Origin of the sequence: Kordia jejudonensis (genome assembly GCF_001005315.1) — a bacterium.
In the GTDB taxonomy this organism is placed as follows: Bacteria; Bacteroidota; Bacteroidia; order Flavobacteriales; family Flavobacteriaceae; genus Kordia; species Kordia jejudonensis.
In genome coordinates, this window is the sequence record NZ_LBMG01000021.1 from 1 (window position 1) to 113,751 (window position 113,751).

Annotated in this window: 100 protein-coding genes and 1 tRNA gene; 52 read left to right on the forward strand and 49 right to left on the reverse strand. The window is 34.4% G+C overall.

Annotation, left to right across the window (positions count from 1 at the left end; translation table 11 throughout):
• Positions 1-244: 244 nt before the first annotated feature.
• Positions 245-622 carry a hypothetical protein gene (locus tag AA089_RS11285; RefSeq protein WP_046757059.1) on the forward strand — a complete coding sequence of 126 codons (378 nt, stop codon included), beginning with the start codon at positions 245-247 and terminating at the stop codon, positions 620-622.
• Here the strand turns inward: AA089_RS11285 and yihA are convergent.
• On the reverse strand, positions 597-1,205 hold the full coding sequence (yihA, locus tag AA089_RS11290) for a ribosome biogenesis GTP-binding protein YihA/YsxC (RefSeq protein ID WP_046757060.1): 609 nt from the start codon (positions 1,203-1,205) through the stop codon (positions 597-599). The two genes, AA089_RS11285 and yihA, sit on opposite strands and share 26 nt — an antisense overlap.
• Before the next feature lie 5 nt (positions 1,206-1,210).
• Entirely contained in the window at positions 1,211-1,975 is a 765-nt protein-coding gene (locus AA089_RS11295; RefSeq protein WP_046757061.1) for an alpha/beta fold hydrolase, read from the reverse strand.
• 273 nt (positions 1,976-2,248) lie between these two features.
• On the opposite strand from AA089_RS11295, the gene mraZ reads away from it, so the two are divergent.
• From mraZ to AA089_RS11370, 15 genes are all read left to right on the forward strand, one after another.
• Positions 2,249-2,716 (forward strand): division/cell wall cluster transcriptional repressor MraZ, encoded by a 468-nt coding sequence (gene mraZ / locus AA089_RS11300; RefSeq protein ID WP_046757146.1) that lies wholly within the window; start codon positions 2,249-2,251, stop codon positions 2,714-2,716.
• Complete coding sequence (gene rsmH, locus AA089_RS11305) at positions 2,703-3,599, forward strand: 16S rRNA (cytosine(1402)-N(4))-methyltransferase RsmH (protein ID WP_046757062.1); 897 nt, start codon at positions 2,703-2,705, stop codon at positions 3,597-3,599. Before mraZ ends, rsmH begins: the two co-directional genes overlap by 14 nt.
• A gap of 2 nt (positions 3,600-3,601) precedes the next feature.
• Complete coding sequence (locus AA089_RS11310) at positions 3,602-3,919, forward strand: FtsL-like putative cell division protein (RefSeq protein ID WP_046757063.1); 318 nt, start codon at positions 3,602-3,604, stop codon at positions 3,917-3,919.
• A gap of 5 nt (positions 3,920-3,924) precedes the next feature.
• Positions 3,925-5,928 (forward strand): penicillin-binding protein, encoded by a 2,004-nt coding sequence (locus tag AA089_RS11315; protein WP_046757064.1) that lies wholly within the window; start codon positions 3,925-3,927, stop codon positions 5,926-5,928.
• Positions 5,925-7,388, forward strand: coding sequence for a UDP-N-acetylmuramoyl-L-alanyl-D-glutamate--2,6-diaminopimelate ligase (locus AA089_RS11320; RefSeq protein WP_046757065.1), 1,464 nt, complete (start codon positions 5,925-5,927; stop codon positions 7,386-7,388). The genes AA089_RS11315 and AA089_RS11320 overlap by 4 nt, the downstream gene beginning before the upstream one ends.
• 19 nt (positions 7,389-7,407) lie before the next feature.
• Positions 7,408-8,643 carry a phospho-N-acetylmuramoyl-pentapeptide-transferase gene (mraY, locus tag AA089_RS11325; protein ID WP_046757066.1) on the forward strand — a complete coding sequence of 412 codons (1,236 nt, stop codon included), beginning with the start codon at positions 7,408-7,410 and terminating at the stop codon, positions 8,641-8,643.
• Between the two features lie 139 nt (positions 8,644-8,782).
• On the forward strand, positions 8,783-10,123 hold the full coding sequence (gene murD / locus AA089_RS11330; protein WP_046757067.1) for a UDP-N-acetylmuramoyl-L-alanine--D-glutamate ligase: 1,341 nt from the start codon (positions 8,783-8,785) through the stop codon (positions 10,121-10,123).
• A 406-nt stretch (positions 10,124-10,529) separates the two neighbouring features.
• Positions 10,530-11,723: an FtsW/RodA/SpoVE family cell cycle protein gene (locus AA089_RS11335; RefSeq protein WP_046757068.1), complete on the forward strand. Its 1,194-nt coding sequence runs from the start codon at positions 10,530-10,532 to the stop codon at positions 11,721-11,723.
• A 96-nt stretch (positions 11,724-11,819) separates the two neighbouring features.
• The gene (murG, locus tag AA089_RS11340; protein WP_046757069.1) at positions 11,820-12,926 is read left to right on the forward strand and encodes an undecaprenyldiphospho-muramoylpentapeptide beta-N-acetylglucosaminyltransferase; all 1,107 of its coding nucleotides are present in this window, start codon (positions 11,820-11,822) and stop codon (positions 12,924-12,926) included.
• A 6-nt stretch (positions 12,927-12,932) separates the two neighbouring features.
• On the forward strand, positions 12,933-14,285 hold the full coding sequence (gene murC, locus AA089_RS11345) for a UDP-N-acetylmuramate--L-alanine ligase (RefSeq protein ID WP_046757070.1): 1,353 nt from the start codon (positions 12,933-12,935) through the stop codon (positions 14,283-14,285).
• A complete protein-coding gene (locus tag AA089_RS11350) occupies positions 14,275-14,994 on the forward strand; it encodes a cell division protein FtsQ/DivIB (RefSeq protein WP_046757071.1) in 720 nt (239 codons plus the stop codon). Before murC ends, AA089_RS11350 begins: the two co-directional genes overlap by 11 nt.
• A 3-nt stretch (positions 14,995-14,997) precedes the next feature.
• Entirely contained in the window at positions 14,998-16,353 is a 1,356-nt protein-coding gene (gene ftsA, locus AA089_RS11355; protein WP_046757072.1) for a cell division protein FtsA, read from the forward strand.
• Between the two features lie 21 nt (positions 16,354-16,374).
• Positions 16,375-18,312 carry a cell division protein FtsZ gene (gene ftsZ / locus AA089_RS11360; RefSeq protein WP_046757073.1) on the forward strand — a complete coding sequence of 646 codons (1,938 nt, stop codon included), beginning with the start codon at positions 16,375-16,377 and terminating at the stop codon, positions 18,310-18,312.
• Between the two features lie 101 nt (positions 18,313-18,413).
• The gene (locus AA089_RS11365; RefSeq protein ID WP_046757074.1) at positions 18,414-18,863 is read left to right on the forward strand and encodes a GatB/YqeY domain-containing protein; all 450 of its coding nucleotides are present in this window, start codon (positions 18,414-18,416) and stop codon (positions 18,861-18,863) included.
• A gap of 294 nt (positions 18,864-19,157) precedes the next feature.
• Positions 19,158-19,231: transfer RNA gene (locus AA089_RS11370), tRNA-Arg, on the forward strand.
• A gap of 785 nt (positions 19,232-20,016) precedes the next feature.
• Here the strand turns inward: AA089_RS11370 and AA089_RS11375 are convergent.
• From AA089_RS11375 to AA089_RS11390, 4 genes are all read right to left on the reverse strand, one after another.
• Complete coding sequence (locus AA089_RS11375; RefSeq protein ID WP_156168978.1) at positions 20,017-21,825, reverse strand: hypothetical protein; 1,809 nt, start codon at positions 21,823-21,825, stop codon at positions 20,017-20,019.
• Complete coding sequence (locus AA089_RS11380; protein WP_046757076.1) at positions 21,822-22,676, reverse strand: NADH-quinone oxidoreductase subunit J; 855 nt, start codon at positions 22,674-22,676, stop codon at positions 21,822-21,824. Before AA089_RS11380 ends, AA089_RS11375 begins: the two co-directional genes overlap by 4 nt.
• A 406-nt stretch (positions 22,677-23,082) precedes the next feature.
• On the reverse strand, positions 23,083-23,850 hold the full coding sequence (locus tag AA089_RS11385; protein WP_046757077.1) for a carbonic anhydrase family protein: 768 nt from the start codon (positions 23,848-23,850) through the stop codon (positions 23,083-23,085).
• 28 nt (positions 23,851-23,878) lie between these two features.
• The gene (locus tag AA089_RS11390) at positions 23,879-24,577 is read right to left on the reverse strand and encodes a DUF2490 domain-containing protein (RefSeq protein WP_046757078.1); all 699 of its coding nucleotides are present in this window, start codon (positions 24,575-24,577) and stop codon (positions 23,879-23,881) included.
• 435 nt (positions 24,578-25,012) lie between these two features.
• Between AA089_RS11390 and AA089_RS11395 the strand changes: the two genes are divergently transcribed.
• Entirely contained in the window at positions 25,013-25,462 is a 450-nt protein-coding gene (locus tag AA089_RS11395; protein WP_046757079.1) for a hypothetical protein, read from the forward strand.
• Between the two features lie 46 nt (positions 25,463-25,508).
• Here the strand turns inward: AA089_RS11395 and AA089_RS11400 are convergent, their stop codons facing one another.
• From AA089_RS11400 to AA089_RS11430, 6 genes are all read right to left on the reverse strand, one after another.
• Positions 25,509-26,252, reverse strand: a complete 744-nt coding sequence (locus AA089_RS11400; RefSeq protein WP_046757080.1) for a LytR/AlgR family response regulator transcription factor — start codon at positions 26,250-26,252, stop codon at positions 25,509-25,511.
• A 6-nt stretch (positions 26,253-26,258) separates the two neighbouring features.
• On the reverse strand, positions 26,259-27,899 hold the full coding sequence (locus tag AA089_RS11405) for a tetratricopeptide repeat-containing sensor histidine kinase (protein WP_162200436.1): 1,641 nt from the start codon (positions 27,897-27,899) through the stop codon (positions 26,259-26,261).
• A gap of 126 nt (positions 27,900-28,025) precedes the next feature.
• Positions 28,026-28,547 (reverse strand): hypothetical protein, encoded by a 522-nt coding sequence (locus tag AA089_RS11410; RefSeq protein ID WP_046757082.1) that lies wholly within the window; start codon positions 28,545-28,547, stop codon positions 28,026-28,028.
• A 244-nt stretch (positions 28,548-28,791) separates the two neighbouring features.
• Positions 28,792-33,501: a BspA family leucine-rich repeat surface protein gene (locus AA089_RS23655; RefSeq protein WP_053002335.1), complete on the reverse strand. Its 4,710-nt coding sequence runs from the start codon at positions 33,499-33,501 to the stop codon at positions 28,792-28,794.
• Between the two features lie 581 nt (positions 33,502-34,082).
• Positions 34,083-34,721, reverse strand: a complete 639-nt coding sequence (locus AA089_RS11425; protein WP_046757083.1) for a response regulator — start codon at positions 34,719-34,721, stop codon at positions 34,083-34,085.
• Positions 34,711-37,695 carry a sensor histidine kinase gene (locus AA089_RS11430; protein ID WP_162200437.1) on the reverse strand — a complete coding sequence of 995 codons (2,985 nt, stop codon included), beginning with the start codon at positions 37,693-37,695 and terminating at the stop codon, positions 34,711-34,713. Before AA089_RS11430 ends, AA089_RS11425 begins: the two co-directional genes overlap by 11 nt.
• A gap of 223 nt (positions 37,696-37,918) precedes the next feature.
• Here AA089_RS11430 and AA089_RS11435 point away from each other — a divergent pair, with 223 nt between their 5' ends.
• From AA089_RS11435 to acs, 8 genes are all read left to right on the forward strand, one after another.
• Positions 37,919-38,725: a DNA alkylation repair protein gene (locus tag AA089_RS11435; protein ID WP_046757085.1), complete on the forward strand. Its 807-nt coding sequence runs from the start codon at positions 37,919-37,921 to the stop codon at positions 38,723-38,725.
• A 201-nt stretch (positions 38,726-38,926) separates the two neighbouring features.
• Positions 38,927-39,187 (forward strand): DUF4212 domain-containing protein, encoded by a 261-nt coding sequence (locus AA089_RS11440; RefSeq protein ID WP_046757086.1) that lies wholly within the window; start codon positions 38,927-38,929, stop codon positions 39,185-39,187.
• Positions 39,188-39,219: 32 nt separating this feature from the next.
• Positions 39,220-40,995, forward strand: coding sequence for a sodium:solute symporter family protein (locus AA089_RS11445; protein ID WP_046757087.1), 1,776 nt, complete (start codon positions 39,220-39,222; stop codon positions 40,993-40,995).
• A gap of 47 nt (positions 40,996-41,042) precedes the next feature.
• Positions 41,043-42,662, forward strand: coding sequence for a tetratricopeptide repeat protein (locus AA089_RS11450; protein ID WP_046757088.1), 1,620 nt, complete (start codon positions 41,043-41,045; stop codon positions 42,660-42,662).
• Between the two features lie 124 nt (positions 42,663-42,786).
• Positions 42,787-43,338: a porin family protein gene (locus AA089_RS11455; protein ID WP_046757089.1), complete on the forward strand. Its 552-nt coding sequence runs from the start codon at positions 42,787-42,789 to the stop codon at positions 43,336-43,338.
• A gap of 110 nt (positions 43,339-43,448) precedes the next feature.
• Positions 43,449-44,060, forward strand: a complete 612-nt coding sequence (locus tag AA089_RS11460; RefSeq protein WP_046757090.1) for a hypothetical protein — start codon at positions 43,449-43,451, stop codon at positions 44,058-44,060.
• Between the two features lie 51 nt (positions 44,061-44,111).
• Positions 44,112-44,852, forward strand: a complete 741-nt coding sequence (locus AA089_RS23660; RefSeq protein ID WP_162200438.1) for a fibrobacter succinogenes major paralogous domain-containing protein — start codon at positions 44,112-44,114, stop codon at positions 44,850-44,852.
• Between the two features lie 379 nt (positions 44,853-45,231).
• A complete protein-coding gene (gene acs / locus AA089_RS11470; RefSeq protein WP_046757091.1) occupies positions 45,232-47,139 on the forward strand; it encodes an acetate--CoA ligase in 1,908 nt (635 codons plus the stop codon).
• 137 nt (positions 47,140-47,276) lie between these two features.
• Here acs and AA089_RS11475 read toward each other — a convergent pair whose 3' ends face one another.
• Genes AA089_RS11475 through AA089_RS11485 form a run of 3 tightly spaced genes read right to left on the reverse strand, consistent with a single transcriptional unit; the run spans position 47,277 to position 49,745 of the window.
• Entirely contained in the window at positions 47,277-47,687 is a 411-nt protein-coding gene (locus AA089_RS11475; protein ID WP_046757092.1) for a hypothetical protein, read from the reverse strand.
• A gap of 47 nt (positions 47,688-47,734) precedes the next feature.
• Positions 47,735-48,403 (reverse strand): hypothetical protein, encoded by a 669-nt coding sequence (locus AA089_RS11480; RefSeq protein ID WP_046757093.1) that lies wholly within the window; start codon positions 48,401-48,403, stop codon positions 47,735-47,737.
• Positions 48,390-49,745: a B12-binding domain-containing radical SAM protein gene (locus tag AA089_RS11485; protein ID WP_046757094.1), complete on the reverse strand. Its 1,356-nt coding sequence runs from the start codon at positions 49,743-49,745 to the stop codon at positions 48,390-48,392. The genes AA089_RS11480 and AA089_RS11485 overlap by 14 nt, the downstream gene beginning before the upstream one ends.
• A gap of 236 nt (positions 49,746-49,981) precedes the next feature.
• Between AA089_RS11485 and AA089_RS24730 the strand changes: the two genes are divergently transcribed.
• Positions 49,982-50,137, forward strand: a complete 156-nt coding sequence (locus tag AA089_RS24730; protein ID WP_156168979.1) for a hypothetical protein — start codon at positions 49,982-49,984, stop codon at positions 50,135-50,137.
• Positions 50,138-50,172: 35 nt separating this feature from the next.
• On the opposite strand, the gene AA089_RS11490 is transcribed toward AA089_RS24730, so the two are convergent.
• From AA089_RS11490 to AA089_RS11510, 5 genes are all read right to left on the reverse strand, one after another.
• Entirely contained in the window at positions 50,173-51,519 is a 1,347-nt protein-coding gene (locus tag AA089_RS11490) for a DEAD/DEAH box helicase (RefSeq protein WP_046757095.1), read from the reverse strand.
• 170 nt (positions 51,520-51,689) lie between these two features.
• On the reverse strand, positions 51,690-52,988 hold the full coding sequence (locus AA089_RS11495; RefSeq protein ID WP_046757096.1) for a T9SS type A sorting domain-containing protein: 1,299 nt from the start codon (positions 52,986-52,988) through the stop codon (positions 51,690-51,692).
• Between the two features lie 177 nt (positions 52,989-53,165).
• Entirely contained in the window at positions 53,166-54,077 is a 912-nt protein-coding gene (locus AA089_RS11500; protein ID WP_046757097.1) for a YitT family protein, read from the reverse strand.
• A gap of 163 nt (positions 54,078-54,240) precedes the next feature.
• On the reverse strand, positions 54,241-54,456 hold the full coding sequence (locus AA089_RS11505) for a hypothetical protein (RefSeq protein WP_046757098.1): 216 nt from the start codon (positions 54,454-54,456) through the stop codon (positions 54,241-54,243).
• 249 nt (positions 54,457-54,705) lie between these two features.
• Positions 54,706-56,241 carry a sulfatase-like hydrolase/transferase gene (locus tag AA089_RS11510; protein ID WP_046757099.1) on the reverse strand — a complete coding sequence of 512 codons (1,536 nt, stop codon included), beginning with the start codon at positions 56,239-56,241 and terminating at the stop codon, positions 54,706-54,708.
• A gap of 226 nt (positions 56,242-56,467) precedes the next feature.
• Between AA089_RS11510 and AA089_RS11515 the strand changes: the two genes are divergently transcribed.
• Both AA089_RS11515 and AA089_RS11520 read left to right on the forward strand, forming a co-directional pair.
• Positions 56,468-56,833, forward strand: coding sequence for a hypothetical protein (locus tag AA089_RS11515; protein WP_046757150.1), 366 nt, complete (start codon positions 56,468-56,470; stop codon positions 56,831-56,833).
• 8 nt (positions 56,834-56,841) lie between these two features.
• On the forward strand, positions 56,842-58,365 hold the full coding sequence (locus tag AA089_RS11520; RefSeq protein ID WP_046757100.1) for a peptidoglycan-binding domain-containing protein: 1,524 nt from the start codon (positions 56,842-56,844) through the stop codon (positions 58,363-58,365).
• Here AA089_RS11520 and AA089_RS11525 read toward each other — a convergent pair.
• From AA089_RS11525 to AA089_RS11545, 5 genes are all read right to left on the reverse strand, one after another.
• A complete protein-coding gene (locus tag AA089_RS11525; protein WP_156168980.1) occupies positions 58,362-58,793 on the reverse strand; it encodes a hypothetical protein in 432 nt (143 codons plus the stop codon). The genes AA089_RS11520 and AA089_RS11525 overlap by 4 nt on opposite strands.
• Before the next feature lie 14 nt (positions 58,794-58,807).
• Positions 58,808-59,467, reverse strand: a complete 660-nt coding sequence (locus AA089_RS11530; protein ID WP_064972221.1) for a hypothetical protein — start codon at positions 59,465-59,467, stop codon at positions 58,808-58,810.
• 9 nt (positions 59,468-59,476) lie between these two features.
• Positions 59,477-59,854 (reverse strand): hypothetical protein, encoded by a 378-nt coding sequence (locus AA089_RS11535; protein ID WP_046757102.1) that lies wholly within the window; start codon positions 59,852-59,854, stop codon positions 59,477-59,479.
• A 19-nt stretch (positions 59,855-59,873) separates the two neighbouring features.
• Positions 59,874-61,112, reverse strand: a complete 1,239-nt coding sequence (locus AA089_RS11540) for an SH3 domain-containing protein (protein ID WP_046757103.1) — start codon at positions 61,110-61,112, stop codon at positions 59,874-59,876.
• A gap of 268 nt (positions 61,113-61,380) precedes the next feature.
• Positions 61,381-62,097, reverse strand: a complete 717-nt coding sequence (locus AA089_RS11545) for a hypothetical protein (protein WP_046757104.1) — start codon at positions 62,095-62,097, stop codon at positions 61,381-61,383.
• A gap of 221 nt (positions 62,098-62,318) precedes the next feature.
• Between AA089_RS11545 and AA089_RS11550 the strand changes: the two genes are divergently transcribed.
• Positions 62,319-63,053 (forward strand): hypothetical protein, encoded by a 735-nt coding sequence (locus AA089_RS11550; protein WP_046757105.1) that lies wholly within the window; start codon positions 62,319-62,321, stop codon positions 63,051-63,053.
• 10 nt (positions 63,054-63,063) lie between these two features.
• Here the strand turns inward: AA089_RS11550 and AA089_RS11555 are convergent, their stop codons facing one another.
• Entirely contained in the window at positions 63,064-63,657 is a 594-nt protein-coding gene (locus AA089_RS11555) for a hypothetical protein (RefSeq protein WP_046757106.1), read from the reverse strand.
• Positions 63,658-63,666: 9 nt separating this feature from the next.
• Positions 63,667-64,434 carry an SGNH/GDSL hydrolase family protein gene (locus AA089_RS11560; protein ID WP_156168981.1) on the reverse strand — a complete coding sequence of 256 codons (768 nt, stop codon included), beginning with the start codon at positions 64,432-64,434 and terminating at the stop codon, positions 63,667-63,669.
• Between the two features lie 93 nt (positions 64,435-64,527).
• Between AA089_RS11560 and AA089_RS24245 the strand changes: the two genes are divergently transcribed.
• From AA089_RS24245 to AA089_RS11575, 4 genes are read left to right on the forward strand one after another with little or no spacing between them, the layout of a single operon-like run.
• Positions 64,528-64,671, forward strand: a complete 144-nt coding sequence (locus AA089_RS24245; RefSeq protein ID WP_007096840.1) for a DUF2256 domain-containing protein — start codon at positions 64,528-64,530, stop codon at positions 64,669-64,671.
• Positions 64,664-65,962, forward strand: a complete 1,299-nt coding sequence (locus AA089_RS11565; protein WP_046757108.1) for a DASH family cryptochrome — start codon at positions 64,664-64,666, stop codon at positions 65,960-65,962. The genes AA089_RS24245 and AA089_RS11565 overlap by 8 nt, the downstream gene beginning before the upstream one ends.
• Before the next feature lie 8 nt (positions 65,963-65,970).
• Positions 65,971-67,506: a cryptochrome/photolyase family protein gene (locus AA089_RS11570; RefSeq protein WP_046757152.1), complete on the forward strand. Its 1,536-nt coding sequence runs from the start codon at positions 65,971-65,973 to the stop codon at positions 67,504-67,506.
• A 17-nt stretch (positions 67,507-67,523) separates the two neighbouring features.
• Positions 67,524-67,937, forward strand: a complete 414-nt coding sequence (locus AA089_RS11575; protein WP_046757109.1) for a DUF2452 domain-containing protein — start codon at positions 67,524-67,526, stop codon at positions 67,935-67,937.
• Between the two features lie 194 nt (positions 67,938-68,131).
• On the opposite strand, the gene AA089_RS11580 is transcribed toward AA089_RS11575, so the two are convergent.
• Positions 68,132-69,154 carry a hypothetical protein gene (locus AA089_RS11580; RefSeq protein WP_046757110.1) on the reverse strand — a complete coding sequence of 341 codons (1,023 nt, stop codon included), beginning with the start codon at positions 69,152-69,154 and terminating at the stop codon, positions 68,132-68,134.
• 163 nt (positions 69,155-69,317) lie between these two features.
• On the reverse strand, positions 69,318-70,628 hold the full coding sequence (locus AA089_RS11585; RefSeq protein ID WP_046757153.1) for an aryl-sulfate sulfotransferase: 1,311 nt from the start codon (positions 70,626-70,628) through the stop codon (positions 69,318-69,320).
• A gap of 239 nt (positions 70,629-70,867) precedes the next feature.
• Between AA089_RS11585 and AA089_RS11590 the strand changes: the two genes are divergently transcribed.
• Positions 70,868-71,614, forward strand: coding sequence for a zinc-dependent peptidase (locus AA089_RS11590; RefSeq protein ID WP_053002340.1), 747 nt, complete (start codon positions 70,868-70,870; stop codon positions 71,612-71,614).
• Here the strand turns inward: AA089_RS11590 and AA089_RS11595 are convergent.
• The 4 genes from AA089_RS11595 to AA089_RS11610 all read right to left on the reverse strand — a co-directional run bounded on the left by AA089_RS11595 (position 71,611) and on the right by AA089_RS11610 (position 75,247).
• Positions 71,611-72,267 (reverse strand): sensor histidine kinase, encoded by a 657-nt coding sequence (locus AA089_RS11595; RefSeq protein ID WP_046757112.1) that lies wholly within the window; start codon positions 72,265-72,267, stop codon positions 71,611-71,613. The two genes, AA089_RS11590 and AA089_RS11595, sit on opposite strands and share 4 nt — an antisense overlap.
• A gap of 424 nt (positions 72,268-72,691) precedes the next feature.
• Positions 72,692-73,351 carry a ribulose-phosphate 3-epimerase gene (rpe, locus tag AA089_RS11600; protein ID WP_046757113.1) on the reverse strand — a complete coding sequence of 220 codons (660 nt, stop codon included), beginning with the start codon at positions 73,349-73,351 and terminating at the stop codon, positions 72,692-72,694.
• A 135-nt stretch (positions 73,352-73,486) separates the two neighbouring features.
• On the reverse strand, positions 73,487-74,350 hold the full coding sequence (locus AA089_RS11605) for a sigma-70 family RNA polymerase sigma factor (protein WP_007096854.1): 864 nt from the start codon (positions 74,348-74,350) through the stop codon (positions 73,487-73,489).
• A 135-nt stretch (positions 74,351-74,485) separates the two neighbouring features.
• On the reverse strand, positions 74,486-75,247 hold the full coding sequence (locus tag AA089_RS11610; RefSeq protein WP_046757114.1) for a 7-carboxy-7-deazaguanine synthase QueE: 762 nt from the start codon (positions 75,245-75,247) through the stop codon (positions 74,486-74,488).
• A 188-nt stretch (positions 75,248-75,435) separates the two neighbouring features.
• Between AA089_RS11610 and AA089_RS23665 the strand changes: the two genes are divergently transcribed.
• From AA089_RS23665 to AA089_RS11640, 6 genes are all read left to right on the forward strand, one after another.
• Positions 75,436-77,745, forward strand: coding sequence for a phosphotransferase (locus AA089_RS23665; protein WP_053002342.1), 2,310 nt, complete (start codon positions 75,436-75,438; stop codon positions 77,743-77,745).
• Positions 77,735-78,253, forward strand: coding sequence for a CDP-archaeol synthase (locus AA089_RS23670; protein ID WP_053002344.1), 519 nt, complete (start codon positions 77,735-77,737; stop codon positions 78,251-78,253). Before AA089_RS23665 ends, AA089_RS23670 begins: the two co-directional genes overlap by 11 nt.
• 11 nt (positions 78,254-78,264) lie before the next feature.
• Positions 78,265-78,858: a CDP-alcohol phosphatidyltransferase family protein gene (locus AA089_RS11625; RefSeq protein ID WP_046757115.1), complete on the forward strand. Its 594-nt coding sequence runs from the start codon at positions 78,265-78,267 to the stop codon at positions 78,856-78,858.
• A gap of 5 nt (positions 78,859-78,863) precedes the next feature.
• On the forward strand, positions 78,864-79,274 hold the full coding sequence (locus tag AA089_RS11630; RefSeq protein WP_156168982.1) for a GtrA family protein: 411 nt from the start codon (positions 78,864-78,866) through the stop codon (positions 79,272-79,274).
• 202 nt (positions 79,275-79,476) lie between these two features.
• Entirely contained in the window at positions 79,477-80,592 is a 1,116-nt protein-coding gene (locus tag AA089_RS11635) for a helix-turn-helix domain-containing protein (RefSeq protein WP_046757117.1), read from the forward strand.
• Positions 80,593-80,886: 294 nt separating this feature from the next.
• Positions 80,887-81,675, forward strand: a complete 789-nt coding sequence (locus AA089_RS11640; protein ID WP_046757118.1) for an SDR family NAD(P)-dependent oxidoreductase — start codon at positions 80,887-80,889, stop codon at positions 81,673-81,675.
• A gap of 62 nt (positions 81,676-81,737) precedes the next feature.
• Here the strand turns inward: AA089_RS11640 and AA089_RS11645 are convergent, their stop codons facing one another.
• Together AA089_RS11645 and rpsO are read right to left on the reverse strand one after the other, a co-directional pair.
• On the reverse strand, positions 81,738-83,972 hold the full coding sequence (locus AA089_RS11645) for a polyribonucleotide nucleotidyltransferase (protein ID WP_046757119.1): 2,235 nt from the start codon (positions 83,970-83,972) through the stop codon (positions 81,738-81,740).
• A 164-nt stretch (positions 83,973-84,136) separates the two neighbouring features.
• On the reverse strand, positions 84,137-84,406 hold the full coding sequence (gene rpsO / locus AA089_RS11650; protein ID WP_046757120.1) for a 30S ribosomal protein S15: 270 nt from the start codon (positions 84,404-84,406) through the stop codon (positions 84,137-84,139).
• A gap of 238 nt (positions 84,407-84,644) precedes the next feature.
• Here rpsO and AA089_RS11655 point away from each other — a divergent pair, with 238 nt between their 5' ends.
• On the forward strand, positions 84,645-85,472 hold the full coding sequence (locus AA089_RS11655; protein ID WP_046757121.1) for a hypothetical protein: 828 nt from the start codon (positions 84,645-84,647) through the stop codon (positions 85,470-85,472).
• Between the two features lie 84 nt (positions 85,473-85,556).
• Here AA089_RS11655 and accD read toward each other — a convergent pair whose 3' ends face one another.
• From accD to tamL, 4 genes are all read right to left on the reverse strand, one after another.
• Positions 85,557-86,414 carry an acetyl-CoA carboxylase, carboxyltransferase subunit beta gene (gene accD, locus AA089_RS11660; RefSeq protein WP_046757122.1) on the reverse strand — a complete coding sequence of 286 codons (858 nt, stop codon included), beginning with the start codon at positions 86,412-86,414 and terminating at the stop codon, positions 85,557-85,559.
• Between the two features lie 348 nt (positions 86,415-86,762).
• Positions 86,763-87,830: a class II fructose-bisphosphate aldolase gene (gene fbaA / locus AA089_RS11665; protein WP_046757123.1), complete on the reverse strand. Its 1,068-nt coding sequence runs from the start codon at positions 87,828-87,830 to the stop codon at positions 86,763-86,765.
• 320 nt (positions 87,831-88,150) lie between these two features.
• Positions 88,151-89,245, reverse strand: a complete 1,095-nt coding sequence (locus AA089_RS11670; RefSeq protein WP_046757124.1) for a DUF695 domain-containing protein — start codon at positions 89,243-89,245, stop codon at positions 88,151-88,153.
• Between the two features lie 228 nt (positions 89,246-89,473).
• Positions 89,474-92,014: a translocation and assembly module lipoprotein TamL gene (gene tamL / locus AA089_RS11675; RefSeq protein ID WP_046757125.1), complete on the reverse strand. Its 2,541-nt coding sequence runs from the start codon at positions 92,012-92,014 to the stop codon at positions 89,474-89,476.
• Between the two features lie 38 nt (positions 92,015-92,052).
• Between tamL and AA089_RS11680 the strand changes: the two genes are divergently transcribed.
• Complete coding sequence (locus tag AA089_RS11680) at positions 92,053-92,778, forward strand: TrmH family RNA methyltransferase (RefSeq protein ID WP_046757126.1); 726 nt, start codon at positions 92,053-92,055, stop codon at positions 92,776-92,778.
• Positions 92,779-92,993: 215 nt separating this feature from the next.
• Here the strand turns inward: AA089_RS11680 and AA089_RS11685 are convergent, their stop codons facing one another.
• From AA089_RS11685 to ubiE, 3 genes are all read right to left on the reverse strand, one after another.
• Positions 92,994-93,542, reverse strand: a complete 549-nt coding sequence (locus AA089_RS11685; RefSeq protein ID WP_046757156.1) for an NADAR family protein — start codon at positions 93,540-93,542, stop codon at positions 92,994-92,996.
• A 116-nt stretch (positions 93,543-93,658) separates the two neighbouring features.
• A complete protein-coding gene (gene porT, locus AA089_RS11690) occupies positions 93,659-94,378 on the reverse strand; it encodes a type IX secretion/gliding motility protein PorT/SprT (protein ID WP_046757127.1) in 720 nt (239 codons plus the stop codon).
• Between the two features lie 5 nt (positions 94,379-94,383).
• The gene (ubiE, locus tag AA089_RS11695) at positions 94,384-95,112 is read right to left on the reverse strand and encodes a bifunctional demethylmenaquinone methyltransferase/2-methoxy-6-polyprenyl-1,4-benzoquinol methylase UbiE (RefSeq protein ID WP_046757128.1); all 729 of its coding nucleotides are present in this window, start codon (positions 95,110-95,112) and stop codon (positions 94,384-94,386) included.
• 161 nt (positions 95,113-95,273) lie between these two features.
• Between ubiE and trkA the strand changes: the two genes are divergently transcribed.
• From trkA to AA089_RS11710, 3 genes are all read left to right on the forward strand, one after another.
• On the forward strand, positions 95,274-96,623 hold the full coding sequence (gene trkA, locus AA089_RS11700; protein WP_046757129.1) for a Trk system potassium transporter TrkA: 1,350 nt from the start codon (positions 95,274-95,276) through the stop codon (positions 96,621-96,623).
• Positions 96,624-96,632: 9 nt separating this feature from the next.
• Positions 96,633-98,123 (forward strand): TrkH family potassium uptake protein, encoded by a 1,491-nt coding sequence (locus AA089_RS11705; RefSeq protein WP_046757130.1) that lies wholly within the window; start codon positions 96,633-96,635, stop codon positions 98,121-98,123.
• Positions 98,124-98,227: 104 nt separating this feature from the next.
• Positions 98,228-98,461, forward strand: a complete 234-nt coding sequence (locus AA089_RS11710; protein ID WP_156168983.1) for a hypothetical protein — start codon at positions 98,228-98,230, stop codon at positions 98,459-98,461.
• A gap of 574 nt (positions 98,462-99,035) precedes the next feature.
• On the opposite strand, the gene AA089_RS11720 is transcribed toward AA089_RS11710, so the two are convergent.
• Positions 99,036-100,217: a pyridoxal phosphate-dependent aminotransferase gene (locus AA089_RS11720; protein WP_046757133.1), complete on the reverse strand. Its 1,182-nt coding sequence runs from the start codon at positions 100,215-100,217 to the stop codon at positions 99,036-99,038.
• 100 nt (positions 100,218-100,317) lie between these two features.
• On the opposite strand from AA089_RS11720, the gene AA089_RS11725 reads away from it, so the two are divergent.
• Complete coding sequence (locus tag AA089_RS11725) at positions 100,318-101,043, forward strand: hypothetical protein (RefSeq protein ID WP_046757134.1); 726 nt, start codon at positions 100,318-100,320, stop codon at positions 101,041-101,043.
• Positions 101,044-101,098: 55 nt separating this feature from the next.
• Here the strand turns inward: AA089_RS11725 and AA089_RS11730 are convergent, their stop codons facing one another.
• A complete protein-coding gene (locus AA089_RS11730; RefSeq protein WP_046757135.1) occupies positions 101,099-102,145 on the reverse strand; it encodes a fatty acid desaturase in 1,047 nt (348 codons plus the stop codon).
• 118 nt (positions 102,146-102,263) lie between these two features.
• Between AA089_RS11730 and rsmG the strand changes: the two genes are divergently transcribed.
• On the forward strand, positions 102,264-102,893 hold the full coding sequence (gene rsmG / locus AA089_RS11735; RefSeq protein WP_046757136.1) for a 16S rRNA (guanine(527)-N(7))-methyltransferase RsmG: 630 nt from the start codon (positions 102,264-102,266) through the stop codon (positions 102,891-102,893).
• An 80-nt stretch (positions 102,894-102,973) separates the two neighbouring features.
• On the opposite strand, the gene AA089_RS11740 is transcribed toward rsmG, so the two are convergent.
• Positions 102,974-104,650 carry a DUF6029 family protein gene (locus tag AA089_RS11740; protein WP_046757137.1) on the reverse strand — a complete coding sequence of 559 codons (1,677 nt, stop codon included), beginning with the start codon at positions 104,648-104,650 and terminating at the stop codon, positions 102,974-102,976.
• 62 nt (positions 104,651-104,712) lie between these two features.
• On the reverse strand, positions 104,713-105,201 hold the full coding sequence (locus tag AA089_RS11745) for a TlpA family protein disulfide reductase (RefSeq protein ID WP_046757138.1): 489 nt from the start codon (positions 105,199-105,201) through the stop codon (positions 104,713-104,715).
• Positions 105,202-105,431: 230 nt separating this feature from the next.
• Here AA089_RS11745 and AA089_RS11750 point away from each other — a divergent pair, with 230 nt between their 5' ends.
• On the forward strand, positions 105,432-106,733 hold the full coding sequence (locus AA089_RS11750) for an Omp28-related outer membrane protein (RefSeq protein WP_046757139.1): 1,302 nt from the start codon (positions 105,432-105,434) through the stop codon (positions 106,731-106,733).
• A 174-nt stretch (positions 106,734-106,907) separates the two neighbouring features.
• The gene (locus AA089_RS24735) at positions 106,908-107,060 is read left to right on the forward strand and encodes a hypothetical protein (protein WP_156168984.1); all 153 of its coding nucleotides are present in this window, start codon (positions 106,908-106,910) and stop codon (positions 107,058-107,060) included.
• A gap of 207 nt (positions 107,061-107,267) precedes the next feature.
• Here AA089_RS24735 and pruA read toward each other — a convergent pair whose 3' ends face one another.
• Positions 107,268-108,893, reverse strand: a complete 1,626-nt coding sequence (gene pruA, locus AA089_RS11755) for an L-glutamate gamma-semialdehyde dehydrogenase (RefSeq protein WP_046757140.1) — start codon at positions 108,891-108,893, stop codon at positions 107,268-107,270.
• 201 nt (positions 108,894-109,094) lie between these two features.
• On the opposite strand from pruA, the gene AA089_RS11760 reads away from it, so the two are divergent.
• Together AA089_RS11760 and AA089_RS11765 are read left to right on the forward strand one after the other, a co-directional pair.
• A complete protein-coding gene (locus AA089_RS11760) occupies positions 109,095-109,823 on the forward strand; it encodes an NRDE family protein (RefSeq protein WP_046757141.1) in 729 nt (242 codons plus the stop codon).
• Positions 109,816-110,829 (forward strand): DUF6695 family protein, encoded by a 1,014-nt coding sequence (locus tag AA089_RS11765; protein WP_046757142.1) that lies wholly within the window; start codon positions 109,816-109,818, stop codon positions 110,827-110,829. The genes AA089_RS11760 and AA089_RS11765 overlap by 8 nt, the downstream gene beginning before the upstream one ends.
• A 4-nt stretch (positions 110,830-110,833) precedes the next feature.
• Here AA089_RS11765 and AA089_RS11770 read toward each other — a convergent pair whose 3' ends face one another.
• Together AA089_RS11770 and AA089_RS11775 are read right to left on the reverse strand one after the other, a co-directional pair.
• A complete protein-coding gene (locus tag AA089_RS11770; protein WP_046757143.1) occupies positions 110,834-111,724 on the reverse strand; it encodes a hypothetical protein in 891 nt (296 codons plus the stop codon).
• Between the two features lie 10 nt (positions 111,725-111,734).
• Positions 111,735-112,331 carry a hypothetical protein gene (locus AA089_RS11775; protein WP_046757144.1) on the reverse strand — a complete coding sequence of 199 codons (597 nt, stop codon included), beginning with the start codon at positions 112,329-112,331 and terminating at the stop codon, positions 111,735-111,737.
• A 107-nt stretch (positions 112,332-112,438) separates the two neighbouring features.
• Here AA089_RS11775 and AA089_RS11780 point away from each other — a divergent pair, with 107 nt between their 5' ends.
• Positions 112,439-113,401: a hypothetical protein gene (locus AA089_RS11780; protein WP_046757145.1), complete on the forward strand. Its 963-nt coding sequence runs from the start codon at positions 112,439-112,441 to the stop codon at positions 113,399-113,401.
• Positions 113,402-113,751 lie beyond the last annotated feature (350 nt).

Below are 113,751 nucleotides of genomic sequence, written 5' to 3' on the forward strand. Positions count from 1 at the left end.
CCTTTACAACATCGAGCGCAGTCGAGATGCAAGTAACTTAATTATGAATTTTGAAATTATAAATGTTAAATGAAGATCAATTTCAACTGAACAAAGAACAAATAACTAATAACGAACAACTAACAACGAACAACGAACAACTAATTTTGAAATTATAAATGTTAAATGAAGATCAATTTCAACTGAACAAAGAACAAAAAACAAAGAATTTAGAACTATCAATTAACCCAAAACCTAAAACCCAATGCCCAAAATACTATTCATATACAACGCGAAATCAGGAACGCTCAACAGTTTACTCGATGTAGCGCACAAATTAATCAGTCCAAAAACATATCAATGTAAATTGTGCTCCATTACGCACGATACATTTTCAGAAAATGAACAATGGAAACGCTTTCGCGAAACAACAAAGCTTCCGTTAGAATTTTTACACACTGATGAATTTGAAGCTTCATATAAGGCAATTGAAACAAAATATCCTGTAATTCTAATTCAAGAAAACGAGAAGTTACGAGAATGGATTCCAAAAAGTGAAATAGAAAAAATAGAAACTACAGAAGAATTAATTCGTTTGATAGAAACGAAAACGAAATCTATGAATTTTTCAAATCCTGATTAATTTGACTGATATAGTCTAACACATCATCACGCCCAATAGCTTTTGATGCAGAAGTAATAAAATATTGAGGCATTTCTTCCCAAACATCTTCCAATAACTTTTCACGATACGAATTCACGTGTTTATCAATTTGTGAAGGACGCAACTTGTCTACTTTTGTGAAAATAATACAAAATGGAATCTGATTTTCACCCAACCATTGCATAAATTCCAAATCGACTTTTTGCGGATCATGACGAATATCAACCAACACAAAGGCACAAACTAATTGCCTTCTTTTATTAAAATATTCGGTAATAAATTTTTGAAAAACACGCTTTGTGCTTTTAGAAACCCGCGCATATCCATAACCTGGTAAATCGACCAAAAACCACTCGTCATTTATCTTAAAATGATTAATTAACTGTGTTTTTCCAGGTCTTCCAGAAGTTTTTGCTAAACTTTTACGCTGTGTGAGCATGTTGATCAACGAAGACTTTCCAACATTCGAACGCCCAATAAAAGCGTATTCGGGAATCGGATTTTTGGGACATTTTGCAACATCCGAATTACTCATGACAAACTCAGCTGACTTTATTTTCATAACGATTAAAAGTTGCGTTTTGAGAGCCAATCTTGCAAATGCTCGTTAAATTCTTTTGGATGTTCCATCATAGGAGCGTGCCCACATTTATCAATCCAATACAAATCTGAATCAGGTAACAATTCATGAAATTCTTCCGCAACATTTGGTGGCGTAACAGTGTCATTTTTTCCCCAAATAATTCCTGTAGGAATGTTCATTTTTGGTAAATCTTTCCCCATATTATGGCGAATGGCGCTCTTAGCAATTGCCAATGTTTTTACCAACTTACTTCGGTCGTTTACGGTTGCAAAAACTTCATCAACAATCTCTTTAGTGGCTACTTCAGGATCGTAAAAAACATCTTCACTTTTCTTCTTAATAAACTCGTAATCGCCACGTTTAGGATATCCGTCGCCCATGGCACTTTCGTACAATCCAGAACTTCCAGTAATAACTAAACCTTTGACCAATTCAGGGTACAATTTTGTAGTAAGCAACCCAATGTGACCGCCAAGCGAATTTCCAAGTAAAATAACTTTGTCGAGTTGTTTGTGTAGCACGAATTCTTTGACATATTTTGCGAAATTCTTCACATTTGTCTTCAAAAGAGGCATCGTGTAAATAGGCAATTCGGGAATTAAGATCTTGTATCCTTTTGCTGAAAAACTATCAGTTACAGCTTCAAAATTGCTCAATCCGCCCATTAAGCCATGTAAAATAACGATAGGTGTTCCTTCTCCTACTTCGAGATAATTGAATTTACCTTCCTTTTTAAAGCTTTCTTTCATTAACGGCTATCAGTTTTTAACAAGAGACAAATATAGGCATTTCGTAATTATTAGCGGGCTTTTTTTTAAATGTATCAAAACACAAAAAAAATAACACAAATAAACGGTCGTTTTAACGCTTTTTACCACGAATCAAAAAGTTGATTTTCAGTTTAGTTATCCCTTTTTTAAGCCCAAAAATGAAAAATTTATTAACAATGTGGTAAAAAGTGGTAAAATGTGGTAAAATTTTCAATATATTTGAATCTTAAAGTGTATAAACCACATTCAGAAGTGATAAATCTAATCGGAACATACGAATGCAAAGTTGACGCCAAAGGGCGAATGCTTGTGCCAGCTGCCATAAAAAAGCAGTTGTCTCCTGTGTTGCAGGAAGGTTTTGTGGTAAAACGAAGCTTGTTTGAAGCCTGTTTAGAATTGTATCCGATGGCGGAATGGCACGAAGCGATGAAAGAAGTAAATGGCTTGAATCGTTTTCGAAAAAAGAACAATGATTTCATTAGAAAATTTACAGCAGGTGTCAAAATCATTGAAATTGATGCAGCTGGACGTTTGCTAATTCCGAAGGATTTAATAGGAATTGCAGGCATCAAAAAAGAAATAGTACTGTCGTCAGCAATCAATATTATCGAAATCTGGGACAAGGAAAAATATGAAGAGGTAATAAATGATTCGCCAGAAAATATAGCAGATTTAGCAGAAGAAGTAATGGGAAATGACGATGCAGATGGAATATCATAATCCAGTTTTACTGAAAGAAACGGTTGATGGACTCAACATCAAAGAAGATGGAGTGTATGTTGATGTGACTTTTGGTGGCGGCGGACATTCAAAAGAAATTTTGAGCCGATTAGGAGAAAAAGGAAAATTATTCGCCTTTGATCAAGATCAAGATGCCTTAGAAAATGCAATTGATGATCCAAGATTTACGCTCATCAATCAAAACTTTAAACACTTAAAAAAGTTTTTACGCTTTTACGGTGTAAAAAAGGTAGATGGAATTTTAGGCGATTTCGGTGTTTCATCACATCAATTTGATGTTGCCGAACGCGGATTTTCATTGCGATTTGAAGCTGATTTAGACATGCGAATGAATCAAGAAGATGAAATTTCTGCATTTCACGTGGTCAATGAATATGAAGAAAATGAGTTGCGATCAATACTATCATTATATGGAGAAGTGCGAAATGCCAAAGCAATTGCAGCTCGCATCGTAGAAGTAAGAACAGAAACGCCCATTAAAACAACAGAAGAATTACGTGTAGCGTTAAGTAAATTTTTGCCAAAACATAGAGAACATAAAGTATTGGCGCAAATCTATCAGGCAATTCGGATAGAAGTGAATCAAGAAATAGAAGTGTTAAAAGAATTTCTATTACAAACGCAAGACATATTATATAAAGGAGGAAGAATTAGCTTGATCAGTTATCACTCTTTAGAAGATCGCTTGGTAAAACGATTCATACGAAACGGATTATTTGAAGGCGAACCTGAAAAAGATTTTTACGGAAGAGTAGAAGTGCCATTCAAAAAAGTTGGAAAACTCATCATTCCGTCAAATGAAGAAATAAAAACAAACAACAGAGCGCGTAGCGCAAAACTAAGAATAGCAGAACGTCTATAGTGATGAAAAAAAACATCTATGACATACTAAAAGGTAGATTCCTTATTAATGATGATGCCATCAAAAATTGGCGGTTCATTGTATTTGCTTCCTTCTTAGCATTAATCATGATTGCAAGTTCGCATTGGGCAGACAAAAAAGTGCATCAAATCGCGAAACTCAATGATGAAGTAAAAGAACTGAAAAGTGAATTTGTAGATGCGCGGACCACATTGCAACAACTAAAACTTGAATCGTACATCACAGAAAAAGTAGCCGTAAAAGGATTGGCGCCTTCTGAAAATCCGCCAAAAAAAATTAGAGTAAAGTCACAACAATAAAATAAATGCCAGTAACCGACAAAAACATATTAAATCGTTTATATTTTATCGCAGGAGGTATGTTTCTCTTCGCGATAGCGGTTGTAGTGCAACTAGTCAACATTCAATTTGTAGATGGCGATAAGTACAAGGAAATGGCGCAAGACCAAACCTTCCGTAATGCTACTATTGCGCCAAGTCGCGGAAATGTATATGCCGATGACGGAAGCTTATTGGCAACATCAGTTCCAAAATATGACATCTTCTTTGATGCGGTTACGGTAAAAGAAAAAGTATTTGTAGAAAATGTAAAACCATTAGCAGATTCGTTGGCGAAAATGTTCAATAAATCGTCTTCTCATTACGAAAAGATTCTGCGTAAAGCGCGAAAAGACAAAAGCAGATACTTCCGAATTGCACGAAAATTAAGCTACTCAGAATACATTCGCATCAAGCAATTTCCAATCTTCAAACGTGGTGCCTATAAAGGTGGGTTTATCGACAAAGTAAAAACGGTTCGTGAACATCCAATTGGAAGAATCGCAGAACGCACGGTAGGTTACGAACGCAAAGACGATGAAGGACATTATACCAGAATTGGAATTGAAGGAGCTTTTGGAGAATACTTGCGTGGAAAAGAAGGAAGACGTCTGGAACAAAAAATTGCCAAAGGACAATGGAAACCAGTTTCAGGAGATAACGAGTTGGAACCAAAAGATGGTTTTGATATCATTTCTACGATCAATGTAAACATCCAAGACATTGCGCATCATGCTTTATTAGAACAGCTAGAAAAATACAAAGCAGATCATGGATGTGTTGTTGTGATGGAAGTAGCTACGGGAGAAATCAAAGCCATTTCAAACTTAGGAAGAAGTCCAGAAGGGAAATATTACGAACGTAGAAACTATGCTGTATGGGAATCACATGAACCAGGTTCTACATTCAAACTTATGGCAATGGTTGCTGCGCTGGAAGACAGAGTGATTGATAGCAATTATGTAGTGGATACTGGAAACGGAAGACTGAAATTTTATAATGACATAGTAGAAGATTCAAACAAAAGAGGATATGGTAAAATCTCCGCTTCGGAAGCTTTCGAATTGTCTTCAAATACAGGAATTGTAAAAATCATTACAGATTTCTATGGTAAAAACCCTGAAAAATTTGTGGATCGCTTATACAATATGGGTTTAAATGATCAACTTGATTTACCAATATCAGGAGAAGGAATGCCGAAAATTCCACATCCAAATGATAAAGGTTGGAATGGACTTTCACTTCCGTGGATGGCTTTCGGATACGGAGTTTCTTTGACGCCACTACAAACACTTACGTTTTACAATGCCATTGCAAATGACGGCGAAATGGTACGTCCACGATTTGTAAAAGCAGTTCGTGAAAACTGGTATGCGAGTGAAAAAGTATTTGATAAAGAAGTCATCAATCCTTCCATTTGTTCCAAGGAAACTGTGGCGAAGGTTACAAAAATGATGCAAAATGTAGTGGAGAAAAAACACGGAACAGGAAACGGACTCTATTCTCCCGATTTCTCGATGGCTGGAAAAACGGGAACCTGTCAAAAAAATTACATCATCAAAGACAACAAAGAATACATTTCAACTTTCTCAGGATTCTTTCCTGTTGAAAACCCAAAATACTCATGTATTGTAGTCATTCATGAACCAGATAGAAGTATTGGGTATTACGGAGCAGACGTTTCAGGACCTGTATTCAAGAAAATTGCACACAAAATCTATACGGATACGCCCATATTTGATCAAGTAGAAAAAATTGATCAAGTCGATAAAGTTGTAGAAAAAAGCTTTGAAGACTATTTAGAAAAATCAAGAAAATACGAAACCATCATTCCTAATGTTGTCGGAATGCCTGCAATGGATGCCATTCCACTATTAGAAAACTTAGGATTGCGTGTAGAAATAAAAGGAAACGGAACAGTAACCAAACAATCTTTGGAAGCGGGTAAAAAAATAGGAGCACAAAAACGAATTGTACTAGAATTATCGTGAAAACACTAAAAGACATATTATACAAAGTGCAAATCGAAGCCGTAACAGGCGATACGACTATTGCGATACGCGAACTCGTTTTTGATTCTCGTCAAGTGCAACTAAATGATGTATTTGTAGCAATCAGAGGGTATGAAGTTGACGGGCACAGTTACATTGATGCGGCTATAAAATTAGGTGCCATTGCTGTTGTGTGTGAAGAAATTCCTGAAAATATCGTAAACGGAATTACCTATGTACAAGTTGATAATGGAAGTAGTGCGCTGGCAATAATGGCTTCAAACTATTACGATAATCCTTCGGAAAATCTAAAGCTAATTGGTGTTACAGGTACAAACGGAAAAACCACAATTGCTACCTTATTATATCAACTATTCAAAAAAGCAGGTTACAAAGTTGGACTATTATCTACGGTAAAAATTTTGGTGGATGATACGGAATACAAAGCGACTCACACAACGCCTGATTCATTAACAATCAATAGGTATTTACAAATGATGAATCATGAAGGTGTAGAATACTGCTTCATGGAAGTTTCATCGCACGGAATTCATCAAAAAAGAACTGCTGGGCTCACGTTTCAAGGTGGCATATTTACAAACTTATCACACGATCATTTAGACTATCATGATACGTTTGCGGAATACAGAGATGTCAAAAAGAAATTCTTTGACGAATTGCCAAAAGAAGCATTTTGTTTGGTAAACATCGACGATAAAAATGGTTTGGTAATGATGCAAAATACCAAAGCCAAAAAATATACATACGCGTTAAAAACCTATGCGGACTATCGTGCACAAATCTTAGAAAACAGATTGGCAGGATTGCTTTTAAAAATAAATGACAACGAAGTTTGGGCAAAACTCATTGGAAGTTTCAACGCGTACAATCTGTTGTCTATTTACGCTACAGCAGAATTATTAGGACTGGAAGAAATCGAAATCTTACGATTGATTAGTGAACTTGAAAGTGTAAGCGGTCGGTTTGAATATTTCATCACAAAAAATAAAATCACAGCAATTGTTGATTATGCACATACGCCAGATGCTTTGAAAAATGTACTGGAAACCATCAATAACATTCGTACAGGAAACGAGCAACTTATCACTGTTGTTGGTTGTGGTGGCGATCGCGATGTGACAAAACGTCCAAAAATGGGCAACATTGCATCAACGCTAAGTACAAAAGCAATCTTTACGTCAGACAATCCACGAAGTGAAGATCCAATGGCAATCATTGATGCGATTGAAAAAGGTGTAGAACCGCAGAATTACAAAAAAACACTTTCGATTACAGATCGTAAGCAAGCGATAAAAACGGCGTGTCAAATGGCAAACGAAAATGACATCATTCTCATTGCTGGAAAAGGACATGAAACCTATCAAGAAGTAAACGGAAAACGAACTGATTTTGATGATTACAAAATCGCGAAAGAAATCTTAGACAACCTAAACGAATAACGAGCAACAACAAAAGAATATGTTATACTACTTATTTGAATATCTCGAAAAACAATACCAGTTTCCAGGAGCTTCCTTATTTGGTTACCTGAGTTTCAGGGCAGCAATGGCTGTCATTCTTTCGTTGTTGATTTCTACCATTTATGGAAAAAGAATCATCGCATATTTACGCACCAAACAAATTGGAGAAACAGTTCGTGACTTAGGATTGGCAGGACAAAAAGAAAAAGCAGGAACGCCAACAATGGGTGGACTTATCATCATTTTGGCAACACTAATTCCTGTATTGCTATTCGCAAAGCTTGAAAATATATACATCATTTTGCTCATCGTCACAACAATTTGGATGGGAATTATCGGGTTCATAGATGATTATATCAAAAAGTTTAAAAACGACAAAGATGGACTCAAAGGAAAATTCAAAGTTTTAGGGCAAGTCGGATTGGGAATTATAGTCGGAACTACGTTATTTTTTCATAATGATGTTACGATTAGAGAAGAATTGCCTGTAAGTCAACAGCAGGAAGTTGTAGCAAGTGATAACACGCCAATAAAGAAATTTAGCGAAGAAAAACGTTCGATGAAAACGACAATTCCATTCGTAAAAGACAACGAAATTGACTATGCAAAACTCATTACTTGGATCAATCCAGACTATGCAAAATATGCGTGGTTGATATTCATCCCAATTGTCATAATTATCATTACAGGAGTTTCCAATGGTGCAAACCTTACCGACGGAATTGACGGACTCGCCGCAGGTACGTCCGCCATTATTGTACTTACATTAGGAATATTTGCGTGGATTTCAGGAAACGTGATTTTCTCCGAATATCTCAATGTGATGTACATTCCAAGAGCAGGAGAAATTACCATATACATTGCTGCATTTGTTGGAGCGTTGATCGGATTTTTATGGTACAATACGTATCCAGCACAAGTATTTATGGGTGATACGGGAAGTTTAACCATTGGAGGAATCATTGCAGTAATTGCCATTGCCATTCGTAAAGAATGGTTAATTCCAATCCTTTGTGGAATTTTCGTAGCAGAAAACCTATCGGTGATTTTGCAAGTAGGTTACTTCAAATACACACGGAAGAAATTTGGAGAAGGAAAAAGAATATTTCTCATGTCGCCATTACATCATCACTATCAAAAACTAGGATATCACGAAAGTAAAATTGTAACCCGATTCTGGATTGTTGGAATCTTATTAGCAATTCTAACGATTGTAACATTGAAGCTTAGGTAGATTCTAGTGCTGAGAATTGAGTAGTGAGAAAATAGAAAAATAGAGAATAGAGAATAGAAAATAGAGAAGAGAGCGTTGCAAATTAATGAGGATGTAATCTTTGAATTTTGAATTCTTGAATCTTTGAATAACAAACGTAGTGCAAAAACAACGATTAGTCATATTAGGAGGCGGAGAAAGCGGTGTAGGAACTGCAATCTTAGGAAAGCAAAAAGGCTATGAAGTTTTTGTTTCGGATAAAGGAACAATCAAAACGCATTACAAAAACGTTCTGAATCAGTTTGAAATTGAATGGGAAGAGCAACAGCATACAGAAGCTAAGATTCTCAATGCAAATGTGGTCATGAAAAGTCCAGGAATTCCAGATACGGTTCCATTAGTAAAACAATTAGTCGCTAACGGAATTCCAGTAATCTCAGAAATAGAATTTGCTGCCAACTATACGGAAGCAACTATAGTTGGAATTACAGGAAGTAATGGGAAAACTACCACAACAATGTTAACGAATCATGTGTTACAACAAGCTGGACTCAATGTAGGAATGGCTGGAAACATTGGCGATAGTTTTGCAAAACAAGTGGCAGAAGAAAATTACACTTCCTATGTGTTGGAAATAAGCAGTTTTCAATTAGATGGAATCGTAGATTTCAAACCACACATTGCTGTAATAACCAACATTACACCAGATCATTTAGATCGATATGAATACAAATTTGAAAACTATATCGCGTCTAAATTCAGAATTGCCATGAATCAAACATCGGATGATTATCTAATATATGATGCAGACGATGAGGTAATAGTAAACTGGCTGGAAAAACATCCTGTACAATCAACATTAATACCATTTTCATTACAAAAAAAACTTGAAAATGGCGCATACATACAAGACAAAAACATAATACTAACAATACAAAATAAGACAATAACTATGCCGACGGACTCGCTAGCACTAGAAGGTAAACACAACACAAAAAACGCAATGGCAGCATCAGCCGTAGCACAACTTTTAAACATCAGAAAACAAACCATACGTGAAAGTATGTCAGGATTTCAAGGTGTAGAACATCGTTTGGAGAAAGTGCTAAAAATCCAAAACGTACAATACATCAATGATTCCAAAGCAACCAACATTAACGCTACATATTATGCATTAGAAAGCATGACTACGCAAACGGTTTGGATTGTTGGAGGTGTTGACAAAGGAAACGATTACTCAGATTTATTGCCATTAGTACACGAAAAAGTAAAAGCAATCATCTGTTTAGGAGTTGACAATTCAAAAATTATTGAATCTTTCGGAAGAGTAACCGATTTAATGGTTGAAACAACTTCCATGAGTGAAGCGGTAAAAATTGCACACAAAATAGCTGAAAAAGGAGAAAATGTATTGTTGTCACCAGCTTGTGCAAGTTTCGATTTATTCGAAAACTATGAAGACAGAGGGACACAATTTAAAAATGCAGTGCGAAGCTTGTAATAGTAAATTTTAAATGCTGAATGTTAAATGTTAAAGTGCTTTTTCAAATAACGAATAACAAATAGTGAAGTGCAAATGCTAGTAGTAATCATAGCGAAATTGACTATGTAAAACGTCACTTCGAGTGAAATTTTGAAAAAATTTAGTATCGAGAAGCATTTGAAACCAAACGGATAAAGTATTTTCAAATAACGAATAACGAATAACGAATAACGAATAACGAATAACGAACACCGAACACCGAACACCGAAATTAAAACTATAAAACGTAAACGTCACTTCGAGTGAAATTTTGAAAAAATTTAGTATCGAGAAGTATTCAAAATGAACTAATAAAGTATTTTCAAACAACAAACAACAAACAACAAACAACAAACAACAAACAACAAACAACGAAAAACAAAACATGAACGCCATCTTTAAAAACATAAAAGGAGACAAAGCACTTTGGGCAGTAGTTGCCTTATTGGCGTTATTCTCGTTTTTACCTGTATACAGCGCAAGTAGCAACTTGGCGTACTTATACGGAGATGGAAACACGTTAAAATTTCTCATCAAGCATGCGTCGCATCTATTCTTAGGATTTGCCATCATTTATGGAGTACACAGAATGCCGTATCACTATTTCAAAGGTTTATCGATCATCATGATTCCGATAGTGTTGGTGTTCTTGGCATATACGCTAGCACAAGGAAACACCATAGGTGGTGCCAATGCAAGTCGTTGGATGCGGATTCCGTTTGTTGGTATCAGATTTCAAACATCAACTTTAGCGAGTGTAGTATTATTGATGTATGTAGCCAGATATCTGTCGCGAGTCAAAGACAAAGTTGTCAATTTTAAAGAGACAATTGTGCCGTTGTGGATTCCTGTTTTCTTAGTAGTTGGACTCATATTGCCAGCAAACTTTTCAACAGCAGCAATCATCTTTTCAATGGTGTTGATGTTGTGTTTCTTAGGAGGTTATCCTTGGAAATATTTGTTAGGAATTATTGGAGTTGGTTTGTTGAGTTTGACGATGTTTATTCTAGCGGCAAAAGCATTTCCAAGTGCATTCCCAAATCGTGTTGATACATGGGTAAAACGAATTGAAAATTTTTCTAGTAATGAAAAATCGGAAGCAAACTATCAAATAGAACGGGCAAAAATTGCCATTGCAAGCGGTGGATTAGTCGGAGTGGGTTCAGGAAAAAGTGTCATGAAAAACTTATTGCCACAAAGTTCATCAGATTTTATCTATGCAATTATTGTGGAAGAATATGGCTTAATCGGAGCATTATCACTGCTCTTTTTATACCTCTTATTGCTATTTCGAATTGTGATTGTAGCGCACAAGGCAGATACCATATTTGGAAAATTGCTAGCCATTGGTGTCGGTTTGCCAATCGTATTTCAGGCATTGATAAATATGGCGGTTGCGGTAGAATTATTTCCAGTTACAGGACAAACCTTGCCATTAATTAGTAGTGGAGGAACGTCCATTTGGATGACTTGTTTGGCAATCGGAATTGTATTAAGTGTTAGTAAAAAACGTGAAGAACTCTTGGAGCAAAAAGAAAAAGAAGAAAACCCGTTGGCAGTTTTGAGTGAAGCATTATAAAAAGAAAGTATTGAGTAATGAGATAGGAGTATTGAGAAGTTTTAGATCAAATTGATGAATAAACAAATTAACAAAAAGACAAAGAACAAAAAATAAATGAGTAACAAAGCGCAATCATACAAAATCATACTCTCAGGAGGTGGCACAGGAGGACATATCTATCCTGCGATTGCGATTGCGAACGAACTAAAAAGACGATATCCCGAATCAGAATTTCTATTTGTGGGCGCACAAGACCGAATGGAAATGGAGAAAGTGCCAAAAGCAGGTTTCAACATAGAAGGTTTGTGGATTTCAGGATTGCAACGAAAACTAACATTAAAAAACTTACTCTTTCCAGTAAAATTGATGAGTAGTCTGATGAAGTCACGCAAAATCATACGAAAGTTTCAGCCAGATGTCGTTATCGGAACTGGCGGATTTGCAAGTGGTCCATTACTAAAAGTTGCTTCAAATAGAAAAATACCAGCGTTGATTCAAGAGCAAAATTCGTACGCAGGAATTACAAATAAATTACTGGCAAAGCAAGTGCAAAAAATATGTGTTGCCTATGACAACATGGAGCGTTTCTTTCCGAAAGAGAAAATCATCAAAACAGGCAATCCTGTACGACAAGATTTATTAGAAATAAAAGGAAAAAGGGCAGAAGCACAAACTTTTTTTCAATTACAAGAAAATGTAAAAACAATCTTAATCATTGGCGGAAGTTTAGGTGCTAGACGCATCAATCAATTAATAGAAAAAGAACTCAATTTCTTTGCAGCACAAAACGTACAACTGATTTGGCAATGCGGGAAATTCTATTACGGACAATACAACAAGCACAATAAATCGGACAATGTACAAGTGCATCAATTCATTAACAAAATGGACTTGGCATATGCTGCGGCAGATATTATCATTTCACGTGCAGGCGCGAGTTCAGTTTCAGAATTGTGCATTGTTGGGAAACCTGTTCTATTCATTCCATCGCCAAATGTAGCAGAAGATCATCAAACCAAAAATGCATTAGCAATTACGGAAAAAGGTGGCGGAATATTAATCAAAGAAAAAGAGCTAGATGCACAATTTGAAGTGTGTATAGAAGAACTCTTAAAGTCGGAAAAAATGCAAGCAGATTTTGGCAGAGAAATCAAAAAATTAGCCTTGCCAAACGCAACGGCAACCATTGTTGACGAAGTAGAAAAATTATTAAACAAGTAAGAAAGGTTGAATTTGAAAAACATACATAACGTTTATTTTGTAGGCATTGGCGGTATCGGCATGTCTGCGTTGGCGCGCTATTTCAAATTTAACAACAAAAATGTAGCGGGTTATGACAAAACGAAAACTGAAATTACCAAGGCACTCGAAGCTTTGGGAATTCAGGTTTCAACAGATGATAATGTAAACAAAATTCCTGCTGAATATCTAAATAAAGAAAACACGATCATTGTGTATACGCCAGCAATTCCGAGTACACATTCGGAGCTGACGTATTTCAGGCAACATGATTTTAACATATACAAAAGAGCTGAAATTTTAGGACACATCACAAAAGACACCTATTGTTTGGGAGTTGCTGGAACACATGGAAAAACGACCACTTCAAGCATATTAGGGCATTTATTAGCGGAATCGGGAACGGATGTGACTGCTTTTTTAGGTGGAATTGCTGAAAATTACAATTCGAACCTCATTCTAAAAGGAAACGAAATAACAGTCGTGGAAGCGGATGAGTTCGATCGTTCGTTTTTACAGCTTTCGCCAGATATTGCTTGCATCACATCAACTGATGCTGATCATTTGGATATCTATGGCGAAAAAGAAGCATTGCTCGATTCGTTTATAGCATTCACAAAATGCATCAAGCCAAATGGAAAGTTATTTGTACATGAAGATATTCAGTTAGATGGAATCACCTACGGATTCAAAGAAACATCTAATTATCATATAAAAAACATAAGCATTCGAGATGGTGCTTATGTGTTTGACATTGTAACACCTTCTGAAATCATTGAAGATGTGCAATTTCATTTGCCCGGACGACACAACTTGTTAAACGGTCTAGTAGCTTTTGCGATGGCGGAAAAAATAGGAACCCCAACCGACCGCCTCGCCAAAGCCCTAAAAAGTTTTAAAGGTGTGCAACGTAGATTTTCCTATCAAATAAAAACGGATGATTTTGTATTTATTGACGATTATGCACATCATCCAACGGAAATAAACGCACTGCATCAAGCGGTTCGAGAAATGTATCCAGCTAAAAAAATAACGGCCATATTTCAGCCACATCTATTTAGCAGAACAAAAGATTTTGCAGACGAATTTGCAGAAAGTTTAGCACAATTTGATGAAATCATTCTCTTAGAGATCTATCCCGCAAGGGAAAAACCAATAGAAGGAATTACCTCAAGTTGGTTATTAAGCAAAATAAAAAACGATCAAAAACAATTGGTCACTAAAGAAAATTTAATCGATCATATAAAAAATATTAAAACGGATGTATTACTCACAGTTGGCGCTGGCGATATAGGAGCAGAAGTTGAAAAAATAAAAAACAAACTAACAATTGAAAATTAATTGGAATCTCATAAAAGGAATCACTGTAGCTGCAGTTTTGATATTTCTATATGCCTTTTCGGCGAATAGAAATGCAGCGCGTGTTGTTGGAAATCCAGACATAAAATACCTTGATGGAGAGCAATATTTCATCACAAGATCGATGGTTAATAAATTGTTAATACAAAATAACGATAGTGTTACGAACATACGAAAAGATCAGTTAGATTTGGATGTTCTAGAGGAACGTTTACGTGCGAACGAAATGATTCAAGATGCAGAAGTGTATCTATCTGTAAATGGGACTCTTGGTGCAAAAATAAAACAGCGAACACCAATTGCACGTATCGCAGCTAATGACTCTTTTTATATTGATTCAGAAGGGAAACTGATGCCGTTGTCCAAAGTTTCGGCAGCGCATGTTCCTTTTGTGGAAGGAAAAATTGATAAAAAGAAGTTGAATGACGTATATACGTTAGCAAAATTTATCGCTGAAGATGATTTTCTAAAAAAGAATATTATCGCCATTGTACAAAACGAAAATTATACATTCAATCTAAAATTAAGAGCGAATGATTTCGTTGTGTTATTTGGTAAAGTTGAACACATAGAAAAGAAGGTGAATAACCTGAAAGCGTTTTACAAAAAAGCTGTAAAAGATAAAACGCTCGATAGTTATGCGAAAGTTGATTTAAAATTTACCAATCAAGTAGTATGCACCAAAAAATAAGTCATGGAAAACAATAACATCGCAGTAGGATTAGACATAGGAACCACAAAAATTGTGGCAATGATTGGGCGAAAAAATGAATACGGTAAGCTCGAAATTCTTGGAGTAGGAAAATCCAAGAGTTTGGGTGTGCATCGTGGTGTCGTAAACAATATTACACAAACCATACAATCCATACAGCAAGCCGTTCAAGAAGCTGAAAGTGTTTCCGATTTGAAAATAACAGAAGTTGTAGTTGGAATTGCAGGACAGCATATTCGTAGTCTACAACACAGCGATTACATTACGCGTACCAACGCAGACGAAGTTATAGATGAAGAAGATATTGATTTGCTAATCAATCAAGTATACAAACTTGTCATGCTTCCTGGTGAAGAAATAATTCATGTGCTTCCGCAAGAATACAAAGTTGACGGTCAAGCCGAAATAAAAGAACCGATAGGAATGTATGGTGGACGATTAGAAGCCAATTTCCACGTGGTTGTTGGGCAAGTATCATCCATCAGAAACATTGGAAGATGTGTAAAAAGTTCAGGCTTAGGTTTAGCTGGAATTACACTAGAACCGTTAGCATCTGCAAATGCAGTACTAAGTCAGGAAGAAAAAGAAGCAGGAGTTGCATTAATTGATATTGGAGGTGGAACCACAGATTTGGCCATTTTTAAAGATGGAATCATTCGTCATACAGCGGTAATTCCATTTGGTGGAAACGTCATCACGGAAGATATCAAAGAAGGTTGTTCCATCATAGAAAAACAAGCAGAATTGCTCAAAATAAAATTTGGATCTGCTTGGCCAGGAGAAAACAAAGACAATGAAATCGTGTCAATTCCTGGATTACGAGGAAGAGAACCCAAAGAGATTACCTTAAAAAATCTCTCAAAAATAATTCATGCTCGTGTAGTTGAAATCATAGAACAAGCATTCTTAGAAATCAAAAACTACGGACATGAAGAACAAAAGAAAAAACTAATTGCAGGAATAGTGCTTACAGGTGGCGGAAGTCAACTAAATCACTTAAAACAATTAGTAGAATACATTACAGGAATGGATACCAGAATTGGCTATCCAAACGAACATTTGGCAGGAGATTCTGATGCAGAAATGGCAAGTCCATTATATGCAACAGCTGTCGGATTAGTAATGAATGCAGTAGAAAACCAATCAAAAGTCGTTGTTGAAGAAGAAGTTGTGGAATCACCTACAGAAACAGTTTCAGAAGCAGAATATGCTAGCGAAGACAACGCAGAACATACCAATACCAGTGCTCCAATACAATCGGAACCCAAAAAAGAACGAAAGTCGATCTTTGAAAAATGGGCCGATAAGTTGAAAGATTTTTTAGATAACGCAGAATAATAAAAAACCAGTTAAAGAATTATGAGTAGCAACACAGAATTCGGAAACATTTCATTTGATTTGCCAAAAAACCAATCAAATGTAATAAAAGTGATCGGTGTAGGCGGTGGCGGAAGTAATGCCATCAACCACATGTTCCAACAAGGAATAAAGGGAGTAGATTTTGTCATCTGTAATACAGATTCGCAAGCGCTACAAAACAGTCCAGTTCCCAACAAAATACAACTCGGAGTTTCGCTTACGGAAGGACTTGGCGCAGGTGCCAATCCTGAAGTTGGAGAAAAAGCCGCTTTGGAAAGTATTGAAGATATTGGTGTCATGCTCGATACCAATACAAAAATGGTGTTCATCACTGCCGGAATGGGCGGTGGAACAGGAACAGGAGCTGCACCAGTCATCGCAAAACTTGCCAAAGATAAAGACATACTAACGGTTGGTATTGTCACGATTCCTTTTAAGTTTGAAGGAAAAATGCGAAATGCACAAGCACGTATCGGAGTTGAAAAACTACGTTCGCATGTCGATTCGCTCATTGTGATCAATAACGACAAACTAAGAGAAGTATACGGAAACTTAGGTTTCAAAGCAGGATTCTCTAAAGCGGATGAAGTACTTTCTACAGCTTCCAGAGGAATTGCAGAAGTAATAACGCATCACTACACGCAAAATATTGACTTGCGTGATGCAAAGACAGTATTATCAAATAGTGGAACAGCCATCATGGGATCTGCAAATGCATCTGGTGCAAACCGAGCAAATGAAGCCATCATGAAAGCGCTTGATTCTCCATTACTAAATGATAATAAAATTGATGGAGCTAAAAACGTACTGTTGCTTATCGTTTCTGGTTCAGAAGAAATTACAATTGACGAAATCGGAGAAATCAACGATCACATTCAAAATGAAGCTGGTGGAGTAGCAAACATCATCATGGGAGTTGGAGAAGATGAAACGTTGGAAGATGCTATTTCGGTAACGATCATTGCTACTGGTTTTGATGTAGATCAACAAGATGAAATCGTAAATACGGAATCAAAAAAGATCATTCATACCTTAGAAGATGAACAACGTGCAGTACAAAATCTAACAACGAAGCCAACGGCTGTAGTAACGCCAAGCATTCCTGTGCAAACACCTACGGAAGCAGTTCCGCCAAAGAAAACAGAAGTAGTTCGTCATACATTAATAGATGATACTGCAACACTGAATTTGATTCCTACATCGGAAATTATCAAAAATATCAATGTTGTATATGAAGAAGTAAAAGCTCCAAAAGCGCAGGTTGAAGAAGAATTTATCATTACTTCTATGACGGATGAAGTTCGTAACATGCACGTAAATGAGCCTGAATTCGTAGTTGCTGAAACAAAAGAAGAAGAAAATCAGATTGCTTTTACATTTGATATGCCTTTAGCAAATTCTGTAGAAGAAACGCCTGAAAAAGAAGAAAATATTATTAAATTTGAACTCACTTCTGAAGAGGTAAAATCTATAGAAGTAAACGATCATGTGGAAGTAATTCCTGTGACAGAAGTTCATGACAAAGGTGTTACGCGTTACAGTTTAGATGACTATATGGAGGAAGAAGCTTCGGCTGAAAAAAATATTCCTCAAGCTGCTGAAGATGGCATTGTTTTTGAGAAAAAGATTGTGGCAGAATCCGTTGAAGAAGTTGCAAATGAAGCAGAAGCTGATCCGTTTAACGCGACGATTGAAGAAAGCTTAAAAAACAGAGCTGACGAACGTAGAAAAAAGCTAAAAGAATTCAATTATAAATTCAACAATAGTGTTTCTCGTATTGAAGAAATTGAGAAGCAACCAGCTTATAAAAGAGCAGGAATTGAATTAAATGAAAATACATCATCAGACACAGCTTCCCGCACCAGTTTAGGTACGGATAGTAATGATGATATGCAATTAAGAAACAACAATTCTTTCTTGCACGACAATGTTGACTAATTAGATTTAGTACTATTATATATGTTTTTTAGACCCGGGAGTTGCTGTTCTATTTCCGGGTTTAATTTTTTTACCTTCACAGCAATAAAATAAAAAATATCATGGGATTACAACAAGATATAATGACGGCGATGAAAACGGCGATGAAAGCTAAAGATCAAACCGCTTTAGCAGCATTACGCGCTGTAAAATCAGAACTATTACTAGCAAAAACAAGTGGTTCAGGAGAAGAATTATCAGAAGCTGACGAAATTAAAATATTACAAAAACTAGTAAAGCAACGCAAAGATAGCGCGGCAATATATTTGGAGCAGGATAGAAAAGATTTAGCTCTTCCTGAAATCGATCAAGCGGAAGTAATTAGTCAATTTTTACCAGAAGCTTTGAGCGAAGAAGAAATTGAAAAAGTAGTGGTCATGACGATCGACGATATCGGCGCATCAGGAATGAAAGACATGGGAAAAGTCATGGGCATCGTTTCTAAAGAATTGGCTGGACAAGCAGATGGAAAAACAATTTCTTCCATTGTAAAAGCAAAATTGTCTAGTTAATGTGAATTTCAATACAAAAGATCAGTTTGAAACTCTTCTTTTTCGCAGTATAGCAGGAATTTTTCGTCAAGAATTTTTGAAGCCTTGGAGAAAATTTAGAAAAATTCATGCGGTTTTAGTTTTTCCTTCAAAGAAAAACTAAAAATACCTCTGGAAAAGTTCCCTTTCTTTTGTTTCTTTTCTTTGGGAAAGCAAAGAAAATGAAAATGAAAAGCAAAAAATATGATTTATAACATAAAGCTTTAAACTTAAATTATATTAGTTAGATTACACTAGAGTTAATTAACATATCTTGGCTACGTAGCTCAGCTGAATAGAGCACTGGATTTCGGCTCCAGCGGTCGTAGGTTTGAATCCTACCGTAGTCACATCAAGCAAGAAACCACGTCAATTTGACGTGGTTCTTTGTTTTTGGAACAAATCCAAACGACAGTTTGAGATTTGGGCTAAAAATAAAGAACGAGAGCGGTAGCTCGTGGTTTCTTATTTGCAGTATTGAATTTAGTTAGGATCATGGCAATAATCCTGTTGAAGTTATTTTCAAAAAACTTGAAGCCACGCTTCAAAAGTTTGAAGAAAACAAAAAAATATACTGCGTTAGCAGTGAGATTTTGTATTTGCAGTAGTTAATTTAGTTAGGATCATGGTAATAATCCTGTTGATTGTTATTTTCAAAAAACTTGAAGCCACGCTTCAAAAGTTTGAAGAAAACAAAAAAATATACTGTTTTAGCAGTGAGATTTTGTATTTGCAGTGGTGATTTTAGTTAGGATCATGGCAATAATCCTGTTGAAGTTATTTTCGAAAAACTTGAAGCCACGCTTCAAAAGTTTGGAGAAAACAAAAAAAGATACTGCACTAGCAGTACGATTTAGTATTTGCAGTAGTGATTTTAGTTAGGATCACGAAGTAATACTTCCTAAGGTCACTAAAATTATAAAAACCTGTAATTTGAAAGATTACAGGTTTTTTGTTTTATACCCAAGTGTACAAAACCTATAGATGATTGATTTTTGATATTTGAAAGTTAGAACGATAGTTAATTTTGAATCAAATGAAAATGATAGTTGACAAACTAATTTCCCTCAACCTCAATTAAAAAAAACTAACTTTTAGGGTATGGAATATAGGAATATACGAGTCATTTTTTAAATCATGTTTTATTTGGGTTAAACGAATCTAATGCTAGTTTAAACACAAGTCCAATTTGTATTTGGCGTGTAAACGGTAATGCTGTATTTCGGTTTACATTAAATACATCATCCGCTTGTGCAAACACACCACCTGAAATAGTATTTTCCTTTATGTTAAATGCATAAAGTCCTAGTCCAAAGGAAGTATTAGGTTTCAGTGTTTCTGAATTTGCATAAAAATTATGTCTTAAATATGGGTTGATCAGTAAATATAAATCAGCTGGTTTTTTTTGGTCATCCAAATTGTTAATCTCTTTTAGTGGTACATATCTCACATAGTCAGCTGCTATTTGATATTTATCGAATCGATCATACGGTCCTGATAAAGCTTCTATTTCTGTAGAAGATTCTAAATTTGGAGAAACCGTATCATCAATCACTTTGAATGTGTATTCAGTGGATGTTAACCTACTTGAATTGTCTGTGTGACTTCTAGATACATTAACTCCCATTACATTATTTGTTAAAAAATGATGTGTCCATCCAATTTCAAGTCTTGTACCTTGAAAATTTCGTTTTACGATTCTTTCATCCACAAGATTTGATCCATTATCCAAATCATACATAAAAGAGTTTCCTATGAATCCAGCTTTAAAATACCATATGCGTTTTTTGAAACTCACATTATTTTTGAAAATTTCTTTTATAATATCGTCTACATCCTTAAGTTTTTTAAGATTTTCAATATAGTCACCATATTTAGTTTTTAAACTATCAAAAATGATATCTATACTGTTAGAGATTTTTTCAATTCTATTCTTTTTTGTTGCAATTTCAATTCTTTTCTTATGTAAGCTTTCATGAGCATTTTTCCAAGTATCTTTATCAAACAAGTTTTCAAGATTTACTTGTATCGTTATCTGCTCAAATTCACTATTGTTTGATAATTGTTTGATTTCATCAACAATAAAGTTTATTCTACTTCTACATTTATAGGCAATTTCCCAATCATCTTTATCACCTTTTTCATCAAGTGGAAATGTGTTATCTAGAACTCTTAGTGTATTTTTTAATTCAAATAAAATATCGTCAATTTTCTCAATGTATGATATAAGTTCTGATACTCGTTCCTCTTTATTATACAGTTGATTTGGAGCATTAAATTTCTCTAATTGAATTTTTACATAATCTATTACGTCTTTGGCAGGTCTATTAATGTGTGAAATATTTAATAATCCAGCTATTTCTTCTGTAATTGCTTCTGCTGATAAAAGCAGTTGTACATCCTCATTAATTTCAGCTTCATTGTCATATAAGTTATTTTTTATTTCTGACTTTTCAAGTAATGAGTTGGTGTAAGCATTCAAGTCATTACGATCATACCTAGCTGTTCTTGTTTGCCACCCAATCACAAAATTAGCATTTGCTTGATTTGCTAATACACCTTCACCAAATATAAGAGCTAATCCATTTTTTGATGCACCCGTAAGTTCTGCGCCTAATAATAAATTAGATTTTTTATAATTAGTTTCAGCTTTTGACCAGACTTTCTTTACACATTCAGATATGTTTTTAGAAGTAAATGCCCCATTTGAATATAAATCAGGATCAAAACAATCTCCTTCGCTATTGTTTTTTAGGGGTTTAAATTTGGATGTATTGATCAACTTATAAAATGCGATGTTGACTACATTATTTTTTCCATCTATATTAATAGTGGTAGAAGGCAATAAAATAGAACTAAAACCTTCACTATCTTGTCCCAAAGATTGACCAAAGGAATACAAAGTACTGGTCAATACTACGATTGTTATATATAATTTTTTCATGAATAGATCAGATTAAATGAAGAAGTTCTACCATTACTTTTTAGAGGATTGGGAGACATTTTCATTTTTCTTCCATTGTCTAAATTGTTTATTTCACTCGCTACAAATTCCCATTCTCCACTACCATCCCAATCTACAGTTACTTTAATGCCATTGCTAGTGGTGGTTGCCTTTAAGAGATAACCTTCGGCAGAACGCTGTGGTTGTCCATCAATAATAACTCCTTTAAATCCACTGGCTTTTACTTTATATTTCATTTTCACACGAACAGTAGAATTTTTCCTATTTGTCATTTCATTCACAAGCTCAAGTGCACGTCCTTTTGACACATTTGCCATCAGTAGTGAAGGTTCTAATCCAGTATCTTTTGTAATGTCAAAGGCTTCATAATTACTCGTAGCCTTATGGTCATTCATTTCAACTTGGTAAGCATCACTTATAACGGCTTCTTGTAGTCTGATAAGATTCTCCTTAGCTATTTCTGTTTCTTTCTTTGCTTTTTCAGTTTCCTTTTGAGCGTTTGCTTTTTCATTCTTTTCATTTTCAACTCTTTGATCAGCACTTTGTTCAACTTTTCGACTTACTTCTTGACCAAATATATAGCCGACAGCGGTAAAAACGATGGCTTCGATTCCTGTAAAAAGAAATAGATATCTTGCCCATTCCAGTGGCTTCTCTTCCCCCAGTATTTCTGCTCTTTTCATGAGGTAAATAATGAATATAATGTACACTAATATAAGTGACAGTGCTAACCAAAATTTTGCAGATTTTAAAAGAGAATCTAATGTTGTTGGTTTTTTACTCTTCGTAAATTCATCTTCTTTTGGTGGTTGTGGCGTTTCATTTTCCATGTGTATAGTTTTTATAATTAGACTTATTTTGAATACGATTGATAATATTTTTTCACATGTCTAAATGTATCTATGAAAAAAACTAAATTCAATCCCCATTAATAAGTATTTACATATACAACATGTCTTAAAATGATATTATCATGGAAGTAATAATCTATAGTCAATTCTTAATTGCTACAAATGGTTTAATAACTTATTCGTTTTAATTATATATTTAATATACAACAAAGCTTTACGGAAAATCGTAAACAAACAACTAGCGAAGAAGCTTACGCTTTGTCGTTTATGTGTAGTTTTTGGTAGAATTATGAAACTTATCTTTACCTCACATAAATTTCATCCATAAAAAAATCCTTACGAGTCTAAACTCATAAGGATTTGTAATTATACTATACATGTAAAATTAGTCTTTATTAAATGTTACTTTTCCGCTTTCCATATCATATACGGCAGATACAATCATAATTTTACCTTCGTCTTCCATTTTTGCCATCGTAGGCGAAACTTCGCGAATATTTTTCACAGTACGTTTTGCATTGTTTGTAATTACAGTATTTGTAAACGCATCGTTCTTTGAAGTTCTATCGCCTTCACTTTCAGTTTCTTCAACTGCTGGTTTAATTTCGTTGATTAAATCTGCTAAAGAGTTCATTCCAAGTGCTTTTGCATCTACATTATCAATGGTCGATTTTACGGCACCACAAGCAGTATGTCCCATTACAATCACTACTTTACTTCCTGCGACAGCGGTTGCAAATTCCATAGATCCTACAATGTCTGCATTTTCAATATTTCCAGCAACACGCGCTACAAAAATATCTCCAATTCCTAAGTCAAATACATCTTCTACAGGAACACGACTGTCTACACAAGAAAGTACAATTGCTTTTGGAAACTGTCCGATCATCGCTTTTCTACGTTGTGCAGAATGATCACGTTGTGTAAGATTGTTGTTGACAAAGTTTTCATTTCCTTTTTTCAAACGACCAATGATTTCTGCAGGCGTCATGTCGGCTTGTTCTTCTGCTGTAAGAATACTTTTTACAACCTTTTCTTCAACAAGCTCTTGTTGCGTTTCTTGCTTGGCAGTTTCAGTCTTTTTTGCTTCCTGACAAGAAATTAAACATAATACAGATACTACTGTGAGTAATTTAAAAGTGTAGTTTTTCATTTGCTTTTTTTTATTAGTTATTAAAAAATTATAACGTGTGGTGCAAACTAAATTGCAACTGACCTTTTTGCCAGTTTACGGTAGTTTGCTCCATCCAGCCGAGCTGAACTCTCAGTTTTTTACTAATAGCATACCCAAGGCCTAAATAGGTTCTATTACGGTCAAAAAACTGTACACTGCGTCCATCCCCAATATCACGTTGTCCATTCAAGAAAATTTCATTGTAAAGTGCAACGTAATAGGTTTTTTTAGCGAGTGTTGTATTATTTAAAGGAATATTTATGAAAAGGTTATAGCGATAGCGAGTTCGCATGTCTTGATTTTCTACCCAACGTTGTTCATAGCGAAAACGATGTGTAAGTAACAATCTTTTTAAGATTGTATTTGAAAATAAGGCTTCTTGATATATACGATTTTCAGAAACAGGATTGTCAATATCAGTTCCAAATTGTCCTGTGGTAATGTTTGCGAAACCGAATGTAAATTTTACGCCTGAATCTTTTGGTGTATAGGTTACTCCAGAACGCAGTAATAACTGTTCTCTATCACCAAGACCGCGCCAATCACGATATTGAAAATCTCCTTGAATTCCCCAATTTGAATCTTTAAAAGTTGTATTGTAAAAATACATGTACCAAGCGCCCAATTGGTTTTCATCTGGAGCTTGTGCGTGACTGATGCTTGAACAAGCTAGAAATAATGTTAGAAGTAGTAATGTTTTTTTCATAAATGTTTAAGGTCTGTTTGTTATTTCTTAAACAAAGATAATTAATTTAAAATTCTAGGAATTACTTCTTAACAGAATTTTAATAGTATTACTATCGATTTAAGAAAGTATTGCTTTTGAGTCTAAAAACTAGGAAGATTTCCAACTTGGTTAAGTTAGTTTTTAAAAGTATCAAAATGTATTCAAAATTAAAATAAACCTAGAAAACCAGTAATTCTTTACTACGCTCATACCAGTATAACAACGTTTAAGATCGAATATCGTTCGCTTAGGGTTTTTAAAAATTATGCAGCTTATAATTTTATCAATTTTGGAGTGTAATCATAGTAATATTTTCGATAGAGTAGCTACCATTATTTCTATGTATTGTAAAGGCGGAATCCGAAAAGCCTGTTTTGAATAGAGTAGGAGTTACAACCAATTAAAAATTAGAAAATGGAAGATAATACTAAAATTGATATTGATGACAGTGCTATTACATGGAAAGTGCATACAAGTGAAAAAGGTGAGAAGTATGAAGTTGGATATCTTTCTGAGGAGGAATTTTCTATTTCAAATAGTATTAATTCTAGTGTAAAAGTTCCTTCTAATGGACATTCAAGTAAGGAGGATTTTGGTGTCACTGTTAACTGGCCAGTAGCTGATTCAAAATGGAAGAATACTGTATCACACGTAAAAGATAGAGCGAGTATTACACATTATGCTTTATACGTACATGAAGGCTTTAGGAAGCATAAATTATGGTTTAAAAGTACAAAACACTATAAATATACTTTTTATGATGAAACAGGAGATGGCTATGTAGTAAATACTTTTAGGAATGGAAAACATTATGTTAGGTTTAATTCTAAAAGGCCAAGAATAGTGTATATAACCGGAAGTTAAGAATATGTGCGCTACATTTATTTTTTAGATAGATGTAGCGTTTGTTTTACCTAAAAAACAATCCATCTTTTAAAAAGGTAGCTTTAAAACGTCCACTAAACGGAACTTTGTGGTTGGTTTCCATAATGATCAAATTATCTTCAATGTACATTTCTTTTATTTTTGTAACATTTACTAGATAATTTCGATGCGTTTGCCTAAAATCAGGGTTTGCCAAAATTTCTTTTATTTTGGATAGTGAGAGCTTTATTAAATAACTGCCACGTTCACAAATAAGATGACAATATTTGTTGTCTACTTCTATGTAAATGATAGTAGTTACATTTACTTTTACCACTTTTTGACGTTCTTTTACAAAGAAAAATTCAGGAGCAACTACAGCAGTGGTAGCACTCATACTAAGTGTATTTTCTTGACTGTAATGTGTTTCAATGGCCAATTCTATTGTATATAGAAATTCCATTTCGTTAAACGGTTTTAATAAATAAGAAAAAGGCTTGGTGTACTTTGCTTTCTCAAAAACGGTTCTACTTTGCATGCTAGTTAGAAATATAAATGGAATTTGAGTTCCTTCCATATCCAATTGTTTTGCAAGTGTAATTCCTTGTGGTTTTCCATCAATCATGATGTCTAAAATGATCATGTCAAAATGCTGGATGTGTAGTTTCTTTAAAGCATCAGCAGTATTGGAAACATGCGTAACGAGATAATCATTTCGGTTTAGTAATGAAATCATTTCTTGCGCCTCTGCAACGTCATCTTCCAAAAGTAAAATGTGTAATTGTTCCATAGTAGGTTATGCGTTGGGTAAAACTATAGTAATGGTAGCACCAATAGTTTTATTGTTAGTCATCCGTAATTCACCGTTGTTCTTTGTTGCCAATGTGGTGCACAACAACAAGCCGAGTCCGACACCTTTGGCGCGATCAATATTTGAAATAGTAATTTCTTTTAAATTAGAAATTAAATTGAGTTGTTCTTGAGAAAAACCAATTCCAGTATCTTTAATTGTAATGTGGGAATGCAATTCAGTCTGCGAAGTATGAATCTCAATCGTTCCAGCTTCTGGAGTGTATTTAATGGCATTATCAATTAAATTTCGCAAAATAATTTTTAACGATTCTCTATCAAAATTTGCCATAATCGTGTTGTCAATAGCAATAGTAAGTACAATATTTTTTGCTGCAGCTAAACTTTCAAAATCAAATATAACTTGAGTAATTATGGGTTGCAACGAACTCACTTTTGGTTGAAATAACAATTGTTTTCGCTGTTCCAACGACCAATGCAAAATATTGGTTAGCAAGCCATACATACTTTCTGAGATATTTGTGGAAGTTTCAATCGTTGCTTGAAGACTTTCAAAATCCTGCGCAACTACTTGTTGCTGTAATTTATGATGTTGTTTTCGCAATGCATTTACAGGAGAACGCAAATCGTGCGAAACTACCGAGAACAGATAATCTTTCGTAGTGTTCAATTCGTTCAAAGCTTTCTTTTGGTCGTTAATTATTTTTGTTGCTTTTATTTTTTCACGATACAAATACGTTCCTGCTCCAAGTAAAATCAATAAAAAAATGGAGGAATATATAAAACCATTTCGTTCCGCTATTTTTACATTATTATACGCTTCTAGAATACGAAAATCTTTATCTTTTTCAAGAATAGCAATCTGTTTTTCAGATTGAACAGTGTTCCAAATTTTATTTTGATTATTTACTGAATCATTCCATTGTTCAAATTCTTTTCTATAACTTAAAGCGTTTGCATATTGTTTTTTATTCTCTTCAACAATTGACATGTTAAGTGCGGTAGTGGCTTTCACATTGAAACTAGAAACATACTTTGAAAGTTGGTATGCTTTTTCAAAATATGGAATCGCTTTTTCATCCTTATATTGTTCGTAATACAAATTTGCTAAATCTCCATAAGAACTAACCAAATTTATGGTGTCGTTAGCTGTTTCATGCATTTTTGTACTTTTTAACAAATAATATTCGGCTTTATCAAACTGTTGCAAGTGTAAATAGCAAAGTCCGATATTATGTTCCACACGACTTTTTTCAAGAAATAAATCTTGATCAGTTTTTAAATGTTCCACACTTTTATAATAGGCAATAGCTTTTTCAAACTTATGCTGTTCCAATGCATTTCCACCTAAAAACGCTTTTGAATGGTAATAAAAGTAAAAGTCAGGCGTGATTTTTAAAAAAGATTGCTCAGCCTGCTCAAATAACTTCTTTTCTTGAAAACTATATCCTCTAAAAAAATGGCAATAATTTGTCAATTCAGGATCATTATTTTTGAGCACTAATTGTTTGGCTGTATACACAAGTGTTGAATCCCATTTTTCTTGCAAAAAAGAAGATCGCGCTTCATTAAAATAGGTGTCTTTCTCAAAACGGGCACTTTTTTCTACAATTTTTTTTCTAAACAATGTATGATCTACTTTCTGTTGAGAAAAAACAAAAAAGGGAATACAAACAAACAAAAGAAGAAATATACCTCGAAAATACGTCATGAAAACGTTGGCTTTTATACTATCTTAAACAAACAAAAAAGGCTATCCTGGTCGCTGAACTGTAGTAACAGTACCTCTGGAAGTTTTCGGATTTGTTCTAATTAAAAACACCTCTACGGAATCAAAGTCAATGAGATCCAAGGATTTATCATCTAGTTTGATTGAATCAGAAGGAAAAACGATATCAAATTCAAAACAATTATACATGTTACTATCCAAATCTGTAGGAGTACTATTTGGTGTAAATTGTATATAAATATTTAGCTGGTAACTTCCTAAAGGATTAAAAGTAACTTGATAGGTAAGTTCGAAACTTGTTTCTTCAACTTCTCTATTTCTTCTTACAAAGCAAAAACTCTTAACTTTTAGATGCGTAGTATCATGATGAAAGGCAAAGCAAGTGGCTGGAACAAGAGTACTGAGTTCTAAATTGACATCATTTGTAGGAAGATTTAAATTTAATTTTATAGTGGAATCATTTTTATTGACATCATAGTAAATTGTACTATCATCAATCTTTTCTTCAGAAATTTTAGTTCCTGGAACAATAAGTGGGCTGGACATAGTTATGGTAGTTGTTTTGTATTAAAACGAATGAATTGAATACGTTTTTTCTTATATAAAACTATCGATTATTTATTCGAAATCCAAAATAAAATTATAATCATGTAAGAGATTATTATTACAGAAGTGTATTATTTTGCTTCCTTTCCACCTTTTTCTTCCTTTTATACCAACATGAATATATCAACAAAAAACCACATCAAAATTGATGCGGTTTTTACATTAAAATAGGTTGAGGTTAGTTTTAATTTTCTGGTAGTTGTTCTATAATTTGATACGTGCTAAAGTTTAAAAAGTTTCCTGGATGTGCCAATACGTTTTGCAAAATGAAAGGTGTATCAGGATTGGTGCCCGAATATTGAGCATTTCCATCCATGTCTGTATCCGCATTTGAATAGCTGTTGACGATAAATGTTGGAAAGTTTAAAAAGTTTCCTGAGTCATTCAGTACGATTGATAAAATACTTGGTGAATCTGGATCAGTTCCAGAATATTGTACGATATGATCTCCATTTGCATTTCCAGCCCATAAGCCAATAATATCTGTGGGCGTATCCGCAGGTATTTGTGCATTGGTGCCAAAGGTTTGTGTAGTTGGATTAGAAAAGTTTATAGAAGTTGACGTGTAATCCATTGGTAAAGTATTCGCAGACATGACTCCTAAATGATTTCGATGTTTAACTACTACATAATAATCTCCTATCGAAGCGTTCATTAATAATTCGCCTTCGCCATCTACATCTACAATATCGCCGTCTCGCTGTAAGAGTGCCGACTGTGAAGTGATCACATTGGTATTGTCGGTTGCATCGCGCAATTCTACCCAAACCCAGTCTACAATAGCATCATTTCCAACAGTGTTAAATACACTTGCATCACACGTTAGCATATCTGCGTACGGACTTGTGATTGGAATCAATCCTGCGACACGCAAATCATCTCTCATTAATGTTTCTTCTCCAGTATTTGGATTTATATACGCGCCTTGCAAATATACTTTTGGCGATAGTAGCACTGGACAATTTCCTTGCCCACCATCATCAAACGTCCAATTAAAGTTCATTTCAATATCGGCACGTGCTTGCGTTCCATAACAATAGGCTGAATTTCCAACTGAAAAATAGACATCATCTTTCAAGGTTAACTGACTCCAAGCCATCAACAACGCATCATAATTTTCGGTAGATAGATTACCACCTTGAAACATAAAAAGCATATCTGATACCATAGATACATTCCATTGACTGATATCTTTATCAAACGTTGTATTTTGAAACATGCCACGCATAGTAAGTACATTACTTACATTCCATCCGCCAATATCTTGGTCAAAAAATAGATTGCTTTTAAACATTTCAAGCATATTCTTAACGTTTCCAGTATTCCATCCGCTGATATCCTGATTAAAAGGACATCCAAAAAATAGTTGTCCCATAAATTCAATTGTACTCGTATCCCACATAGAAATATCTTGATCAAAAGGTGTTCCTCTAAACATGCTTTGAATAGATTCAACACCGATCAAGTCCCAATTACTTAATGGTTGATTAAAAGGTGAGTTAGAAAACATACTGCTCATATCCTTTGCACTGTCTATGTTCCAATTGTTTAGTGGTTGATTGAAACCAGAAACTGAAAACATACCACGAAATCTTTGTACAGAACTTACATTCCAATCATTAATATCTTGATTAAATGCAGTACAACCTGAAAACGCAAATCCCATGTCGAATACGTTTGTTAAATTAGGAGTGTCTATACTATTTTCAACTAAATTGATACAGCCAGAGAAAGCTCTGTCAAAGTTTTTCCAAGCAATCGTTCCCCATTGTTCTATGGAAAGTATTTTTTCATTGTCGCCTCCTCCGTTAAAAAGAATGGCAGGAAATGTTCCGCGAATAGCAACTGTGTATGTTCCAGCAGAAGCGTAGGTATGTGTAATATCTCCTGTAACACCAAAATCATCAAATGTACCATCATTTTCCCAGTCGATATCGTAGTTATAAGTGAATCCACCACGTGTCGGAATGGTGATTTGATTGTCATTGGAACTTCCTGTATTATCCGTTTTCCAAGTCGTCACAAAATAAGTAACCGTCACGGTATTTTGTTGCTCATACGCTCCTATATCAACGGTAGTTTCTACAATTCTAGGTTGTCCTGTGATGTCTGTAGGTAATGTTGCAAACGTATTGTTTCCTGCTTGGTGCAAAACGCTGTTATACAAACCAACCAGACCGTCATCGGCAGTTCGTAATATATTGTCAGCGCCATCTATGTCTGAACTATTTACAAACGGATCAACGGTGAGATGCGTAAATCCTGCTGGAGAACCGTATTCCGTTGGATTTTGACTCGTGTAATTATTGGAACCTTGGACATTACCGCCGCTTGTAAATGAAAAGTCAAACGGTTGCCCAAATGTGACGCAGTTGTTGAATGTCGGTATGGATGAAAAATTTGAAATTACATGCGGATTAGAACTATTTGTACTAACATTATTATAAAAAGTAGCATTGTTATAAATTGGCGTCGCTTGAAAATGAGAAATAGCACCACTATTAAAACTCGTATTGTTTGCTATGAGTAGATTATTAAATACTGGACTGGAAAATCCAAGGAAACTCATTGCGCCTCCATCAGAAGCTGTGCTATTATGAATTAATACGATGTTATTGGCAGTAATATTAGAAGTGTCGTTATACATACCACCACCAGTTATTGATTGATTGTTTTGAATGATTAAATTCTCGTAAGTAGTCGCCGTATTTTTGTTGATGATTCCTCCACCAGCAAAAACCTCTATCGTTTGTCCTTCAGCTGTAATTCCTGAGAATGTAGTGCCTCCAACGCCATTTTCTACACTAAAGCCATCTAAAATTGTTGTGTTTGCGTCATTGAGAGAGGAAACCACATGATAGGTATTATCACTCATATCTCCTTGTACGCCGATATCACCTGATAAAATGGTTGGATTGTTTATGAAATCGCGTTCAGAGAGTGTAGTTTCTGTTCCTGTAAAACCGCCGTACATTTTTGTGCCATCTACCAAATGAAACGTGAAGTCTCTATCGGTCAATGTTCCTGAAGTTACGTCTCTTGGATGTGCCGAAGGATAATAGGTTCCTTGTGCTACCCAAATTTCAGGAATGGTACAATTATTTGACAAATCAATCGCATCTTGAAGTGACGTAAAGGCATCTGTCCAGCTTTCCCCTGTATTTGCTCCCGTAGCATTTGTATTTACATAGATGCGCGAACTTGAAAAACTACATCCAACAGTAAGTGTAAAAACAGTTGCTCCATAATCTACATTCCACTGTTGTCCAAATGGCAATGCTGGTAAGTTTACGTTAGAAAATGTATTGAGATGATCCGTGTATGTAAACAAAGTAAATGTTTCGCCATAAGATGGTGTAGTTCCAAATGGTAAATTCACGTTCAATGTTCCTGCAATTACAAAAAATCCAGCAATATCAATTCGGTCATTTACAAAACCAGTTGCCGTTCCGCTAATATCGATGTCAAATGTAGTGGTGCTATTGGTTGTTAGATCGTTTTGATACGAATATGTTGCAAAAGTATTGGTATCTGTTCCTGGCGAAATCGTTCCATTATTAGTAGAATTTTGAAAATGAGTTCCTGTTCCCGTAAGTGTTCCAGTCGGTTCAAAATTCATGAGAGAAGTTTCTTGAATGGTCGCTTCATTATGAATCGTTCCAAAATTGTTGAATGTGGCTGAATTTGTCAAATTTCCCGCACCTGTAATGTTGATGGTTGCGTTGGCTTCATTGGTAAACGCTGCGGAATTGGTCAATACATTATTCAAATTTAATTCGGCTGTCAGCTTATTTTCAAACACGTTGTTTTGGTTAATTAGATTGTTTACATTAAAACGACCTTGATTGTCAATAATTCCATTATTCGTAATTATCGCATTTGACGTGAGTCCGAAAGTTGGATTACTATTATCATTTAAAATGTCAAGTTCGCCAGAAGCGGAATTCGTAAAGTTGACGCCGCCACCAAATGACGCAGCTCCGTAAATACTCAGATTATTATTGTTATCAAAAGTAGAAGTTCCCGAAACTTGAAAGGTAGCACCTGCATTTTGTGTCATCGGTGCATTGTTGGTGATTGTTACTGTATTTGCAGTAAATGAGGCGCCGTCATTAAATATCATTGAACTAGTAGTATTCTCTAATGAACTACCAGTATTCATGTTTAATTGACTTCCTGCATAATTTATCCAATTACCATTGTTCTTCCATACAGCATTATTTGAAAATGTCATGGAACCATAATTATGAATTGTACCCCTAACACTAACTGAGGTTAGAATGTTAAAGTTGTTATTATTTATCCAAGTCCCATAGTTGGTATAGACATTTTGATCAAGACCCACAGAGCCTGTGCTGGCAATTCGCGCGAAATTGTTTATGACACCTGTTGTGTTATTGATGAGTCTGGCATTAGCACCATTCATGTTAAATCGACAAGCATTTCCACCATTTAAATTCAAAGTTCCATTATTAGTGAATAGTCCTTGGTTACCTACAATTAATTCATTTGCGTTCAATGTTCCGTTGTTGGTAAATCTTCCACTAATACTAGTAAAAACTCTTGAGTTTGTAAAGGTCATGGAGGTGTTTGTACCTATAATCCAATGTCCACTAATACCATGATCTATTAAGCCAGAAGACGGATGAACCCAAAAGGCTCCTGAAGCAAACGTAAGTGTCACGTTAGCACTCACAGAAAGTTCCTGATCTAGCGTCACGGTTCCTCCGTTTCCTGTTACAATAGCGTTTGCGGTAATCGTGGTTCCTGGATACGACGGACTCCAATTGGCAGTATTCGACCAGTTCCCAGAGCCGTTGTATGTGTATGTTGTTTGAGCGTTTACTGTGAAAGCTATTGTAAACAAAAAGAATGCAAGTAATTTTGTCTTCATCATATTGAAATTTTAGCGCACCCAAACCCAAGTATCTGAATTTAGGTGATTTAGGGGAATCAACTTTATGTTGCAAAATATTCAATATGTGTTTGGTAATCAATGCGTAGAATATGCAAAAAATACGTAGGGGTACGTACGCTTCGCTTTGCTCAATTCAATGATTAAAAAATTCAATGATTCAAGGTTTTAGCTTGTTTATTTTATCGCTTCGTTTTTAGTCATCGCTTCGCATTTGGACTCGCTTTGCTTTGGACTTGGTTTTGCCTTTTGGTATTTTAGTAGGTAAGTGTTTTAGGATTTGTCATTCTTAATTTTGCTAATTTTTGTCATTCCTGCGAAGGCAGGAATCCACTTGGATTGTATTTTTTGTCACGAATACACGAATTTTTATGTGAACTAAAATGTCATTGAAGTTAACATTTATGACTGCGAGTAATGAACTAGAAATTACATGTAGATTCCTGCCTACACAGGAATGACATTGTACTCATAGCAACCAACGAAATTAACAATGTAAAAATATCTTCGAATAAACAAATAAACAAATACACGAATAACGAACACCCAACACCCAACAACTACAACGACAATACCAACTCCAAATGCTGTTGCACCCAAACAGTCAGCGCATCACTACTCGACGGAATGTCCAATTTTGATAAAATGTTGGCACGATGTTTTTGTACCGTTCGAACGGAAATTAATAATGTTTCCGAAATTTCACTCGAAGATTTTCCTTGTGCGATGAGTCGGATAATAGTACGCTCCGAAGGTGATAAAAATTGTAATTTTTTAAGTTCAGGAGATATTTTAGTGTCAAAAATATTATTGAATGTAGCACTAAAATACGTTTCGCCATTTTCAACTGCTTCAATACACTTTTTAATTTCTTCAAACGCTTCATCTTTTAACAAATATCCCGAAATGTTGAGGTTTTTTGCTTTGTAAATGAAACGTGCTTCTTTGTGTGATGTGAGTAAGATGAATTTGGTTTTCAAAGATAATTCCTTGGATTTTTTGATCACTTCAAAACCATTTAAAATAGGCATTTCGATGTCTAAAATTGCGATATCTGCTTCGTTTTTCACAATGGATTCCAACGCTTCAGCACCATTTTTGGCGGCAGCAACAACATTATAATCGTGCGCCAACAATTCTTCGTGTAAGCCTTTTAATAACATCGGATGATCGTCTGCAATGATGATTTTAGTGTTCATATTGTATAGGAATTATAGCGGTTATTGTGGTGCCTTTGTCAATTTCGCTGTCAATTTGTAAGTTGCCTTTCATAATTTTGATACGTTCCGTCATAGTTTTTAATCCCAAACTATGTTGTTTTTTTCGTTCGGAAACGTCAAAGCCTTTTCCATTATCTTTAATGATTGTAACAATTTCTTTTTGTTGTTTCTCAATTGAAATGGCAACGGCTTTTGCATTTGCATGTTTCAATACATTGGTAATACATTCTTGAATGAATCTATAAAAATTTAAGGTATTGTTTTCATCAAAATGGACATCAATTTCATCAATTTCTTCCGAAAAGAAAAGCGCATGTTCTTCGTCCAAATCTACAATTAATTGCTTGATGCTTTCCGTCAACCCAAGTTGTTTTAATAACGGCGGATACAAGCCTCGCGAAATTGCGCGTACTTCTTCCAACGTATTGTGTGTGAGTTCAGTAATTTCCGTTTGCTGAGAATTTTGTGCCTTCTTTTTAATCAAAGTGAGTTGCTGATTGATGCTGTCGTGCAATTCTTTGGCAATGCGTTTGCGTTCGTCTTCTTGCGATTGAATAAGTCCGTAGGCAAACTGTTCTTGCATCTTTCTGCGCGTTTGTAGTTGTTTGAGTTGCCACAGTAAAAACCCGATAATTGTCAAAATAATCAACAATACAAACCACCACGTTTTATAAAAGAAATTTTCACTGACAATCTGAATCGTGAGCGGATTGGCAATTTTTCTTCCCGAATAATCAAATGCTTCAATTTCCAATTCATAAGTTCCACTAGCCAAATTTGGAAATTGTAGGCTATTCTTAGTGCGCAAATTAACCCAATCACCAGCATTAAGACGATAGGTATACATCGGATTGGTATTGACAGCATTTGTGTTTTTCAATCCAAAATCGAGGGCTAATGAAGTGTTTTCTGCCGCCAATATAATAGGATTGTTTTCAGAAAATAATTTTCTATCAAAAGAAGTTTCAAACATTTTGGTGTCTGAATTGTATTTTTTGACTTTAAGTAAAGTTAACGCAGCTGTATCTTTGGAAATTTCCAACGCGTTTGGATCAAAAAAATTAAGACCTTCAATCGTTCCTAAAAAAAGTCCATCATTCGTTCGCAACGCACTATACCGATTGCCTTCATAATGACTAAAGCCGTCTTTTTCTGAAAAACGAGTTTTACTTTTAGTAATCGGATCAAACATCACAACGCCATTAAACGTATTAATCCACCAATTGTTGTCAACTACTGTCACCGAAGCGATTCCTGCCTTCAAATCATCCGAATAATACAGTTCAAAAAGTTCGGTAAACAAATTAAATTTGATAACTTTTCCGCTGCGTGTTCCAATAATCACTTCTGTAGTACTAAATTTTTCTAATGATAACACAAACGGATCATTTAAAAAATCTTTCCCAAAAAATGTATGCTTTTTGGTTGGAAAATGATAGGCTAAAATTCCTTTGTCAGTTCCGGCAACAGCCCAATTATCGAGCATAACCAAGTCATAAATATAAAGCGAATCGGTTTTTACCAACGGAATATGCGTTTCCGTTTTCGTATCAAATCCCATCAAATGATAACTATTAGTGCCATATACCAACATGCTGTCATTCGCGCACTCCAAGCTGATGACGGGAAAATGCTTAAAAATTGATACGTTGCGAGTCTTGCGATCGACTTTGATAATTTCTTTGCTGGAATTACTCCAAATTACAGTATCATCAACAATCATATTTCGCGAAGAAAAGGGTTTGTAAAGGTCGTCTCCCAAGTACATTTCATACGGCGTTACTTCCTTCGTTTCTGTCTGTACAACAAACCAACCGCTGGCTTCCGTTGCCACCAAATACGTATTTGACTCTAAAGGTTGAATGGCGCGTAAACTCTTATTGGGTAAGAATTTTGAAATTTCTTGTGAAGGGAATTTGAAATAATGCAATTCACCATTTGTTGCGATCCAAATATCTTTAGACACATTTTTTGAAATGGCTGTAATTCCTGAAATTTGATCCAAGGTAACTTCATGAATTTTCTTAAAACCAGCACTTTTCAATTCATAAAAACCGAGCTTATTTTCTTGAGAAGCTAATGTTATATACTTTCCGTTACTATCACGAATAACCTTTAAGTGTGTACTTGGTAAAGTTATTTTTTGTCCAGCTTCTTGAAAATAACGCAACGGATTATCCAGTTGATACAAGATTGAATTCTTTTTGGTAAACACATACGTCGTGTCGTTCATCACCAAATGTTCATCAATGACATATTTTTCAGTATTTCTGTTGTTGTAGATAGAAGCATCTGCATAATGCTCTAACAAATTGCTTTTCCAATCAAAAAAACGAACAGGTAAATTATCGTCACTAATCACACAATACGCTGGAAATGGAATAAATTGTGTTCCAGGATCCACTAAAAATTTACTTTTAGTTTCGTCTTCAAAACTAAAAATAAGTTTTTGACTCGAATGATCTATGAGTTGAACAAGCGAAATTTTTCGGTCTTTTTGTACAAGAATATAATCTTTCTCTTGATAGGTATACACGCTAGAAAGTCCAGCAATATCAGCTTCAAACTGTACTTCTTTAAATACGATAGTTTCAGGATTAAAAAGAAATAACTTTTGTCCAATAGAAGTCTTTAGCAACACATATAACAAACCATCTTTTCGTTTGTGAATTTGTGAAATTTCTGTGATTTGATACAAAACACCTGGAAGCGGAATATTGTGAAACGATTGACCGTTAAAACGCTGTAAAGTCAATTTTTTAGTATCAGCAACGATGACGCGCGAATCTTGATTGCTTCCGCCAATCCACAAAAAACCATCGGTATCAAAGCATAAAGTATTCACATTGTCAAAAGCCAATCCATCTTGCTTGGTAAACGTTTCATGAAATATCTTTTCAGATTGACCTAATGAGGAAAAGCTCGTCATCAAACAAACGAGAAAAAACAACATGTTAAATTGTGTAGTAAGAATGGGGAATCTTAACAAAAGCATACAATTGCAATCAATTGCTTAAAGATACTTTTTTTGTGTAAAATATTTCAATTCGATAAAAAAAATCCCAATCGCGATATATAATATCATGTTTTCTTGCATAGTTTTTTAGCTTTCGCTCTTGATTTTTCGAAAATATCTTTTCCAAATTCTGTATTTTAGAAACTTCAAAGACAAACAGATGATTCCTGAACATATAAGCAATAGAAAAGGACCAAGAAGCCTAAAAGATCTCAATCCAGAAGTTGTAGAATATTTGAACAAAGGTTTGATAGAAACCAAAAACTTAATGGAATGGTTGGCAGCCGATCAATTAGTGTTGTTAAAATTAGTGTTAGCACAACTTGGAAAATCAGCTTGGTATGAAGACTTTGAAGTCGCCGTAAACGCACAAAAAAAGCCAACAGCAAATAGCAATACCAAAGTCATTGGCGAAACGTTTGGAATCCTTACTTCAGATGAAAAAATATATGGAGAACTAAAAACACACACGTCTGATTTGGTGAGATGTTGGGCATGTTGGGCGCAAAGTACACAGCATGATTCTGTGCCAGATTTACTAAAAGTAATGAAATCGTATGCTGCCGACACACATTTTGGCGTGCGCGAAGTCGTAATTTTTGCAAGTAAAGAACGGATGATTGCCGATTTGGACACTTCCGTAGAATTACTATCGAAGTGGACAACGAGTCGTGACGAAAATGTGCGTCGTTTCGCAGTCGAGTCTATGCGACCAATTGGTGTTTGGACGAAGAAAATAGAAGCTTTTCAAGAAAATCCAGCGAAAGCGTTGCCAATTCTCAATCCATTAAAATCAGATTCATCCAAATATGTGCGTGATGCTGTTGGAAATTGGTTGAACGATGCCAGCAAGTCCCAACCCGATTGGGTCACTGCGCTTTGTACGCAATGGAAAAAAGAATCGGATACCAAAGAAACGGCATATATCATTAAAAGAGGTATGCGAACGATTTACAAAAAGCAGTAAAACCAACACCTGAAGGAGTAGTGCTAAGGCGCTTTTTACGATTTGCCAATTGGTAAACAAGCTAACAGATTTACAAGGTATGCGTTAGTACAATACAATTGATATTATTGACAAAAATACTAACGCTTTAAATATTGGAATAAATACATATCTTAGAACATTCTAACACACTTACGCATGTGTCTATAAAACCAACCAACAATGAGCGATCAAAAAAAACACGCAAAAGCATACTGGAAAGAAAATCTAAAATACCTAATCATTCTATTAGCTATTTGGTTTATAGTGTCTTATGGTTGTGGAATTTTATTTAGAGAAGAACTCAACCAATTCAGACTTGGCGGTTTCAAATTAGGTTTTTGGTTTGCACAACAAGGTTCCATATATGTATTTGTCATCTTGATATTTGTCTATGTGCGATTGATGAACAAACTAGATAAAAAATACGGTTTCGACGAGTAATTCAAACTAAACGTATTTAAAAAAAAGAAATTATGAGTGTACAAACGTGGACTTGGATCTTAGTAGGAATTACTTTTGCGCTATACTTCGGAATTGCCATTTGGGCAAGAGCCGGATCAACCAAAGAATTTTACGTTGCTGGTGGAGGCGTTTCTCCTTTGGCAAACGGTATGGCAACTGCCGCCGATTGGATGAGTGCCGCATCTTTCATTAGTATGGCAGGATTGATCTCCTTTATGGGATATGATGGTTCTGTGTTCCTCATGGGATGGACAGGCGGATATGTATTACTAGCATTACTCTTAGCGCCGTATTTACGGAAATTCGGGAAATTTACAGTACCTGATTTTATTGGCGATCGTTATTATTCAAACACAGCGAGAACAGTTGCCGTAATTTGCGCTTTAATTGTATCATTTACCTACGTTGCAGGACAAATGCGCGGTGTCGGAATTGTATTTTCACAATTCTTACAAGTAGATATTAATGTTGGAGTTATTATCGGAATGACAGTAGTGCTCATCTTTGCTTTCTTGGGAGGAATGAAAGGCATCACATACACACAAGTGGCACAATATTGTGTGTTGATTTTTGCCTTTATGGTGCCCGCATTTTTTATCTCCATGCAAATGACAGGAAACATCATTCCACAAATAGGAATGGGAGGAAAAGTAGAAGGTGGCGCTTTTCTGCTAGATAAACTTGACACATTGCACACACAACTCGGTTTTAACGAATATACCAGCGGAACGAAATCTACTTGGGATGTTTTTGCCATAACACTTGCATTAATGGTTGGTACGGCAGGATTGCCACACGTAATCGTTCGTTTCTTCACCGTTCCGAAAGTAAAAGATGCACGTAAATCTGCAGGATTAGCATTATTATTCATCGCAATTTTATACACAACCGCGCCAGCAATTGCCGTATTTTCAAGAACAAATTTAATTGAAACGGTAAGCAACAAAGATTATCAAGAAATTCCAGCTTGGTTCAAAAACTGGGAAGATACTGGACTAATCGCGTGGGCAGATAAAAATGGCGATGGAAAAATACAATATGTGGCAGGAAGTGCATTAGATGGTAAAAAACCTGAATTTACAGAAGCAAGAGGTGTAAACGGAGAACGTTTAATTTCAAATGCAAGTACAGCAACAAATGAATTATATGTTGATAGAGATATCATGGTATTAGCAAATCCTGAAATTGCAAAACTACCAAATTGGGTAATCGCGTTAGTTGCCGCTGGCGGATTGGCCGCAGCATTATCAACAGCTGCTGGATTATTACTAGTCATTTCAACATCAATCTCACACGATTTAATCAAAAAGCAATTAAAACCAACTATTTCAGAAAAAGGAGAATTATTAGCCGCACGAATTTCCATCTTTGTAGCAATTATCATCGCTGGATTGTTCGGAATTTATCCGCCAGGATTTGTCGCCGCCGTGGTTGCTTTAGCTTTCGGATTGGCAGCCGCCTCCTTTTTTCCAGCCATTATATTAGGAATTTTTGACAAACGAATGAACAAAGAAGGCGCTATTGCAGGAATGATTGTTGGAATCGTATTAATGCTATGCTACATGATACGTTACAAAACAGGACTCATTTGGGTACTAGACCCACTACCAAAAAGCGAATGGTGGTTTGGAACTTCTCCTGAAGGTTTTGGAACCATTGCAATGATTGTCAATGTGGTAGTTTCCGTGGTAGTTTCAAGATGTACGGCAGCACCGCCAGAAGAAGTCCAAGAACTCGTAGAAAATATCAGAATTCCTTCAGGAGCAGGAGAAGCTTCAAATCATTAATTATATTTGAAACCATTTTCATCTAGATCATTACAATACTTATACAAATGCTGCACAATACATCCTCTAAGCTTACAGTTTACGTTACACTGGTATTGTTGCTGTTTTCTAATACCATATTTGCACAGAGTAACACGGATTCGTTACGGTTAATCTGGCAAAACGAAAAAGAAATTGATACTGTTAGATTCAATGCGTTGGATGCATATTATGAACTTAACAATCAAATTCAACCCGACTCAGCATTGATTGCGCTAGATGATCATTATACAATTGCTAAAGAAAAAAATGCTGATGAACAACTGTTTATGGCAGCAAAACGAAAAGGAAACATACATCGACTTAAAGGCAATTATGATGAAGCTATGCGTAACTACAAGGAAGCTGAAAGTATTGCCATACGATTAAAAAATGATGTTTTACAAGCTGATATTATTGGCAATTTAGGAAATGTGTTTATTTATCGAAAAGATTATCTGCAAGCAACACAGTGTTATTCTAAGGCGTTAAAAGTATATCAAGAAAAAAAAGATGCTAGAAAAGAATCGCACATGCTCACAAGTTTGGGAAGTGTGTATCTCATTATTGATAATTATGATTTGGCGTTAGAATACTATCAAAAAGCACTTTCGCTGCTCAATGATAGAGGTTACGAAGACAGGCGAACTGCAATTATTTATGTAAATATCGGTTGGACTAATTTTGAGAAAAAATTATATAAGGAAGCTAAATTTTATTACGAAAAAGGACTTGAAATATTAAAAGTGAAAAATGAAAAATTTTTCATTGCTGAGTGTTATGCTGCTTTAGCAAGTATACATATCAGATTAAACCTTCTTGATGAAGCCAAAGATTATGCGCAAAAAAGCTTGGCATTAAATAAAGAACTAGCAATTAAAAGTGGAATTACCAATGCGGAAATTACAATTGCTCAACTTACGTATGAAACTGATATTGATGAAGCAACAAAGCAAGGCGAAGCTATATTGGCTAATTTAACTCCGAGTGCGAGCAAAGAATCAAAACGGTACATTTACGAATTACTTTATAAATGTTACAAAGCGCAAAAAAAATTAGGACTTTCCCTTGAAATGTATGAGCAATACACAATGTATGATGATAGCATACAAGCCGAAAAAAATAAGTTCGCAGTTGCTCGTGAAGCTGTAAAAAATGAGTTTGAAAAAAAACTATATCAAACGCAAGTTGAAAATGAAAATGCTCAAGCTGCTTTAAAATTAAAACAACTCAAAAAAACGTACGCTATTATTCTAATTTGCTTTTTAGTAGTTATAGGAATTCTTTATTACACTAGAAAAACAATCGTTGACAATCGTAAAAAAAGAGAAGCGCTATTAGCAGAGTTGGAACGGCTAAAAAATACAAATGACCTACAAATTCCCGCAAGTAAATTTGAATTAGACAGAAAAAAAATTGAACAATCTTTGGGTCGAAAAATAAATGAAACCGATTGGAATGTGCTTTCAATTTTACTCGAAGATCCCGTAATTTCAAACAAAGATATTGCCGAAAAAGCATATATGAGTGTTGACGGAATTGGCTCTTCGCTTCGAAGAATGTATACCTATTTTGAAATAAAAGAGTCCAAATACAAGAAAATATCGTTGCTCATGGAAGCGATAAAACTTTCAAATAAAAATTCATAAAAAATCAATTTTTTTCAAAAAACCCCATATTATACAGGCGATTCACGTCTATGCGTGAAGTATTTTATATAAAAATTGAGAATATTTGTAACAAAGAAATATGAATTAAAAATTAAAATTTGTTATGAAAAAATGTATTGCAACTATTATCATTATTTTTGCCTGTATTTTTACCATCAATGCACAAAATGTAAAATACGGAGTAAAAGCGGGTTTAAATTTTTCAAACTTAGAAATTAAACTCTCAGATGATTTTGAAGAAGATGATTCAGAAGATATCAATGGAAAAACAGGATTTTACTTTGGAGGTTTTGTTGACATTTCCATCTCTGAAAAATTTAGCATTCAACCTGAACTTTTATTTTCCATAGAAGGAGGAGAAGACACAGGAATAAATTTTGTCAACGTGCCTATAATGGCAAAATACTACATAACTTCAGGACTCAGTTTGCAGGCAGGCCCACAAATAGGATTTTTAGTGAGCGCCGAAGATGATGCTGACGAATTCTTGAAATCTACGAACTTCGGATTAAACGCAGGTCTTGGTTTTGACTTGAAAGAAACAGGAATATTCTTTGATGCTAGATATAATTTTGGACTTTCTGATATCGGAGATGCCACAGGATTTGAAGTAAACACAAAAGGTTTTCAAATTGGTGTTGGGTATAAATTCTAAATACACTTACGTATCCTAAAATTACTTTTTTATACACGAATTCGTATCATTTCACGTGTAGACGTGAGGCATAATTAGAGATAATTATACAAATTTATAAAAAAAAGATTATGAAAAAGAAACTATTAACGTACATTCTATTGGCGCCATTATTAATGGCGTTTCAATGTGAAGAAGACGAACTACAAAGCACATTAACATACAATACGTATAAAGTAAATGTAACGATGCAATCCAATTTTTCTGTTGATGAAACCATTTGGATTAACGGACGCGTTTCCTCTAAGGCATTTGACACTGCTGTAAATGATTCTATTTTTAGTGATATTGCACAAAGCGATACGTTCTCAATCTATAAATTTATAGAACCTACAGCAGTATCAAACTGTAAAGATGCCATAGACAAATTTGAATTAATTTTTGATAGCGGATCATATTCGTTTCTACCTTCTTGTGAAAATGCACAAATACATGCCATTCCAGAATTGGAAAGTAGCGAACTATTTTTTAGTTATCGAATTGGATTAAAGGCCATTGAACCTGGAGATTATGTAATTAGTTGGCAAGACGCTGCGATTCAAAATACTAGCAGAAATGAATCTATAGTAGACAATTATCCTATTGAAAATCATCCCAATCAAATCGGATTCAATCGTTGCGAAAATGTTTCTTGGAGGTTTTTAAACGAATCTCAACGCGAATTCTATTTTACTGTTGAATAAAATATCACACTACCAAAATCCCTATTTTTAAATTAAAAAATGCTATACATTATGAAACAAATTTTAAAACTAAGCACAGTGTGCATGTTTGCACTACTTGCTACAGCTTGCGCAAGCGACGACGACAGCAACGACACAACAGAACCTGAAGTGATTACAGTAACCGATGCAGATGGAAATGTATATAATACCATCACGATTGGAAATCAAACATGGATGTTAGAAAATCTAAAAACAACAAAATATAACGATGGAACTCCGATAACAAAATGGGAGTTTGGAATGGATTGGGCAAGTTTACCCGATGAAGAAGGATTCTATCAATGGGCACTTACCGCAGATTTAAATAATATAATTGATGAAGAATTGCCTTTTGACTATTACGGTGCGATGTACAATCATTTTGCGATTGAAAGTGGAAAATTAGCTCCAGACGGATGGCGAATTCCAACAGAACAAGACTTTAGACAACTAGAAAATTATTTAAGAAGCAATGGATTTTCTGGCAATGTGGCTGAAGCTTTAAAATCCGATTCAGGATGGTCAGCTTTCTCAGGAAACGGAACTAATGCATCAGGTTTTAATGGCTTGCCAAACGGATATGTAGCTGCTGGCGGTACTGCAACTGCATCAGAAACCGTATGTTCATGGGGAACAATCGATGTAGAATCTGGACCAATAAACTCTTCTACCAAAAGGAAATGGGTGCAACTAGGTGATGAAGATTCAGAAATTTTTTATTCTGAAACTTCCATAATACTTGGTGTTGGAATACGATGTATTAAAGAATAAAATGTACTTAAGCATACGAATTCTTATAAAATACAGTCAGTTGTTATAAAACAGCGAAATAATCTTTTTAAATAAATTAAAATTTCAGCGGTTGTCTGAAAGGCTAAATTTTCGTCAAGTTCAGTACATGGTTCAGAATGACGTTTTTTATACTTTTCAGGCAGCTTCTTTTTTTATATAAAGTCAACAGTGTTTAAAAAAACTTCACTATATTTTAGTATTCTCATAAAAATATATAAAACTCAGGCTAGTTATCATATACATAGCTAAAATGGTATTGTATAATTCAATACAGTATATTTATTTTCTGTAGGAAATGATAATGCAAAAAATCTTTGTAAATTATCCAACAATTTAAAGTGAAAAATTTAGACCAACCATGAGTAATTATCATATAAAACACTTAGAAGAATATTACCAAGTATACAGAAAATCAGTTCGTAATCCAGAAGTTTTTTGGGAAGAAATTGCCGAAGAACATTTCATGTGGCGCAAAAAGTGGGACAATGTATTAAGCTGGGATTTCTCAAAACCCGAAGTAAAATGGTTTGAAGGTGCGCAATTGAACATTACAGAAAACTGTATTGATCGTCATTTGTACACACGTGGCGATAAAACGGCCATTATTTTTGAACCAAACAGTCCAACAGAAGAAGCACAACATATTTCATACAGAGAATTACACGAAAAAGTATGTCGTTTTGCAAACGTACTAAAAGCACAAGGCATTCAAAAAGGCGATCGTGTCTGTATCTATTTGCCAATGATTCCTGAATTAGCAATCTCCGTTTTGGCATGTGCTAGAATTGGAGCCATTCATTCCGTAGTTTTTGCAGGATTCTCTTCCACAGCATTATCAACCAGAATCAACGATGCCACTTGTAAAATGGTGATCACAAGTGATGGTTCGTATCGTGGGGCAAAAACCATCGATCTTAAAGGAATTGTAGATGACGCTTTAAAAGATTGTGCATGTGTCGAATCGGTTTTAGTTGCCAAAAGAATCAACTCAGACATTCACATGGAAAATGGGCGCGATCATTGGTTGCAACCCTTATTAGACGAAGCATATCACGATTGTGTTCCTGAAATTATGAACGCTGAAGATCCATTATTCATCCTATACACTTCTGGCTCTACAGGAAAACCAAAAGGAATGGTTCACACTACGGCAGGTTATATGGTGTATAGTGCATACACGTTTAAAAACGTATTTCAATACCGTGAAAAAGATGTCTATTGGTGTACCGCCGATATTGGCTGGATTACGGGGCATAGTTACATTGTATACGGACCGTTATGCAATGGCGCAACAACGGTAATGTTTGAAGGCGTACCAAGTTATCCAGATTTTGGACGTTTTTGGGAAATCGTAGAAAAACATAAAGTCAATCAATTTTATACAGCGCCAACTGCTATCAGAGCTTTAGCAAAAGAAGGTGTTGCACATTTAGAAAAACACGATTTGTCATCATTAAAAGTATTAGGAACGGTTGGCGAACCGATCAATGAAGAAGCGTGGCATTGGTATGATGACAATGTCGGAAAGCGAAAAGCGCCGATTGTAGATACGTGGTGGCAAACGGAAACTGGTGGCATCATGATTACGCCAATTGCCTTTGCAACACCCACAAAACCAACGTATGCAACGTTACCTTTTATCGGAATTCAACCTGCATTGATGGACGAAAATGGTAAAGAAATCAGCGGAAATCAAGTAGATGGTCGTTTGTGTATCAAATTTCCGTGGCCAAGTATGGCTCGAACCATTTGGGGAAATCATCAGCGATATAAAGACACGTATTTTTCAGCTTATGAAAATAAATATTTTACAGGAGATGGCGCATTGCGCGATGAAGTTGGCTATTATCGAATAACGGGTAGAGTTGATGATGTCATTATAGTTTCGGGTCACAACTTAGGAACCGCGCCAATTGAAGACGCAATTAATGAACATCCAGCGGTGGCGGAATCTGCCATTGTAGGTTTTCCACATGATGTCAAAGGAAATGCATTATACGGTTACGTCACATTGAAAGAAACAGGAGAAAGTAGAAATCATGATAATGTTCGTAAAGAAATCAACCAGATTATTACCGAACAAATTGGACCAATTGCCAAGTTAGATAAAGTGCAATTTACCAATGGTTTGCCAAAAACACGTTCGGGAAAAATCATGCGTCGGATTCTTCGAAAAATAGCTGGGAAAGATGCTGAAAATTTAGGCGATATCAGTACGTTACTCAATCCTGAAGTTGTTCAGGATATTAAGGATAATGCGTTGTAATAGAAAACCTTATTCTGAACTTGATTCAGAATCTCATTAAAAATACTATACATATTTTTGAGAAACCGAATGAAACTCGATTTTACAATATTTCAGAAAAACTCCTTAAGACTTAGTGTTTTTGGGAGTTTTTTTAGTTAATGATATTGTTTCCAAACTTCTTCTGCTGATTTCAATTTTTTAAAGAGTTTTTCGTGATATATTTCTTTCAATCGGTACTTTCTAAACTCCCCATCATGCCAATTTCCAGATACTTTTCGTGGCATATAAGCTAAGTCTCCATATACATAAAACCACCTTTTTTTGCCTTCTCTATTATCACAATAAATTAGGAAATCTAAATTTTCCTGGAAACATAGTGAATTTACATTTTTAAAAATAACCTGATCGCTTGTTCCTCTTTCAAAAATTAAATTAAACTTTCCGTCATCTTTTTTCTGTAAATGAATATTGCCTATCAAGATAACAGAATCAGTTGTGTTATAATTCGCCATTGTGAAGCTAAAAAGGCATACAAGTATACTAGCTGTAAATTTTAGTTTAATCATTTTATAAAAGGATTTATTAAGGATATTTCGTTGTATTGACTATTTTTTTATTTTACTTTTTTTCTTCTATTATAAATACCAACTCCGTATGCAACTACTAATGGAATGGATAAAACCAACGATATGCCTGTTAATAACATTAAAACTAGATAGGAAGTGTCATGAGGTGTCGGATTCCGCATTCCTCCCATAACGCTAAAAACAACTCTATGTAGATTTAATATGGTTAGCGTAGCTATTATGAGACAAATAGGCATGAGCGTTACCGTAATAATATTTCCGATACTTAATTTGGTAAAATGTTTTAAAAAGTAGTAAAGCAACGCCAATCTCCAAAAGGCAACAATTGCTAAAAACCACACATTCATAGTATTTGCAGTTTCAAGTGATAAAAACTTCTCTACTGGAATGGCGTAAAATATGGCTGGGAATGACGTGAGACTGATAAAAGTTAGTACCGTAAAATAACTCCATTTTTCTACTTTAAACGGAAGTAAAATTAACCAAATAAATAAAGCTAATGCAAATATATAAATGACTGAACCCAAACCTAAATGCTGTAAAATACTTGCACCTGGATCATCCCAATAACGTCCCATACCGACAATCCATGTGCCAATAAGTCCGAGATAGAAGTGTTGCTTAGTAAACTGTAACATTTCTTCTCGCGTTAACTTAAAAGTTAATAATCTGATTAGTGTTTTATAAAGACGCATGTAAATTGTTTTTTCTTCTGTTTAAAAGTACTTTTTTAAATTGTTTCCCTCTATTTGCTACCACTTTTTTAGCGTATACATTCTTCATTAGGTTTTCAAACTCCGTTTCAAGTTCTGAAACTGAAAAGTTTTTAGGAATAAAATTTACATCAAATAAGGTGCATTTTTCCCAGTAATTATCTGCTAATAATCTTCCTTCATTTTTTAATTGTTGATACAATTCAGTTCCAGGAAATGGTGTCAGTAAGGTTATTTGTACTTCTGATAAGTTACTATCAATGATGAATTGTTCGGTTTCTTTGAATGTTTCTTTCGTGTCTGTATCAAAACCAAGAATGAAGCAACCATTTACAGAAATTCCATATGATTGTATTTTATCAATAGCTTTTAGGTATTGGTCAAATTGTTTATACTTCCAATCGTTTCTATCAATTCCTTTCAATCCTTCTTTATTAGCTGTTTCAAATCCAATTAAAATTTGCGCACAGTTTGATTTTGCTAACAAAGCTAATAATTCATCATTATATGCAATAGAAATATCCGTTTCTGTGAACCATTTAATCTTGTATTTCCCGAAGAGCGTTAATAATTCTTTAGTCCATTTTTTATCGACAAACGTATTGTCATCTGCTAATTCAATAAAAGGTCTGTCCCAAATTTCAATGATTTTAAGTAACTCTTTTTCAATCTGTTGAATGGGTTTCTTTTTGTACAAACTTATTGTCCGAGAAGCTGCACAAAAACTACAATTTAACGGACAACCTCTAGTTGTTTGGATAGTTAATCTATTATATTTCGAGATGTCAAGCAGTTCGTATTTTGGTACTTTACACAAATCAAAGTGAAATCTGTATGTTGCTTCTGCAAGTGAACTGTAAAACGGCTTAGTGGAATTATTCTCATAATCATTCAGAATGTTTTCCCAAATTAGTTCTCCTTCTCCTTGAATAACGATATCCGCAAATTGTTGTGCTTCATCTGGAAGCGCCGAAACATGTAGTCCACCAATAGCAACGGTTATTCCGATATTTCTAAATCGTTGGCTTAATTTGTAAGTTTCATTAATTCGAGCAGTTAGTGAAGAAAATGCAATGATATCAGGTTTCTCATTAATTATTGCAACAATTTCACTTTCAGAAAAATGGTCTAGTTCTTTATAAATTACTTTCCAATTGTCAGGCGTATGTGCTGCCAATGTTAGCAAACCCAAACTTGGTAAACTTGCAATGACTTCACTTCTTTCTACAAATCCAGGTAACGTTAATCCCAAATCAAGCAATCGCTTATTGTAAACTCGCACGCCACTCATTGAGATTAAAATAACTTTGTATTGTTTTTTCATTTACAGATTTTACTTTGTATCAACTACAACGATCTATGTATTCGTTTCTGAAGGTTGATTACGTCTAAAATTAATAAAAGAAAATGAACTAAAGACAAGTTTACGTAAATAAAACTTCGCGTAAAACGTACTAACTTTTCACAACCACTGATTCATAAATCGACGGTTACAATCTTTGTTTTTTGAGCTGTTCCGTTATACTTTCATGTCAGTATTAATCACAAAATCAAATTATTATGAAAAAAAGAAATTTAAAAACGTTAGATCTTAACAAGAAAGTTGTATCTACATTTAAGGAAATTATTCATGGCGGAAAAGGATATCCAACGTATTTATCGTTACCGTATTCGGAATGTTGGTGTTGGAGTGCCGATGAAGACACACAACCTTAAATGTTACGTGATAAAACGGGCTTCGGCTCGTTTTTTTACTTCTTTTTATTGCGCTTATTATAATTTTTATCGCCTCGTGTTTTTGGCTTTTTATACTTTTTGGCAATTTCTCTTCGGTACGATCCACCTTGATTGGTTTTCTTGTTCTTTTCTTTCTTTTCATGAAAACCTGGCGCCAATCCTGTCGTTTTTGACGGATTATTAATCTCGCGAATACGGGTTTGTTCCTCAGGTGCTAACTCGCTAGAAATTGCTACTTCTTCTGGGAAATCAAGTTGCGGTATTTCATATTTCATCAAAGTTTCAATCGCTTCTTTGTCTTCTTTTTCTTTGGCAGTGAAAAACAAAATACTATTTCCTTTCGCTTCAGCTCTTCCCGTTCGACCAATACGATGCATGTAGTTTTCAGGGTAATTTGGCGTGTTGAAGTTGAATACATGTGTAATCATTTCCAAATCTAAACCACGCGCCATTACATCGGTTGCAATTAAAATACGATTTACACCTTCATTAAATTGATTGATGGAACGCAAACGGTAATTTTGTGTTTTGTTGGAATGAATCACGCAGGCTTCTTCACCAAATTCAGGTTTCAAACACTCAAACAAACGATCGGCAATGCGTTTATTTGAAATAAACACCAATACTTTGCTATATGTTTCCGCATCTTTCAATAAATGTTTCAACAAATTTACCTTCGTGTAGAAATTCTGAACCGCATAACACGTCTGTGAAATATTGTCCAAAGGTGTTCCGCTTACCGCGATAGAAATGGTATGTGGCGTTACAAAAAAATCGTCAATCAACACACGAACATCATCTGTCATCGTTGCCGAAAACATAATATTCTGACGTTGTTCAGGAAGCAATTCTAAAATATTGGTAATCTGAAACCGAAAGCCCAAATCTAGCATGACATCAACTTCATCAATTACTAGTTTTTTAATCGATTTCAATTGCAAAGCTCTACTCAGCACCAAATCGTACAAACGTCCTGGTGTAGCCACAACAATATCTGCGCCTTGTTGCAGGTTTTGTGCTTGTGCATTCATATTGACGCCACCATACACACCTACAGTTCGGACGTTTATGTATTTTGCAAACAATTCAATTTGCTCTACTACCTGAACTACCAATTCTCGTGTTGGTACCAAAACTAAAATTCGTGGATTTACTTGCTTTGAGAATTTCAAATCACGCAACAAAGGCAACATGTAGGCAAATGTTTTTCCAGTTCCTGTTTGTGCAATTCCTACGACATCTTTTCCTGAACGAATCACTGAAAATGATTGTTCCTGAATAGGCGTTGGTGTCGTAAAACCTAAGTCTTCAATAGCATATTGCAATTGATTTGATAAGTCAAAATCCTGAAAAGTTGCCATAACGGTGTAAATTTTGCGCAAATGTAGTGTATTTCAAATCATTAACAAGAAGCAAAAGCACTAACATTTTATTCGCTAGCTTTTAATTTTATAAGATTTAAAAAATTATACATAAAAAAATCCAGACATGCTACATCTGGATTTTCATATATTTTAATACTATGTATGTTTTACTCTTTTACAATTTTACTGGTTACGATACCTTTATTCGTTTTAAGTTTCATAATGTATACACTTGCTGGTAACCTGTCTAGGGAAATACTAAATGAAGCACTGTTTTGTAGTGTATTTTTGTACACCAATTGTCCTTCAATGGAAAACAGCGAAATTTCAACATTCTGTAAGGTATTATTCAATTGTACAGTAACTGTATCAGATGAAGGATTTGGGTAGATTGTGCTTAAAATAGCTTCAAATTCTTCGTTAGACAATGGTGGCGGTGCTGGTAAAGTAGGATCTTTTATTGTATTTGCTGTAATTTGTGTACATGTAGGATCGTAAATAGAATAATTGAACAAGCCTAAATTTACATCATCATAACCATCTTTTAGTTTTGCTTCTATAGCGGCAACATCTTCTAAGCACCAACAATTGCTTGTTAAATCTTTATTGATATTGTCTAAATTTTCAACATTGTACGTGGTATTGTCGCAAATCGTATTTTCTTCAATAACTGCGGCACCTCCACTGTAATTTCCTGTTTTAATTCCTACATCGTTGTTTGAAATATCACTATTTCGTATTTCAAAACCTTCAAAAAAACTTTGCACGCCAATGGTATTATTGGTAATTACGGTATTGTCAATAACTCCGCGTCCACCATACAAAGCGGTTCCATTGTTTGTAAATGTAGAGTTGTATATACTTATGCGTTCTGTTTGATACAATCCAAAATCATTATTCGTAAATGTAGCATTTGTAACAATTTTATCCGCTTGCGTAATACCATACGTATTGTTGTTAAACTCACAATAATCCATATTGATGTCATACGCTGTATATCCTCCAACGGCAGTTGTATTATTTTCAAATTTACAGTGCGAATAGTAAATTGGACCACCATCATGACAGCATTCTGCATGTGTGGAAGTACTAGCGTATTCAAAATTGCAATATTCAAAACTAGCTTTTGCGCCTAATGAATTTTTAATTTGAACGCCAGTCCAATCGCCTTTATTTGGTGTGGTGGCATTTGAAGTAAACGTAATTCTGTTGGAACTGTTTCCAATGGCAATCAATTCACCTCTAATTTCAAGACGTTTTCCACTGTCAAATTTAAATTCGACACCAGGTTCAATTGTCAGCGTAAAATTTGGAAATAACACAAGATGATCTGTTACAATATAAGGGCTATTTGCCAGCGTGTATGTTGTGTTTGCAAAAATACCACCACTCACATTGGTTTGCGCTAATGCAAAGTTGAAAGCAAAAATGGTACATAAAAATAGGTAACGTAATTTTTTTATCATGGTTTTAATTTTAATTGACACAAATATAAAAGGAAATTTAAAGTTTATCTTATTTAAACAAACCAACTTGTACATATCATAAAATATCTTCTTTCTTTTTTAAGGTTTTGGAGATGAATATTCGTAATCCGTTAAAATCTAACAATATAAAATGACTTTAACTAGTATTTTTAATTGTTACTCATTTTCTATATGTTTCTCTTCCTGTTTATACAACGCTGGCGATAACTTTTTGAGTCCTTCTTTGGTTAAATATTTGGTTAAAATTCCACCTTTAATATTATTTACATCAAATTCGATGATAAATGCATTCGGATCAATTTTTTCAATAAGATTGTAGGTTCTTCGAATATCAATTCGGTTAATTACGGTATGAATAATATCCTTGTCAGATTGTGCGCCGCGTTTTCCATATCCTCTAGCGCCTTTGTACAGCGTAGTTCCTGTGCCAACTTGTTTGATGAGTTCCAATTCAATTTCTGTTGAATGTTCAGAAACAATCATCAAGCCGACGAAATCTTCAAAACCTTCAATCATTAAGTCAATAATTTTGGCAGTAACCAAAAAGGTCAAAATTGAATACATGGCAATTTCTACTGAAAGCACTTTGGCAGTAATGGCAAATAATACCGCATTAAATACTAAAATTACTTTTCCAATACTGATGCCCAAACGTTCATTAATGAAGATTCCTAATATCTCAGAACCGTCTAAAACGGCACCATTTTTAATAGTTAAACCAATTCCAGCACCTAAAAACAATCCGCCAAAAATGGCAATGAGTAACTTGTCTTCAGTTATGATTGTAAAATTTTCAAAGTGAATAAAAATTGCCAAACCGATGATAGAAAGAATTGATTTTATAAAAATTCGTTTGGTGAGTGTAAACCAAGCTAAAATTAGAAACGGAATACTGACAATCAGTAAGATAATTGAAATATCAACCTTATAAAGTTCACTGAGTAAAATAGCAATTCCTGTGGCGCCACCATCTAAAAAGCCGTTTGGTAGCAAAAACATTTTTAGTCCAATACTCGCCAAAAGAATTCCGATAAAAATTTGAAAAATTTCTGAAAGTAGTCGTTTCATGTAACACGTGTTGGTTTGTGAAATATTTTTTCAAAAGATAACGAAAACTTGTAGTCAAATAAACAAAAAAGGTATTTAATATGTATTGAAGCACTTTTATGAAGATGTGTGTTCAATTAAAAAAAGAAAAAAATAAGCGAACCGAAGTTCGCTCATTACACGATTAATTATCTTGCTTTGGCTTTGGAACTTGCAAATCGCACACAATTCCATCTTCGCAATGTGTATTGATGCATGTTCCTTCTGATCCACCTGGCGCACATGCAACTCCTGGAAGCATAGATAGTAATGCAGATGTTCCTCCTTTGATATCAGCGGAATTTAAACTTGAAATTGACTTTTTGTTGAGTTGTAATGACTTGAAATTTCTTTTTTTCATGATTTAAATTTTTAAAAATTAGATCATAAAAGTATACGATTTGCTGTGTGAAGACAACAAGCAGTAGTGCCCATTTATAAATGAGGAAGTATAGTATTTGATAGTAAAGAATATGAAATGATATAAAAAAAAGCTGTCTGAACATAAGTGCAATGAGATTCTGAATTGATACTGAATCAAGTTCAGCACATGTTCAGAATGACGTTTTTTATACTTTTAAGACAGCTTTTTTATGAAAAACAACAATTATTACTGCTGATTTAGTGCAATTGGTCCATCTGATATTGAATTACGAAGCAAGAGCCGTTTTTCTGCTTCATGCAATTTTTTGGCTAATTCATCTCTGACTGTTTTGTACTCAGGATTGTACGCCAAATTTTCCATTTCATTATCTTCATTATCTGTCAATTTATACAATTCATACATCGTAGGATAACTTCCCAATGCATGAAAATAATACGCAAATTTCCATTCTTTAGTTCGAATACAACGAATACGATTCGCCGCTAACACTGCCGAAGGATAATCTGCCGAACTTGCTTTGGTGTCGTCAAACGTAAACATAATTTCATCTTGAACGCCTTTGCCATCGGTAATAATTGGTAGTAAATTAGTTCCTTGCAATGCTTTAGAAGGTTTCCTTACATTAGCAATTTCTGCCATTGTTGGCATAATATCGATCAATGTCGCTAATTCGTCTGAAGAACGTTGCGGAATTTTTTCGCCACTTTCATTTTCGCTTGGAAATAGAATTGGATTTGAAAAAACCATCGGAACATTGAGTGTTTCTTCATATACATTGAATGCCTTTTGACGCATGCCACCGTGTGCTAATCCCATTTCTCCATGATCAGAAATACGAATTACCAAAGCATCGTCAGCCATTCGATGTCCAGCAGCATCTTTATGATAGAGTTCGCCGATAAACTCTCCAATTTGCTTGTCAATTTTTGTAAGTGTATGTGCGTAAAAGTTAATATAATTTAGTTTTTTCTCATCATCAGGCAACGCACCTAAAAGGATGTTTGCAGATTGTACAATCTGAAATTGTGCCATTGGTTTTTTATTTTTCAATAAATCTTCAGTTACAGAATATGGCAATCCAACACTTCTTCCAAGCCAATTTTCTTCTGAATATCCATAATTTACACCATTTGGATATGCCAATACATCATGCGGATTTACCAACGAAAGTACCAAACAAAACGGCACACGTTTGCCTCCTTTTCCACGAGCACTACGTACTTCTCGTAAAAAATCAATTCCTTGCTGAATGTACATTTCATCATGATTTGCGTAACCGCCACCAAAGTTTTGTGGTTTTACATCTTCTCCCGCATCAGGAGCAATCCAGCCTTTAAAACCTGTCAAAGCAATTTCGGAAGCTGTCAATCCGTTTTCGGTTTCTCCTTTGCTCAAGTGCCATTTCCCACGATATTGTACATTGTATCCTTCGCCAGAAAGCATGCGTGCCATATTGTAGATTTTAGGGTCCAATTGTGTTTCAGCATCCGAGTAACGTCCACCAAAAGTTAAGGTTTGTGTTACACCGTGTTGAGATGGATACACACCTGTAAAAAGTGTAGTTCTACTTGGAGAGCACATACAAGAATTGCAAAACGCTTTATTAAAGGTAAAACCATTATCTTTTAAAAATGTCATGGTTTTTAGGTTTTCAGCTTCCCAACCAGCAGGAAAGTTTCGAGTTGCACGCTCCTGATCTGTAATGATGAGAATCATATCAGGTTTTTCGGGTAATTGGGCTCTTTGTTTTGAAAAGTTCATAGGATTTCGTTTTATTTTAAAAGAAATATCTTATAAATTTTCAGTTTATATAAGCGTGCAAATACGCTACTCTAAAAGCAAGTAAAAACACTTAAGCCATTCTTACTTTTGTCATATTCAAGTTGTTAAATTCAGGGTTTTTTTCCTATCTTTTCACGGTAAAATGGGACACATTTACACTGTATGCTATTTATTAACTCAACAAAAAACAAACACAAAAAACATTATGGCAAAACAACCAGAAAAAAAGACAGGACTAAAGAATGCACTTGAAAAATTGAACAATGCCATCGAAGATTTAACGTCCTTACACGTACAAACGTATACGGGAACATTGGATATTACTATAGACGATACCAAAGGTTTTTCATCCATTAAAGATGAAATAAAAGCAGCAGCAAATAAGAAAGACGGTCAGCTTATTTTGGTAGCAGAAACCTTAGCAAAGTTTGATGGTGATTCGTATAATTTTGTAAAAAAGGATTTGGACGAAGTTCCTGCGGTAACACTTGAAGTACACAAGAATGCTGTAAAAGCAGGAATTGAAACACGTATTGGCTTGTTAGAATTGTTTAAAGGCGTATTTAACTAACAAACGCAATGAGCGAATTACCAGCATATACCTATCCTGAAATTTCAGGAACAGTAATCAATCAATTAGGAGAATTTGAAAACATTCTGAAAGGAGCCGAAAATAACGGTTTGGTCAATAAAGTGCCTGAAAATAAATCAGAAGCTTTTGAAATGCAACACCAAAAAATTAGAATTCAAACGATTGCTACACGATTGTATTTGCTTGGTTACCTGCGGAGACAATTCAATCCGAAACGAATTCACAAAAAAATAGACAAAATCAAAAGAGCAACACTGGCGTTTCAAAAAGATGCCAACTTAACGCAAGATAGTTGGGTTGGCGATGAAACGTGGTATGCGCTGGATGAATTGGTCAGTTTTGAATCGAAATTTACACATGAAAAATGGTTTGTAGACGGACGCATAAAACCAGAAGTTACAAACGCCATGCACAGAGCGATTCAGTTGCGACTTTGGACGTTGGGTTTGTACAGTAAAAAACCAAGACCAAACTTTAAACTGTTAGCAAGAAGGAGTTTGTTTCAATTTACGTGTATTCTTCACATGTTTTTAATACGGAAAAAGAGTTTTGCAAGCGATTTTAATATCGAAACGATGGAACTTCTTTTTAACCAAGAAGGATTGGTTCATTTTATAAAAAGACGAAGCGCTGCCAATAATGGTTTTAGTTTGCAGATGCGAGTGGCTAAAAAGGAAGAAGACGAAATAGTATCGAAGAGTTTTATTGTGAATTGCGCCAAAATAGAACTTTGGTTGCTAGGATTCAAAGTACGAATTGATAAAAAACTAGATTACGATTATGAATATGGAAGCTCCATGTGGAATGCACTTGCCGAATTTCACAGAGAGTTTGAAGGTAGAAAACCACACATTGCTGAAAAGTTAGCCAAAGAAGTATCTCCAAGACTCTTTGTGAGTATGGGAAATGCTTTAAAATCTGAAGAGGAATTCAAAGAAGATGATGCAAGCGAAGAAATTGCAGCACAACTTTTTGTGAAAAATAATGCTGTAGCAACCAAAAATAATATTCAAGAAGCGTGGGGTTTTATCAAAGAAACAGGCATGCGCTTATGGGACGGATTGAAACGTGTTTGGCATTGGATTAAAAGAATAGGGAAGAAGGTAGTCACTTTTATACAACACAATCTGTTCAAAGGGTTTTATCGTTTTGTGTCTAAAGCTTTTAAAATTGTCACGAAAGGAATTGGTGCCATTGTAAAATCGATTGGCGTTTATATTAAAGGCGGAATGATTGCCAATGGAATGCTTTTTAAGTTTTCAAAAGATTATGATACTGCTGTACATATAGCAACTAATATAACTGATGAAGATTCTGAAGCAGGCACACAAGCTTTGTTGAAACAAACTACAGCATTCAAACTTGGCTGTAAAATGGTTGGTTATCTATTTTACTTTTTTAAGAATTTATCATTTGGATTGCTCGGTTGGGCAAAAATTCTGTTTTCATTATTAAAAAGTTATAGAAAATTACGAGTTTTCTATCAAGAGTTTAAGTTGGTTGCAACTTAATGATGCAATAATTTAGATGTATCTTTATATTCTTCAAAATAAAGTATAAAATCTAAATCTCTTTTGTTTAAAGGGATTGATTTGCCATTATGATCCCAAAATTTCCATTTTTCAGGATTCATCGTATTTTCATAATAAGAGTATGAACAACCACCACGGTCGCTTACTTCAACAAGCTCTTTATCAAATATTCCTTCAGCAATTTTTACTTTTTGTGGCGTGTAAAAAGCCCAAAGTCCTACCTTATATTCATACTCTATAACTTTTGGTACAATACCGCAAAAAGTGAATTCATGTTTTTTTGACGTTCCAAATCCTTTGATGGAATCATAATTCCATTGTGGGTTTAACTCCGCTGTTTGAGTGTCTTTACAACTGATGAAGCACAATGCTGAAATTAGAAGCAATACATAACTTTTTCTTTTCATAAGGATTGTCATTTTTACCCAAATAATTTTTTCCAAAAACTCTTCTTTTCAGGTGTTTCGGTTGTTGCTTTTTGCTCAGGAGTTAAGGTTTTGGTTGTTGTATTGGTTTGTGCTGTCGTCGAAGTTGTCTGTGGTTTATCTACGGAAGTGGAATTCAGAAAAAACTCGCCATTATCAGACATTCCGATAGGAAATTGCGTGCGTTTTCGCCATTCGTCTTCTTGCAGAGCTTCACTAAATTCTAGTTGTATTTTTTTGTCAAAACTAGCACGCCCCATTCCAATCACTTTTTCTTCAATATTGGATGTTGATGTTTGAAAAACTGCTTTGTATTTTTCATCAAAATGCAGTAATAGAATTTGTGTTTGATCGCCAATTTTATAAATATCCAACACTTTGTAATAGGAAGGCGCCGCAATGACATGAAAACCATACTTTTTTACATTCGGATTTACTTGTGTCATATTTTTCGCTTTGTTGGATGCAATGGCGTATCTCAAATTTGAGCAGAGTCCTTTAGCAAAACTAGAAACATCTGTAAAACCACGTTCTTGTATGATTTGAAATTGCGTGTATTTTGCAATGTATTCAGGATTCAAAGTACAATCTCTATAGTACATAGTGAGTCCTGAAAACGTGTCGTTGTAAGCTTCTTCTATTTTTTTGTGTTCCATATATTTTTATTAATTAAGTTGAAGCCAAGTACTCCAAGGAATGATAAATGGTAATAAAATTACCCAAACGATAAAGAAAATTGCCATTGTTTTTGGGAACGCTTCTTTTTTCCGATAAGCGGGTAACGCCACAAATAAAAGCCATGTGCCTTTGTATATGAGTTGCACTAATAAAATAATTGAAAATGTGATAGGTTTCCAAAGTCCCAATGCTGAAATTATTGAAATGCTAAGCCACAAACAACCAACCAAGCGTATAATTTCTGTTTTAGGATATGCATTTTGAAAAATAGTGATAGCGGCTTTTTTAGGACTAAAAATTGATGCAATGGCAATTTGCCCAGCAACAATAATATTCAATATATAGATTAGATATAGTCCGATCATATTTTTTAGGTGTGCTTACTTAACAGCCACAACTGCCAAAAATATTAATATCCGTATTTACGGATCCGTCTTTGGAAGTTAAATGAGCGGTTCCGTAATATTGTGGTCCGCCAGCATCATCTTGTCCGTCTTTTGTGAGCGAAAATTTTAAATCGTATTGATCATTATAGTAATGTTTAAAAACGTCTCCGAGTTTGTAATTCGGATTTTCAGGTTTTTTACTTTGAAGTGTAACTTGCGTTCCGTCGATTTTTATGATGGCTTTCGCTTTTGGCGCATCTTCATAAGTTCCCACAATTAGCAACGTGGCATAATCGTTTGGATGTGTACGAAATGAACAACTACAACCATCTCTAAATTCGTTTGGTAACTCGTTTATTGAAGAGATAATTTGCATTGGTTTGGCAAACGCTGTTTTTTCATTTAAAGCAGTTTCTACAGTAAGCGTACTTTCCGTCCAAGTTCCATCAACCATAATTGGTTTTGCACTCAATTGCATAAAATGTTTGCTCAGTTTTTGCGTACGCGTGTATTGTTTTTTTGTGGTATGATCTTTTACAGTTTCCGTTAATTCCATGACATTGTTTTCAATATCTTCCATGTTTACGATAAACTGAAATTTACGCTCTTTTAAAATTTGTTGTGCGCTATTTTTCAATACATATTCACGGTAATATCCGTATTCGCCAACATCAGTATTTTTAACTTCTAGTGTTTTTCCATCTTTAAGATAAGTAGTCGTTCGTGTTTCTGCATCGCCAGCTTCTTCATTACGAACGCCAATATTTTCCCAAGTTTTTAAGTCGTAGATGCCAAAATGTGGAAAGTCGAGAAAATTATCAGTTATGATCTTATTTCCCTTAGTTTCGCCCTCTTTTTTAACGACTCCACCAAAAACCCAACCTTCTTTGTTGTCAACAGTTTTTACTTGCAACCAATAATCTTCATAAGCGACTCCGCGTACTACGATAACCTCTTTTTTAGTAGATTTTTTCCCAGTAAAGGTTAACGCATCTGTACTTGTATATGTGCCAATTACGTTTCCTTTTGTTTCGGATGTATCACGAATATTCACGTTGTCAACCCATGCGTAATATGTAGTGTCATTTTCAGGATTTTCTTTTACTATTTCAGTTTCAGTTGTTGTTTCAGTGTTAGTTTTCGGAGTTTCGTTACTTTTTTTATCATTGCCACAAGAAATACATAGAAAGGTAAAACACAGAAGACTAAATTTAAGGGAATTCGTAAAAGGCTTCATTTAATTATTGATTGGTTAGAATTTGTTTCAATTTAAAGAATAAATAAGTCGTGTAAAAACTTCCGAAAGAAATTTTAACGGATTAGTTTTTATGTCGCGTTTGTCTAGAAATTAGCATCTTACGTTTTTTCTCTAAATACTCTTTTTCAAGCGAATTTGTTACGGTTTGTAAAGCTAATTCTATATTGAGAATTGCTTTTTTACTATTTTTTGAGGTCTTATAAAAGTATGAAAGTTTTGTGCAATTTCTTCAAATTGGCAACTCGTTTTATGGCAAAGGTTGAATGTCAGTTGGTACTTTATCAATGTGAATTTCAAAATGTAAGGATTGATTCTCTTTAATTCCTTTTGTAATATCAGAAATTTTCAAGTTGAGCGTGTCAATAGAACCTTTTGTATTCCGTTTGATGTAGCCGTGATTGTCATTAATTAACTCATAAATGTCTAATTGTAAACCACTGTAATAGTTATATTTTGCCAAATTGTTTTTAATGTTGTCTTTCGTTGCAAATACATTGGGTAAAATTCCAAACAGCGTAGAACAAAAGAAAACGCCAATAAAAGTAGCTTTTAGGTAATAGTTTTTTGTATTATCCCAACCACCTTTTAAGACTAAAAAACCTAAAATTCCAGAGAGTACAGAAAACACCGTAAAGAATCCTGAAAAAGTATAATTGTAGGCGCTATACGTTTTAAAAATATATAAATACGATTCTTTAATATCCGCAATCATACGAAACTGTTCTTTCAGTTGTGTCACTTCACGAATGTCCGAAGTTGCAGCATTTAGTGCTTTTTGAATGGTAATATCTCGCTTTTCAAAAATAGAAACCATTGTTTCCGCAGTTTCATAATACAAACGAATAGTAACGATAAAAGCAATACTCACAATGAGTGTAACGATGAGAACGTAGCCAATTTTTAAATAATTTTCTCTAAAAACGGTTTTAAAGCCTTTCGATTCTTTTGGTGGGTCATTTTCCATAATATATACATTTAATTTTTTGGGCTATTCAATTGTATACAGGAGGATTTTAATATAAAAAGATTAGAGATTTCTAAAATAGAAAACTTCATGGGAAAAATCTAATGAATTGTTAAAATCATGAAGAAATTGTCCGATTTTTTGCTCCATGAAAGATTTCGGATATTAAAATTCTCAAGATGCAATAAACTTGTTTCATATTAATTTTTAAATGATTTCTTATGACGTTATTTGCTAGATTCTTGATTGTATGTGCATTTTTAAATGTATTTCCTTTAATCGTATTTTCTCAAAATGATACAATTTCAAAAACAAAAAGTAACAAACTCTATTTTGCGACACACATTTTTTTAGGACAAGGTTTTACCAATGGTTATAAACCAGAAGGTGCTTTGAGTGTAAACATTCAATTTCAAGGAGAAGAACGCTTTGGATTTGGATTCGATATGACATTGATAAGTCCTGAAAGTAAAGGATTTACCGATAATCCTCCAGCAAATTTAATTTCTAATTATTCAGAAGGCGCTAGCGAGCCTTTTTCGACTGTTAATCAAAATGGAGCACCATATGCTGATCGTTTTCGAGCGTATAGTTTATATATATCTAAAGGCTTTAAGCCAAGAGATCGAGTAGTGATAGATTTTCAAGCAGGTTTTTCGTTGTATCAAATGAAACGAAGTTCATATACGTATAGATATTTTCCCAGAATTAATGTTACCCCTAATTTTTTTGGGACTAGTGGTGGCAATGCACCATATGTACTAGTAAATGAAATAGAAGGTTCTGAAACATTTAGAGTAGGCGCCTATTTTAGAATCAATAGCATTGTCCGATTTCGAAAAAGAACCGTATTATCGTTATCTCCTTTTGCACATTTGAATGGAGAACAATCTTTTTACGGAATACAATTAGGAGTTGCTTTTGGAAGAAAATACAAGTCAAATATCCTAAAATAATGATTACATATTAACAAGAATGTTTTTTTCTCGGACCTGCATTTGGAAAAAATTGAGGTAAAAATGATTCGCTATCGTCATCAAAACGATCTTTATATCTGCATAAAATATCTTCAATAGCATTGCAATGTAAATCAGTTTGTTGAAATGCTTCTGGAAGTTCTTCCTTATAAATAAACTTTCGGTTGGGGAGTTTTCCTAAAATCTTTTCTGCGCCAACTTTTACGCCAGCGTGTAAATATATTTTGTTAGGAAAGATATCTAAATAAGCACCAATTCGTTCGGCAGTATCATATAATGCAAGTGTTCCAATACCACTCGTTTTATAACGTGTTACCTTTTCAAGCAATTCTTCAAAAGAAGTCGCTTGTTCCAAATCTGAAGCGTGATCCGTAAGATGAACTGCAAATTTTTCTAAAAGTATTGGCTTCAATCGGTATTGATGTGGATTCTTTTTTCCTTCATGATTTCTTGCCGTTGCCGCAACAAATATTGCTTCTTCAATAGAATTTTGCGCCGCGCAATGTGAAATCCAAGTGTCAGGATTCAATGCGATATCAGTTTTATAATGATGGATAATTTCCTCAAACCTTTTATCTGTCATAGTACTAAATTAAATAATCTTTTTCGTTTTTATATACTCTGCCACATCTCGCGCCCAAACTTGATATGCCAATTCAGAAGGATGCACGCCATCACTAAAAAAATCTGCGGGAGTTGCATCTAAATTCATACGATCGATAAAATCGTCATACGTAATCGTTCGGGAATAATAATGTACGTTTTCACATCCTTGAACAACTTTTTCAAGTTCTTTGCCAAGCAATTGGACTAAGTTTCCAATGACAAACCGGATGGCACCTGTAAATGCTGGAAACTCTTTAATTGGTGGCATATTGATAAAAACAATCGGCGTTTCTGGATAGGAAATACGAATTTTAGCAATCAATTTTCGAATGGCAATATTCCATTTTTTGGGCGAATGCAATTTAAAACTGTCATTGCCGCCAAGTCCAATAACAATTAAATCTACAGGTTTCTCCGTGATGCGTTCTACAATTTTATCATGAACGCGTTCGGCTGTATAGCCACTTTTTGCATACACTTTCCAAGAAATCGATTTTTCCAATTGTGTTGCCAATTCGTTTGCCAATGTTCCCGTAAATGCTTTTTCATGTGTGGTTGCGCCAACGCCAGCAATCGTACTTTCGCCAATAGTAATCAATTGAAATGATTCTTTTCCCGCATTTTTTGTGCTTCCTTCGATTCCTGTCGCTTCTGGCAATTGCGGAATGGTTTTCCGAATCTTTTTCCCCTGCACATATAGAAGTGGCAACAACGGAACGGAAACTATCGCGCCAAGCACATATTTAATATTCATAATCATTTCAAATTAGCACTTAAAGATACAATTTTGAAGCGTACAAAATAATTTTGTTTAATAGTTTTGTATATTTGTTAAACAAAATTAAATATGAAGAAAACACACCTTCCTACAAAAGTCTGTAAAGTTTGCGAGCGACCTTTTACTTGGCGTAAAAAGTGGGAACGTGTTTGGGACGAAGTTCAGTACTGTAGTGAACGTTGTCGGAGAAATAAAAATAGAAAAAATGACTAAAACAGGATTGGTTTGGTTTCGAAATGATTTGCGAATTCACGATCAGATTTCGTTGGTAAAGGCGGCAAAAGAAAACAGTTTTGTCATGGGAATTTATTGTTTTGATCCACGTCATTTTGAAAAAGATCGTTTCGGATTTGTAAAAACAGATAAGTTCCGTGCACAATTTTTAATTGAAACGGTAAACGATTTACAGAATCAACTAAATGATTTACACATTCCTTTGTTTGTGCATGTTGGAAAGCCTGAAGACATTATTCCTGAGTATGTAACTATTCATAATGTTACTTCAATTTACTTGCAAAAAGAATGGACTTTGGAAGAAGTTTCAGTGTTTGAAAATGTAAAAAATGCAGTTTCCAGTGAAGTGAATTGGGTTGAGAGTTACGATCAGTTTTTATATCATCCTGAGGACATTCCAATGACAATTGACAGCATTCCGCAAGTATTTACCGCATTTCGCAAAAAGTGTGAAAAATATGCTAGCATTCGCGAATTGGAAACTATTTCAAAAATGCCAGAGAAAAACCGAGTGACACATTTGACAAAAGTACCAACGTTGCAGGATTTAGGATTGCCAAATTTTGAAAAAGACACACGAACGGCTTTTCCTTTCAAAGGTGGTGAAACTGCAGGTTTAGAACGATTGAAAAACTACAGTTGGGACACTAAAAAGCTTTCGTATTACAAAAAAACACGAAATGGATTGGTAGGCACAGATTACAGTTCAAAATTTTCTGCATGGTTGGCAAATGGAAGTCTATCGCCACGAAAAATTTATCATGAAATCAAAAAATATGAGTCGCAAATCGTTAAAAATCAATCTACGTATTGGATGATTTTTGAATTGATTTGGCGCGACTTTTTTAAATATATTTCCCTTAAACATGGCAATCATATCTTCCAATTGGAAGGTATATTGCATAAAACGTACGAATGGAATCGTGATGCTTCATTAATTCAACAATGGATTGATGGTGAAACGGCTGAACCTTTCGTAAATGCAAACATGCTCGAACTCAAGCATACAGGCTGGATGAGCAATCGCGGTCGCCAAAACGTAGCTTCGTACTTTGCCAGAACGTTGCAACTTGATTGGCGTATTGGCGCCGCGTACTTTGAATCGGTTTTGCTCGATTATGATGTGCACAGCAATTATGGAAATTGGTTGTATGTGTCTGGCGTTGGGAACGATCCGCGCAATAGAACCTTTAATGTGAAATTGCAAGCGGAACGTTATGACGCAAACAATAAGTTTCAAAATCTTTGGTTACAAACGAGTTTATTTTAAAATCACACATGAAAACACTTCGATTACTTTTAGGCGATCAGCTCAATTATGAACATTCTTGGTATGAAAATACAGATGATGAAGTTTTGTATTTTATGGCTGAAATGAAGCAAGAAACCAATTATGTAAAACATCACATTCAAAAAGTAGTGGCGTTTTTTAAAAGTATGCGTTCGTTTTCAAGTTGGTTGGAAAGTGAAAATCATCAAGTTGTCTATTATACTTTAACGAATGAAAAAAATCAACAAGATTTGGTTGCCAATTTAAAGCAATTGATCAATGAACATGGGATTGAAAAATTTGAATATCAGTTGCCTGATGAATATCGTTTGGACGAACAATTGCAAAATTTTTGTAATGAAATTGACATTGAAACGGAAGCATATGATACAGAACACTTTTTAACATCAAGAACTGATTTTGCCGAATTTTTCAAAGGGAAGAAGCAAATGGTTATGGAATATTTTTATCGTGATATGCGAAAGAAATATGATATTATGATGATTTCTGATAAAAATCCAGAAGGAGGAAAGTGGAATTTTGATCAAAGTAATCGTAAAAAGTGGAAAGGTTCGCCTGAAATTCCAGACATAAAACGTGTGGACAATTCGGTTGAAGAAATTCTTGACATGATTCAGAAAGCAGACATTGAAACCATTGGAAGTATTGATGTTACTGATTTTCAATGGCCGACAAATCGAGAAGATTGTTTAAAAATTCTTGACTATTTTTGCAATACGTTATTGGTTCATTTTGGCGATTATCAAGATGCAATGCATACGGAAGAACGTTTTTTGTTTCACAGTCGCTTGTCATTTGCGATGAATTCTAAAATGTTGCATCCGAAAGAAGTTATTGAAACCGTAATTTCATATTGGCGAAATCACAAAGAAGAAATTGACATTTCGCAAGTGGAAGGTTTTGTGCGACAAATTTTGGGTTGGCGTGAATATATGCGTGGAATGTATTGGAAAGAAATGCCAAGCTATAAAACGTTGAATACGTTACAAAATACAAATTCGCTTCCTGACTTTTTCTGGACAGGAAAAACGAAGATGAATTGTTTGAAACATGCTATCACGCAAAGTTTGGAAAACGCGTATGCACATCACATTCAGCGGTTGATGATTACAGGTAATTTTGCCTTACTGACTCAAATGCATCCTGATGAAGTTGACGAATGGTATTTAGGTATTTATATTGATGCCATTGAATGGGTTGAAATTACCAACACACGCGGCATGAGTCAATTTGCAGATGGCGGTTTGGTTGCCACAAAACCGTATGTGTCTAGCGGAAGCTATATTAATAAAATGAGCAATTATTGTAAGGATTGTGTGTATAAAGTATCTAAAAAAGAAACTGAAGATGCGTGTCCGTTCAATTCGTTATATTGGAATTTTTTAGACGAAAAACGCGAACATTTTAAAGACAATCAGCGAATGACTATGATGATGAGTTTGTTGAATAAAATGGACAAAACAAAACTAGAAGCCTTAAAAAATAGAGCACAAGCAGTCATCGCAAATCCTGATGATTACTAACAGAAAAAGAAAGAAACATGCAAGAGCAAGAAGAAGATAAAAGACCAGATAATGTCGTTTTTGATGAAGAAACAAATACGTATAATGCGGCTTTAATGCCATACGCAACCAATGTTGGTGCACCTGTAATTACGACACCAGATACGGTAACCTGGAAAAATGTAAGCATTGACAAAGTAAATAAACAAGTAAAAGCGCGTTATGATGAACTCAAAGCGGAATATGATGCGTTGATGGAAAAGTTTGAATACAACAACTTAATCTACAGCGCAAAGTTTAACTTTGAACCTATTGTCGGGGAGATTTATCATTTATATCGTGACAAAAATCAGCAACCATTTTTATCCATCATTGCACCAACACAATGTAATTTTGATTACGTAGGAAGTTTTCGCTTGAATGCAGATAAAATGTGGGAAGTGGTTGAATAAATCAAATGAAAAGATTTAAAATTAAAAGATTGAAAAGATCATATTAAATAAAAGCCTGTTGAATTTTACTTCACAGGCTTTTTTATGTATTTCAAGATCGAGTTTTTAATTAAAGTTGAAAATTACCTAATTGTTAGTTCGAGCGCAGTCGAGAACAGTAGTATAGTATACGTTTCATTTTAAGCTACCTAGATTTAATCGTTCTGAATAATATTTGAATTAAGATATTCCCTAAACTCCGCAGGTTTATCCACATGCAACGCCAATTTTGTAAACGGTTTTTTGATGCCAAATAAACCGTAAAGTGTTTGTTCGGTATGTGTTTCTATAATTACATTGTGACTTTCCAATTCGCCTAACAATGCAAAACGAAGTATGTTGTCTTCTTTAGTAAATGATTTCGTTGAGAGTCGAATTTCTTTGATGTCACTTAGTGGAATTTCCGCTTCATGCATAATTCCATAACGTAATAAAAGTGTGTCTTTCGTCACTGCTATTGGTCGCTTCATCAATGACTTTACATATCCAAATACTTGAAATCCAGAATAGATGCTCAAAATTGTCAAAATCCAAGCCGCAATTGTACTCCATTTCGCGAGCAAGTGATGAATTGGCATAATTTCGATTCCAATCAGCATAATTGACACAAAATATAAAGCAACTGAACCACTTTCTTTATGGTAACTAAATTCGTTTTCGGCTAATTTTCTACGTTTCCAATACACAAATCCATAGTAAAAAACCGAAATTTCAGTTACAAACGGAAGTACCAATGGTTTTGGTAAAATTTCGGCACAGGTTTTCTTTAATGTTGTGAAAAAGTCTATAGAATTATCTTTTTGACTTTTATAAATACGAATAGTTTTTCGAACTTTGAAGATGATAAAAGTTGCAATACTCAATTCAATAATTGGTAAAAACCAAGTTTTAAACAACTGTAAATATTGCTGATTGTGTTCGGGTAAGCTATACATTCCAATTACCAAACCAAGAATCATCATTGGAACAACAGTTGTTTTTGGAATGTTCGTTTTTCGAATTAATAAGAAATAGATACAAGGAATTGTGAGGAGTACATCGAGTGTAATTGCTAAACTCAATACAGGTGAATTTGCTTGGAAATAAGATGATTGTACAAACAAAACAAGTAATGTTAATAAAGCAATTGGAATTCCAAAGCTTGCTAAATTACGGTTCAAAAGTGTTGTTTTTGTCATGCCGATTTCTTTTTAGTTTTGGTACTACTAGTTAGTGCAAAAGAAGCAGTTGTTGTTACATAAAATATCAATAAATACTACAATTTTTTAAAAGTGGTTAAAAAAGGAAAAGCCTTCTATTTATTTAAAAACAGAAGGCTTTTGTATATTGTTTGTCCTATCATTATAAACCTAAATTACTAATTGCAGGATCGTCGGAGTTATAATTGTAACATCTCCAAAAACCTGCGCCGTCGCCACCGTTGTAACGCCATACAATTTCTTGATCAGGTGTAACTTCCCAAAAGCCAAAATCGCCTTCGCAAATTAAGGTATTCCCATTTTTAAGACGTACAGCTCCAGAAATTTTACTAGAAAACAAATCAGGATGTGCGTATGACCAGACCAAATTTGGCTCGTTGTCTGTATCAGGAGTTAATGAGAAATTTTGCGGCATTTCAAGCTCTAGAATTTTAGATGCGCCTGTAGTTTTTCCATTCATGTATAACAAAATATTTCCTTCTCCTGGCACGCCATTTTTAAGTAAGTTTGGATAATGATTGCTATCGCTACGTACTTCGCCAAATGTATTGCCATAGGCTAATGGATTTCCAAAACGATACAGTAAATCGCCACCTTTTCCATAATTCCCACCTGAATTTGAAGCAGCTTCCGCAGTAGTTGTACTGTGGTCAATGACCCAAACTTCGCCGTAAAAATTAACACTTAAGTAAATTACATCTTTTGCTTCATCATAGTCAAAACCATTCGCATGCATGATATCTCCATTGGCTTGTAAGGTGTAATTCACGTGGATTAAATGCGGATTTTGACTTACAATGCCATAATTTGGATACGCAGGATCGTTGTCTTGAATGATATGATCAAAACTTCTCCATTCCCAAACGACAGTATTTGTTGTAGGATTAATTTCCATTAATTTTTCAGGATAAATATCGCCAGGACTAGTAGAACCTTGCGCTTCGGCAATTACTTCGTCAATACGTTCCCAAACTAATAAAAGTACATTTCCGTTTGGAAGCATTTCTACATCATGATGCAATACAAAATTATTGTCACTCAGTGTATATTCCCATTCTATATTACCTTCAAAATCCATGATGCGAACAATTCCTCCGAAACCACCAAAAGTAATTGTGGCACTTTCATCTTTAAAAATACCTAGCAATCTTCCATCAGGTAAAATTTCAAAATCATTTCCAAGTCTGTTAGGAAAATTGAATTCGTGCACTTTTTCGCCAGTTTTATCCACTAAAAAAGCACTGTCGTTACCATTTACAACGGCTAGCGTTAAACTGTTGTCAATTTTGTCTGCATCGTAAATTTCAACTTCATCAGCTAATACGACAACATCTGGATCAGGCGTTGTTGGATTTGAGGCTGTAGGAGTTATAATAGCATCGTCTCCCGAACAACTTGCCATAAATAGTAGGCTAGCGAGTAGAACATATTGTAGGGTAGCTTGTAATTTCATAGTCATTTTAATTATAATTTTATAAATGTATGGAATTATTGAAGAAATTCCGATTGAAAATAGTTGGTTTTCATTTTTTTGATTTCTATTGCAAGTAGATCACGCTATTTCATTAAAAACGCGCAATTATTGAATGTATTTTGCGTTTTGTGGGTAAGAATAATTATTTTAGCACAAATAGTTATGTCAAAAATGACTCTAAGAGGTTATACTTCACATAAAAAATTAAATTACTGCCCTTGTTAGCATACTACATCAAAGGATTTTTATACAAAAGCACAACGTTGTATCGTTTTGTGTTGTTTCCAAAAAAATTAACAGAAAATCAGCGTGCAATTCTCACGGATGAATTTTCTTTTTACACTAAATTAACACCGAAAGAAAAGTGCGTTTTTGAACACAGAGTGTTGCGTTTTATTGACTATCATACATTTGTCGGTCGTGAAAATTTGTACGTTACCGAACGAATGCAGTTGTTAATTTCGGCAACGTCAATCATGCTTACTTTTGGATTTGATCGTTATTTGCTTTCTAAGTTTGAAACGATTTTAGTGTATCCGCAAGACTATTTTTCCAATGTTACGCAACAATATCACAAAGGAGAAGCGAATCCGAAATATAAAACGATTGTTTTTTCTTGGGAAGATTTTGAGGAAGGAATTAAAATTGAAGATGACAATCTTAATTTAGGAATTCATGAACTTACACATGCGTTGCATTTTAGTTTTTTAACTGAAAAAAGCTTCAGTGCTACACATTTTTTGAAACATTACAAGCTACTATTACTTTCTTTAAGAAATAAGGACGCGCAAAAACGGTTGATTGCGATGAATTATTTGCGCGATTATGCTTTTGAAAATCAATATGAGTTTTTATCTGTTTTGGTAGAGCATTTCTTTGAAACTCCAGAGGAATTCAGAGCCAAGCTGCCAAATATATACAATCGTGTAAAAATAATGCTAAATATGAATGTAGCAGGTTTTTAAAGCTGTATGAGCGGAATGCGTAGGCAACTTTTTGTGCCAATTACAATTCCAGCATCGGTAGTAATATTTTGTACTTTAAGAAGCTCTTTTTCACAATATCCTTCGTTGATGATTTTTAATCGCTCGTTTATGTTTTCTAGAGAAATCCCAGAAGCTTCATGACAATTTTTCTTCGTTGTACAGATTCCATTTCCGTTGTCTGAAATACAAACGTATAGCATTTCATCGTTAACATCAATTGTAATATGTAGCGCTCCTTTTCCTGTTTTCTTTTTACTTTTCAAACCATGTAAAATTGCATTTTCAATAAGTGGTTGTAAAATGAGCGGAGGAACTTTCGTGTATTGCAAATCATCTTTCAACACGTTACTGATTTTTATTGAATATGAAAAACCACGATCAAACAAATCTTTTTGCAGTTCAATATAGAGTTTAGAAATTTCAATTTCTTCCTGAAGTGTAATTAATTTTGTTTTCGTCGATTTTTGTACCAAACGATATAAATGCGAAAGTCTATTAAGCCAATTGATAGATTGCGCCACATTTCCTTTGGTAATTGAGTTGCAGATACTCTGAATAGCATTGTTGATAAAATGAGGATTCATCTGAGAATTCAGAAGATCGTATTTTAATGCTAATTCGTGTGTAGACATATGTTGATAAATTTAAGAGTTAAAAAATTCGATTACTTAAGGTTGGATGGCTACTTAATGGGTATATGTAAATGTAGCCTTGTTACATATGGAAAGCAATAAGTACTAGTCCTTATTCATGAATTAGTATTCTACATTCACGGAAAGTAGAAATATAAATTCATCTTTAATTATTTGATTTTTAGACGGTTGTGTTGTTTTTCAAGTTTTGAAGTAAAATATCGGTAAACTCTCAAAAAATAGTGTGTTTTCCGTGAAAACGCAGGCTTTTTTCATGAATTTAGAGCGCTGTATTTTCTTAAAAATTGTTAAAAAACGCGTATTCTTGAGAAGTGCTATGAAAAACCGAACGAATAAGAAGCATAAAAAAAGGTAGTATTTTTTGAATACTACCTTCTGAAATTTTATGTAAAAGATCGTTTTTTTAAGAAACAATTTTCTTTAAATTTTGAATGGTTTGTGTAGGATTTTCGGAACGGAAAACAAAACTTCCAGCAACCAAAACATCTGCTCCAGCATCTACCAAAGCTTTGGCATTTTTGTCATTGACACCACCGTCAATTTCAATTTCTGTAGCCGCACCTTTTTCTGTGATTAATGCTTTTAATTTTTTAATTTTAGAAAAAGTATGCTCAATAAATGATTGTCCGCCAAAACCAGGATTTACACTCATAATACACACCAAATCAATATCGTTTATAACATCTTCTAAGAGATTTATATTTGTATGTGGATTCAAGGCAACTCCAGCTTTCATTCCTGCGGCTTTGATAGCTTGTAGCGTTCTGTGCAAGTGTGTACACGCTTCATAATGTACCGTTAATACATTGGCACCTAAATCAGCAAATGTTTGAATATAGCGATCTGGATCAACAATCATTAGGTGTACATCAATAGTTTTTGTTGCGTGTTTGTTAATCGCTTTTAGGACAGGCATTCCAAAAGAAATATTTGGAACAAAAACGCCATCCATAATATCAATATGAAACCAATCAGCTTCACTGTGGTTTACCATTTCAATATCGCGTTGTAAGTTGGCAAAATCTGCGGCTAGAATAGAAGGCGCAATTTTTTTTGTAGACATAAGTTGTAGTGTGTTGTTGTTTGCCGACAAAAGTACTATAAAATAAACGCTCTCGCAATGCGAGAGCGTCATTCATCAATCAAAAAACGAACAGTTATGTTATAAAAACTAAACTGCTGTACTGTTTTTAGGAGTTTATCCTAAATATGTTTTTAATATTTTACTACGTGAAGTATGCTTTAAACGACGAATCGCTTTTTCTTTAATCTGACGAACACGCTCACGAGTTAAGTCGAATGTTTCTCCAATTTCTTCCAACGTCATAGGATGTTGATTTCCTAATCCGAAGTACAAACGAATTACATCTGCTTCTCTTGGTGTTAACGTTTCTAATGCGCGCTCAATTTCCGTTTTTAAAGATTCATGTAATAATTCTTTATCAGGATTTGGCGATTCACCAGAATTTAATACGTCATATAAGTTAGAATCTTCTCCTTCTACAAGTGGCGCATCCATCGATACGTGTCTTCCAGAATTCTTCATAGATTCTTTTACATCATTCACCGTCATGTCTAACTCTTTTGCAATTTCTTCAGCAGAAGGAATACGCTCATGACTTTGTTCTAAATATGCAAAGGTCTTATTAATTTTATTAATAGAACCAATTTTATTCAAAGGTAAACGAACAATACGTGATTGTTCAGCTAATGCTTGAAGGATAGACTGTCGAATCCACCATACCGCATATGAAATAAATTTAAAACCACGCGTTTCATCAAAACGTTGAGCGGCTTTAATAAGACCCAAATTACCTTCATTGATCAAATCAGGAAGTGTTAATCCTTGATTTTGATACTGTTTTGCAACCGAAACTACGAAACGAAGATTAGCCTTTGTTAGTTTTTCTAGCGCTATTTGATCGCCAGCCTTAATTCTTTGTGCTAATTCTACTTCCTCGTCTGCTGTAATAAGGTCAACTTTACCGATTTCTTGAAGATATTTGTCTAAGGATGCAGTTTCCCTGTTGGTAACCTGCTTGGTAATTTTAAGTTGTCTCATGTAATTTACTTGGGATTTTAATCATTGTGCTTACGCTCTTAGTTATACGTATGAAATGACAAAAATGTTACAGAAGTTTCTAAATTATTTTAAATTATATGCATACTAAGTTGTAATAATTTAATAATTAAGGAATTACACGCCTCTTTTATCTCCATAAATATGCACGTGCAAACGATCTGTGTAGTTAAATTGATAGTTTTTACAGATTTCTATCAGCCATTGTTGCTTTTTTTGTAATGCTTCTGGATTGGTGCCTTCGGGCATTAAGTATACTTTTTGATTGGGAATGTTGTAGGTTTCGCAAATTGTTAACACTTCCGTGAGATCGTCCTCAGAGGCAATAACAAACTTAAAAACTGCTTTTTCATTGGTAGAAAAGTACTGATAAACAGCTGGTTTTTCACGCAATTTCTTCGGATTGTTAGAGTTTGCCAATTTTGGCGATACATTATATTGATCTATCAATGATTCAAAAGTTGCATCGGGTAAAAGCGTTCCGTTGGTTTCAATCTCGAAGAAATAATCAGCTGCTTTGGTGTTGAAAAACTCCATCAAACTTGATAATTCTTCTAATTGCATCATCGGTTCGCCACCAGTCAATACAATGTTTTTACAACCGCTTTTTACAACTTCATTATATATTTCTTCTGGCGTAAGCGACACGATCATTTCATCCATTTTGTACTTTTTATATTCAGGATCGGCGTCTTTTACATGTGCAAAACGTGTTTTTTCCCAATTCCAAGTATAATCTGTATCACACCAAATACAATGCAAATTGCAAAGCGATGTTCGGATAAACACACTTGGTTGTCCTATGTTTTTTCCTTCTCCTTGTATGGAATGAAAAATTTCAGGCTTTCCGTCAAGATTTGCAATTTTCAATTTCGTCATAAAATGATGCTTCAAAATAGGTAACAAAATTAAAGTATTCATAGCTGAGTGACAAAACTATATGGAACGGAATGGTAATTTAGTTGGTTTTTGTGATTATCGCAAAAATTATATTGTCAGTTTGCATTGTTTGCTAATATTGATGTGATTATTGCAATAGTTTTGAGTTGTACTTAAAATTCGAAATTATGGAAATACCGATTATACCAGGAAGAGGACTTGTGACAAACACCGCGACCAATATGCGTTTGGATTTTTTAGAAACAAACAATATAAAGACGAATTTGATTTCTGATGCCAGATTGGATGTGCAAGAGATTCGAAACAATATTGAGTCGTATATTGGAAGCACTGAAATTCCGTTGGGAATTGTGGGTCCACTACTTTTTAATGACAATGAAACGCAAGAATTAACCTATTGTTCGGCAGGAACTCTAGAAGGCGCTTTGATTGCGAGTATGAATCGTGGCGCAAAAGTAATTAGCAAGAGCAATGGTTTTTCTGCGGAAGTAAAATGGCAAAAAATGACGCGTTCGCCCATGTTTATTTTTGAAACAATTAATGAAGCAACATTATTTAAACAGTATACAAAAAAGTCATTTTCTAAGATAAAGGAAGCCGCTGAATTACATTCCAATCATGGAAAACTAGTTGAAATTGAAAGCATTCAACAAAATGAAGTAGTACATTTAAAATTTGTGTATCACACAGGAGATGCATCTGGGCAAAACATGACAACAACTTGCACATGGCACGCGATGTTATACATTGTGGAAGCTTTTAAAAATGCTACAAATATTGTCCCTTCCGATTTTGTAATTGAAGGAAATGGTGCGTCTGATAAAAAAGTATCGCAATATAATATTGACGCAGGAAGAGGAATTCATGTCGTCGCCGAATGTACTATTCCAGAAGAAGTTATTACGAAAGTGTTACGAACGACTTCTGACAAGTTGATGAATTGTTTTCATCCTTCCAAAAAGCTTGCTGAAAAAGACGGAATGGTTGGTTATAATATAAATGTCGCCAATGCGATTGCGGCAATTTTTGTAGCTACAGGACAAGATTTGGCATCAATTCACGAATCAAGTATTGGAATATTACATTTAGAACAAAAAAAAGGTGGTTTGTACATGCAACTTACCTTGCCAAACTTAGTCATTGGAAGTGTTGGTGGCGGAACTTCGCTGCCCAAACAATCGGAAGCTTTACAAATAATGGATTGTCATGGAAGCGGAAAAGTAAACCGATTTGCCAAATTGATCGCGGGTTTTGCGCTAGGTTTAGAAATTTCAACCTATGCAGCAATTGTAAGTGGTGAGTTTGCAAAAGCACATGAAAAACTAGGAAGAAACAAACCTGTAAAATGGTTGTTGAAATCTGAAATTACGCCCAATTTTGTGCAAGCCAGTTTGAATGGTTTCTTTACTGATAAAAATATTCAGCATATAAAATCGAAGGATAATCATGTATTAGAAAATGGAATTTTGACCAATATTGCTTCAAAAGTCAATAAAAAAATCATTGGATTTATCCCTTTTCAAGTGGCGTATCAACAACAAAATGGGCAATCTGAAACGAAAGATATCGTGATCAAGTCAAAAGCTTTAGATGTTGATGTCATTAAAGGTTTGCATACGATTGCCGCTTCTATAAATCCTGAACTTTCAGATTTATTGCGAAAGTCAAAACGAAATTTAGAATATCATAAATGTCATCTCAAAGAAATTGAATTGTATGAATATTTAAATAAAAGCGGATTTGGTCACATGCCGAAATATTATGGAAAACATGTAGATTCTACACGAGAGATTTACATGTTGATTCAAGAATTTTTAGCAGTGGACGAAATGAAGTTTATGGATTCTGAAAATCATCCTGAATATTGGAAACCTGCCATTATTTGTTCTGTTATTAGAAAAATTACTGAATTTCATCAAAGTGCAGTTATTACAGATTTTACGCATGTACAAGCATTCAAACCATGGAAATCTAAGGATTTGTATAGAAAACTGATGCAAATTTTAATCACAGAATGTGCAACAACAAAACAAAAACGCATGCTAAATTCGTTGCTTGATACTATTGACGATTTGGAAAGCGAAGCAATGGCTTTGAATATTGAAAAAACAATTATTCACAACGATTTCAATCCAAGAAACATTGCAATTAAAAACGATGATTCTCCAATTATATACGATTGGGAATTGGCAGTAATCGACATTCCACAAAGAGATATTGTTGAGTTTTTGAGCTTCGTATTGCGTCCAAGTTTTACAAAAGATGAATTTTTCTTTTATCTAAAAGTACATTTTCAATTATATGAAACTGCCGATTGGGAAAATTGGTTAAAAGCCTATACATATGCACTAAAAGTATACATTATTACCAGACTTTCATTTTATGAAGTTTCAGGAATATTGGTTAGCTATACTTTTTCAAAACGTGTGTTAGATACGGCACTTTCGATGTTAACTTATTTGACAGATGATGCATAGTTTTTTACAACATATTGGCATCATATTACTGCCGTTGATTATTGCAAATGTCATGCATATGATTGTCATTAAGAAAGATGTATTTCAAGGATTGACACGTCCAATTTCAACAAAACTATTTGGCGCCAACAAAACGTGGAGAGGTTTTGTGTTTGTTCCATTTCTAAATGCGTTGCTGCTGTGTGTGCTAAATTTCATATTTACATTTCAGTTGTCAAATGCCTTCTTTTTAGGATTCGTACTAGGATTGGCGTATATGTTTTTCGAATTGCCAAATTCATTCCTAAAGCGAAAATTAGGAATTCAACCTGGAGCAAAAGCTGCTTCAAACACAATTTTATTTACAGTGTTAGACAAAACAGATTCTGCATTTGGCGTAAGTCTCACATATTTTTTACTAGGAAACATATCGTTTCAAAATGCAGTGTTACTTTTTGTGTGTAGCAGTTGTACACATATGATAATCAGTCAAATTCTAGTTCAATTTCAACTAAAAAAATCATTTTAAACTTTCAACATATGAAAAAAGAAAATATATACAACGTTCCTAATTTTTTAAGCTTTTACCGATTGCTCACATTTCCGCTAATTCTGTGGTTTATTTATGCAGGAAACGAACATTTATTTGCCATATTTTTATGTATAAATCTGGTAACAGACATTTTAGACGGATTGATTGCGCGTACATTTAACCTAAAAACCAAGTTTGGCGCTAAGTTAGATTCATTGGCAGACAACGGAATGTTTATCGCGGCTTTTATCGGAATCTTTGCTTTCAAATTTGACGAAATGGAAGCATCTATCTGGTTGCTTTGGTTGTTTTTCGGATTCTTCATTACTGGTTTGGCAATTTCCCTGATAAAATTTAGGCAATATCCAAGTTTACATTTGTACACGACAAAAGTTGGCGGCTACGTTCAAGGAATTTTTATTTTCATACTATTTGCATGGAATTACGCTGAACCTTTATTTTTTGCTGCGATGATTGTTGGATACATTTCTCACATAGAAGAAATCATCATATTAATAATTTCAAAAGAAATGAAAACAGACGCGAAAGGATTGTATTGGATTTTGAAAGAAAGAAAACAATTGAAACATCAACTCCCTTAAATCGTATGAATTTTGATTTTTACAAACAACCTGAAACTGTTCGGGTGTTATTGATTGCTGCAGTTGGTATGATTTTAGGATTGCTAACCTATGAAATTATGTACTATTTGAATCCTTTTTCGCCAAGAGCTACCATAAGTTGGACAATTACTTTTCTGATTGGAATCGTAAGACAGCATGCATTGCACAGATATTTTACGTTTCAGCACAAAGCATCGTATGTCAAAAGTTTGAGTCGCGCCTCTTTTGTAGATGTAAGTGCGTTGTTTTTTAGCACAGGATTCAACTGGTTTTTATCCGAAGTTTTAATGATACATCACAGAATTGTTTGGGTTTGTTGTTTGTTGTCAACAGGATTAATTAGTTTGCTATTTCTTAAAAAATATATATTTAGAACTGCTGTAGATACTCCATAAAATTTGTCCGATTTTTTCATCAAAAGAAGATTTCGGACATTAAATTTTACTAAAAAAACAAAATTTAATGGTTAGTTTCAACGAGACATAATTTTGTAATGTAGTGATGTGAAACATGATTCCCTTTTTTATAGCATCAAATAAAACTCAATTTTTTTTCAATTATAGTTTGAGTTTCCTACATTCACAATAAATAAAATGAATGGGTTCCAATTTTTTTAATTTTTTATTGATTGCAGGAGCGATTCAAGGATTTATCTTTAATGGTGTTACGTTATTGTCACAAAAAAAGATAGATAAGGTTATTATATATCTGAATCTTACCGTTTTTTTCTTATCGTTAAACAATCTTCAAGCGTGGCTAATTGCCAAAGAGTTTCGATTTGATATGTTCTTTCTGCGACAGTTTTTAGTGCCTTGGTATATGTTTATCATGCCCATGTTTTACATGTTTTTAATTCATTATTTAAAAATTCAAGAACGTGTAAAAGGTTTTTTACATATTGCAATAACTCTTTTTGTCATAGAATTGATAGCGCGGACTTTTTTTATCATAAATGCTACAGAAAATGATGTTTTAGCCATAAAACAATATACATCTATTGAAGAAATTGCAAACGCTACCTTTGCTATTGTACTCTTTGTAAAATGTCTTCGAATTGTATTTAAACAGAGTAAACTCCTAGATTTTATTGCGAATTACGATGATATCAAATGGTTGAAACGTTTTTTAATTCTTGGCGGATTTGTCATCACGTTTTGGATCATTGCTATTGTTTTGAATAATTATTTTAATGATTTACGCGCGTATTATCCGCTTCGTTTGGCAACTTCAATATTGTTGTATTGGATTGGTTATCAAGGATTTTTTAGATATACATTGGTAAATGATCGTATTTTATTGCGAGGAAAATTAGCAGAACTAAAACCTGAAACAACACAAAAAGAAGTGCCGCAAACAGACAGCAATTTGTCTGAAAAACACCAACAATCATTTTCAACGATTGCAGCGTATATTGTAAATGAACAACGATTTTTAGATACTTCTTTGAGTTTAGAACAACTTTCGGACGAATTGAATATTAGTGCTGGACATTTGTCAAAATTGATCAATAGTTACAGTGATTATAACTTTTCGGATTATATCAATTCGTTACGCATCGCGCAAGCAAAGGCATTGTTAAAAGATGATAATTTTGATAATTATACCGTTGTTGCGATTGGATTGGAATGTGGATTTAACTCGCGTTCTACCTTTTATACAGCATTTAAAAAATTTACCGATCAAACACCTTCCGAATATCGTAAAGCACATTAATTTGTCTTAAATTTTCATTCGATGAAGATTTAGGACATGCTACAACTTTATATTTTTTCATAGCATTACATGTCTTTTTTTCTTTAAAAATGCACGAATTACGATGGCAATTTTTTCTGTAAAGAGTAGTAAATACAGATTGTTCAAGTGCTTTTACTTTTTATATTCCAATTCTTATTTCATCTATAGAACTATTAAAAATACATCCGAATAATTCTGTCGGTTACTATTTCGGATATCGAAATTGATAATCAAGGCTACATTCGTTTCATAGAAATTTTAAAACCGTTTACTATGAAAACCGTTAAGAAAACAGCCTTAGTTACGGGCGCTGCTTCTGGATTAGGATTTGAATTTGCAGTATTGTTGGCAAAAGACAACTACAACTTAATTTTAGTAGATATTGATGTGGAAAAATTAGGAATTGCAATGACAAGTATTAGAATGATTTCAGATGTGCGCATCAAAGTTATTATTAAAGATTTATGTGAAATGAGCAGTAGCGAGGAAATTATGATGGAAATAGGAAATACACCGATTGATGTTTTGATTAATAATGCTGGATTTGGACTTTTTGGTAAATTTTCAAATACCAATTGGGAACGCGAATCTCAAATGTTGCAATTGCATGTGTATACCACTACGTATTTAACAAAGTTACTCTTGAAACAAATGCAGAAAAGAGGAAGCGGTAAAATATTGAATGTTTCCAGTTTGGCAGCATTTCAACCTGGACCTTTAATGTCTTTATACTATGCTAGCAAAGCGTATATTTTATCATTTTCTGAAGCTATTGCCAATGAATTAAAAGGTACAGGAATTACGGTAACTGCTTTATGTCCTGGACAAACAAATACAGGATTTCAAAAAGTAGTCGCTGAAAGTTGTACTGAGAACACACTAAAATTTAATATGGCGTGTCCAAGAGCTGTGGCAAAATATGGATATGGCGCAATGCAACAAGGGAAAACAGTTGCTATTCCTGGGCAATTGAATCGATTGTTATCAAATATTCCAAGATTCATTCCTAGACGCTTGGTGACTATGATTGTTAGGCGATTGCAAGAAAGTAATCGGGAATAAAATGAAGCAAAAAAACGCCCCGAAATTTCGAGGCGTTTTTTTAATATATATGATAAATTGAATTATTTATCTTCTCTTGGTTTTCTGTCTTCACGAGGTTTGCGATTATCTCTTCCTCTGTTGTCACGTCCGCCAGAGCGTTTGTCGTCTCTTGGTGGTCTAGCAACATATCCTTCTGGTTTCGGTAAAATAGCTTTACGAGAAACTTTATCTTTTCGTGTTTTTGGATCAATACCAAAATATTTCACGTCTAAGATTTCTCCCATTTTAACTACATCACTTACGTTATCGGTACGTTCCCAAGCCAATTCAGAAATATGTAACAATACTTCGTTTCCTGGTGCTTCTGTATATTCTACAACAGCTCCGAAATCTAACATTTTTACAACTTTTACTTCGTAAATGCTTCCTTTTTCTGGTTTGAATGTAATAGAATCAATCTTCGCTAATACGGCATCAATTCCTTCTTGATCAGTTCCTAAAATTTCAACAATTCCTTCTTCTGTAACTGGATCTTCATTAATTACAATTGTCGTATTCGTTTCTTTTTGTAATTCCTGAATTACTTTTCCACCAGGACCAATTAATGCGCCAATATAATCTCCAGGAATTGTTCTTGTGATCATTTTTGGTGCATGTGCTTTTACGTCGCTGTTTGGTGTCGCAATTGTATCCGTTAATTTCTCTAAGATGTGTAAACGTCCGTCACGTGCTTGCTGTAAAGCATTTACAAGAATTTCGTATGACAATCCTTTTACTTTGATATCCATTTGACACGCAGTAATTCCGTCAGCAGTTCCTGTAACTTTAAAGTCCATATCTCCTAAATGATCTTCATCACCTAAAATATCTGAAAGTACCGCATACTTTCCAGAATCAGCATCAGAAATTAATCCCATTGCAATTCCAGAAACAGGTTTCTCTAATTGAACACCAGCGTCCATAATTGCCATAGTACCAGCACAAACAGTTGCCATAGAAGAAGAACCGTTCGATTCTAATACTTCAGATACAACACGTACTGTGTAAGGACAATCGTCAGGAACCATACCTTTTAAGGCACGTTGCGCAAGATTTCCGTGTCCTACTTCACGACGTGATGTTCCACGAATTGGTCGTGCTTCACCCGTAGAAAAAGGAGGGAAGTTATAGTGTAAATAGAAACGCTCTTCACCTTCAAAAGATGGCATGTCTATTTGGTTTGCTTCTCTAGATGTTCCTAACGTAACTGTTGCTAATGCTTGCGTTTCTCCACGTGTAAAAATTGACGAACCGTGAGTTGATGGTAAGTAATCTACTTCACACCAAATTGGTCTAATTTCGTCAGTTTTACGACCGTCTAAACGCAAACCTTCATTAAGCGTCAAGTCACGAACCGCTGCTTTTTCCGCTTTACGGTAATATTTAGAAACTAAATCGCCAAAATCTTCTAATTCTTCTTCTGAGAATGTAGCTGTGATTTCTTCTTTAATTTCTCCAAAAGCAGTACTTCTTTCATGTTTAGCAGAACCAGCTTTTGCTACAGCATATACTTTATCATATGCCATGTCGTATACTTTTTTCTCTAAATCAGCATCTTCTCTTTCAGGATCGTACTCACGAGTTTCTTTCTTACCGAACGCTTCCGCTAAACGAAGTTGTGCCGCACATTGAACTTTAATAGCTTCGTGTGCAAACTTGATAGCTTCTGTCATTTCTTCTTCAGAAATCTCATCCATTTCTCCTTCTACCATCATTACAGAATCAGCAGAAGCACCAATCATCATATCGATGTCAGATTCTTCTAATTGTGCTCTTGTTGGGTTGATGATAAATTCTCCATTAACACGTCCAACTCTAGCTTCAGAAATTGCACATTCAAATGGAAAATCGGATAATTGAATAGCTGCAGAAGCTGCTAAACCAGCCATTGCGTCTGGCATTACATCATCGTCATGAGACATTAACTGAATCATCACTTGTGTTTCTGCGTGATAATCTTTTGGAAATAAAGGACGTAATACACGGTCTACTAAACGCATTGTCAGTACCTCACCGTCACTTGGTCTTGCTTCTCTTTTGAAGAAACCACCAGGATAACGACCAGCTGCTGCAAATTTTTCGCGGTAATCAACTGTTAAAGGTAAAAAGTCAACATCGCTTTGCTTGTAGTTAGAAACCACTGTACATAATAACATACATTTTCCTGATTGTACAACTACAGAGCCATGCGCCTGCTTTGCTAACTTTCCGGTTTCGATAGAAATTTCTCTTCCGTCACCAAGGTCAATGACCTCTCTAAAAACTTTTGGAATCATAAATTTTTTTTAATTCTAATTAAACAAAGGTCGTTGTGTTGTTGTGTGTAGTTGTTGTTTTGACCCAATGAAAAACCAGTAATTATAGCTTTTTATTACTTTTACAATACGTGTAAAAGTGTACTTATGTATATTAAAAAAAGAGGCACGAAGCCTCTTTCTTTTTATTTTCTTAGTCCTAATTCTTTTACGATTGCACGATATCTTGTGATATCCGTTTTCTTTAGATAATCTAGTAAGCTTCTTCTTTTACCTACTAACATTACTAGAGAGCGTTCTGTGTTGTAATCTTTACGATTTCTCTTTAAATGCTCCGTTAAGTGATTAATTCTGTGCGTAAATAACGCGATCTGACCTTCTGACGAACCTGTATCTGTAGCAGATTTTCCGTGCTTTGCGAAGATTTCAGCTTTAACTTCTTTAGTTAAGTACATGCCAATATTGTTTTAATAATTTTTATGTATTAATACGTTTCTCGTATCAAGTCGCAAATATACTACTATTTTTTAGATTCCAAATTAATATTAAACCTTTTTGATTCTGTAAAGTCTTAAGATTATAAATGTTAAAAGATGTTAATAAGAAATGATTAAAAATTATTAGTTGGCGCCAAACTAGTGCTTTTTAATACACTTTATGTAACAGAATTAAAAACTTTAAAAACGAAAACAGATGAAAACCACATGCAAACAACAATGTATAATTTTAGTTTTAGTAGCGAGTCTCTTTATGTTTACTGCTTGTCAAAATGAAGATACAACTTCAGACGCCGTAGAAGAAGTTGCTATCGATGATCAATTGGCACAACGAAGCGCAGAAATAGATTTAATTGCAGATGATATCGATTTTATTGTAGAAGAAGGTTTTATAGAAGATGAAACCTATATTTATTTTTTACCAGATTGTGTTACGATTACAACACAAATTAGTTCAGGTTTTAGAGAACGTACGGTAGATTTTGGTACTGGATGCGAATTGCCAAACGGAAATCTTTTAAGCGGAATGATTACCATGAGTCATGAAGTAGATTCAGATCCTGCACGAAGAACCGTATCCGTAACATTTACCAATTTTGAACGTAATGGTGTTTCGGTTGAAGGAACGCGAAGTATTGAACGTGTGTTAGCAAATACTGCTGGAAATCCGCAAGCGACAGCAAGTGTTGATATGCAGGTAACTTGGCCAAACGGGGCAACGTATACACGTCAAGGAACAAGAGTTCGCGAGTGGATTGAAGGTTTTGGATCAGGAACTTGGAGCGACAATGTATTTTCGATTACAGGAAACGTAACAACTACAAATATTTTAGGAAATACCTATGCAGCCACCATTACAACGGCATTGCGTAGAGAATTGGTGTGCGCATTTATTGTAAGCGGAACTATTTCATTAAGCAGAAATAATGACACAGGAACTTTAGATTTTGGAAATGGAAGTTGCGATAACGAAGCAACTTGGACCAATCCGAGTGGAACTGTGCAAACGATTTTTTTAGATTAGCAATCTTTATTAGTTTAGTTTTAATCAATAAAAAAGGCATTCTGTTGGGAATGCCTTTTTTTGTATTTGTTATTCAAACAAAAATTACGCACGAATTGGCTCATTTTGAATCAAGTCGATGTATAAGTTAATTTTGTTTTTGAGTTCTTTTCTGTGTGAGATAAAATCTAAGAATCCGTGTTCTAATAAGAATTCTGATGTTTGGAAACCTTCTGGTAAATCTTTTCCTGTAGTATCGCGAACAACTCTTGGTCCTGCGAATCCGATTAAAGCACCAGGTTCTGCAATATTAATATCTCCTAACATGGCAAATGAAGCTGTTGTTCCACCAGTTGTAGGATCTGTACATAATGAGATATACGGAATTCCTGCATCTGCTAATTGTGCTAATTTTGCGGATGTTTTTGCCAATTGCATTAAGGATAATGCGGCTTCCATCATACGTGCGCCACCTGATTTTGAAATAATCATAAATGGAACGTTATTTTTTAAGGAGTAATCTGCAGCACGTGCAATTTTTTCTCCGACAACACTTCCCATAGAACCTCCAATAAATGAAAAGTCCATAGCAGCAATAACCAAATCTTTTCCTTTCGATTTTCCAACGGCTGTACGAACAGCGTCTTTTAAACCTGTTTTTTCTTTGGCAGCTTTTAATCGGTCTGTATATTTTTTGCTGTCTTCAAATTTTAAAGGATCTTTTGAAGTTAAGTTTTTGTCTAATTCTTTAAATTTTCCTTCGTCGAAGAGTATTTCAAAATATTCTGTACTTCCTATACGAACATGGTATCCATCTTCAGGACTAACGTAATAGTTTATTGCTAATTCTTCCGAATCTACAATTTTTCCTGTTGGCGATTTGTACCAAAGTCCTTTAGGTGTATCTCTTTTTTCCTCCGTTGAGGTTTGAATTCCTTTTTCTTTTCTTTTAAACCAAGCCATAATGATCTAGGAGTTACGATGTTTGCTGTTTTTGATTGTGTGTTGATCTCAAAAACGCTGCCATCGATTAGTTAGTTTTATTGTTTCACTAGCCAACAAAATTACTGTTTTTTTTCAATAAATAGAATATTTGCTTTTGCTATCTGTAAAACAGCCAGTTTTAGTCGTAAAAAAACCTCGTTTATATACTATGTTTAGTGTAAACGAGGTTTGTTTTTTCTTGGCGTTAGGGATTGCGCAATTTGTCTGAGCTCTTTTGTAAAATGGATTCCTGCCTGCGCAGGAAACAGTTTGTAAAAAGCGAGTTGCAAAAGCCCGACCCCAAAGGGTAACGCCCAAATTATGTTATTATAACGTATTTACGTTGTTTAAGTCCTCAAAAGCTTGTTTTAAACGCGTTTTGAATGTCAATTCGCCTTCACGCAACCATTTTCTTGGATCGTATGTTTTTTTGTTTGGAATGTCGTCTCCATCAGGATTTCCAATTTGTTGTGCCAAGTAGTCTTTTTTCGTAAGCATGTAATCGCGAATCCCAGACATGAACGCAAATTGTAAGTCAGTATCAATGTTCATTTTGATGACTCCGTACCCGATAGCTTCTCTGATTTCTTCTAATGTAGAACCTGAACCTCCGTGAAATACAAAGTCAATATGATTGTGACCTACATTGAATTTTTCAGAAATGTGTTCTTGCGAATTTTTTAAGATTTTTGGCGTTAGTTTTACGTTTCCAGGTTTGTATACACCGTGCACGTTTCCAAAAGCAGCAGCAATGGTAAAGCGTGGACTTACTTTCATCAACTCTTCGTATGCATAAGCAACTTCCGCAGGTTGTGTGTATAGTTTTGAATCGTCTACATCACTGTTGTCAACTCCATCTTCTTCACCACCAGTAATTCCTAATTCAATTTCTAGCGTCATTCCCATTTTGCTCATGCGCGCTAAGTATTCTTTACAGATTTCGATGTTTTCTTCTAGTGGTTCTTCCGAAAGATCGATCATGTGTGAACTGTATAATGGTTTTCCAGTTTCGGCAAAGTGCTTTTCGCTTGCGTCTAATAAACCGTCAATCCAAGGCAATAATTTTTTAGCACAGTGATCTGTATGTAAAATTACAGGAACTCCATAGGCTTCTGCCATTTCGTGTACGTGTCTTGCACCGGCAATAGAACCTGCAATGGCAGCTTTTTGGTTTTCATTGCTCAATCCTTTTCCTGCGTTGAATTGTGCGCCTCCATTTGAAAATTGTATGATGACAGGAGCATTGAGCTCAGCTGCAGTTTCTAAAACTCCGTTAATTGAGTTAGAACCAACAACATTTACTGCTGGTAGTGCAAAGCCTTTTTCTTTGGCTAGTTTAAATATTTCTTGTACTTCGTCTCCAGTAGCAACTCCTGCTTTGATATTGTGACTCATCGTCTTAGTTTTTTTGTTTGGATTACAAAAGTAATAAAAATGTGAAGAGTTTTTACGTAGTTGGCAATTTTAGAAGTTATAGCAAAGCGACTTTTACGAATTTGATAATTTTCGTCGTTTTTTAACTTACATTCCTGTTAAAATGTTTGTGTTTTTGTAGAATTACTGATTTGTTTTTGATGATTTTTTGAAGAAATAAATGCTTGTTTTCGAATGGTTTGAAAGCGCAAACGTTTTAGTGTTTCAGTATTTTATAAATTGAATGCTAGATTTTGAATTTTTATGCTAAATGTTCTATTTAGAAATACCGTAGAAATTGATTACTCTTGCATAAATCGACGAAACGATTGCCAGTATTTGTCTTTGTAGATTTCAAAATCGATTTTAATTTTATCCTGATACGTTTTCTTGATCTTATCTAAAACTTTTGAAGGTTTCCTAAAGTCAATACACGCAAAGTAAATTTCACGTACAGATTCTGCCGTTTGTCTTCCGATATTTAGATATCCATCAGCATCTTTTAGTTGTGCCACAATGTTGTCTTCTATTTCGCTTAGCAATTCGTAATCGTCATCAGTTGGCAGTCCATTGTTGTTTGCTCCATCATAGTTGAGTTCTACATGCACAATCCAAGGATGTGAAGCTTTGCTGTCCCAATTGAGTAATTCGGCGTTGATGATGGCAAGTAATGGCAGTCCATTTTGCAGCGTTCCTTCCATTGCAGCGTAGTTGTCGTTTTCCGTATTGTGACGTGTTCCCTGATATTTTTCAATGAATTCTTTTTCGCGCCAAATGAGAAAGTCTTTGAGTTTTTCAAACGGAATTAGTTCTTCTGTGGCATCTTTGGTGTTTATAATATCAAGGTTGTCAATAGTGGTCACTGTTTTTAATTCTCCCAAAAATATATCTAAGGCAATGTACATTCCGTTAAGCATGGAAGTTCTGTTTTCTTCATTGTACGCATCGTGCGTAATGATGATGTCAATTTCGTCGGGCATTTCTGGATGATTTATTGCATAAAATTGTAAGCTCGTCTCATCAAATTTGTATCCGTCAATATTTACACCTAATTTACTAACGTCAGAAGGTTGTTTGAGTGCCGTAATTTTCCAATTGTTCATTTTTGGCGCGGCAGCCACTAATTCTTCTACAAAAACAATATTTTTAGTGATGCCATCTGCGGTAAGAATTAATTCGGCAGTTGTATCTGTGTACATTCCTGCTAAAAACCAAAATCCTTCTCTTAGTTCATTGAGTTTTGGCGATAGTTTCTCAAAAAATTGTGTATGAATATCATCTTGATTTTTTAATACTTTAAAGAATTTCTTTTCGTGTTGTTGAAACCAATTCCAGAAATCTGCATAGGAATGAATTGGTTGTTCTTTTTTACTAAATAATGATTTGAAGAAACTCATATGTGTTTTACTTGAATTGATTGTGAAAAAGATACTGTTTTTAGATGAAAAAACCGAACTACTTATTGAACTCGTTTAAACTTTTTTAATTCGCTAAAAAATTGCTCTTTTCAGACCTATTTTTACCTTTTTTTCGTTCCGTAGCGCTGCTATGAAACTCAAAAAAGCTGTCAACAGCACTTAAAACTGCTAATTTTCGTCTGAATCCGAAAAGTTTAAACGAGTTCGTTAGAAAGGATAGTTAATTCCTATATTGTATACCGCGTTTCCAAAGTTGTAATCTTTGAACCAACGATTGCCGAGTTCATATGCGGGATCATAGGTTTTGAAACCTACATCAAAACGCAATACGAAGAAACTGAAATCGTAACGCAAACCGAAACCAGTTCCCAGTGCAATGTCTTGCAACGATTCGAAACCATTAAATTTTCGATCTTCGTCTTCAATATCGTCTAACGCATTCCAAATGTTTCCAGCATCGGCAAATAATGCGCCTTTGAAACTTCCGAACAAGTCAAAACGATATTCTATGTTTGAGGTGAGTTTTAAATTGGCTTCGTTGAAATCTAAGATGCTTGCCGAACGTCCCGGTCCCAATTGATACGCTGCCCAAGCTCTGTTGTCATTGGATCCGCCACCAAAATAACTTCGTACGAACGGAATGTTTTCAGAGTTTCCGTACGGAATGGCAAATCCGAAAAATGTACGAAATGCCAATACATCACGCTTTTCCGAAATTTCCCAATGCTTGATGAAATCAAATTCTGTTTTTACATATTGCGAATACGGAACACCAAAGAGTTTGTATTTTCCACGATCATTTTTTTCAAGATTTGCTACGTTGGCAATTGTAGATAAAAGGTTTCCTGCGAGTTCTACTTTTGTTCTAAATTGATAAAACGTATTATCTGTAATACTTTCTTTGGTATTGTGTGTAAAGTTGATGTTTGAAGCCGCAATGAGGTTGTCTTGCGTTAAGCGAAATTGTCGTTGTTCCACACTTAATACCGTAGAGAGTTCGCTTGGAGTTACAGGAAACGTATTAGACACAACATCTTCAATAAAGGCATCTGCTTCTCCTGAAGCGATATTTAGAGAAGCATCTTGATCGATATAGTTAGAACTTACTGCAACCGAATTTAAACGATCATAGGAACTTTGATATACGTTAAAATAGTTACTCGAATTCAAGTTTCGGATGAATTGAAGGTTGAACAATTCTAAACTAAACGAATTCTTTTTGTTTGGTGTCCAATTGTAACGAATTAATCCTGTGAAATTTTGTCGATCCAAACCAATATTTTGTTGCACACTCGTTCCTAAAGAAACAACGGTGGTTGGCAACATGTATTTTGGAATAATTTTCTCCGTATTAAACGGAAAGAAAAAACGAGGAAAGTTCAACTTAATATCTGCTCCAATTTCAGAAATATTAAAGAATTGATCTTCCGAATCGGCAACATCTTTAGAAGCTCCTAAAGTTCCACGCGCAGAAATTTCAAGCGTTTCCGCGCCACGAAATACGTTTCGGCTAATTAACGACGTACTAAACGAAAAACCGTAATCTTGAATGTTAGAGTGTGTAATGTCAATATCAAAACCTAGTGAAAACTTTTTTCTTGGCGTCAAATATATATCCGTAACCAAATCGGTTAAGCTATCATTATCATATTTGTATTGAATATTGGGATACTTAAACGTTCGTAAATTGCTAATGTGTTTGTACGTTAATGTTCTGTCGTTATCTCTATAAATTTCTCCTGGATTGATAAAAATTGCATCTGTAATTGCCTTTGGGCGAATACGAAGTTTATCATTTGAATAAATGGTAAAGTTTTTATACGTTACTGAATCTACATAGGTTTTTTGAGAATTTTCATAGGTGTAATCCGTGTAAATATTTACTTTTTTAACCTTGTGAACTTTGTATTCTTTTTCAATGATAGTATCATGTTCACGTACTTGCAAATTGTTCACTTTTAGCGCAACTGCCAAGTCGTAATCTCTGTTAAGCGTATCGAGTCCGACAGTAGGTTTGATAGAGTTTAACTGAAAATTATAAATTCCAGAATTTCGAAATAAAACCGTCAAGCGTTCGCGTTCATTGTAAAAGTCACTTGTGTTAAATTGATTTCCAACTTTAAGAAACGATTTGTCTTTGCTGAGGTTGTAAATAGAGTCTAAGTCGCGCGATGTAATAGTAACCTGCAAACTATCAATCATGTATGGTTTTCCAGTGTCTATAGTATAATCAATACTTGCTCTTTTTTCTTCTTCCGAAGGAATAATATCGTATTTCGCGGTAGCGTTAAAGTAGCCTTTGTTTTGATAGTATACTTTTAAGCGTTTGGTTGTTTTTCTTGTTTTTACAGAATCTATAATTACGGGAGCTTCTCCTGTTTTTTTCAACCAATTGTTAAAACCTCTTTTGTAGTTTGCCATTTCTCTAACTTGTTTTTTAGAGTAACGTCGTTGCAGGCGTTCGTAGCGTTTTGGGTTTTCGGTGAGCCAAGCATTGAAAACGGAATCTGGATTTTGTCCTGCTAAATTGTAAATGTTGAGTCGCAATGGATAATTTAAGAAACGGCTGTTTGGTTTTTGATACATTTGACTCAGCGCATTGACATCATTTGATTTTTCGCCATTTACCAATAATGTATTTTTTACAAGCAATAATTCGTCATCTTTTACACGCTTGATAGAATTACAAGCGCTCATCAAGGTGGCAATTATAATAAATAATGATATTTTTGCAAAAAAGGATTTCAATAAGAGGTGTTTTTCGAATTCAAAATTAAACTATTTGCATGATTAGCAAAAGACAAATAAAAATAATAAACAGCTTACAGCAAAAAAAGTACCGAAAATCTACAGGACTGTTTGTTGCGGAAGGTAAAAAGGTCATTCAAGAGTTTTTAAATTCCAATTTTGAACTGGATTCGCTATTTACAACCGACGAACATTTGTTTGCTCTAGACTCAAAAGTAACTGTTATTTCTGAAGTTGAACTTAAAAAAATAAGTTTCTTAAAAACACCGAATAAAGCGCTGGCACTTTTTAAGATTTCTGATGCTGCAAAAGTTGATCCAAAAGGGTTAATTTTAGCACTTGATGATGTACGCGATCCAGGAAATTTAGGCACTATTATTCGTTTGTGTGATTGGTTTGGTGTACAACAACTTATCTGCTCGCTTGAAACGGTTGATTGTTACAATCCGAAAGTAATTCAAGCAACAATGGGTTCATTGACACGTGTGAATATTGTGTACACAGATTTGAAAAATTATCTAGCTGAAACCAATTTGCCAATTTTTGGAGCGTTTATGGACGGAAATAATGTCTATAAAGCAAACTTACCTAAAGATGGAATTTTGGTTATGGGAAATGAAGCCAATGGTGTTTCCGAAGAAATTTCAAACTTGATTACAGAAAAAATTGCCATTCCACGTTTTGGAGACATGCAACAAACGGAAAGTTTAAATGTCGCGATGGCAACGGGAATTTTGTTGAATGAGTTTAAGCGTTCAAATTAATTTGAAAATTCAGATACTTTTGAGATTCTTCAAAATATAGCACATAAAATTTCCTTGTAATTAAAATATATTTTGATAGAAAATACCTTATGGAGTCATCGAGATTCCTATGATACAAATAGTTTTCAAGTGTTCTCGATTGCGATCGAACTGGTAAGATTTAAGTATTCAGAATTTTATGTGTTATATTCATGACTTTTTATATTGAACTTACGTTAATTATGTTTTGTTAGTAAATCTCTAACTTCCATAAGTGCATAGCCAAGTAAATTAAGACCATTCCAATGCTGTGGATTTTTAGCATTTTCATCATGCTGATCCAATCCGATTCCCCAAATACGATCAACGGGACTGGCTTCAACTAATATTCGATTGTTTGTATTTATTAAGAATTCAGATAAAGCAGGATTTTGACTAAATTTATTTAGATTTCCTTTTACTACAATATCAAATCTGTGTTTTTCCCAGATCTCTTGATTGAAATTACGAACCTTTCTACCAAGATCTTTTGCCTCTCCTGGTTTATTACACATTACTATTTTTTGATAGATTTCTTGATCATTAAATAATAAAGCCTTTTCAGCCATCATGTAATGTTCAGTAGTTTTGAAAGTTATTCCATCTACTTCAAATGAAGATTCATACCATTGACTAAAGCACGATTTGGTAATGATATTAGATTTTTTGTGTCCCCAAAAGAATAAAAACTTTAAGTTTTCACCTGTTGCTAATTGCGCTATTATTTTCTCATTAGTGTATTGCATGGGATTTGTGTAAGCGAACATCTATTTAATTTGAAAATATGTTCATTAGATAATGTCTAAGAAGCAAAATTTTCGGAATGTCATTCCGCACGTGTTGCGGAATCTATGTGCAACTACTACTGAAACGTAAAGTTGATAAATATTCCGCGCGATTGCATTTTCTGAATGTTACTTGTCCACGGACTGTTTGGGTCATCATCACGTACCAATTCGTCATTCAATGCAAAAACACCACGAATAGAAGGTGTAAATTTGAAGTAATACAAATAGAAATCAACTCCAAAACCTAATTCATAGTAATAGGTTGTACGTTTCATTCGAAACTGATTATTACTATTGTCATCAGGATTATTTTCATTGCTAGATAAATTCAACGAAGTCGAAAATCCTCCCACAATAAATGGCTTGATATTGTTGATACGTTTGGTTCCAATTTTTAACAACAATGGAATGTGTACGTAACTCGATTTTACTTCCCGTTCACGATCACTTATAGACGTTAATCCATAACTTTCAGGGTACACTAGGTTACGTGTGGTAAAGAAAATTCCTGGTTCCAGACGTAGATTCATGTAGTTATTCAACTTTACATCACCAACCAAACCAACATTAAAACCTGTTGACGGTTTTAGTGCAACCGCATCTGCGTTTGTATTGTAGGTAAATTTAAAGTCGTAACTGTTAAATCCTAAAAAATAACCCCAAGTCAGCAAATTATTGTCAATTTGTCCTTTTCCACCACTTGCGTCATTACGGACTTTTTTCTTGCTAAATAATTGAGCAGAAACAGATTGCAGTGCAAAAACACAACATATGATTACTAAAACTTTCTTCATAAAATCTATTTTGTTGCGGTGTAAATAGTCGCTACACCAAACGTTTGTGGTTTATCTTTCACATCTATAAACCCAATTTTTCGTAAAATATTGTTGAAGTTCTCTCCATATGGAAAAGCAGCTGCTGATTCTGACAAATATCCGTATGCAGAATTGTCTTTAGAAAACAGTTTTCCAATTAAGGGTAAAATATTTCTTGTGTAAAAATTATAGAATTGTTTGAAAGGCGTTTTTGTGGGAACAGAAGTTTCCAATACGACAAAAATCCCCGTTGGTTTTAATACGCGTAGAATTTCTGTCAAACCTTGTTCTAAATTTTCAAAATTTCGAACGCCAAACGCAACTGTAATTGCATCAAATGAATTGTCTTCAAACGGAAGTTTTTCGCCATCGCCCAACACCATTTCAATTTTATCATTCAGTGCTTTCTTTTTAATTTTCTCTTTTCCAACTTCTAACATTCCTGGCGAAATATCCAATCCAACAATGCGTTCTGCATTTGTTTCTGCTAAGTTGATTGCCAAATCGGCTGTTCCTGTAGCAATGTCCAAAATGGTTTTTGGCTGTTGTTGTCCAACTAATTTCACTACTTTTTTTCGCCATTTAATATCAATACCAAAAGAAATTACACGATTCAGTCCATCATAGTTCTTTGAAATCGTATCAAACATCTCAGTAACTTGTTCTTTTTTACCCAGATTTGACTCTTTATATGGTGTTACATTCTTCGACATATAGAAAATTTTTGCAAATATAGACATTCCTAGGATGATAGTTGGTAGCTTCGTCCTATATTTTGTAATAGTTGTACAAATCTGATCTTCAATATAAAAACTATACCTCAATACTGGCTTTTTTGTCGTATATTTGTACGCTTTTTCAATAAGAAAACTCGATGAAAATTATAATTGCAGGAGCTGGTGAGGTTGGATATCATTTAGCAAAACTCCTTTCTTACGAATCTCAAGATATTACCCTGATAGACTGCGACAAAGACAATCTTACGTACGCAGATACACATTTAGATATTCGTATCATTAAAGGTGATGCAACTTCTATCAACGTTTTACGAGACGCTAGAGTTGCTACCGCCGATTTGGTAATTACCGTAACTTCTTCGGAAACTACAAATATTACCATTTGCGTATTGGCGAAACAATTGGGTTGCAAACGAACAATTGCACGTATATCAAACACTGAATTTATTGATAATCAGGAAGAATTGCGTTTCAAAGATTTAGGAATCGATGAGTTGATTTCTCCTGAAAAGTTAGCTGCTGCCGAAATAAAATTATTATTAGATCAATCAGCATTTAATGATAGTTACGAGTTTGAAGATGGCGCCTTAACGATGGTTGGTACTACGCTACAACGTACCGCGCCGTTTGTTGGGAAAAGTGTGAAAGAAGCTGCAAATATTTTTCCAGAATTGCATTTTGTTCCTATTGCTATTCAACGATTTGGAACACAATATACATTAATTCCACGTGGCGATACTTTGTTTAAAGAAGGCGATCAAGTATACTTTATTACATCAAAAGGTGGAGTGGAAGAGTTGTATAAATTGATTGGAAAGATCAAAGAGGAAATCAAAAATGTAATGATTCTTGGTGGAAGTAATATCGGAATCAAAACGTCTAACGATTTGTGCGATAATAGATTCAATGTAAAGTTGATTGAAAAAGATAAAACCAAAGCATTTGAACTGGCAGATGATCTTCCGAATGCATTAATTATTCATGGTGACGGACGAAATGTAGAACTACTTGAAGAAGAAAGTATTTATGATATGGATGCTTTTATTGCTGTGACTGGAAATTCGGAAACCAATATTATGTCTTGCTTGGTGGCGAAATCGAAAAATATTCGAAAAACCATCGCGCTTGTTGAAAACATGGATTATTTCCAATTGTCACAATCTATCGGAATTGATACACTCATCAATAAAAAACTACTTGCGGCAAACAATATATTTAGACACATCCGAAAAGGAGATGTGGTCGATATGACGCGACTGAACAATATGAATGCAGAATTGCTCGAATTTATTGTAAAGCCGACATCTCGCGTATGCGGAAAAAAAGTAAAAGACTTAGATTTTCCACGATCGGCTATTATTGGCGGCGTTATTCGTGAAGGCGAAGGATTGATTGCTTTGGGCGATTTTAGGATTCAAGAAAAAGATAGAGTTGTCGTATGTAGTCTTCCAAGATCTATAAATAAAGTAGAACGCATGTTTCTATAACGAGCACTGATGAGAGTTAATTATAAAATCATTTTTCATTTGATGGGACTACTATTACTTTGTAATGGTGGTTTTATGTTTTTAGCAACATTGGTTAGTTTTCTGTATAAAGACGGCGTTACGCTAGAAATGTTTTTAGCAGGATTGGTAACTATTATTGCAGGGTTACTTTTTATGTTAACAACACGCGATCATAAGAAGGAAATTAAAAAGCGAGAAGGTTATATTGTGGTAACTTTCGGCTGGATTTTCATGTCGCTATCAGGAACATTTCCATATATCTTTACAGATGTAATTCCAAATTTTACCAATGCATTTTTTGAAACCATGTCAGGTTATACAACCACTGGCGCCACAATTTTAGAAAAAATTGAAGGATTGCCCGAAGGTATATTATTCTGGCGAAGCTTAACACATTGGATCGGCGGAATGGGAATTATCGTCTTAGCCATTGCTATTTTACCATTGCTAGGCATAGGAGGCATGCAGTTATTTGCAGCAGAAGCACCAGGTCCGAGCGCCGACAAATTGCATCCAAGAATTACGGATACTGCAAAGCGTTTATGGCTAATTTATGTTGGATATACAGTTGCGGAAACCATTTTACTCAATTTAGCAGGAATGTCCTTTTTTGATGCTATCAATCACTCGTTGTGTACCTTGTCTACGGGAGGATTTTCTACAAAAGATGCCAGCATAGCATATTGGAACGGACAGCCAATTATACAATACATCATCATTTTATTTATGTTCTTAGCAGGAACAAACTTTATCTTGAGTTATTTCGCCTTCAAGGGGAAAATTCAAAAAATTATAAAAGATGAAGAGTTTAAAGTATATGCAATTCTTACCTTAATATTTACGGTTATTGCAACAACAATTATTTATACACAAACAGATGTACAGCCTTCTGACTATCATCCGATGGTTTGGGGCGAGCTAGAAAGCGACTTTCGACATTCGTTATTTTCAGTCATTGCGGTCATTACCACGACTGGTTTTGTAACGGCAGATTTTACTTCGTGGACGACATTTTTAACGATTTTCTTTTTTGGTTTAATGTTTCTCGGAGGTTCTGCAGGTTCAACATCTGGAGGTGTAAAAGTGGTACGACATTTATTAATGATTAAAAATGGTTTGTTAGAATTCAAACGAACATTGCATCCAAGAGCAATTATTCCGGTGCGATATAACAATAAATCTGTTTCGGAACATATTGTTTACAACATCTTAGGATTCTTTATTCTATATATGTTACTCTTCATTATTGGTGCATTGGTCTTAGGTTTTGTAGGATTGAATTTTGAATCGGCTGTCGGTGGAGCTGCTTCTTCTTTAGGGAATGTAGGACCTGCTTTGGGCGACTTGAATCCGCTTAAAAATTACAACTCAATTCCTCCATTTGGGAAATGGTGGTGTGCATTTTTGATGCTTCTAGGACGTTTGGAATTATTTACCGTTTTAATTCTTTTGACGCCATTCTTCTGGAGAAACCGTTAGTTTTCAATGGTTTAAAAATTGTAATTTTATATTTTTTTTAAAAAATGTGTAACAAATTATTTGTTGATACGTCATACTTATATATCAATCAAAAAACAATCATCATGACATCAACACATCAATTACACGTAAATTCAGTTCCCATCGAAATGTATCAAGAAGATACAAACGATTCACAAAGAGGTTTATTAACGTCAACGTACAAGCAACAAATTCGATCAAATCGTTCTAGTTTGAAGCAACGTATTAAGAAAAGTCAATATCAATTAACTTCTGTAACTGGAACAATTCTTAAAATTTCAGTATTTGTAATCGCGTATATTATCGCTTTTATATAGAAATATTGAAAAAAAGGGGAAAAATCCCCTATAAAAGGGTTTTTTAACTTCAAATGTTTTGATCATCTTTACATCAGTAAAAAAAAGAGATTTAAAACACAATGCGAAAAACAGTTAACTTTCTGGAATTTTGTTTATTAGCAACTATATTATTGCTAACAAGCACAGTAGTTATGATTTTTACAAACATGGACGTTTCTGCTGAAACACAAATAGCAAAAACATTGTTCGGTATCGATTTAAATTATTGCATTGTTATCTTTTACGCCTTCAATTTATTTTTATTCTTCGGAATTAAAGAATTTTTTTGGCGATACGAACGCAAGTTCCCAAATACCATTATTTTATCTAGTGGTATTATATTGACGATTTCACTTTTAATACTTAATATTATATAGTTAGTCTCAATCAAGACAAAAAAAGAGCGTCCTTATCAAACGCTTTTTGTCTTACACAAATTTTCATATTGCGTAAAGGTGTATGAAAACAAAGTGAAAAATCCTTTTTAGTTTAACGAGCTAAAAAAAAGCTGCTTTTCTAGAAAAGCAGCTTTTTGCGTTTGTGTATATTTTTTTTAAAGTACATCTTTGATTTGCTGAATTGCAGCTCTTAATTGTTCTTCCGAAGCAGCATACGAAATACGAATACAGTTTGGATTTCCAAAGGCATCTCCTGTTACCGTTGCTACATTGGCTTTTTCTAACAAATACATTGAAAAATCCGTTGCATTGTTAATCGTTGTTCCGTGTAATGTTTTTCCAAAAAATGATGATATATCAGGAAATACATAAAAAGCACCTTCAGGCGTGTTAACATTAAATCCTTCAATTTCTCTTAAGAGTTCTAAAACAATATTTCTGCGGCTTAGAAACTCATCTATCATGTACTGAATTTTATCTTTAGAAGCTTCCAAAGCAGCTATTGTAGCACGTTGCGCAATACAGTTGGCACCACTTGTAACTTGTCCTTGAATTTTATTACACGCTCTTGCAATTGCTGTTGGAGCGCCAATGTATCCAATACGCCATCCAGTCATTGCAAATGCTTTTGAAACACCATTTACTGTGATAGTTCTATCGTAGAGCGATGGAATTCTTGCAATACTAAAATGCTCTTCTGTAAAATTGATATGTTCGTAAATTTCGTCAGAAACGACATAAATATTCGGATGTTTTTCTAAAACTGTTGCCAAAGCCCGTAATTCTGCTTCGCTGTATACAGATCCACTAGGATTGCATGGCGAACTAAACCAAATCATTTTTGTTTTTGGTGTAATAGCCGCTTCTAATTGTTCAGGAGTCATTTTGAAATCTGTGTCAATAGAAGTTTCTACTTGTACAGGAACGCCTTCTGCCAACTTTACAATGTCGCTGTAACTTACCCAAAACGGAGCTGGAAGAATTACTTCGTCGCCGTCATTTAATAACACTAAAGCTACATTTGCTAACGATTGTTTTGCTCCCGTAGAAACGACAATCTGAGAAGCATCATACGTAAGTTTATTATCAAGTTCAAATTTGTTGATAATGGCAGTTTTTAAATCTGCATATCCGTCTACTGGCGTATAGCTGTTGTAATTATCATTAATTGCTTGAATTGCAGCATCTTTAATAAAATCGGGAGTATTAAAGTCAGGTTCTCCCAAACTTAAACCAATAATATTTTTCCCTTCGTTTCGTAACTCTCTAGCTTTCGCTGCCATTGCTAACGTAGCCGAAGTTGACATGTTTAATACGCGCTCAGATAATAGTGCCATTGTTATGTTGTGTTTAATCTATATATAATAACTCAATTGTGCGAAATTAGTTATTTTTGGTTTAGGATAATAAAATAGTTAGCAATAATAACAATAAGAAATGACAAACGAAGAAAAGTTGAATTCAGAGGAGTATTTTGTGCAAACTGTAACAACTCGAATAGTAGAAACCAAAAAACGCCTAGATCGTTTGGTGTTTTTACTGATTTTGATAAGTGCTATTGGAGCTATTTACTATAAAAATCCGCCAGAAAGTTTCAATTTTTTGGTTTCTAAAATTACACCTTTAGGCTATCATTTAGGAATTGTTTTTGGCTTGTTGGGCGTATTTGCTTTAATTGGATCAAAGTTTATTGATTATATCATCAAGCGAAGAAAGATAGATGATTATTTACTTCAGAATCATTTTTTGTTGGAGAATTACAAGCGTAATTTTATTCCGTTTCCTGAAGAGATTTCTGAAAATGAAATTGAATTGAACAAGCTGCATTATATTTCACGAACTGTTGTTCCAAGTTCGTTTTATGAGTTTTTCTACGCCTTATTTATTGCAAAAAAAGATTTGCGTTTTCAGTCAGCTATGGTGTTAATAGCAATTTTTATGTTTGCGCATGCGGTTTCAATAATTCATGCAATACGTATTTGTGAAGGAAATTGGAAATTTGGCGCAGTAGCTTTTTTAGGTATCGCTTATTTTGTATTGTATGTTGGTTTTATCAATTCCATACGAAAATACAGAGAGAAACTTGCTGATAAAGGATTTACTTTATGTTTGGTTTCAGGTATTGCAACTAGTATTGTGTTGTTGGTTTTGTATTTTATTTAAACCAAAAAAAAAGTCTACAAAAGCAGACTTTTTTTAATGTTATATATTATTTAGTTTAGTTCGAAAAGCGCATTTTTTCTAGTTTGTAGTATTCTCTAAATGTAATCATGCGTTGTTGTTCTTCATCCCACAATTTGTGGAACATCATTTTTACACCATCTTTAAAGGAAAGCGTTGTTACGTATTTTGATAAAACTTTATTTTCTGTAAAACACTTTTTTAGGTTGTAATTAGGAATTCTACTATTCAAATGATGAATATGATGAATTCCAATATGACCTGTAAACCATTCCATGATTCTTGGTAATTTTAAATACGTACTTCCTTTGATCGCTGAAAGGACAAAGTCCCAATCTTTTTTCCACTTTTTATATGAAAACTCATGTTGATGCTGAATGTAGAAAAACCAGAAAGCAATGATTCCAAAGAAGAATAAGATGATAAATTGAACTGCAAAGAAGCTAGCCCAACCTGTTAAGTATCCTAAAATTAAATACGGAACAATGATTACAAGATTGTCTTTTAATAGTAAATACGTCGTTTTTCTCCAGTTGTTAAATGTCAAAAACGGATATTTTGTGGTAATAATTAAGTAATAAACAGGCGCAATTACAAAAATAACAATTGGGCTTCTGAATACTTTGTACTTAAATTTTCCCCACCAGTTTTTTGAACGAAACTCTTCTACAGTCAATGTTGGCATGTCGCCAATTTGTCTCGTTTCAAGTTGTCCATTATGTCCGTGATGGAAAGTGTGCGTTTCTGCCCAATATTTAAATGGTAAAAAACTGAATACACTACAAATGTATCCAATAGTATCGCTGGCTTTTTTTGATTTGATGAACGAATTGTGCCCACAATCGTGTTGAATGATAAAAATTCGAACTAAAAAGAATGCATTTACGATTCCTAAAAGGAAGGTTAGAATTAATGAAAAATCAAGTGCAAAATACATTAAAATCCAAACGGCTATGAATGGTAAAAATGAAGATGCTATTTGACCGATAGCTTTTTTTGTACTCTTTTTTTTGTATTTGGCAATGATAGACTTCCAATTTCTTAGCGCGTCTTTAATTTCTTGGTCAACGTTTTGTTTCGTCATGAAGGGAACTATTTAATCTTAAATATGTAGCTAAAATTGTTACAATATATTGCAAATATCGTAATTTGAAAATAATAAATTCATTGAATCACAAATAAAGATTAGTTTTGTTGCAGATATGAAAATTATACACAAATATTTTACAGATTTAACGCCAACTCAAATAGAACAGTTTGAACAGTTGGAAGCCTTATATAAGGAATGGAATGCACAGATTAATGTCATTTCAAGAAAAGATATTGATGAATTGTATTTGCGGCACGTATTGCACGGTTTGGCAATTGCAAAAGTACAGCCATTTGTCTCAGGTTCACGGATTTTAGATGTGGGCACAGGTGGTGGATTTCCAGGAATTCCTTTAGCAATTTTATTTCCAGAGGTACAATTTGTTTTGGTAGATGCTATAGGCAAAAAAATAAAAGTAGTGCAAGCTGTTGCTGAAAGTATTGGACTAACGAATGTTTCCGCACATCATATGCGTGCTGAAAAAGTGAAAGGAGAATTTGATTTTATCATCAGTAGAGCCGTGACAAATATGCCCGATTTTGTAAAATGGGTTCGAAAGAAAGTAGCTAAAAAGCAAAAACATACCTTGAAAAATGGAATTTTATATTTAAAAGGAGGCGATTTAACAGAAGAATTGAAAGATTTCGTCAAAGCTGAATTGTATCCAATTCCAACTTATTTTGAAGAAGCATTTTTTGAAACGAAAAAAGTGGTGTACTTGCCTTTAAAATATAAACCATAAATTAAAAATCCCTTGTAAAATTTACAAGGGATTTTTCGTGTTTAGTTGGTTGGTTTGGTTAGTGATCGTTTTTATATATTTTAAAAGGCTGTTGTAATATTTACAGTCAAACCTGTACTTTGCGGTACAAATCGACAAACACCTCCAACGCACACAAGTCCGCCACGTTGTCTACCATAGTTGAGTGCAAATCGTGTTGCGCCTCTGGCAAAACTTCCGCCGACATTGTAATAGTGAATTTGTTCATCTTCAATATCATTTCCGTAATTGTAAATGTCCGTGATATAAAATGAAAGTCTTGGTGTAACATTAAATTCTACAGTTCCACCAGCCCAGTTTTTATCATCATCTGGTGTCCATAAATGTTGCAATTCAATTCGAACAGATTGTCGTGAGCTTAGTTTGTAAATAACTTCTCCTACTGCAACATTTGAGTTTACGACACCACGTTCATCATTAATGAAACGTTGGTTGTAATATTGATTTACGAAGTAAAAAATACTTTGCCATTTTTTATCCCACTTTTTTCGGATTTCCATACTAAATTCTGAAAAATATTTTCTTCCAAAACCAAAGAAATCTATTTCAGAATCTCTTTCAGTAAAGTCAAAATCTCCTTTTAGTCCTGCCCAATATGCAGCATTTAGTGCAATTTTAGTTCCGTATTTTCCTCCCAAAGCAGTTCCTTTTTTGAAATTATAGAACATATCAATTTGTCCTCCAATTTCTCCAAATTTAAATAAGGATGGATCTGGTACAGAAATGGCAGCTTGCGCTTGGTATACATAAATATTCGTCAATGCATAATCGTGCTGTTTGGTTAATCCAGGTAAGTAGTTTACAATATTTTCATTGAATACATTTCCTGCGGCTTCTCTTTCAGAAAAGAAATTCATGTTTTCTAGTCTTCTTACAGTCGCATCAATTCCGAAACCTTTTTGAGAATATCCGAAGTTTACTAATAAGGCGCTTCCTTTTTCTACGAAGTTTTCAATGAATCTTTGCGAATTTACAATGGCGTCTTTTCCTTTTGTAATGTATTCTATACCAGAATAAAATGTTTCTCCTGAATAATCTAATCGTGCCGAAAAAGCATTTGTTAGTTCATCAAAACCAGTATTTTGAAATTGTTCAGGAATATCTTCTTTACGTCCGACATAGCTAAATCCTGCTGAAAGTGATGATGTTTCTAAATTTAAAGCATTTGTAAGATCAATTTCAGAATTGAACCCAAAAATCTCTCCTTCTGAAACTTCAAAACCATCACGTTGTCTTGCGTACATTCCTGTTAAAGCTATAGCGTCTGATGGTTGGTATTTTACTCTTGCTCCTCGAAATGAATTGTTGATTCCTAAAGGTCTATTTTCCCAACCTCTTAAAATGAGGCCGCTACCAAATTGCTCATAAAAGTAACCTGCGGTAACTTCTATTTTTCGAGTTTTGTACATTGCATAAAAGGTAGCAATGCCCGTGTCGTCTAATTTGGGAGAATAATTCAATAAAGGCATTGGCGCATACGATTCTACTTGAATTCCTGCAAACCAATTTCCGTAGTTATAATCTAATTTTAAATAATTGTTAGATCTAAAGTGTTCGTCTTCGGCAAACTTACCAAGAGATGTATCATCATTATACCATTGTATATTTGATTCAAATCCACCTGTAACTGTTCCCCAATCTTTCTTTTTTTCTTCATCTTCTTGAGCGATTCCAACAGAAAAAGCCAATGCAAAAGAAAGGTATAGTAATTTTTTCATGTAATGTGATGAGTTAGTTTTAAATTTTGGTTAGCTAGTTTTGTTTTGGTAAAGTTGTATGCTTAATTAGCATTTTTCTTTACCACATCATACAATTGGTTTTCAGCTCCGGGCTGATATCCTGTATGACGCCAAACAATTTTTCCATCTTTAATAACTACTACATGTGGAATTACGGTAATGTTTAAAGCACGTTGTAAATCTTGATTTTCATCTAAAAGAATTTTGTATTCCCAACCTTTACCGTTAATTAGTGGTTTGATTCTTTTTTTAGTTCTAGCATCATCTGTAGCAATTGCAATAAGTTCTACATCTGTTTCATCAATCCAATCTTCATATACTTCATTAATTGCATCTAATTCATTAATGCATGGTACACACCAAGTTGCCCAAAAGCTGATTATTTTCACGCCTTTTTCGCTTGTAATTTCATCCATAGTAACGGAAGTTCCGTTCAATTTTTTTACAGTAATATTAGGGATTTCTTTTTGTGCATTTGCTTGTATAGTGCAGAATAGGAATACTGCAACGATACTCATAATTGACTTCATAATATTTAGTTTAAATAGTGACAAGGTTGTAAATATATAAAAGCTTACGTTAAATAAGCAATAAAAATAAAATAATTCATTTTCAGGGTTTTCTACATATTGTCTATATAAATGGTAGGTTATTTGTTTGATTTACTGTTTATTAGATTTTTCTTTTTTTTAACAAAAATTTAATATAAATTAGTGCCCAATTACACCGAAAACTAAACTTTACAAACAAAAAAAGTCTTATGAAAACAAAAAACATTTTAAAAAGTGCATTTGCTGTATTTGCTCTGTTTGTTTGCTCATGTAGCAGCGATTCAGATGGTGACGGCGGAACTCCAACAAATCCAGGAGGAGGATCAGCGATTACTTCTATTACCGTAACAGCAAGTAGCAACTCTGTAGAAGTTGGAAATGCAATTACCTTTACAGTTAAAGGAAATGACGGAACTGATGTAACGTCTAATTCTACAATTTTAGTAAACAATTCAGCGATTACAGGAAGTTCTTTTACAGCTGATACACCAGGCACATACACAATCAAAGCAGAATATGAGCAATTGACAAGTGTACAACTTTTTGTTGATGTTACTGCTGGACCAATAACCGCTTTACGAGTTGAAAGTGCTGCTACAAGTTTAAAAGTAGGAGATACTGCAGACTTTACAGTAATCGGAATAGATGCTTTAGGAAACGAGTACACAATTACTGGTGACGCAAGTATTTCTGTAAATGGATCAGCTATTACTGGAAACAGATTTATGGTAACTCAATTAGGAGATATTACTGCTGTTGCAACAAAAGATGCTGTAACTTCTGACGCATTTATGCTTCCTGTTACAGACGAAACTGCGCCAGGATCATTTACAAAGAAAGCTTTAATTGAAGATTTCACAGGTACATGGTGCGGATGGTGTCCTAGAGTATCTTACGCAATTGAGCTAGTTGAAGCTGCATCTGATAAAGTATATGCAGTTGCTGCTCACAGTGGAGATCCAATGCAAAATAGCTATTCGTTAGCTTTAGATAATGTATATGTAACTTCAGGATATCCAACGGCTGTTCTTAACAGAGATCAAGAGTGGACATATCCAGAGCCAAGTAATGTTGCGCAAGCTACAAACTTAGCTAGTGGAACTACAACTTCAGGTTTATCTATAAACTCATTATTAAAAGGAAATCAATTAGAAGTATATGTAAGTACTGCTTTTTCTCAAAGTACTACAGGTGCTAAATTAGTAGTTATGGTTCTTGAAGATGGTATTATTGCATCGCAAGCAAACTATACAAGCTACTATGGTGGAGTTGATCCAATTAGCCAGTTTGAGCACAATCATACATTAAGACATTCTATCACAAATGTTTTTGGAGATGCTATTTCTGATACTTCTGCAAACTCTAAAACGAGTCAGGTATTCAATATTGCTGTTCCTACTACAGTAAACAATCCTGAAAAAATGTCTATCGTTGCTTTAATCGTTGATTCAAATGATAAAGTAATAAACGTTGCAGGAGAAAAAGTTGGATCTGATCATGATTTCCAATAGAAACAAACAATTATAATTAGCTAGAATTCTCTTAAATTCTTATACTAAAAGCGACTCATTTGAGTCGCTTTTTTAATTTTTTATTTGGCTGATAATTAATTTCTTACGGTAAAACCCTACTGAAAAGTGAATCTGAGTACGTATTTTTAGATTATTAATCAAAACTTTAGTATCATGAAAAAAAGAGATTTAAAAAAAATTAGCTTGAACAAGAAAGTAGTTTCAACTTTTAAAGTGCATGAATTAAAAGGTGGAGCGCTAAGTGATTTATGGCATCAAGATGAAGGCGGATACTGGGTATGTTGTACTTTTTTCGGACCATGTTAAATCCGTAAACAAATTTTAACCATTCAATAACAATGGTATAAAGAATAGAAAAGCCAGTATTTTTTAGATACAGGCTTTTTACATTTATTCAATTATAGTTTTTCTGTCCAACATAGTATCATGCATTTTAGCATTAAAATTCTATGTTTTTAAATACAAAAAAAACCGAAGATAATCTCTTCGGCTTTTCGTAAAATGTATATTAATTTATCCTAAGAAAGGATATCTATAATCAGTTGGAGTTACAAAAGTTTCTTTAATTAATCGTGGAGAAACCCAGCGTAATAAGTTTTGTGCAGAACCAGCTTTATCATTAGTTCCAGAAGCTCTAGCGCCACCAAATGGTTGTTGACCTACAACAGCTCCCGTTGGTTTGTCGTTTACATAGAAGTTTCCAGCACAGTTTTCTAAGGCTTTTGTAGCTTCATCAATAGCATAACGATCTCCAGAGAAAACGGCTCCAGTTAATGCATATTCAGAAGTTTCATCAACTAATTTCAATGTTTCTGACCAATCTGCATCTTCATACACATATACCGTAACAACAGGTCCGAATAATTCAGTTTCCATCGTTGTATATTTTGGATCTTTTGCAACAATAACTGTTGGCTCAATGAAATATCCTTTTGATTTATCGTAATTTCCACCAGCAAATACTTCTGCATCTGCGTCAGCTTTAGCTTGGTCTATATATTTTGCTAATTTGTCAAAAGAGCCTTCATGAATTACCGCAGTGATAAAGTTTCCTAAATCGGCAGGAGATCCCATTTTGAAAGAAGCAATATCTTCTTTTACATAATTTAATACTTCATCAGCCATTGATTTTGGTAAGTACACTCGTGAAGCGGCACTACATTTTTGACCTTGAAATTCAAAAGCACCACGTGAAATTCCTGTAGCAACTTGCTTTGGATTTGCACTTGGATGCGCAATGATGAAATCTTTTCCACCAGTTTCACCCACAATTTTTGGATATGTTTTATAGGTATGAATGTTATTTCCGATCTTCTTCCAAAGTTCTTTAAATACATAGGTTGAACCTGTAAAGTGAACTCCCGCAAAATCAGGACTGTCTAAAACGGTATCTGTAATCATTACTGGATCGCCATATACAACATTAATAACACCATCTGGTACACCAGCTTCTTTGAAAATATCAACAATTACTTTTGCAGAGAAAATTTGACTATCACTTGGTTTCCAAACCACCGTATTTCCCATCATAGCTGCACTTGCAGGTAAGTTGGCAGCAATGGCAGTAAAGTTAAAAGGTGTAATAGCGTATACAAATCCTTCTAATGGTCTGTATTCAACACGGTTCCAAATACCTTCGGCTGAATCTGGCTGCTCTTCATAAATTTGAGACATAAATTCTACGTTAAAACGTAAAAAGTCAATCAATTCACAAGCGGCGTCAATTTCTGCTTGGTGTACAGTTTTTGATTGTGCAATCATAGTTGCCGCGTTGATCTTAGCTCTATATGGTCCAGCGATTAATTCGGCAGCCTTTAAGAAAATAGCAGCACGTTGTTCCCAAGTTAATTGCGCCCATTTTTTTCTAGCTTCCAAAGCAGTTTCAATGGCTTGTGTTACATGCTTCTTTTCTGCTAAATGGTACGTTCCTACAACATGTTTGTGATCATGTGGAGGTGTCATTGTATTGGTGTTCCCAGTTTTCACTTCTTCACTACCAATATACATTGGCACATCTACGTTTCCGTTAAAATATGCTTCATATTGTGCAGTTACAGCAGCTCTTTCTGGACTTCCAGGAGCATATGATTTTACTGGCTCATTGATAGCTGTTGGAACTTGAAAAAATCCTTTTCCCATAGGTGATATATTTAATTGTGTATTGATTAAAAATTTGCGATGCAAAGATACAAAAAAATGTGCCGCAAAAGGCAGTTTGCTTTTTGAGTATTGCGCACTTATATAGGTCGCTTTTTATGAAAAAACATACATTTGCATAATTTGGCAATAACTACGGAAAATTTTTGTAAGTTGCCCACTTAAAGTTAGACCAAGAGTTCTATGTGTACAGTAAGTTTTATTTATAAAGGAAATCAAGAGTTTGTATTAACCTCAAATCGTGATGAATCGCCAATGCGTGCCACCGATTTACCTGCGGCTTATGAAGTTTCTGGTGTAAAAATGATGTATCCTAAAGACACAGTTGCTGGTGGAACTTGGGTTGGAATGAGTGAAAAAAACCGAGTTGTTTGCTTGTTAAATGGTGGTTTTGAAATTCATACACGTTTGCCGAAATATCGTCATAGTAGAGGAATTGTAGTGAAAGATTTTTTAGCATCTGACAACATTCTTGAAACTGTAGCAGTATATAATTTGGATGCAATAGAGCCGTTTACAATTGTTATTGTAGACTGGAATGATGGTATTCAATTGGTAGAATTGGTTTGGGATGGAACTCAGAAACACCTCCAACAACTTCCGTTGACAACACCACATATTTGGTCGTCTTCTACATTGTACACGGAGGAAATGAAGCAAATGCGACGTGATTGGTTTGCCGATTTTCAGCAAAAACATATTCTTGATGCTACATCAGCTTTGGATTTTCATACCAATGCAGGAATTGGAGATGCTAATGTAGATACCATGATGGATAGAGGTGTTGTAAAAACGATTAGTATTACGCAAATTGAAAAAAGTGAAACTACAGTTACGTTGAAGTATCAAGATTTTAATACAGATTCAGGTAGTGAAATATCTCTAAATCCATTAGTAGTAGTGAATGAGTAATACTGGTACAATATTAACATTAGCGTATCCTGATACTATTGTAATGACTGCCGAAGAATGGTATTCTCCTTACTTGAGATTTATTGGTATTGGTACAAAGAAATATGTGCGTGCAGGTCATGCCGCATTGGTACTTATTGATCATAAAACAGGAACGTTATCTTACCATGATTTCGGTCGATATATTACCAGAGAACCGCATGGAAGAGTTCGTGGCAAACAACGCGACAGAGAACTTGATTTTCCTTTGAAAGCAAATTTGATTGATGGAAAAATTACCAATCTTGATGAAATTCTACATTTTTTAGCAACCAATCCAAAGTTAACACACGGAGACGGAAAGTTATTAGCTTCCATTTGTGATCGTGTTAATTATGAAAAAGCGACTGCGCATATTGCAGAAATGCAACGGTATGGTTCTATATATTACGCGGCTTTTAAAAAAGGTTCATGCAATTGTGCCAGATTCGTTACAGGAACTCTAATTGCTTCCTTAACAGATAATCGCGTTAGAAAAGCATTGAAAAAATCTACATGGTTTACGCCAAGTACTGTTGGAAACGTAGTGCTTGCAAATACTCAAACAGCTATTTATGAAGTTACGGAAAATGGAGTAACACTATTTACATCAACTTCTCAAAAAGAAACGATCCGTTGTTTTTTAGATCGTTTGCAAGGATATGTTCCTGATTTTGTAGGAACATTAGAGCCAAAACATGTACAAGGAATTGCAGACAATGCGCAATGGTTACCTGGAATTGCCTGCGGAACTTGGTTTGAGCTTCATCCGCTTCCTGCAACATCATTTAGTTACAGAATTCGTCGTATTTCTCCGTATGGAAATGTAGATGTCGATGGTGTTTTTAAAGTAAACGATCCTACTTTTGATATTCAAAAACCGTATCAATTTATCCATAATTCAAATTGTTTGTACTGCAATATCAAACAAGATGATAAAATCTATTATTTCAGTTTTGAAAACGATTATTTGCTCGCAATAGAATAACGAATTACTCTGGTTTCAATCGCATAACTTCTTCCAAAAGGGCAGTTAATCCACCTTCTGTAATGTTATCATTATTCCAGTGACTCAACACGCAACTGACATAATTCCCTCTAACTTTTGTAGCAACATAATAAGCTGTAATAGTTTCGCCTTGCGCTAATCCGGCTAAAATTGATTTTACACCTTTAAATGAAAAAACAATCTTTAACGCTTCGGTTTCTTGTCCTTCAAAAATGATCGGAACCGTTTCTTCTGAAGCAATGCGAACGCCTTTTTTTGCTAGTGTCACACCTTTTTGCGCGTTGATTGAATTTTGTGCACTTTTCAAATCTTTGTGTACGGACCAATTCATTTCGCCATTGTAAGAACATTGTATGGTGTTCAAATTTGTCCAAAAGCAACTTTCATCACGTTGAATGTTTCTACCTGCAAAGTTGATGTAGTCTGGTTCCATTGTGGTATAACACTTTTTCGGAATTGCATCCGCAAGAATTACAGCAATCATCTTTTTCTCAAATGCCACATCTTTGATATTCATCTGTGAAAACCAAATGACGGTAATTGTTTTGTCATCGTTTTCAATGAAATAATAAGTAGCGTGTCTGATTAAATTTGGCGCAATTTCTTTTTGTTTGTGCACAAAAATGTTTTTACGTCCAATTTCATCCATAGAAGACTTTTTGTCGTTCCGTTTGATTTTATATTTTCGGGTAACTTTTTTAATATTTTTCTCTGAAAATTCATAATTGTACACTTCTTTCGTAATTGTATAACCATCAATATTGTAAAAAGTAGTGCTTTTGTTTTGAAGTACTTGCAATCGTTCATAAAGCGCATCATTTTGGCTATATCCGCTAAAAACTACAAATAATAAAATATAGATTATATGTTTCATGTGTGTAAATTTAAGTTGATGCTTGTACGCGTTTAAAATAAAAACTAGTATTTGTTCTACGTGTATCTCCTAACAAGATAAGAAATCCTCCCGCAATAAAATCTACGTTAGTTATAATAAGATCATTATTTTTTTGAACACCAATTCTAGACTTTTCTACAGTAATATTTCCAAAAATCATTGGAACTCCTTTTATATTCGTTTCTCTGTTTTTAAGATGAATCATGCCGTTTTTACGAAGTTTCATTTCCATTGTAGTTTGACTTACAACAGTGTTTTTAGATCGATATGTAAATTGAATTTCTGTATCTGACAGTAGTTTTATGTCTACCGTATAGTTTGTATCTGTGCCTCTTTTGGGGATGATTGTGTTTGTAAAACTATTGACAGTTGTTGCATCTTCGGGATTTTCATATTGAACAATCTCTCTCTTTCCATACGTGCTCAAATAATAAGCGTTATAGCAGGAAATTTCATAGCGTCCTTCAATAGTTTGAATATTCTCTCGGTCTAATTTTGTGATTTTATTTTTAATAATCTTCGTAGAAAATGAAGCACAATTGCTAAAGCAAACAGCTGTCATCATAAGGATGAATATTTTTTTCATATCGAACTTGGTTTTAATGTGTTATCTCAAAAATATTGTAATAATTACAAGTGTAATTGTAGGAATAGCAATTGAGAATGTTTATTTTTGTGAAAATCGCAAATAGTATGCAAGAGTTCTTTCTTTCTACATTAAAAACAATAGTGCCTGAAGATGTTTCGCTAATCGACACAGTAGCTGAAGTGTTAGATATTAGTTATGATGCAGCGCATAGACGTACAAGTTTAAAAAGCAAACTGTCGTTAGAAGAAGCGGTGAAATTATCGCGTCATTTTAATATGTCTATAGATCAATTGTACGCCATTGGTTTGCAAAATGTAGTTGCTGTAGAAAAAACACAAGTTATTACCTCGCAAGACGATTTAGAAACCTATTTTGAAGCATCTCATGACAATTTAAAACAAATTTTAGCGATGAAAGATTCAGAAATTATCTACTCAGCTAAAGATTTGCCTATATTTTATACGGCTTCTGATAATTTGCTATCACGTTTTAAAATGTATGTTTGGCTGCAATTATTAAGTGAAGAAAATAAAGTCATTGCGTTTGAAAACTTTGCGCCTTCTGTTTCGTTGGTTGGTTCGGCTTCTCGCTTGGGCGAATTGTACGCAAACTTGAAAGTGACCGAAATTTGGGATGTAACCACCATTAATAGTACGTTGAAGCAAATTCATTTTTACTATAAATCGACACTGTTAACAAATGATGTTGCTATTAAACTCTGTGACGATTTGAAAAAGTTAGTTGAAATGATTGAAGAAAAGGTAGAAAGCGATGAAAATTATCAGCTCTTTTACAACGAACTTTTATTGATGAATAATACGGTTTTAGTCAAAACGCCAATGATAAAAACATTGTTTGTGCCGTATACGATTCTTTCCTATTACAAAACCAGTGACACGCTCACATTGACGCAAGTGGATCAGCATTTGCAGCGACAAATGAAGAGTTCAAAATTATTATCTACCGCAGGAAAAAAAGAGCAACGTATCTTTTTTAACAAGATGTATAAAAAAATCGATGCTTTGAAATATTTAATTGATGCGGAGAGTGTATTGGATTTTGAGTGATTTTTGGTCGCTTTGCTTTTGGGCCTGTTCTCGCGAAGGCGGGAATCTTTTGGGTCGCTTCGCTTTTGGGTCGCTTCGCTTTTTGGTCGCTTCGCTTTTGGGTCGCTTCGCTTTTGGGTCGCTTCGCTTAAGTTCTTAAAAAACTTTTTTATTTAAATTTCAACATTCAACATTCAACATTCAACATTCAACATTTATAATTTAAAATTCCCAAACGTCACTTCGAGTGGATTTGTGAAATAAATTTGTATCGAGAAGTACTTTGAAGTTAGATGTGTTTTTTTTTCGTTTACTAATTCAGTCAATTTATTTAATTTTGCACTGTTTATTTTCTTCCAATCAAGTTCGTT

What these genes read in the sequence shown, in the direction of transcription:
- AA089_RS11285 (WP_046757059.1), top strand. Translation starts at nt 245, where the DNA reads ATGCCCAAAATACTATTCATATACAACGCGAAATCAGGAACGCTCAAC.
- yihA (WP_046757060.1), bottom strand. Translation starts at nt 1,205, where the DNA reads ATGAAAATAAAGTCAGCTGAGTTTGTCATGAGTAATTCGGATGTTGCA.
- AA089_RS11295 (WP_046757061.1), bottom strand. Translation starts at nt 1,975, where the DNA reads ATGAAAGAAAGCTTTAAAAAGGAAGGTAAATTCAATTATCTCGAAGTA.
- rsmH (WP_046757062.1), top strand. Translation starts at nt 2,703, where the DNA reads ATGGAATATCATAATCCAGTTTTACTGAAAGAAACGGTTGATGGACTC.
- AA089_RS11310 (WP_046757063.1), top strand. Translation starts at nt 3,602, where the DNA reads ATGAAAAAAAACATCTATGACATACTAAAAGGTAGATTCCTTATTAAT.
- AA089_RS11315 (WP_046757064.1), top strand. Translation starts at nt 3,925, where the DNA reads ATGCCAGTAACCGACAAAAACATATTAAATCGTTTATATTTTATCGCA.
- mraY (WP_046757066.1), top strand. Translation starts at nt 7,408, where the DNA reads ATGTTATACTACTTATTTGAATATCTCGAAAAACAATACCAGTTTCCA.
- AA089_RS11335 (WP_046757068.1), top strand. Translation starts at nt 10,530, where the DNA reads ATGAACGCCATCTTTAAAAACATAAAAGGAGACAAAGCACTTTGGGCA.
- murG (WP_046757069.1), top strand. Translation starts at nt 11,820, where the DNA reads ATGAGTAACAAAGCGCAATCATACAAAATCATACTCTCAGGAGGTGGC.
- ftsA (WP_046757072.1), top strand. Translation starts at nt 14,998, where the DNA reads ATGGAAAACAATAACATCGCAGTAGGATTAGACATAGGAACCACAAAA.
- ftsZ (WP_046757073.1), top strand. Translation starts at nt 16,375, where the DNA reads ATGAGTAGCAACACAGAATTCGGAAACATTTCATTTGATTTGCCAAAA.
- AA089_RS11365 (WP_046757074.1), top strand. Translation starts at nt 18,414, where the DNA reads ATGGGATTACAACAAGATATAATGACGGCGATGAAAACGGCGATGAAA.
- AA089_RS11375 (WP_156168978.1), bottom strand. Translation starts at nt 21,825, where the DNA reads ATGAAAAAATTATATATAACAATCGTAGTATTGACCAGTACTTTGTAT.
- AA089_RS11380 (WP_046757076.1), bottom strand. Translation starts at nt 22,676, where the DNA reads ATGGAAAATGAAACGCCACAACCACCAAAAGAAGATGAATTTACGAAG.
- AA089_RS11385 (WP_046757077.1), bottom strand. Translation starts at nt 23,850, where the DNA reads ATGAAAAACTACACTTTTAAATTACTCACAGTAGTATCTGTATTATGT.
- AA089_RS11390 (WP_046757078.1), bottom strand. Translation starts at nt 24,577, where the DNA reads ATGAAAAAAACATTACTACTTCTAACATTATTTCTAGCTTGTTCAAGC.
- AA089_RS11395 (WP_046757079.1), top strand. Translation starts at nt 25,013, where the DNA reads ATGGAAGATAATACTAAAATTGATATTGATGACAGTGCTATTACATGG.
- AA089_RS11400 (WP_046757080.1), bottom strand. Translation starts at nt 26,252, where the DNA reads ATGGAACAATTACACATTTTACTTTTGGAAGATGACGTTGCAGAGGCG.
- AA089_RS11410 (WP_046757082.1), bottom strand. Translation starts at nt 28,547, where the DNA reads ATGTCCAGCCCACTTATTGTTCCAGGAACTAAAATTTCTGAAGAAAAG.
- AA089_RS23655 (WP_053002335.1), bottom strand. Translation starts at nt 33,501, where the DNA reads ATGAAGACAAAATTACTTGCATTCTTTTTGTTTACAATAGCTTTCACA.
- AA089_RS11425 (WP_046757083.1), bottom strand. Translation starts at nt 34,721, where the DNA reads ATGAACACTAAAATCATCATTGCAGACGATCATCCGATGTTATTAAAA.
- AA089_RS11430 (WP_162200437.1), bottom strand. Translation starts at nt 37,695, where the DNA reads ATGTTGTTTTTTCTCGTTTGTTTGATGACGAGCTTTTCCTCATTAGGT.
- AA089_RS11435 (WP_046757085.1), top strand. Translation starts at nt 37,919, where the DNA reads ATGATTCCTGAACATATAAGCAATAGAAAAGGACCAAGAAGCCTAAAA.
- AA089_RS11440 (WP_046757086.1), top strand. Translation starts at nt 38,927, where the DNA reads ATGAGCGATCAAAAAAAACACGCAAAAGCATACTGGAAAGAAAATCTA.
- AA089_RS11445 (WP_046757087.1), top strand. Translation starts at nt 39,220, where the DNA reads ATGAGTGTACAAACGTGGACTTGGATCTTAGTAGGAATTACTTTTGCG.
- AA089_RS11450 (WP_046757088.1), top strand. Translation starts at nt 41,043, where the DNA reads ATGCTGCACAATACATCCTCTAAGCTTACAGTTTACGTTACACTGGTA.
- AA089_RS11455 (WP_046757089.1), top strand. Translation starts at nt 42,787, where the DNA reads ATGAAAAAATGTATTGCAACTATTATCATTATTTTTGCCTGTATTTTT.
- AA089_RS11460 (WP_046757090.1), top strand. Translation starts at nt 43,449, where the DNA reads ATGAAAAAGAAACTATTAACGTACATTCTATTGGCGCCATTATTAATG.
- AA089_RS23660 (WP_162200438.1), top strand. Translation starts at nt 44,112, where the DNA reads ATGAAACAAATTTTAAAACTAAGCACAGTGTGCATGTTTGCACTACTT.
- acs (WP_046757091.1), top strand. Translation starts at nt 45,232, where the DNA reads ATGAGTAATTATCATATAAAACACTTAGAAGAATATTACCAAGTATAC.
- AA089_RS11475 (WP_046757092.1), bottom strand. Translation starts at nt 47,687, where the DNA reads ATGATTAAACTAAAATTTACAGCTAGTATACTTGTATGCCTTTTTAGC.
- AA089_RS11480 (WP_046757093.1), bottom strand. Translation starts at nt 48,403, where the DNA reads ATGCGTCTTTATAAAACACTAATCAGATTATTAACTTTTAAGTTAACG.
- AA089_RS11485 (WP_046757094.1), bottom strand. Translation starts at nt 49,745, where the DNA reads ATGAAAAAACAATACAAAGTTATTTTAATCTCAATGAGTGGCGTGCGA.
- AA089_RS24730 (WP_156168979.1), top strand. Translation starts at nt 49,982, where the DNA reads ATGAAAAAAAGAAATTTAAAAACGTTAGATCTTAACAAGAAAGTTGTA.
- AA089_RS11490 (WP_046757095.1), bottom strand. Translation starts at nt 51,519, where the DNA reads ATGGCAACTTTTCAGGATTTTGACTTATCAAATCAATTGCAATATGCT.
- AA089_RS11495 (WP_046757096.1), bottom strand. Translation starts at nt 52,988, where the DNA reads ATGATAAAAAAATTACGTTACCTATTTTTATGTACCATTTTTGCTTTC.
- AA089_RS11500 (WP_046757097.1), bottom strand. Translation starts at nt 54,077, where the DNA reads ATGAAACGACTACTTTCAGAAATTTTTCAAATTTTTATCGGAATTCTT.
- AA089_RS11505 (WP_046757098.1), bottom strand. Translation starts at nt 54,456, where the DNA reads ATGAAAAAAAGAAATTTCAAGTCATTACAACTCAACAAAAAGTCAATT.
- AA089_RS11510 (WP_046757099.1), bottom strand. Translation starts at nt 56,241, where the DNA reads ATGAACTTTTCAAAACAAAGAGCCCAATTACCCGAAAAACCTGATATG.
- AA089_RS11515 (WP_046757150.1), top strand. Translation starts at nt 56,468, where the DNA reads ATGGCAAAACAACCAGAAAAAAAGACAGGACTAAAGAATGCACTTGAA.
- AA089_RS11520 (WP_046757100.1), top strand. Translation starts at nt 56,842, where the DNA reads ATGAGCGAATTACCAGCATATACCTATCCTGAAATTTCAGGAACAGTA.
- AA089_RS11525 (WP_156168980.1), bottom strand. Translation starts at nt 58,793, where the DNA reads ATGAAAAGAAAAAGTTATGTATTGCTTCTAATTTCAGCATTGTGCTTC.
- AA089_RS11530 (WP_064972221.1), bottom strand. Translation starts at nt 59,467, where the DNA reads ATGGAACACAAAAAAATAGAAGAAGCTTACAACGACACGTTTTCAGGA.
- AA089_RS11535 (WP_046757102.1), bottom strand. Translation starts at nt 59,854, where the DNA reads ATGATCGGACTATATCTAATCTATATATTGAATATTATTGTTGCTGGG.
- AA089_RS11540 (WP_046757103.1), bottom strand. Translation starts at nt 61,112, where the DNA reads ATGAAGCCTTTTACGAATTCCCTTAAATTTAGTCTTCTGTGTTTTACC.
- AA089_RS11545 (WP_046757104.1), bottom strand. Translation starts at nt 62,097, where the DNA reads ATGGAAAATGACCCACCAAAAGAATCGAAAGGCTTTAAAACCGTTTTT.
- AA089_RS11550 (WP_046757105.1), top strand. Translation starts at nt 62,319, where the DNA reads ATGACGTTATTTGCTAGATTCTTGATTGTATGTGCATTTTTAAATGTA.
- AA089_RS11555 (WP_046757106.1), bottom strand. Translation starts at nt 63,657, where the DNA reads ATGACAGATAAAAGGTTTGAGGAAATTATCCATCATTATAAAACTGAT.
- AA089_RS11560 (WP_156168981.1), bottom strand. Translation starts at nt 64,434, where the DNA reads ATGAATATTAAATATGTGCTTGGCGCGATAGTTTCCGTTCCGTTGTTG.
- AA089_RS24245 (WP_007096840.1), top strand. Translation starts at nt 64,528, where the DNA reads ATGAAGAAAACACACCTTCCTACAAAAGTCTGTAAAGTTTGCGAGCGA.
- AA089_RS11565 (WP_046757108.1), top strand. Translation starts at nt 64,664, where the DNA reads ATGACTAAAACAGGATTGGTTTGGTTTCGAAATGATTTGCGAATTCAC.
- AA089_RS11570 (WP_046757152.1), top strand. Translation starts at nt 65,971, where the DNA reads ATGAAAACACTTCGATTACTTTTAGGCGATCAGCTCAATTATGAACAT.
- AA089_RS11575 (WP_046757109.1), top strand. Translation starts at nt 67,524, where the DNA reads ATGCAAGAGCAAGAAGAAGATAAAAGACCAGATAATGTCGTTTTTGAT.
- AA089_RS11580 (WP_046757110.1), bottom strand. Translation starts at nt 69,154, where the DNA reads ATGACAAAAACAACACTTTTGAACCGTAATTTAGCAAGCTTTGGAATT.
- AA089_RS11585 (WP_046757153.1), bottom strand. Translation starts at nt 70,628, where the DNA reads ATGAAATTACAAGCTACCCTACAATATGTTCTACTCGCTAGCCTACTA.
- AA089_RS11595 (WP_046757112.1), bottom strand. Translation starts at nt 72,267, where the DNA reads ATGTCTACACACGAATTAGCATTAAAATACGATCTTCTGAATTCTCAG.
- rpe (WP_046757113.1), bottom strand. Translation starts at nt 73,351, where the DNA reads ATGTCTACAAAAAAAATTGCGCCTTCTATTCTAGCCGCAGATTTTGCC.
- AA089_RS11605 (WP_007096854.1), bottom strand. Translation starts at nt 74,350, where the DNA reads ATGAGACAACTTAAAATTACCAAGCAGGTTACCAACAGGGAAACTGCA.
- AA089_RS11610 (WP_046757114.1), bottom strand. Translation starts at nt 75,247, where the DNA reads ATGACGAAATTGAAAATTGCAAATCTTGACGGAAAGCCTGAAATTTTT.
- AA089_RS23665 (WP_053002342.1), top strand. Translation starts at nt 75,436, where the DNA reads ATGGAAATACCGATTATACCAGGAAGAGGACTTGTGACAAACACCGCG.
- AA089_RS23670 (WP_053002344.1), top strand. Translation starts at nt 77,735, where the DNA reads ATGATGCATAGTTTTTTACAACATATTGGCATCATATTACTGCCGTTG.
- AA089_RS11625 (WP_046757115.1), top strand. Translation starts at nt 78,265, where the DNA reads ATGAAAAAAGAAAATATATACAACGTTCCTAATTTTTTAAGCTTTTAC.
- AA089_RS11630 (WP_156168982.1), top strand. Translation starts at nt 78,864, where the DNA reads ATGAATTTTGATTTTTACAAACAACCTGAAACTGTTCGGGTGTTATTG.
- AA089_RS11635 (WP_046757117.1), top strand. Translation starts at nt 79,477, where the DNA reads ATGGGTTCCAATTTTTTTAATTTTTTATTGATTGCAGGAGCGATTCAA.
- AA089_RS11640 (WP_046757118.1), top strand. Translation starts at nt 80,887, where the DNA reads ATGAAAACCGTTAAGAAAACAGCCTTAGTTACGGGCGCTGCTTCTGGA.
- AA089_RS11645 (WP_046757119.1), bottom strand. Translation starts at nt 83,972, where the DNA reads ATGATTCCAAAAGTTTTTAGAGAGGTCATTGACCTTGGTGACGGAAGA.
- rpsO (WP_046757120.1), bottom strand. Translation starts at nt 84,406, where the DNA reads ATGTACTTAACTAAAGAAGTTAAAGCTGAAATCTTCGCAAAGCACGGA.
- AA089_RS11655 (WP_046757121.1), top strand. Translation starts at nt 84,645, where the DNA reads ATGAAAACCACATGCAAACAACAATGTATAATTTTAGTTTTAGTAGCG.
- accD (WP_046757122.1), bottom strand. Translation starts at nt 86,414, where the DNA reads ATGGCTTGGTTTAAAAGAAAAGAAAAAGGAATTCAAACCTCAACGGAG.
- fbaA (WP_046757123.1), bottom strand. Translation starts at nt 87,830, where the DNA reads ATGAGTCACAATATCAAAGCAGGAGTTGCTACTGGAGACGAAGTACAA.
- AA089_RS11670 (WP_046757124.1), bottom strand. Translation starts at nt 89,245, where the DNA reads ATGAGTTTCTTCAAATCATTATTTAGTAAAAAAGAACAACCAATTCAT.
- AA089_RS11680 (WP_046757126.1), top strand. Translation starts at nt 92,053, where the DNA reads ATGATTAGCAAAAGACAAATAAAAATAATAAACAGCTTACAGCAAAAA.
- AA089_RS11685 (WP_046757156.1), bottom strand. Translation starts at nt 93,542, where the DNA reads ATGCAATACACTAATGAGAAAATAATAGCGCAATTAGCAACAGGTGAA.
- porT (WP_046757127.1), bottom strand. Translation starts at nt 94,378, where the DNA reads ATGAAGAAAGTTTTAGTAATCATATGTTGTGTTTTTGCACTGCAATCT.
- ubiE (WP_046757128.1), bottom strand. Translation starts at nt 95,112, where the DNA reads ATGTCGAAGAATGTAACACCATATAAAGAGTCAAATCTGGGTAAAAAA.
- trkA (WP_046757129.1), top strand. Translation starts at nt 95,274, where the DNA reads ATGAAAATTATAATTGCAGGAGCTGGTGAGGTTGGATATCATTTAGCA.
- AA089_RS11705 (WP_046757130.1), top strand. Translation starts at nt 96,633, where the DNA reads ATGAGAGTTAATTATAAAATCATTTTTCATTTGATGGGACTACTATTA.
- AA089_RS11710 (WP_156168983.1), top strand. Translation starts at nt 98,228, where the DNA reads ATGACATCAACACATCAATTACACGTAAATTCAGTTCCCATCGAAATG.
- AA089_RS11720 (WP_046757133.1), bottom strand. Translation starts at nt 100,217, where the DNA reads ATGGCACTATTATCTGAGCGCGTATTAAACATGTCAACTTCGGCTACG.
- AA089_RS11725 (WP_046757134.1), top strand. Translation starts at nt 100,318, where the DNA reads ATGACAAACGAAGAAAAGTTGAATTCAGAGGAGTATTTTGTGCAAACT.
- AA089_RS11730 (WP_046757135.1), bottom strand. Translation starts at nt 102,145, where the DNA reads ATGACGAAACAAAACGTTGACCAAGAAATTAAAGACGCGCTAAGAAAT.
- rsmG (WP_046757136.1), top strand. Translation starts at nt 102,264, where the DNA reads ATGAAAATTATACACAAATATTTTACAGATTTAACGCCAACTCAAATA.
- AA089_RS11740 (WP_046757137.1), bottom strand. Translation starts at nt 104,650, where the DNA reads ATGAAAAAATTACTATACCTTTCTTTTGCATTGGCTTTTTCTGTTGGA.
- AA089_RS11745 (WP_046757138.1), bottom strand. Translation starts at nt 105,201, where the DNA reads ATGAAGTCAATTATGAGTATCGTTGCAGTATTCCTATTCTGCACTATA.
- AA089_RS11750 (WP_046757139.1), top strand. Translation starts at nt 105,432, where the DNA reads ATGAAAACAAAAAACATTTTAAAAAGTGCATTTGCTGTATTTGCTCTG.
- AA089_RS24735 (WP_156168984.1), top strand. Translation starts at nt 106,908, where the DNA reads ATGAAAAAAAGAGATTTAAAAAAAATTAGCTTGAACAAGAAAGTAGTT.
- pruA (WP_046757140.1), bottom strand. Translation starts at nt 108,893, where the DNA reads ATGGGAAAAGGATTTTTTCAAGTTCCAACAGCTATCAATGAGCCAGTA.
- AA089_RS11760 (WP_046757141.1), top strand. Translation starts at nt 109,095, where the DNA reads ATGTGTACAGTAAGTTTTATTTATAAAGGAAATCAAGAGTTTGTATTA.
- AA089_RS11765 (WP_046757142.1), top strand. Translation starts at nt 109,816, where the DNA reads ATGAGTAATACTGGTACAATATTAACATTAGCGTATCCTGATACTATT.
- AA089_RS11770 (WP_046757143.1), bottom strand. Translation starts at nt 111,724, where the DNA reads ATGAAACATATAATCTATATTTTATTATTTGTAGTTTTTAGCGGATAT.
- AA089_RS11775 (WP_046757144.1), bottom strand. Translation starts at nt 112,331, where the DNA reads ATGAAAAAAATATTCATCCTTATGATGACAGCTGTTTGCTTTAGCAAT.
- AA089_RS11780 (WP_046757145.1), top strand. Translation starts at nt 112,439, where the DNA reads ATGCAAGAGTTCTTTCTTTCTACATTAAAAACAATAGTGCCTGAAGAT.